This window comes from Pseudoduganella lurida (genome assembly GCF_007830455.1).
Lineage (GTDB): Bacteria > Pseudomonadota > Gammaproteobacteria > Burkholderiales > Burkholderiaceae_D > Rugamonas > Rugamonas lurida.
The window spans coordinates 229,722-342,404 of sequence record NZ_VLLB01000003.1; the positions used below are offsets into that span (position 1 = coordinate 229,722).

Below are 112,683 nucleotides of genomic sequence, written 5' to 3' on the forward strand. Positions count from 1 at the left end.
TTCGAACGCGCCCGGCTCGCGCCACCCGAAACGGTGGCAGGACGTGGACGAGCTGCTCGATGCGGGCATCGACGTGTTCACGACGGTGAACGTGCAGCACCTGGAAAGCCTGAACGATGTCGTCGGCGGCATCACGGGCATCCGCGTGGCCGAAACCCTGCCCGATACCGTGTTCGACCACGCCGACGAAGTGGTGCTGGTGGACCTGCCGGCCGACGAGCTGCTGGCGCGCCTGAAGGCCGGCAAGGTGTATGGCGCGGTACAGGCCGAGCGGGCGGCGCAGAACTTCTTCCGCAAGGGGAACCTGATCGCGCTGCGCGAGCTGGCGCTGCGCCGCACCGCCGACCGCATCGGCGACGACGTGCAGGCCTACCGCGTCGAGAAATCCATCGGACCGCTGTGGCAGTCCGGTGTCGCGCTGCTGGCCTGTGTGGGCCCGCAGCCCGGCGGCGAACACGTGGTGCGCAGCGCGGCGCGGCTGGCCGGCCAGCTGAACGCCGCATGGCATGCCGTGTACGTGGAAACACCGTCGCTGCAGCGCCTGCCGCCCGCGCGCCGCGAACAGATCCTGCAGACGCTGAAGCTGGCGCAGGACCTGGGCGCGACGACGGCCGTGCTGGCCGGCGACGACGTGGGCGCCGCCATCGCCCACTACGCGCTGGAGCAGAACATCGCCAAGGTGGTGCTGGGCCGCTCGGCCTCGCGCTGGCCGTGGCGCCGGTCGAACCTGCGCCGCATCGCCGACCGTGCGACGGCGCTGGACCTGGTCGAAGTCGCCGGGCCGGCGCGCGCCGCGACGAAGGCGCCGGCCACCCTGCAGGCCATCGGCGGCCTGCTGGACGACCAGGCCGACTGGCGCGCCTACGGCCTGGCCGCCTTCGTGTCGGTGGCGGTGGCCGCCGCCGGCATCCCGCTGGCCAGCGCGATCGACGTGACCAATATCGCCATGCTGTCGCTGCTGGCCGTGCTGCTGATCGCGTTCCGGCTGGGGCGCGGGCCGGCGGTGCTGTCCAGCTTCATCGGCGTGGCGGCGTTCGACTACCTGTTCGTGCAGCCGCGGTTCTCGTTCGCCGTGAGCGACCTGCAGTACCTGATCACGTTTGCCGTGATGCTTGCGGCGGGCCTGATCACCAGTCACCTGACCTCCGGGCTGCGCTTCCAGGCGCGGGTGGCGTCGCACCGCGAGGAACGCGCGCGGGCGCTGTACGAATATGCCCGCGAGCTGACGGGCGTGCTGCAGACGGAGCAGGTGTACGAGATCACGCAGCGCACCTTGGCCCAGGCGTTCCGCGCGCGGGTGCTGTTGCTGCTGCCCGATGCGGACGGCCGCCTGGAATGGCCAGGCGCTGCGGGCGAGGAGGCGCCGGACATGGGCATCGCACAATGGTCGTTCGACCGCGCCGAGCCGGCCGGCTTCGGTACCGATACGCTGCCGTCGTCGCCGCTGTTCTACCTGCCGCTGGTGGCGCCGATGCGCACGCGGGGCGTGCTGGCGCTGGCGCCCAGTGACCGCCGCTGGCTGCTGATCCCCGAGCAGCGCCGCCAGCTGGACACGTTTGCCGCGCTGGCCGCCATCGCGCTGGAACGCGTGCACTACATCGACGTGGCGCAGGGGGCCCTGGTGCAGATGGAATCGGAGCGGCTGCGCAATTCGCTGCTGGCGGCGCTGTCGCACGACCTGCGCACGCCGCTGACGGCCCTCGTCGGCCTGGCCGAATCGCTGGCGCTGTCGAAGCCGGCGCTGACGCCCTCGCAGCTGGAGACGGCGCGCGCGCTGCAGGAAGAGACCGTGCGCATGAGCACCCTGGTGACGAACCTGCTGGACATGGCCCGCATCGAAAGCGGCACGGTGCACCTGAACCTGCAGTGGCAGGCGATCGAGGAGACGGTGGGCAGCGCGCTGCGCGCCAGCCGCACGCTGCTGGGCGGGCACAAGGTGCTGACCCGGCTGCCGGCCGATCTGCCCCTGGTGCGCTACGACGCGGTGCTGATGGAGCGCGTGCTGTGCAACCTGCTGGAGAACGCGGCCAAGTACACGCCGCCGGGCAGCACGATCACGCTGTCGGCCCGCACGCGGGCGGACAAGCTGGAAGTGACGGTGGCCGACAATGGCCCCGGCCTGCCCGCCGGCCGCGAGGAAGCGATCTTTGAAAAATTCACGCGCGGCGAACGCGAGTCGGCCAAGCCGGGTGTCGGCCTGGGGCTCGCCATCTGCCGCGCCATCGTGGGAGCGCATGGCGGCGAGATCGGCGCGCAGCGTGCCGAGGATGGCGGTGCCGCCATCGTCATCATGCTGCCGTTGGGCACACCGCCTGCGCTGCCTGAGGAATCTTATGAGTGACAAGTTACTGCCGACCGCGCTGCTGGTCGAAGACGAGCCGCAGATCCGCCGCTTCGTGCGCCTGGCGCTCGAGGAAGAAGGCTGGAACGTGCAGGAATCCGTGACGCTGCAGCGGGGGCTGATCGATGCCGGCACGCGCCGGCCCGACATCGTCATCCTCGACCTGGGCCTGCCCGATGGCGATGGCGTGGACCTGATCGCCGACCTGCGCAAGTGGTCGCAGGTGCCGGTGATCGTGCTGTCGGCGCGCGTCAGCGAGGAGGAAAAAATCCGCGCCCTCGATGCCGGCGCGGACGATTACCTGACCAAGCCGTTCGGCGTGGGCGAGCTGCTGGCGCGGGTGCGCGCGATGGCCCGGCGCCGCCGCGTGCCGGAGCAGGACAGCAACGGTGTCGTGCAGTTCGGCGACGTCAAGGTGGACCTGCAGGCACGCATGGTCACGCGGGAAGGCCAGATGGTGCACCTGACGCCCACCGAGTACCGGCTGCTGTCGGTGCTGGTCAATAACGCCGGGCGCGTCGTCACGAATCCGCAGCTGCTGCGCGAGGTGTGGGGGCCTTCCCACGCCGAGAACGGCCACTACCTGCGCATCTACATGGGCCACCTGCGCCAGAAGCTCGAGCGCGATCCGGCCCAGCCCGTGCATCTGCTCACCGAGACGGCGGTCGGCTACCGGCTGCTGCTGATGCCCGGCTAACCCTTTTATTTTGCAGCACCCGGCCAGCTGCGCCGCCGCACTCGATGCGCCGGCGAAGGCCCCGTTCGTCCTTAATTTTGAAAGACATCATGAAACGACTGATTTCAGGCTCCCTGTTCGCCATCGCCTTTGCTGCCACCGCCCATGCACAGGAGGCGGCCAAGCCCGCCAGCGAGGTGAGCTTCAACGTGGCCGGCGTCTCCGACTACCGCTACCGCGGCATCTCGCAGACGCGGCTGAAGCCCGCGCTGCAGGGCGGCGCCGACTGGGTCGACAACGTCAACGGCTTCTACGTCGGCGCGTGGGCATCGACCATCAAGTGGACGAAGGATGCCGGTGGCGATGGCAGCGTGGAGATCGACGTCTACGCCGGCAAGCGCGGCACGCTGGGCGGCGAGGTGTCGTACGACGTGGGCGTGCTGGGTTATGCGTATCCGTCGAACGACCTGCATCCGGACGCGAACACGCTGGAAGTCTACGGCCAGCTGGGCTATGGCCCGGCCACGCTGAAGTACTCGCACGCGGCGACCAACCTGTTCGGCTTCAGCGACAGCAAGAACAGCGGCTACCTCGACGCGGCCGTCAACCAGGACATGGGCCAGGGCTGGATCCTGAACCTGCACGCCGGCCGCCAGAAGGTGCGTCACCACGATGCCGCCAGCTACACCGACTACAAGGTGGGCGTGACGAAGGACTTCGGCGTCGTCACCGTCGCCCTGGCCTGGATCGGCACCAACGCCGACAAGGCCGCCTACGCCTCGCCCGTCAACGGCAAGTTCACCGGGCGCGATGCCGCGGTGCTGACCGTCTCGAAGGTGTTCTAAGTCACCAGAGCCGAGCCCGTGTCCACCCTGGGGTCAGACCCCGACATGGACACGGACTCAACCATAATTCACGCACCGTGTTCCTGCTGAATCCAGCACCCTGATTCGGCTTGGTCGAGATCCGTCCTGGAAATGCAGATGAGCTCGTGTCCATGTCGGGGTCTGACCCCTAGGTGGACACGAACTGGGCGGTAGTCAGTTGCGGAAGACGCTGGCGAACAGCGCTTCGCCGCTGGCGGAGAGTTCGGCGCCGGGGAGGGTGCGCTGGAGGATGGTGGTGGCGCAGGCGGCGTCGGTGCCGCAGGGCTGGTCGCAGGGGACGATGACGATGCGCAGGCCCGGGTTGAACAGGCGGGCGTTGGCGATGCGGTCCGCCAGGCGGATGGCGCGGGCCGGATCGTTGTGGACTGCGTCGGCCGGCACCACGACCACGCGCGCGGCGATCAGCGCGGCGCGGCTGCCCAGCGAGTCGCGGCCGTCGGCATCGACGACGATGTCCTGGAAGCGCATGCCCAGGTTCTCCAGCTCCGCACCGACGCTCTTGCCGTTGACGCATTTCGCGGCCACCGGCAGGGGCGGATGCGGATGCGGCTCGGAATCGGCATCGACCAGCAGCACCTTGCGGCCCGACAGGCTGCGGTGCGCGGCCAGCCGTTCGGCCAGTGCCAGCTTCGCGTTGCAACTGCCTTCGCTGACGATGGTGACGATCATGGTTGCACCACCTGGGGTGCGGCAGCGCAGGCCTGCAGGGGCAGGGGGGCAGGGGGAACGGCGTCGGGCATGATGTGCTATCGGAGTTGGACTGGATTCACGATAGCAGCGGGCGCATATCGATTGCGTAAAGAGATGGGCAGCCGCTGTAAAAGGAATGAAAAGACGGCTACTTCGCCAGCGCGCGCATCGCCCGTTCCAGCCCGTCGAGGGTGACCGGGTACATGCGGTCGTTCATCAGCTGGCGGACGATGGCGATCGACTGGCGGTACTGCCAGTACGGTTCCGGCTCGGGATTGAGCCAGGCGAATTTCGGGAACGCGTGCGTGAAGCGGCCCAGCCAGGTGGCGCCGGCTTCCGGGTTGTTGTACTCGACGGAGCCGCCCGGCTGCAGGATCTCGTAGGGGCTCATGGTGGCATCGCCGACGAAGATCAGCTTCGTGTCGGGCGGGTACTTGCGCAGCACGTCCTGCGTGGGGAAGCGTTCCGCGTTGCGACGGCGGTTGTTGCGCCACAGGTGATCGTAGACGCAGTTGTGGAAGTAGAAGAAGTCCATGTTCTTGAACTCCGCCTTGGCGGCCGAGAACAGCTCTTCCATGCGTTCGACATGGTCGTCCATCGAGCCGCCCACGTCGAACAGCATCAGCACCTTGACGTTGTTGCGGCGCTCCGGCTGCATCCGCAGGTCCAGCCAGCCGGCGTTGTTGGCGGTGGCGCGGATGGTCTGGTCCAGCGCCAGTTCCTCGGCCGCGCCGGTGCGGGCGAAGCGGCGCAGGCGGCGCAGCGCCACCTTGATGTTGCGGGTGCCCAGTTCCTTGTCCGAGTCGTAGTCGCGGTAGGCGCGCTGTTCCCACACCTTGACGGCCGTCCGATCGCCGCCTTTGCCGCCGATGCGTATCCCTTCCGGGTTGGTGCCGCCATGCCCGAACGGGGACGTGCCGCCCGTGCCGATCCACTTGCTGCCGCCTTCGTGGCGTTCCTTCTGCTCCTTCAGCAGCGCGGCCAGCCGGTCCATCAGCCTGTCGTAGCCGAATTTCTCCAGCGCGGCGCGCTGCTCGTCCGTCAGCTCGCGCTTCATGCGCTGCATCAGCCAGTCCAGCGGGATGGCTTCCTTGCCGCCGATGGCCGTCTCGATGCCCTTGAAGTACAGGGCAAACGCGCGGTCGAAGCGGTCGTAGTGGGCTTCGTCCTTCACCAGGGCCAGGCGCGCGAGGTAATAGAAATCGTCGAGCGACTGCGTGACGACGCCCCGTTCCAGCGCCTCCAGCAGGGTCAGGAACTCCCGGATGGTGACGGGGATTTTCGCGTCTTTCAGCGTGAAGAAGAAGTCGATCAGCATCAGCGGCGCTTCTGCAGCAGGTGGTCGAGGTGGGCGCGGATTTCCGGCCATTCGCCGCGCGCGATGCTGTACATGACGGTGTCGCGCACCGTGCCGTCGCGGCGCAGCGCGTGGTGGCGCAGCACGCCATCCTTTTTTGCGCCCAGCCGTTCGATGGCGCGCTGCGAGGCATGGTTGAAATTGTCCGTGCGCAGGCCGACCAGGGTGCAGCCGGCCGTCTCGAACGCATGCGCCAGCAGCATGCGCTTGCAGCTGGTGTTCACGTGGCTGCGCTGGTAGCGCTGCGCATACCAGGTGTAGCCGATTTCGGCGCGGCCGATCGCCGGCACGATGTCGTGGAAGCTGGTGGACCCCATGACCTCTCCCGTGGCGGCATCGAGCACGGCAAACGCTACCCGCGCGGGACGCATCTCGATGGCGGTGGCGATGTAGGCCTCCACCTGCTCCGGTTCGGGCACCGAGGTCACGCGCAGGTTCCACAGTTCGCCATCGCTGGCGGCGCGGCGCAGCCCTTCCGCATGCTCCGGTCCCAGCGGCACCAGGCGCACGCCGTTGAACTCCAGCGTGACGGGGGCGATGGCGATCATCGGTTGGTCCTCGCCATGTAGACCAGGCGCTCGAACAGGTGCACGTCCTGCTCGTTCTTCAGCAGCGCGCCGTGCAGCGGCGGCACGATGGCTTTCGCGTCCTTGCTGCGCAATGCTTCGGGCGGGATGTCTTCGGCCAGCAGCAGCTTGAGCCAGTCGAGGAATTCCGAGGTGGACGGTTTTTTCTTCAGGCCGGCCACGTCCCGCACCTCGTAGAAGGTCTGCAGCGCCTGGGCCAGCAGCTCCTGTTTCAGGTTCGGGAAGTGCACGCGCACGATGGCTTCCAGCGTGTCGCGATCCGGGAAGGCGATGTAGTGGAAGAAGCAGCGGCGCAGGAACGCATCCGGCAGCTCCTTCTCGTTGTTCGACGTGATGATGACGAGCGGCCGGTGCTTCGCCACCACCATCTCGCGCGTTTCGTAGACGTAGAACTCCATGCGGTCGAGTTCGCGCAGCAGGTCGTTGGGAAACTCGATGTCGGCCTTGTCGATCTCGTCGATCAGCAGCACCACGGGTTCCGGTGCCGTGAAGGCCTGCCACAGCACGCCCTTGACGATGTAGTTATGGATGTCGCGCACCCGCTCGTCGCCCAGCTGCGAATCGCGCAGCCGCGAGACGGCGTCGTACTCGTACAGGCCCTGCTGCGCCTTGGTGGTGGACTTGATGTGCCACTGCAGCAGCGGGCGGTCCAGCGCGGCGGCCACTTCCTCGGCCAGCATCGTCTTGCCGGTACCCGGTTCGCCCTTGACGAGCAGGGGACGCTGCAGGGTGAGGGCGGCGTTGACGGCCAGTTTCAGGTCATCGGTGGCGACGTAGTGCTGCGATCCCTCGAAGCGCGGGGCGGACGGCGAAGCGGACATGGGCGAAATCCCGGAGCAAAAAAATCCAGTATAGGGCATCCGGAGGGGCACCGAGGGCCGCGCCTGTGAACGCCAGGGCAACTTTGTAGACTCTCGTAAATAGCTAGGTTAGAATCGGCGATCGGTAGTATGACAGTCAAGTATTGGTGCAAGCAGCAAGGGGACCGTGGAGACGGCGCACAGAATGAGTCCCCTCCGATTATCTTTTTTGATTCGACTAGCCACCCATGACCAAACTCCCTGCAGTGCTCGTCATTGCCTGTACATCCCTTGCTGCACAGGCGGCGGACATCGTCGGCAATGCCGCCGCCGCGCCGGCCAAGATCGAGATGTGCATCGGCTGCCACGCCATCCCCGGCTACAAGGCCACCTTCCCCGAAGTGTTCCAGGTGCCGAAGATCGGCGGGCAGAACGCGAAGTACATCGAGACGGCGCTGAAGGCCTACCAGAAGGGGGACCGCAAGCATCCGTCGATGAAGGGCATCGCCACCAGCCTGTCCGACCAGGACATCGCCGATATCGCGGCCTACTATTCGAAGCAGAAATGAGAGCGCCCACGATGAAAAACATTCTGCTCGCTCTGGCCTGCTGCCTCGCCACCGCCACCACCGCTCTCGCCGGCGGCAACGTCAGCAACGGCAAGGCGCTGGCCGAGAAATACGCCTGCGCCACCTGCCACGGCAAGGACTTCAACTCGCCGATCGACCCCAGCTATCCGAAGCTGGCGGGCCAGCACCGCGACTACCTGGCGCACGCGCTCACCGCCTACAAGCGAGGCGACGCCGCCAACGGCCGCAACAACGCCATCATGACGGGGCAGGTGAAGCCCCTGTCGAACCAGGACATCCAGGACCTGGCCGCGTATTTCCACAGCCTGCCGGGCACTATGGTCAATCACCGCTGACAAGGGCCCGGTGCGTGTCCCGGTGCCTGGCACCGGGACATAGGTGCCAGGAACTGCGCTGCTCGGCTCGTGTCACAGTGCCTGACCCCATGTGACACGAGCTCGGCTGTTCAGCCGGCTCAGGCGCCGACGCGGCGCTTCACGGCTTCGAGGTACGCCTCGCCATCCGGCGGCAGCCCGCTGCGCTGCGATTTCCAGATCATCTCGCCCAGGCACTCCATGATTTCATGCTGCGCATCGTGCGGCGACGTCTTGCGGGCCAGCGCCTCGTAGGCGGCGCGGATGCCGCGCGGCGAGTCGATCGACACCTGCTCGGAGATCGACAGGTGCATCGACAGGTGCAGGAAGGGGTTGGCCTGGCCGCCCTCGACGGAGTAGTCGCGTGCCACGGCCGCTTCGGCATCGGCCAGCGCCTCGTCGTATTCCGGGTGCATGCGCAGCCAGTCGAGCGCCATCGCTTCGAGCGGCGTCAGGATTTCGTTGGCGCGGTCCTTGCGAAAGACTTCGCAGAAGAAGCGGCGGACATCGTGGGAGGAGGGCGTGAACATGGGAGGAAGAATGCCGGCGCGAGCCGGGCATGTACAAGGACGCGTCGTGCAAAGACGCATTGTACAAAGAAACCACGGCCGGCGCAGGAGACCCGCGCCGGCCGTCAGGCGGGATGCGCCGTCAGGACTTCTCCGACCCCGTCAATGCCGAGCCATCGCAGCCGACGATTTCCTGCGGTGCGCCCGCCACCGCGCCCGGCTGGCGTCCGCCCTGGCCCTGCTGGCCGCGGCCATGCGGCTGGCGCAGGTAGCGCGCGGCATGACGCCGTTCGCCGTGCGGCGGCCAGGTCAGGAAGCGGGACAGCTCCTGCAGCGCGCGCTGGTAGACATCGCGCTTGAACTCGATGACGACATCGAGCGGCACCCAGTACTCGTGCCAGCGCCACGCATCGAACTCCGGATGATCCGTCAGGCGCAGGTTCACCTCGTTGTCGCGCGCGCACATGCGCAGCAGGAACCAGATCTGCTTCTGGCCACGGTAATGGCCGCGGATTTCCCGCTTGATGAAGTGATCCGGCACCTCGTAGCGCAGCCAGTCGCGCGTGCGGCCCACGATCTTCACGTGCTCCGGACGCAGGCCGATCTCTTCCTGCAGCTCACGGTACATCGCCTGTTCGGGCGTTTCACCGTACTTGATGCCTCCTTGCGGAAATTGCCATGAGTGCTCGCGCACCCGCTTGCCCCACCACACCTCATTCTGGGCGTTCAGCAGGATGATGCCGACGTTGGGGCGGAACCCTTCCCGATCGAGCATAGTGCACCTCAAAACTTTCTGCGGCCGACGCAGTCCCTACATCATCCTCTTACATTCCTGCCCACGAGTCTGCCCGCCAGCACCACCCCCGCGCGGCGGAGGCGGACGACGGGCCCGCAATTGAACGCAATTGTATAAATGATGGATGCATCAGCCAGCTAATCCTTTAAAATTAGGCTGATTATAACCCTCTCTTTTTGAAAAGAATTCACTGATATGCGTGCGTCACGGTTTTTTATTTCCACACTTAAAGAAGCGCCTTCGGACGCTGAAATCGTCAGCCACAAACTGATGATGCGGGCCGGCATGATCAAGCGCCTGGGTTCCGGCATCTACACGTACATGCCGATGGGCCTGAAAGTGATCCGCAAGGTGGAGGCGATCGTGCGCGAGGAGATGAACGCCGCCGGCGCCATCGAGCTGCTGATGCCGCTCGTGCAGCCTGCCGAGCTGTGGCAGGAAACGGGCCGCTGGGACAAGATGGGCCCGGAGCTGATGCGCGTGAAGGACCGCCACGGCCGCGAATTCGCCATCCAGCCCACCTCCGAGGAAGTGATCACGGACGTGGTGCGCGGCGAAATCAAGTCCTACCGCCAGCTGCCGCTGAACTTCTATCACATCCAGACCAAGTTCCGCGACGAGCGCCGCCCCCGCTTCGGCCTGATGCGCGGCCGCGAGTTCACGATGAAGGATGCGTACTCCTTCGACCGCGACCTGGCCGGCATGCAGAAGTCCTACCAGATCATGTTCGATGCGTACACCAAGATCTTCACGCGCTTCGGCCTGAAATTCCGCGCCGTGGCGGCCGACAACGGCGCCATCGGCGGCACGGGTTCGCATGAATTCCACGTGATCGCCAGCACCGGCGAGGACGCCCTGGTCTACTGCCCGACGTCCGACTACGCGGCCAACATGGAGGCGGCCGAGGCGCTGGCCACGGGCACCCGTCCCGCCGCCACGGCCGAGCTGGTGAAGACGTCCACGCCGAAAGCGAGCAAGTGCGAGGACGTGGCGAAGCTGCTCGGCATCGACCTGGCGCAGACGGTGAAGACCATCGCGCTGACGGCCGAAACCGAGAAGGACGGCAAACTGGATAAACAGTATTTCATGCTGCTGCTGCGCGGCGACCATGAGCTCAACGAGATCAAGGCGTCCAAGGTGCCGGGCCTGACGGGCACCTACCGCTTCTCCAGCACGGAGGAAATCGCCGAAGTGTATGGCTGCGTGCCGGGCTTCCTGGGCCCGATCGGCACGCAGGCGCCGGTGACCGTCGTGGCCGACCGCGCCGTGGCCAACCTGGCGGACTTCGTCACGGGCGCCAACGAGGCGGACTTCCACTACACGGGCGCCAACTGGGGCCGCGACGTGGCCGAACCGCACATCACGGCGGACCTGCGCAATGTCGTCGAAGGCGATGCGTCGCCGGACGGCAAGGGCGTGCTGGCTATCGAACGCGGTATCGAAGTGGGCCACGTGTTCCAGCTGGGCACCGCGTATTCGGCGGCGATGAACGCCACCTTCCTCGATGAAAACGGCAAGCCGGCACCGCTGCAGATGGGCTGCTACGGCATCGGCGTGACGCGCATCCTGGGCGCCGCGATCGAGCAGAACTTCGACGACAAGGGCATCGTCTGGCCGACCGCCCTCGCGCCGTTCGAGCTGGTGCTGTGCCCGATGGGCATGGACCGCAGCGAAGCGGTGAAGGAGGAGACGGAGAAGCTGTACGCTGCCGCGCTGGCGGCCGGCATCGACGTGATCGTGGACGACCGCGGCCTGCGTCCCGGCCAGATGTTCGCCGACTGGGAACTGATCGGCGTGCCGCACCGCGTCGTCATCGGCGACCGCGGCCTGAAGGAAGGCAACCTGGAATACCAGGGCCGCCGCGATACGGAAGCGACCAGCGTGCCGCTGGCCGACATCGTGGACTTCATCAAGGGCAAAGTGCAGCAGTGACGCGGGGGCGCTCTCACCGGAGGGATGGCGGTGGCAACGCCGGCGGCCGCGAACGCCGCCGGTGGTGGGCGCTGCCGCTGCGCTGGTGGCACACGTTCGCGTTTGCCACCGGCGTGCTGTGCGCGCCGTTCGGCTTCGCCGGCAACCAGAAGGAAGAGGCGCTGGCCGATTCCGTCCGCGTGGCGCTGTCCAACGCGATCCTCGACGCGCGGCCGCCGAAACCCACCTTCGCCAATCCGATGGACCAGCAGCGTTACGAGACGTGGCTGGGCGAGATGTCGGAACGCCTGCAGCGCAAGCTGCCGGACCAGCAGCACCGGCGCGAGTTCCTGGAAACCGTGTGGTACGAGGCGCGCCGTGCCGGCCTGGAGCCCTCGCTCGTGCTGGGACTGATCCAGGTGGAATCGGCGTACCGCAAGTACGCCGTGTCGATGGTGGGGGCGCGCGGCTACATGCAGGTGATGCCGTTCTGGACCAACGTGATCGGCGACAGCGACCGCCGCAAGCTGTTCAACATGCAGACCAACCTGCGCTACGGCTGCGCGATCCTGCGCATGTATGTCGATATGGAGCGGGGCGATCTGTTCCTGGCGCTGGGCCGGTATAACGGCAGTCGCGGACGGCCGGAGTATCCGAATGCGGTGCTGAAGGCGTGGAATAACTGGCGGTAGTCGTTGCGAGGATCGGGGACAGGCACCTATTTTGGAGCAACACGCGTGTTGCTCCAAAATAGGTGCCTGTCCCCTTGGTGGTGATTGCCGGTGCGGGCAAAAAAAAGCCCCGGTCAGTGCCGGGGCGCGCATGACCGGGCTGGCCGGTGCATGTTATTTCAGGTGATCCGAAATCAGCTTGGTCATCTCGAACATCGAGACCTGCGCCTTGCCGCCGAAGACGGCTTTCAGCTTGTCGTCGGCATTGATCATGCGACGGTTGGCTGCGTCCTGCAGGTTGTGCTTCTTGATGTATTCCCAGACTTTCTTCGTCACTTCCGTGCGTGGCAGTGGCGTGGCGCCTACTACCGACGACAGGTCGGCGGACGGGGTCATCTCTTTCATGAATGCTGCGTTGGGCTTGCGTGCTGCGGGTGCTGCGGCCTTCTTTGCTGCGGGCTTCGTTGCAGGTGCTGCGGCAGCTTTCGCTGGAGCGGCGGCCTTCTTGGCCGGAGCCGCCTTGGTAGCGGCGGCTTTCTTGGCTGGTGCTGCCGTGGATTTCTTGGCTGTTGCCATATTCAGGCTCCTTAACAAACACATGGAAAATTGCGCAATACAATCGCTCGCTAATATTGGTGGCCTTTTTACAAGGATGCAAGCGTTTTTCGCGTTTTTTGTGGGAAACGACACGTAAAGAACAGCCAACTAAGAAAAAAACCGCCCTGCACTCGCATGCAGGGCGGTTTTATCGTGATTTGACCGATTCGCATCGCATAACGCCTGTCAGTTCAGGCAGCGTTTGAAGCGGTGAAAGAACGGGCGGAGCTTTGTATTAATTTCCGAACCCAGTCGCTCGGGCGCGCCGCAACGCAGCCATGGCCTCGTTTCAGCGATGCCCGATCAGCGCAGGCCGGGCATCATGCCCTTCATCGAGCGCATCATCTTCATCATGCCGCCGCCGGACAGCTTCTTCATCATCGTCTGCATCTGCTCGAACTGGTTCAGCATGCGATTGACTTCCTGCACCTGCACGCCGGCACCGGCCGCGATGCGGCGCTTGCGGGTGGCCTTGATCAGTTCCGGCTTGGCACGTTCGGCCGGCGTCATCGAATCGATGATGCCGACCATGCGGCGCACCTGCTTGTCCGCCTGGTCCATGTTCGCACCGCCGGCAGCCTGCTGGAACTGCGCCGGCAGCTTGTCGACGAGGCTGGACATGCCGCCCATCTTCTTCATCTGGCCCAGCTGCGCCTTGAAGTCGTTCATGTCGAACTTGCCGCCCGACTTGACCTTGGCAGCCAGATCGGCGGCGGCCTTCGCATCGACACCCTTGCGCGCCTCTTCGACGAGCGCCATGATGTCGCCCATGCCGAGGATGCGGCTGGCCATGCGGGTCGGATCGAACGCTTCCAGGCCGTCCAGCTTCTCGGACACGCCGGCGAACTTGATGGGCTTGCCCGTGATGTGACGCACGGACAGCGCCGCACCGCCGCGCGAATCGCCATCGAGCTTGGTCAGCACGATGCCCGTCAGCGGCAGCGCGTCGTTGAACGCCTTGGCCGTGTTGATGGCATCCTGGCCCAGCATCGCGTCGACGACGAACAGCGTTTCGACCGGCTTCACGGCGCCGTGCACGGCGGCGATTTCCTTCATCATCTCTTCGTCGACACCGAGGCGGCCGGCGGTGTCGATGATCAGCACGTCGTGGTAGTGCTTCTTCGCCCAGTCCAGCGCGGCCAGGGCGATATCGACCGGCTTGTCCTGCGCGGTGGACGGGAAGAAGTCCGCGCCGACCTGGCCTGTTACGGACTGCAGCTGCGCGATCGCGGCGGGACGGTAAACGTCGGCCGATACCGTCAGCACTTTCTTCTTCTTCTCTTCGCGCAGGTACTTGGCCAGCTTGCCGACGGTGGTGGTTTTACCCACACCCTGCAGGCCGGCCATCAGGATGATCGCGGGCGGCTGCTGGGCAAAGCTCAGCTGCGTCGCTTCGGGACCCAGGTCGGCGCCCATCAGCGCACCCAGCTCGCGCTGCACCACGCCCACCAGGGCCTGCCCCGGCGTCAGCGAGGAGAGCACCTCTTCGCCAAGGGCCTTTTCCTTTACTTTGCCGATGAATTCGCGCACGGCGGGCAGCGCCACGTCGGCCTCGAGCAGCGCAAGGCGTACTTCGCGCAGCATCTCGGCGGTGTTGGCCTCGGTCAGGCGGGCCTCGCCGCGCATGGTCTTGACGACCTTGGCGAGGCGTTGAGTCAGATTGTCTAGCATGTCGGCCGATAGAAAAAAAGTACGGGCAGGGCGCCCGGGATCGCGCCATTTTACCTCAGTGCGGCAGTGGCGGCAGCCTCCCCGGAGAGGGCGGATGCCGGCGTGGCGCCCTTGCGGCACCACGCCGGCAGGCATCACACCGTGCCGTCAATGCGGGACGACGAGGCGGACGACAGCCGAACCGGAGAGCAGGGCGAAGCTGTACGGTCCCGTGGCCACGAGCGCGCGCGGGTTCTCCAGTTTGCCGGGCAGCGCGCCCACGTAGGTGAAGGACGAACCGGCGGTACCGGCCACCACCGTCTTCACGCCGGCCGGCGTGGTACGGTACACCAGCCGGTCCTCGATCGTGTAGGCGTTGCCGTCCGCATCGCGGACCGTGCGCAGGCCGGCCGGCAGCGCCGAGGCTTCAAGCGTGGTGACCACGCCGGCCGGGGTGATTTTACGGTAAGGCACCGGCACGCCCGCACCCGTGCCGGTCACCGAGACCCGGTCGGACGCATACAGGTTGCCGTCGGCATCGATGCCCACCAGCGATGGCAGGATGAAGCGTGCCGCACTGCCGGTGCCGTCCACCTTCGCATCGGTCTGCTCGCCGGAGCCGGCGAGCAGCGCGATCGCACCCTGCGGCGTGATCTTGTAGATGGCGCCGCCGCCGGAGCCGGGCGAACCGAACGCCGCCGCCTGGCCTTCCGACAGATACAGGTTGCCGCTCGCATCGCTGACGAGGCCGGTGGGGCGGTGGACCAGGGCCGAGGTGAGGAAGGTGCTGACCACGCCGTCCGGCGTCACCTTGCGCAGCGTCAGGCCCGATGGGTACGTGCCCTGGCCGTTCGCCGCCGGCGTGTCGGCCAGGTACAGATTGCCCTGGCCGTCGCCCGCCATCAGGTAGGTTGCCGCATCGATGTGGGCCGCGGTGCCGGTACCGTTGACGGTCGTCCCGGTGCGCGGCTGGTTGCCCGCGAACGGCGTGGTGGTGCCATCGGCATTCAGGGTATCGAGCTGCGCGCTCCGCACGATGATCACGCGCGTGTTGCCATTGCCGAGGATGCCAGCCGGCGCTTCGCCCGCCAGCACGCTGCTGGTGACGGCGCCGGCCTGCGTGACCTTGCGCAGCGCGGTGCCGGTGCTGCCGCTCATGGTATCGAGCACCAGCAGGTTGCCCTGGATGTCGACGGCCACGCCGAATGGCGCCAGGAAGCGCGCCTGGCTGCCGTTGCCGTCCTGTGGGGGGCCGCCGACGGTGGTGCCGGCCAGCGTGGTGACCGTACCGGCAGGGCTCACCTCGCGCACCAGCGTGCCGTCGATGACATACAGATTGCCCTGCGGGTCGCTGGCCACTGCGTTGATCGAGCCGAACCGCGCCACGCGGGCCGTGCCGTCGACGGCAGCAGGCTGCGCGGTGCCGGTCACCGTGCCCACCAGCGTGGCGACCGCGCCCGTGCTCGAGATCGTGACGATGCGCTCGTGCTGGATGCCGTAGAGCGTGCCGTCTGTGGTGCCGAGCAGATGGAAGTCATCGCCCGGCGCGATGGTCAATGTGGCCAGGGTGGCCACCTGGCCGTCGCCACCAAGCCGACGTACCAGCACGGTGCCCGGACCGCGGTCCACTTCCGCGAAGACCAGCAGGGCCTGCAGGCCCGATGGCGGGGGCGCCACGCTGGTGCGCTGGAAACCGTCGGCCGGCGCATTCAGGGCCAGCGTCGAAACACTGGCATCGCTGGTCACGCGGCGCAGCGCGCCGTCCTCGGCCACCAGCACGCCGCCGCTGGCTTCCATCGCCACCCCGCGCAGGGTACTGAAGCGCGCCAGCGTGCCGCGCGCATCGACCGTGCCGATGCCGCCGGCATCGCCGGCGATGATGTCCAGCCGCGGCGCGCCAGGATCCGGATAGACCGTCACCGTCACCGATTTGGTGGCGCTGCCGGCGCTGGCCGTGATGGTGGCCGTGGCCGTCGTCGCACCGCTGGCGGGCGCCAGGTAGCGCACGCTCTCGCCGGTGGCGGCGGACAGCGAGCCGGGACTGCCGGCCGCGAGCTGCCAGTTGACCGTCGTGCTGCCGGCCCCGCTGGCGGTCAGCGTCACGGCCTTGCCGCTGACGGTAGTGGCGGGCGCGGAACTGGTCACGGCCAGCGTGATCGCAGGTGGCGTGACCGGTGGCGGGGCAGTATCCGAGCCGCCGCCACTGCCGCCACCGCCGCAGGCGGAGAGGGTGAGAGAAAGGGCCGTGGCGGCGGCCAGCCTGGCCATGCCGTGCAGCGTGAAAATCGTCGAGGTCATCATCAATCCCGGTAAATGTGAAGCGGCATTATCTCTAAGGAAAGATGGAAATATTCTCACCAAAAATCACTTTTTGCCGCGGGGCGTCGTGTGAATGGTCTCTAAATGTAACGAAGTTCGCTGCTTATCTAGCGAAAGCTTGTGATTTGTCAAAGAAAATATTTCTCCTGAGTAGCATCGTTGGGAGTGGCGCGCGGCATCGGGGGCCATGCCCGGCGCAGTGTCTGGCCACGCTTTCTGGCCCCGCCTGAGATCACTGGAGACGAAGGCATGAAACTGAAATCGATTGCAGTCGCAGCAACGCTGGTACTGGCCGCCACGGCGGCAGCGGCGCAGGACGTGGTCAGGCTGGGCAACCTGAAGTTCGCGCACTACGGCGCGGTGTCCTATATAAAGGAGATCGCGCCGAAGTGCGGCATCAAGGTCGAGGAGCACGTGTTCGCCAAGGGGCTCGATGTGATGCAGGCCATCATTGCCGGGGAACTCGACGTGGGCACCACGGCCTCCGAGGCGGCGATCTCCGGCCGGGCCGGCGGCGCGCCGATCTACGTGGTGGCCGGCTTCGCGAAGGGCGGCGCGCGGCTGGTGGGCCGCGCCGACCTGAACCTGAAATCGCTGCGCGACCTGAAGGGCAAACGCGTGGGCGTCACGCGCGGCGGCATCCAGGAAGTGCTGCTGCTGGCCGAACTGCAGCAGGCCGGCCTGACGGCGTCCGACCAGCCGGGCAAGGACGTGCGCCTGGTGTTCCTCGCCTATGCGGACCTGAACCAGGCGCTGCTGGGCAAGAACATCGACGCGATGATGCAGTCCGAACCGCAGTCGTCGCAGGCCATCAACAAGGGCTTCGGCAGCGAGATCATGAAGCCGTACAACACGCCGATCGGCGCGCCGGTGCGCACGATGGTCATGACGGAGAAGTTCTATAAAGAGCGCCGCCCGGTTGCCGAGAAATTCATGCGCTGCTTCGTGGAGGCGACGAAGACCTTCATCGACAGCAAGGCCACCGCCGAGAAGTACGTGCGCGAGGTGGTCTTCAAGGGCCAGATCACGAAGGACGACTTCGAGGATGCGATCGGCAATTCGCCCTACAGCTACGACGTCACGCCGGAACATATCCAGACCACCACGGACGTCATGTTCCGCACGGGTGTCGGCCGCATGAGCCGCCCGCCGGCCGCGAAGGACTGGGTCCGCACCGACCTGCTGGACCAGGCGAAGAAAAGCCTGGGCGTGAAGTAGGAGGCGGCGATGGCACATTCCGCATCGCATGTGGCATGGCGCGAGATCGGCATCGGCCTGGTGGTGCCGGCGGCCGTGATCGCGCTGTGGCAGCTGGTGTCGCACTTCGAATGGGTCAATCCGCAGGTGCTGCCATCGCCGCTGGCGGTGGTGGCGAAGTGGATCGAGTACCTGCTGCCGCTGCAGCCGCACGATCCGGCCACGCAGTCGTGGCTGGCCTGGGCGCTGTCCGGCGACCTGCTGCACGATTCGCTGGGCAGCCTGTACCGCGTGGCGACCGGCTTCCTGGTCGGCGCCGGGCTGGCGCTGCCGGCGGGGCTGGCGATGGGGGCCAGCCGGCGCGTGTATGCCTGGCTCAATCCCCTCGTGCAGCTGCTGCGGCCGATCCCGCCCATCGCTTACATTCCTCTTTCGATCCTGTGGTTCGGCATCGGCAACCCGCCCGCCGTGTTCCTGATCGCGCTCGGGGCGTTCTTCCCCGTGCTGATGAATACCGTGGCCGGGGTGCGCCAGGTGGACGGCATCTACCTGCGCGCGGCGCGCAACCTGGGCGCTTCCGGCACCACGCTGTTCCTGCGCGTGATCCTGCCGGCGGCGGTGCCTTATATCTTGTCGGGGGTGCGGATCGGCATCGGCACGGCCTTCATCGTCGTCATCGTGTCCGAGATGATCGCCGTGAACAACGGCCTGGGCTTCCGCATCCTGGAGGCGCGCGAATACTTCAAGTCGGACCAGGTCATCGCCGGCATGATCACCATCGGGCTGATCGGCCTGGCCATCGACGTGGGCATGAACCGCCTGAACAACCACCTGCTGCGCTGGCACCGCGGACTGGAGAACTGAATGAACGCACAACTGCATCCCCGCGCCGACACCGCCGAAGCGCATGTGGTGGTGGCCGGCGTGAGCAAGGTGTTCGCGACGGGCGGACGGGAGGTCGTCGCGCTGCAGGACATCGACCTGCGCATCCCGCGCGGCCAGTTCGTCTGCCTGCTGGGGCCTTCCGGTTGCGGCAAGTCGACGCTGCTGAACGCCATCGCCGGGTTTGCGCTGCCTTCCGCCGGCATGATCACGGCGGACGGCCAGCTGGTCACGGCGCCCGGCCCGGAGCGCGGTATGGTGTTCCAGGAATACGCGCTGTTCCCATGGATGACGGTGGAAGACAACGTGGCGTTCGGCCTGGAGATCAAGCGCCAGCCGAAGGCGCAGATCCTTGCCACCGTCGACGAGCTGCTGCACATGCTGTCGCTGGCCGATTTCCGCCACCGCTATCCGAAGGACCTGTCCGGCGGCATGCGCCAGCGGGTGGCCATCGCGCGCGTGCTGGCCCTGGATGCGCCGATCATGCTGATGGACGAGCCGTTCGGCGCCCTCGATGCGCTCACCCGCCGCAACCTGCAGGACGAGCTGCTGCGCCTGTGGGCGGAGCTGAAGAAGACCATCGTCTTCGTCACCCACTCGATCGAGGAGGCGATCTACCTGGCCGACCGCATCGTGGTGATGACCTATCGTCCCGGCACGGTCAAGCGCGACCTGGTCGTGCCGCTGCCGCGCCTGCGCGACCCGGCCGCGCCCGAGTTCAACGCCCTGAAACGCGAGCTGGGCCAGCTGGTGATGGAGGAGCAGCAGCGGCATCACAACGACGAGCTGCGGATGGCAGCGGTGGACTAACATCGGGGACAGGCACCTATTTTCGGGCAACACGCGTGTTGCCCGAAAATAGGTGCCTGTCCACAGGCCACGGCTGATGGCCAAAGCCGCGTTAGTGTAAACTGCGCGGATGCAGACCAATCTCCTGATCGCCGCCACGCTGCTGTATCTCGTGTGCGCCTTCCTCCCCGCCGACCGGGCAAGAACGATCGCCGCCGGCACCGCGCTGGCCTGGCTGGTGCATGGCGCCGGCCTGTGGATGGACGTGGTGGTGCCCGGCTCGCTGCGGCTGGGGTTTGCCGCGATGCTGTCGTCCGCACTGTGGATTTCGGTGGGCGCCTACTGGATCGAGAACCGCAATTTCGCGCTGGACGGCCTGCGCCGCATCGTGATGCCGGTGGCCGCCATCGCCTGCGCGCTGCAGGCGCTGTTCCCCGGCGCGCTGATCGCCCTGGCAGGCCGCACGCCGATGTTCGGCTGGCACATCGCGATTGCCACGCTGGCCTACAGCACGCTGACGATCGCCGCCTTCCACGCCGTGCTGATGGCGCTGCAGGAATCACGGCTGCACACGCGCACCGAGAAGGTGACGTTCCTGTCGTCCGCGCTGGACCAGCTGCCGGCGCTGCTGACGATGGAGAAGCTGCTGTTCCGCATGATCGGCTTCGGCTTCGTGCTGCTCAGTCTAACCGTCCTGTCCGGCATCGTGTTTTCCGAGCAGCTGTTCGGCCAGGCGCTGAAGTGGGACCACAAATCCGTCTTCACGCTGCTGTCGTGGCTGCTGTTCGCGGCGCTGCTGGCCGGCCGCCACTTCCGCGGCTGGCGCGGCAAGACGGCGCTGTCGTTTACCCTGGCAGGCTTTGCCACCTTGCTGCTGGCGTATGTCGGCAGCCGTTTCGTCCTTGAAGTGGTGCTACACCGGAGTTATGCATGAGTCGTTTTCTGTTCTGGGTGGCGCTCGCGCTGCTGATCTATTTCGCGGTCCGGGCCAAGATCCGCCAGTCCGCCCGCAAGCAGCAGGAGGAGTACCGCCGGCAGTACCAACAGCAGCAGGAGGCCCAGCAACCGGCGCGCCAGGTGGCGCCGCCCGAGACGATGCTGCTGTGCGCGCACTGCGGCGTGCACTTCCCGGCTTCCGAGAACGTGCCGGCCGGCGGGCGCGATTACTGCAGCCCGGCCCACGTGCCGCACTGATGCAGCCCCGGCCCGGCGCGGCGGCACGGTGAGCCGGCATCCCGCCCTGTCGCTGCCCGGCCAGGCGCTGTCGCCGGCCTCGCGCGATACCTTCTGGCGTTCGCTGCAGACGCTGACCGGCACCCGCGTCGTCATCGCGCTGGTGCTGCTGGCCTACCTCAGTTTCGACGGCCGCGGCCTGCAGGCCGGCGGCGATTTCCTGTCCGCGCAGGCCTGCGTGATCTACCTCGTGCTGGCGCTGCTGTTCCTGCTGGCCGCCGCCTGGTGGCGCCACCGCTTCATGGCCCAGCTGCTGGGGCAGGTGGCCTGCGACCTGTTCATCATCTCGCTGCTGTATGCGGAGGCGGGCGGTGCGCGCAGCGGCCTGGCCATCCTCTACCTGTTCCCGCTGGCCGGCTGTGCGATCCTCGCGCCACTGGTCCTTTCTCTTTTCTGTGCTGCGCTGGCCGCGCTGTTCGTGCTGGGCGAAGGGGCCTGGCAGGTGCTGGCCGGCGGCGACGTGGCGATGCTGCAGGCCGGCCTGTACGGCGCGGCCTTCTTTGCCACCGTGCTGGTGGCGAACCGCATGGCGGCGCGGCTGATCGGCCAGGAGGAACTGGCCGTGCAGCGCGGCCTCGAGATCGGCGTGCAGCAGGCCGTCAACAGCCTGGTGATGTCCCATGCGGGCGACGGCATCGTCGTCGTCGGGCCGGATGGCGAACTGCAGGCCGGCAATCCGGCCGCGCGCCAGATGCTGGGCCTGACGGGCGGGCCGGGCCTGCGGCTCGGCGCGCTGCCGTCGCTGCATCCGCTGGCGCAGGCCTATGAAGACTGGCGCGGCGCACCGCAGCGCCATACCGCCTACATCACCATCAAGCCCCATGCCGATCCGGCGCTGCAGGACATGACGGCCGCGTGGAGCGCGCGGCCCGACCTGGCGGCGCACCTGAAGGTGCGCTTCGTGGCGGCCGATACGGCGCAGCTGGGCATCGAGCGCAACGTGATCTTCCTGGAAGACGTGACGGCCATCGAAAACCAGGCGCAGCAGCTCAAGCTGGCCTCGATGGGCCGCCTCACGGCCAGCATCGCGCACGAGGTGCGCAACCCGCTGTCGGCCATCGGCCATGCCACGTCGCTGCTGGCCGAGGAGATGGCGGGGCCGGTGCAGGTGCGCCTGCTGAAGATCATCAGCGACAACGTGGCGCGCGTGAACCGCATGGTGGAGGACATCCTGCAGCTGTCGCGCAAGGCGCAGGGCCACGGCGAACCGCTGGCGCTGGCCGCGTTTGCGGCGGAGCTGAAGGAGGAGTTCGACGAGGTGCACCGGCTCGATCCGGCGGTACTCGATATCGGCGGCGTCACGGACGTGACGGTGCGCTTCGATCCGCTGCACCTGCGCGAGGTGCTGGTCAACCTGCTCGGCAACGCCACCCGCTATGCCAGCCGCCGGCCGGCGTCGATCCGCATGTTCGTGGTACACGCCGCCGGCGGCGCCCGGGCACCCGAGCTGCACGTGCAGGACGACGGTCCCGGCATCTCCCCAGAGGTGCGCGCCCACCTGTTCGAGCCGTTCTACACTACCAGCTCGAAGGGGACCGGGCTCGGCCTGTACCTGGCGCGCGAACTGTGCCTGAACAACGAGGCGATGCTCGACTACGAATACCGCTTCGAGCCCGGCGCCGAAGGCGAGGCGCGGCCCTCGTCCGGCCGCTTCGTCATCACCTTCGCGCGCCCCGCAGCGTAGCAAACCATGAGGAAACCATGAGTGCATCCCCCCGCGTCCTCGTGGTGGACGACGAAGACGACCTGCGCGACCTGCTCGAGATCACGCTGCTGAAGATGGGCCTGGAGGTCGATGGCGCCGGCGACCTGAAAGGCGCGCGCCGGCTGTTCGCCGTCCACGAGTACGACCTGGTGCTGACCGACATGCGCCTGCCGGACGGCGTGGGCCTCGACTTCGTGCGCGAGATCGTGGCCAGCGGGCGGGCCACGCCGGTGGCGGTCGTCACCGCCTTCGGCAGCGCGGAAAATGCCGTCGTGGCGCTCAAGGCCGGCGCCTTCGACTACGTGACGAAGCCGCTGCAGCTGGACCAGCTGCGCCTGATGGTGCAGTCGGCGCTGAAGCTGAACCGCCCCGATTCGCCCGCCGCGCCGCCGGAGCAGCCGGTGGACAGCCGCCTGAAGGGGCAGTCCGCCGCGATGCAGGCGCTGCGCGCGCAGATCGCCCGGCTGGCCCGCTCGATGGCGCCCATCGCGATCACCGGCGAATCGGGCTCCGGCAAGGAACTGGCGGCGCGCGAGATCCATGCACGGGGCGCGCGTGCGGACAAGCCCTTCATCGCCGTGAACTGCGGCGCGATCCCCGAGGCGCTGATGGAGGCCGAGTTCTTCGGCTACCGCAAGGGCGCCTTCACGGGCGCGGCGGACGAGCGCGACGGCTTCTTCCAGGCCGCCAACGGCGGCACGCTGATGCTCGACGAGGTGGCCGACCTGCCGCTGGCGATGCAGGTGAAGCTGCTGCGCGCGATCCAGGAACGGCGCGTGCGCAAGATCGGCGCGACGGCCGAGGAGCCGGTGGACGTGCGCATCGTCAGCGCTACGCACCGCGACCTGGGACGCTGGGTGGAGGAGGGCCGCTTCCGCCAGGATCTGTTCTATCGCCTGAACGTGATCGAGCTGGCGCTGCCGCCCCTGCGCGAGCGGCTGGACGACCTGCCGGTGCTGACCGATGCGATCCTGGTGCGGCTGTCGGCGGGCGGCACGCCGGCCGTGCTGGGACCCGGCGTGCTCGATGCGCTGCGCGGCTACAGCTTCCCGGGCAATGTGCGCGAGCTGGAGAATGTGCTGGAGCGGGCGCTGGCGTTTTCCAACGATGGCGTGATCAACGTGGAGGACCTGGCGCTGAAGGGGGCGAAGCTGGTGGAGGCGCCTGGCGCGGCGCCGGGATCGTCCACCGTACCGTCGCCCGCCGTACCGTCACCCGCGGCACTCGCGCCGTCGGTCCCGGTGCCGGCGCCGACGACTCTGGCGCCGACCGGGTCGCCGCAGCCGCCCGTGGCCGATGACGAGATGCCGCCGCTGCCCGACCTGTCGGTGCTGCCCTCGAACCTGCCCGCCTACCTGGAACGGGTGGAGCGCGAGATCCTCGTCCGCGCGCTGTCGCGCACGCAGTACAACCGCACCCAGGCCGCGCAGCTGCTGGGCATCAGCTTCAGGCAGCTGCGCTACCAGATGCAGAAGCTGGGGATCCAGGAGCCCGGGGAGTAATAGCAGTCAGCGTTACGCCCGCTTTACTGCTGGGGTCAGACCCGCGATAGCGCTGACGACAGGGATCGCGGGCCCGGGCGCTTTGGGTCAGACCCCTGGGCGGCGGCGCGGAGTCCCGGTACGCCCGCGGGCCGCAGCGGTCAGCGGGCGGTTAGGTCCGACCTGCGCTTGCTGGCTTTGGCAGATGTCATTCGTATCGGGGAGCGAGCAGGTTCGATCGAATGAAATTGACGACATCAGCGCTGTCCGTCAGGATGGTGCGCGTAACCACCCCATTCACGACCTGCCACTCCGCTGCATACGAGCCGCCAGCGTCGCCAAGCACTGCCCGCACGGTGCAGTTACGTCCATCGTAGCAGTATCCGTCCCATCGACCTCTGAGGTCTGGCCCGAGCAGAGGGTCATACATTCCAGCTACATCTAGCTGGTAATTGTTGCCAAGGTAGCTGATCCGGACACTCGCTAGCATGGTTTTGGGCAGGCCGATGGCACCGAACATGCGGTGGCCGTCGATGAAGCAAGGGCGATAGGGCTGGCAGCCGGCAATGGTGTGGCCGGTGGCGATGAATGGCATTTCGTTGACCACCAAGTGAACGCCCGAGCGCAGTTCAGTGCCCGGTTCCGCACCCTCGGCCCCCTGGCAGATGATCAGGCAATGCACCGCGCAGACAGTCGCCACCCTGTACATGATGTGCTCCCGTTTGGTGTATGACAGGCAGAGCCATCATGCCCATATGTATGACAGGCAGGGCCATCATGCCCATATATATGTTACCGACGCCGTTATGCCGGCTTGGATCGGTCCCCGTCGACGGTGAGTTCAGCGTAGGCGAGTTGCGGCGATTGTCAACGCTCGTGCGGAAATACTTGCCTTCGACGCCTGATGCCTTGTGGACCCGGACCGCCACCCAACGGCCTATCCAGCCATCGTCTATAATGCCGCTCCGCCGCACGGGCGGGGGGCTTCCGGGAAGATGTCCTGCGCCTAAAATTGCCAGGAAGCTAACGCCCTGCAAGGCACGCCTGCCCATGGATGAGGCAGGCTGAAAAGGGGTGTTAGTACTCGCTCCGGCGAGAACGCCCGCCCTTATCGGGGCCTTTAAAAGTCAACCGAATTATTAGCCTTTTCGCTAAAAAAATTCGTCCTGTAGCGCTTGTGCAAGCCCCACACCCTCACTACAATTAGTGTGAAGCTTTTAGCGCATCACTAAATATAGTACTTATCGTCGCAAACGCGGGCAGTCAGTGTCGTTGCAGACAGCGCCGCAAATTACTTGTTGTAAAATCAAAGCTGCTGTAGGGCAACTATAATGGGAAGCCCGACGCACAGCGCCAGCCAGGCAGCATTCCAGGCATCTGGAGAGCGCCGGCATGGGCCGTTCGTACGGGGTTTCCGTGGCAGCCAACCGTTATCCGCACCGCTTAATCGGGGAGCATCTATGCAATCAAACCAAGACATCACCACCCAATCGGCACCGCTGGCGCCGTCGTCCGCAACGCTGACGACCGGCGGCACGGCCACCTCGGCCGCCGCCCTCGGCGACTACCGCATCATTCGCCGTAACGGCGCCGTCGTGGCGTTCGAACCGTCGAAGATCAATGTCGCGATGACCAAGGCCTTCCTGGCCGTGCAGGGTGGTCCGGGCGCCGCCTCGGCACGCATCCGCGACCTGGCCGAGCAGCTGACGAACGGTGTGGTGAATGCCCTGGTGCGCCGCCAGCCCTCCGGCGGCACGTTCCATATCGAGGACGTGCAGGACCAGGTGGAACTGGCGCTGATGCGCTCCGGCGAGCACGACGTGGCCAAGGCCTACGTGCTGTACCGCGCCAAGCAGATGGAAGAGCGCCGCGCCAGGAAGGCCGCTTCCGGCGCCGCCGACGTGGCCGAGCCGCAGTTCCACGTGACGGAAAACGGCCAGCGCCGGCCGCTGGTGGTGCAGGAAGTGCGCGACCTGATCGACGCCGCCTGCTCCGGCCTGGAAAAGCACGTCGATGCCGATGCGATCCTGTCCGAGACGTTCCGCAACCTGTATGACGGCGTGCCCGTCGAAGAGCTGTACAAGTCCGCCATCCTGGCTGCGCGCGCGCTGATGGAAAAGGACCCGGCCTACACCCAGGTGACGGCCCGCATCCTGCTGCACGTGATCCGCCGCGAAGTCTTCGGCCAGGAAACCCCGCAGGCGCAGGCCGCCGCGGCATATGTCGACTACTTCCCGAAATACATCGCCAAGGGCATCGAAGCCGAGCTGCTGGACACCAAGCTGGCCGAGTTCGACCTGCAGAAACTGGCAAAAGCGCTGGTGGCCGACCGCGACCTGCAGTTCGGCTACATCGGCCTGCAGACGCTGTACGACCGCTACTTCCTGCACATCCGCGACACCCGCATCGAAATGCCGCAGGCGTTCTACATGCGCGTGGCGATGGGCCTGGCGCTGAACGAAGAGAACCGCGAAGCCCGCGCCATCGAGTTCTACAACCTGCTGTCCTCGTTCGACTTCATGTCGTCGACGCCGACGCTGTTCAACTCCGGCACGCTGCGCTCGCAGCTGTCGTCGTGCTACCTGACCACTGTCTCGGACGACCTGGAAGGCATCTACGACGCCATCAAGGAAAACGCGCTGCTGGCCAAGTTCGCGGGCGGCCTGGGCAACGACTGGACGCCGGTGCGCGCGCTGGGCGCCCACATCAAGGGCACCAACGGCAAATCGCAGGGCGTGGTGCCGTTCCTGAAAGTGGTCAACGACACGGCCGTGGCCGTGAACCAGGGCGGCAAGCGCAAGGGCGCCGTCTGCGCCTACCTGGAAACCTGGCACATGGACATCGAGGAATTCCTCGACCTGCGCAAGAACACGGGCGACGACCGCCGCCGCACGCACGACATGAACACGGCCAACTGGATTCCCGACCTGTTCATGAAGCGCGTGATGGAAAAGGGTAACTGGACGCTGTTCTCGCCGTCCGAGACGCCGGACCTGCACGACAAGGTCGGCCGCGCCTTCGAAACCGCCTACACGGGCTACGAAGCGGCTGCCGCACGGGGCGAAATCCGCGTGTACAAGACCATCGAGGCGCTGGACCTGTGGCGCAAGATGCTGTCGATGCTGTTCGAAACGGGCCACCCGTGGATCACGTTCAAGGATCCGTGCAACATCCGCTCGCCGCAGCAGCACGTGGGCGTGGTGCACAGCTCGAACCTGTGCACGGAGATCACGCTGAACACGGGGCCGGACGAAATCGCCGTCTGCAACCTGGGTTCCGTGAACATGCCGGCGCACATGAAGGAAGGCAAGCTGGATCATGTGAAGCTGCAGAAGACGGTCCGCACCGCCATGCGCATGCTGGACAACGTCATCGACATCAACTACTACGCCGTTGACAAGGCCCGCAACGCCAACATGCGCCACCGTCCGGTGGGCATGGGCATCATGGGCTTCCAGGACTGCCTGCACATGATGCGCGTGCCGTTCGCTTCCCAGGAAGCGGTGCAGTTCGCCGACACGTCGATGGAAGCGGTGTGCTACTACGCCTACCTGGCCTCGACCGAGCTGGCCGAAGAGCGCGGCCACTACGAATCCTACCCGGGTTCGCTGTGGGAGCGCGGCATCCTGCCGCAGGATTCGATCAAGCTGCTGGCCGAAGAGCGCGGCGGCTACCTGGAGCAGGACACGTCGTCGAGCATGGACTGGACGCCGGTGCGCGAGCGCATCAAGCAGTTCGGCATGCGCAACTCGAACTGCGTGGCGATCGCCCCGACCGCGACCATTTCGAACATCATCGGCGTCTCGGCCTGCATCGAACCCACGTTCCAGAACCTGTACGTGAAGTCGAACCTCTCCGGCGAATTCACCGAGATCAATTCCTACCTGGTGCGCGACCTGAAGGCGCGCAACCTGTGGGACGAGGTGATGATCTCCGACCTGAAGTACTTCGACGGTTCGCTGTCCAAGATCGACCGCGTGCCGCAGGACCTGCGCGACATCTACGCCACGGCGTTCGAAGTCTCGCCGACCTGGCTGGTGGAAGCCGCCTCGCGCCGCCAGAAATGGATCGACCAGGCCCAGTCGCTGAACATCTACATGGCCGGCGCCTCCGGCAAGAAGCTGGACGAGACGTATAAACTGGCCTGGCTGCGCGGCCTGAAGACGACGTACTATCTGCGCACCATTGCCGCCTCGCACATGGAGAAATCCACGTCGAAGACGGGCGCCCTGAACGCCGTCGCGCCGGGCTCCACGCTGTCGGGCGCAGCCGCCTCGGCCGCCGGTGCCGCCGCCGCGCCGACCCACACTGCGCCGACCACGGTGCAGCAGGTGGAAGAGGGCGCCGCGTGCTACCTGCGTCCGGGCGACGCCGGTTTCGAGGAATGCGAAGCCTGCCAGTAAGGCAGGAGCGCAAGCCCGGCGGCGGTTGTGTATCGTCCGCCGCCGGGGCACTCTATATATAGACACACCGGTCCGCCCTGCGCGGACCGTTCGCCAACAACCGGACCGTCAGGCCGCCAGCCGCCGCGCCACCGGGCGCGAAGCAAGCCGCCTGCCGGTTCCAACATTAAAGAGGTAACAATATGCTGTCCTGGGATGAAGACGTAGCGGCCCCCGCACCGGTCACACCGCAGACCATTGCCGGCGTCGAGCCGGAAACCACCGCCGAGCAGATCTCGCACCGCGTCAACGCGGACGACAAGCGCATCATCAACGGCAAGACGGACGTCAACCAGCTGGTGCCGTTCAAGTACAAATGGGCCTGGGACAAGTACCTGGCCGGCTGCGCCAACCACTGGATGCCGCAGGAAGTGAACATGCAGCGCGATATCGAGCTGTGGAAGAACCCGAACGGCCTGTCGGAAGACGAGCGCCGCCTGGTCAAGCGCAACCTCGGCTTCTTCGTGACGGCCGACTCGCTGGCCGCCAACAACATCGTGCTGGGCACCTACCGCCACATCACGGCGCCGGAATGCCGCCAGTACCTGCTGCGCCAGGCGTTCGAGGAAGCCATCCACACGCACGCCTACCAGTACATCGTGGAGTCGCTGGGCCTGGACGAGCAGGAGATCTTCAACGCCTACAACGAAGTCAAATCGATCCGCGACAAGGACCAGTTCCTGATCCCGTTCATCGACACGCTGACCGACCCGGCCTTCACCACCGGCACGATCGAAAACGACCAGAAGCTGCTGAAATCGCTGATCGTGTTCGCCTGCCTGATGGAAGGCCTGTTCTTCTACGTGGGCTTCACGCAGATCCTGGCGCTGGGCCGCCAGAACAAGATGACGGGCGCCGCCGAGCAGTACCAGTACATCCTGCGCGACGAATCGATGCACTGCAATTTCGGCATCGACCTGATCAACACGATCAAGCTGGAAAACCCGCAGCTGTGGACCCCGGCGTTCCGCGACGAGATCACGGCGCTGTTCCAGCAGGCCGTGGAACTCGAGTACGCGTACGCGGAAGACACGATGCCGCGCGGCGTGCTGGGCCTGAACGCGACGATGTTCAAGGGCTACCTGCGCTTCATCGCCAACCGCCGCGCCGTGCAGATCGGCCTCGAGCCCCTGTTCGACCAGGACGAGAACCCGTTCCCATGGATGAGCGAGATGATCGACCTGAAGAAGGAGCGCAACTTCTTCGAGACGCGCGTGACCGAGTACCAGACCGGCGGTGCGCTGAGCTGGGATTGAGTTTCGACTCGGCCTGCTGGCACAGCCGCCACAGCCGCCACAGCCGCTGAAGAAGCCCGTCCTGCGTGACGGGCTTTTTTTGCGCTCGCGCTTTCGGCTGGCCTTGATCACGGCCATTGCCGTGTCCGTGCCCGTTTTGGGTTCCGTTTTCGGCGCGGGGCGGGGACGAAGACGAGGACTAGGACGAGGACTAGGACTAGGACTAGGACTAGGACACCCCCGGCCTGGACCTGACCTGCTTGCTGCCCGCTGCCCCTTCTCCACCAATCCTAGCCGCGTCGCCGCGTCGCCGCCTCGGAGCGTCACAGCGTCGCCGCTGTGCCGCCGCGCCGGGCGCCACCAACCCAACGCGCTCCACTAACCGATCGCCCTCCATCAACCCACGGCGCTCCACTAATCCGCCACTCTCCACCAACCCAACATGCTCTACTAACCACAGCCCTCCACCAACCCAACGTGCTCCACTAACCACAGCTCTCCACCAACCAACGTGCTTCCCTAACCCCAGCCCTCCGCCAACTCCCTGCGCGCTTCAGAACGGCCGCCTGCCCGCGCCAGGACATCGAGGGGCCGTGTTCCGATTTTCGGGGTTTTCTAAATCACGATAAATCCTCCTACTTCACGATGCCCGCCACTATTTCATCTGGGTTATCTCTACCGGCCACTACACCGTGACTTAACCTTACCAGGCTGCTCCCGACAGTCTCATATCGCGTTTTAGTAACGTTTATCGTGCCGGCCAGCATGTTTAGAGGGAGGTAGTACTTTCCCGAGGACCTGCCCGGCATGTTTAGCGGGAGGTAGTAAGCTCCAGAGTCGTTTATCGGGAAATATCGGATTTTAGAAAAAGCCCGTTTTCGGCAAACCTACCCGGTCTCTTCGGCGCGGTGTGGCCGAGGCCGTTGGAAGCCGTGGCGACGTGCTGCCTGCCTGCAGCCGCATCACGATCACCGCCACCACCACCGCCACCACCGCCACCGCCACCACCGCCACCACCGCCACCGCCACCACCACCACCACCACCGCCACCGCCACCGCCACCGCCACCGCCACCACCGCCGCCGCCGCCGCCAGTCTCCGTGGACCAGTGCCGGCTGACGCCAGCGCTGCCGGGCTGCGGCGTCATCGCGCCGCCCACGGTGGCCGAGCCGGTCAAGCCCGTGCAGCAGGCCCGCAACGAGGTGATCGCGGCACTGGCGCGCGACGGGCAGCTGCTGGCGGCGAACGAACGCAGCGACGCTGATCCGGCGGAGCAGCCGCAGGAAGGCGCGGATGCCGGCGGTGGTGCGGGCGGGGAGGAACAGACGAGCGGCGGTCCGGCAGCGGCCGCGCCAACGGGAACGCGAAATGCCAGGCCAGCCGTCAAGAACTACTGCAACTAGGCGCGCGGCGCGCGTGATGCGGCCATGGTGCGCCCTCGTGCTCTGCATGGCATTGCTGTGCATGGCTGCCAGTACCGGGGCCGCGCCGGTGGCCGGCGTGGTGGTGCAACTGAGCGGCCCGCTGCTGGCGAAAAGGGCCGGCGGCGCGATCAGGATCCTGGCACTCAAGTCCGAGGTGGAAAACGGCGACACGCTGGTCACCGAGAAGAACACCTACGCGATGGTGAAGTTCATCGACAACAGCGAAATCACGCTGCGGCCCGCCTCCACCTTCACGATCGAGAACTTCAGTTTCGACACGGGCCGCCAGGAAGGCGACCAGGCCAGGTTCAACCTCGTCAAGGGCGGGCTGCGTTCGATCACGGGCCTGCTGGGCCGGCGCAGCAAGGAAAAATTCGAACTGAAGACGCCGGCCGCCACGATCGGCATCCGCGGCACCACCTTCATCGCCGAGTATGTCGCCGTGCCGTCCGGCGCCGCACCGCCGGCACCACCGCCATCCGGGGGCGCGGACACGCGTCCCACGGGCCTGTACGTGCAGGTGCTGGACGGGATGATCGTCGTCGCCAATGGAAGCGGCAGGGCCGATGTCACGGCCGGCCAGTTCGGTCATGTACCGGCGCCGACCCGGCCGCCGGTGCTCGTGCCGGGCGATCCCGGCATGCGGTTCAGCCCGCCGCCCGCGTTCGATGCCGGCACGGGCGCCGCTTCGGCCGGCGCGGCGGCGCCATCGACCATCGTCGACTGCGAGGTGCGCTAGCCGAGGGGAACTGGCCAAGGAACGCTCACCGAACGGCACGCGCCAAGCGAGCCCGCCGCCATCGTGGGATACTGCTGCCTGCCTTTCACCACGGCGCAGGAGCAATCGTTGAACACCACCCCCCAATTCCACGCCATCCGCGTCGGCGGCATGAGCTGCGCCTCGTGCGTGGGCCGCGTCCAGAAGGCGCTGGCCGCGGTGCCGGGCGTGCGCGATGCCACCGTCAACCTGGCCACCGAGACGGCGCGCGTCGAGGCCGAGGCGCCGCTGGCGCTGGAGACGCTGCTGGCCGCCGTCGGCAAGGCGGGCTATGACGCCAGGCCGGCGGGCGCCGCCATGCCGGACGATGCGCCGCCGGCCACCGCCGCGGCGATCGTGCGCGGCTGGCTCCATGGCAGCAATGACGGCCGCGCCGTGCTGCTGGCGGCGCTGCTGTCCGTGCCGCTGGCCGTGCCGATGCTGCTGCAGCCGCTCGGCCTGCACTGGATGCCGTCACCCTGGCTGCAGCTGCTGCTGGCAACGCCGGTGCAGCTCCTGTTCGGCGCGCGCTTCTACCGCGCCGGCTGGCATGCGCTGCGCGCCGGCGCCGGCAATATGGACCTGCTGGTGGCGCTCGGCACCAGCGCTGCCTACGGCCTGTCCGTGTACCAGCTGCTGGCCGGCGGCGCGCACCTGTACTTCGAAGCGTCGGCCGTGGTCATCACGCTCGTCCTGCTGGGCAAATGGCTGGAGGCGCGCGCCAAGCGGCAGGCCACGTCCGCCATCCGCGCGCTGCAGTCGCTGCGGCCGGCGTCGGCCCGGATCCGCCGGGCCGATGGCGACGTGGACGTGCCGGTGGCCGCCGTGCTGCCGGGCGACCTCGTGGTGGTGCGGCCCGGCGAACGCTTTGCCGTCGATGGCGAAATCGCCGAGGGCAGCAGCCACGTCGACGAGGCGCTCATCACGGGCGAAAGCCTGCCCGTGCCGCGCGGCCCCGGCGAGCGCGTGACGGGCGGCGCCATCAACGGCGAAGGCGTGCTGCTGGTGCGCACCACGGCCACCGGCGCCGAAACGACGCTGGAGCGCATCATCCGCCTCGTCGAGGATGCCCAGGCGGCGCGGGCACCCGTGCAGCACCTGGTGGACCGCATCAGCGCCGTGTTCGTGCCGGTCGTGCTGGTGCTGGCCGCGCTCACGCTGGCCGGCTGGTGGTTTGCCAGCGGCGACCTGGAACGCGCCACCATCAATGCCGTCGCCGTGCTGGTGATCTCCTGCCCGTGCGCGCTGGGCCTGGCCACGCCGGCCGCCATCATGGCGGGAACGGGAGTGGCGGCCCGCCACGGCATCCTGATCAAGGACGCGGCCGCGCTGGAGACGGCGCACGGCCTCACGGCGGTGGTGTTCGACAAGACGGGCACGCTGACGCAGGGCCGTCCGGTCCTGGCCGCGCTGCGCGCCCACGGGATCGACGAGGACACGCTGCTGGCGCTGGCCGCCGCCCTGCAGCGCGGCAGCGAACACGCACTGGCCCGCGCCGTGCTCGCGGCAGCGCACGAACGGGGCATTGCAGTGCCCGCGGCACAGGCCATCACGGCACTGCCGGGGCGTGGCCTGTCGGCCCGTGCCGATGGCCGCGACCTGGTGCTGGGCACCGCGCGGCTGATGGCAGAACGGAGTATCGCGCTGGGAGGGCTAGCCGCGCAGGCGGACTTGCTGGAACAGGCCGGCCACACGGTGTCGCTGCTGGCCGATGCCGGCACGCGCACGCCGCTGGGGCTCCTGGCCTTCGCCGATCCGCCGAAAGCCACGGCCCGCGCGGCCGTCGCGCGGCTGCATGACCAGGGCATCCGCACCGCGATGCTCACCGGCGACAATGCCGGCAGCGCACAAATTGTGGCCAAGGCGACTGGCATCGACACGGTGGCGGCCAGCCTGCTGCCGGCCGACAAGTCGGCGTATATCGCCCAGCTGAAAAGCGGCGGCCTGCGCGTGGCGATGGTGGGCGACGGCATCAACGACGCGCCGGCGCTGGCCGCGGCCGACGTGGGCATCGCGATGGCCACCGGCACGGACGTGGCGATGCAGGCGGCCGGCATCACGCTGATGCGGGGCGATCCGGCGCTGGTGGCCGATGCCATCGACATTTCGCGCCGCACGTTCGCGAAGATCCGCCAGAACCTGTTCTGGGCCTTCGTCTACAACCTGGCCGGCATTCCGCTGGCGGCCATGGGGCTGCTGAGTCCCGTGGTGGCGGGCGGCGCGATGGCGCTGTCCTCGGTGAGCGTGCTGGCCAATGCGCTGCTGCTGCGGCGCTGGCGGCCGAGCGTGGCGCCGGCACCGCGCGGGGCGGACTAGAATCCCCCTTCCGAAACGAAGGAGCACGACGATGGCGCAAGGTACCGACCCCTACATCCTGTACTACTGGCCCACCATCCAGGGCCGCGGCGAATTCGTGCGGCTGGCGCTGGAGGAGGCCGGCGTGCCGTACCAGGACGTGGCGCGGCTGAAGAGCGGCATGCCGCAGCTGGAGGCGGCGCTGGACTTCGACGAGGAAGCGCTGGCCGCGTTCGCCCCGCCGGTGCTGCGGGCCGGCGACCTGTTGATCGGCCAGACCACCAACATCCTGCAGTTCCTCGGCGCCCGCCACGGCCTGGCGCCGCGCAGCGAAAAGGGCCGCCTGTGGTGCAACCAGCTGCAGCTGACCATTGCCGACATCGTGGCGGAGGCGCACGACACGCACCATCCGATCTCGGTGGGCAGCTACTACGAAGACCAGAAGAAGGAAGCGAAGGCGCGCGCCAGGGACTTCCGCGCCACGCGCATCCCGAAATTCCTGGGCTACTTCGAGAATGTGCTGAAGCACAATGGGGCGCGCGGCAGCTTTGCCGTCGGCTCGCGGCTGACCTACGTCGACCTGTCGCTGTTCCAGCTGGTGGAAGGGCTGCGCTACGCGTTCCCGAACACGATGACGGCGCTCGAGCCGCAATGGCCGCACCTGGTGGCACTGGCCGATGCGGTGCGCGAGCGGCCGAACATCGCCGCCTACCTGCAGTCGAAGCGGCGCATCGCCTTCAACGAGGACGGCATCTTCCGCCGTTATCCGGAGCTGGACAAGTAGGAGCTCGACAAGCAGGCGCTCGACAAGTAGGAGCTCGACAAGCAGGCGCTCGACAAGTAGGAGCTCGACAAGCAGGCGCTCGACAAGTACGAGCTCGAAAAGTGGGGCTCGAAAAACAAGCGCTTGCTAAACAAGCGCTGGACACAGGGATCAGCGCGCCGTGCCGCTCGCCGCGATGACGGGATAGCCGGCATCGGCGATGGCGGTGCGGACGGCGTCCAGCGCGGCGACGGAGTCCACCCTGACGTGCTGCGTGGCGAGGTCCACCTCGACTTTTGCTGCGCCGTCGACCGCCTGCACGGCCTGCGTGACCGCCGCGACGCAATGGCCGCAGCTCATGTTCTCTACCTGTAGTTCGTACATCCCGGATTCTCCTCTGGCCAAAGCCGATACTGTACGCCTTTCGCCGCGAGCGCGTTCAGCCGGCGTGCAGGGCGGCCTTCAGCGGTGCCAGGTAGCGCTCGCTGACGGGCACCACGGCACCACCCCGCAGCGTCAGGCGCCAGCTGCCATCGCCGCTGCTGGCCAGCGTGGCGATCTCGCCGCGCCGCACGATCGCGCCGCGGTGCACGCGCAGGAAGGCGGCCGGATCGAGCAGCGCTTCCAGCCGGTTCAGCGTGATCCGGTGCAGCACGGTGCGTCCGGCCAGGTGCAGCTCCACGTAGTTGCCGGCCGATTCGATCCACAGGATGTCGGCGACGGCAACGCGGTCGATGCGGCCCACCGAGCGCACATGCAGGTGCTGCGGCAGCCGGTCGGCATCCGGGTCGGTGTAGTCGCGCAGTGCGGCGCCGTACGCTTCCCGCTGCCGCCGCGCCAGCAGCGCCGCGGCGCGCTCCACGGCCTGTGCCAGGCGCGCATCGTCGACGGGTTTCAGCAGGTAGTCCAGCGCATGCACTTCGAAGGCGTCGACCGCATGCACGCTGAACGCCGTCACGAAGACGATCAATGGCGGCGCCTGCAGGCGGGCCAGCTCGCGCGCCAGCACCAGGCCTGATTCGCCGGGCATCCGGATATCGAGGAAGACCACGTCGATGTCGCTGTCCGCCAGCGCCGTGCGGGCACCGGCGGCGCTGTCGCATTCGGCCACCAGCTGCCAGTCGGGATGGTCGGCCAGCGCCAGGCGCAGGTTGGTGCGGCCCGGCTCCTCGTCGTCGACGATCAGGTAGCGCACCGGCATCAGGCCTCCGCCAGCGGCAGCCGCACTTCGGCCACGAAGTCGCGGCCATGGATGCCGGTGCGCAGCGAGGCGGCCGGATGCATGCGCCGCAGCCGGTCACGCGTGTTGGCCAGCCCGAGGCCGGCGCCGGGATTCGGCGAGGCCAGCGCGGGGACCGGATTGGCGACCGTGACGAGCATGTGCCCATCTTCGCGGCTGAAATGCAGGCGGATGTCGCCGGGACCGTCGTGGCAGTCCAGGTCGTGGCGCAGCGCGTTCTCGATCAGCGGCTGCAGAGACAGGGGCGGGCAGTCGATGCCGTGCAGGCTGTCGTCCGCGCCCGTGATGCGCACCTGCAGGCGCGCGCCGTAGCGCAGGCGCTGCAGGTCCAGGTAGTCGCGCACGAACTGCAGCTCGTCGGCCAGCGTGGCCGTCTGGCTGGAGCTGGCCGCCAGCGCATAGCGCAGCAGGGCGCTCAGGCGGCCGATGCCGCCGAGGGCCACGCGGGTGTCGCCGGCCCGCACCAGTGCACTGATGGCGTTCAGCGCGTTGAACAGGAAGTGCGGTTCGAGCTGGGCGCGCAGGGCCAGCATGCGCTGTTCCTCCAGCGCGAGGCGCAGGTTCGCCATGTCCGTCTGCGAGCGCTGCACGGCCAGCTCGCGCTCCCTGGCCTGGCGCCAGTAGTGGACCGCCAGCAGCGCGGCAAACGTGCCGGTGGTGGTGAACCAGCCGACCAGCAGCATCTTCATCAGCAGGCGGCGCAGGTCGGCCAGGCTGGCGATGTCCAGGTAGCCGCGCAGCCAGGCGATCCACAGCCACTGGGCCGGCTGGAACAGCAGCACCAGGCCCACGAACAGCAGCACCACGTTGCGCGGCCGGGCCACCAGCACGGGCCAGCGGGGCAGGGCCAGCGTGAGGATCACGCTCAGCACGATCAGGGGCAGCGCGTATTCGAGGAACCAGTTGGCCAGCAGGGGCAGGTAGTGGCTGTCGACGCCCACGCGCAGGTTGTCGCTGTAGGTCTGCAGCGCGCCGAGGGCGCTGATGGCGGACCAGGCGAGGAGGATGGTGGCGAGGGATCGGAGGTGCCGGCTTGTCATTGGCGGGGAGTATAGCAGCGGGGGATTTGGGCGGAGGTGGGTGCTCGTCACGGGGATGGGGTGGCTGGTCACTGCATGGGCCTCGATTCGGGGCGCGGATGTAAAAAGCCCCGCCGGCTTGCGCGGGCGGGGCTGGCAGAAGCGGGTGGCTGCGCTTACAGCACGTCGCTTGCGTGGTCTGCCAGGCGCGAGCGTTCGCCGCGCGCCAGCGTCACGTGGCCGCTGTGCGACCAGCCCTTGAAGCGGTCGACCACGTAGGTCAGGCCGCTCGAGCCTTCCGTCAGGTACGGCGTATCGATCTGCGCGATATTGCCCAGGCAGAGGATCTTCGTGCCGGGACCGGCGCGCGTGACCAGCGTCTTCATCTGCTTCGGCGTCAGGTTCTGCGCCTCGTCGATGATCAGGAACTTGTTGACGAACGTGCGGCCGCGCATGAAGTTGAGCGACTTGATCTTGATGCGCGAACGGATCAGGTCCTGCGTGGCCGCGCGGCCCCATTCGCCGGCGTCGTTGTCGGACTTGTTCAGCACTTCCAGGTTGTCGTCGAAGGCGCCCATCCACGGCCCCATCTTCTCTTCCTCGGTCCCCGGCAGGAAGCCGATGTCCTCGCCCACCGGCACCGTCACGCGCGTGACGATGATCTCGTTGTACAGCTTCGTCTCCAGCACCTGGGCCAGGCCCGAGGCCAGCGCCAGCAGCGTCTTGCCGGTACCGGCCTGGCCCAGCAGCGTGACGAAATCGCATTCCGGATCCATCAGCAGGTTCAGCGCGAAGTTCTGCTCGCGGTTGCGCGCCGTGACGCCCCACACATTGTTCTTGTTGTGCGAGAAGTCGCGCAGCACGCGCAGCACCGCCGTCTTGCCATTGAGCTGCTTCACCTGGCCGTAGAACGACGCTTCGCCGTTGTTCGGCTCCAGGTACACGAACTGGTTCACCAGCAGCGACGGCACGAACGGGCCCGTCACGCGGTAGTACGTGGTGCTCTGGCCGTTCTTGTTCTCGGACCAGCTCTCCATGTCCTTGCCGTGCTTGTTCCAGAAGTCGTCCGGCAGCTGCACGATGCCCGAGTACAGCAGGTCCGTGTCTTCCAGCACGTGGTCGTTGAAGTAGTCCTCGGCCGGCAGGCCCAGGGCGCGCGCCTTGATGCGCATGTTGATGTCCTTCGACACCAGCACGACGGCGCGGCCTTCCTGTTCGCCTTCCAGCGAGCGGACGACGGCCAGGATCTGGTTGTCCGCCTTGCCCTGCGGGAGGCCTTCCGGCAGGTCGGCGATCTGCAGCTTCGTCTGGAAGAACAGGCGACCCTTGGCGTCCTTGTTGCCCAGCTTGGACAGCAGGATGCCTTCCTCGATCGCGTCGTCGTCCGTGTTGGCCACCAGCGCGTCGAGCGTGCGCGAGACCTGGCGGGCATTGCGCGCCACTTCCGACATGCCCTTCTTGTGGTTGTCCAGCTCTTCCAGCGTCATCATCGGCAGGTAGACATCGTGTTCCTCGAAGCGGAACAGCGAGGTCGGGTCGTGCATCAGCACGTTCGTGTCGAGCACGAACAGCTTGGTGACGCCCGCTTCGTCGGCATGGCGGCTGGTGGACGACTTGTTCACTTCGCCCATCTTGTGCTTTGGCTGCTGCGGTGCCTCGGCCTTGATCGGCGTGACCTTGCCGCGCGGGGCTTTTGCCTCGACCGGTGCGGCTGCAGGAGCGGCCGGTGCCGGATAAGTGACTGGCTTGGACGCAGGCTTGGCGGCGGCCACTTCCGCAACCGGCGGCACGCTTGCCACGGCGCCCTTGCGTGCCGTCTTCTTCGCGGCAGGCGCGGTGGCTTCGGCCATGATGGGGGCAGCGGCGGGAGAAGCGGCGGGAGCCAGCGCGGGCTCGGACACCGCAGCGGCTTTCGCGCCGCGCGCGGTCTTTTTCGGCGCCGCGGCGGTTTCAGGGAAAGGCACCGGGTTGGCACCGCTCGCTTGCGGATAATCCTTGGCCAGCAGCAGCGTGGCCGGCTTGGTAGGCAGTTTTGGCAATGGCATCGGAATCTCGTCTAAATAAAGGTCCCCCACGGCGCGCAGCGGCCATGGTGACAGGGTCTGTGGGAATGGTTGGATGCCGGATGAACAAGGCTACGGGCAGGGTTCTGCCGCGGTAGCGGAACTACTGTGAGGAGAGGGAAATGCTGTTGACTCAAAGTGGTTGACTCAAGCTGCGGACGTTACATCCGCTCGATCTGCTGACTCGGACCGCATGCCCCGAACGGCGGGGAACACGCGGCAGATCCGGTCCGAACGAGCGCTGGCCGCTTGTGGCCCGCTTGTGGCGCGCTTGCGGCCCCCGGCATTCCGGCGGGCTCGAAAGCTCATTCATTGCCGCGGCGCGCTACAAATTCCAGCACTTCATCGACGTGACCGGGCACTTTCACGCCACGCCATTCTTTCACCAATCGGCCTTGGGCGTCAATGACAAACGTGCTGCGCTCCACGCCACGCACTTCCTTGCCATACATTTTCTTCATCTTCATGACATTGAAGGCCTGGCACACCGCTTCGTCCGGATCGGAGATCAGTTCGAACGGCAGGTCCAGCTTGGCCTTGAAGCCTTCGTGCGAGCGCAGCGAATCGCGGCTGATGCCATATACCTCGGCGCCGGCGGCGGTGAAGCGGTCATGCAGGTCGCGGAAGGCCAGGCTTTCGGTGGTGCAGCCGGGCGTATTGTCCTTCGGGTAGAAGTACAGCACCGTGGTGGTGGCCGGGCGCCCCGACAGCGTGAAGGTTTGGCCGCTCGTCATGGCGGCGGAAAAATCGGGCAGGGGGGTGTTGGGACTGTCGGCCACGGATGCTCCTGATGGGTACGGATGACGCTCGCGCGGCGATCGGCAAGCGGTCGGTCATATGAAGTTGGCAAGAGAAGTTGGCAAGATACTGTCGCGATATGGAGGCGGCTTGCACCATATCAAGACCAGGGCTGCCTGTTTGCGCCGCTATTTTTTTGACTACTTCTCGATGATCAGCGCCAGCAGCACCTTGCGCCCTTCTCCCATCAGGATGTTGTAGGTGCGGCAGGCCGCATTCGTGTCCATGCATTCCACGCCGATGCGGCGCGACGTCAGCGGCGCGCTCAGGCGCGGGTGGATGAAGCGCTGGCGCTCGCCCGTGCCGAGGATGACGACATCCGGCGTCTCGGCCAGCAGCGTCTCGAAATGTTCGACGGTCAGGTCCTCGAAACGGTCCACGGGCCATGGCCGCGGCGGCGTTTCGGGCAGCACTAGCAGGCTGTGGTCGAACGGCTGGGCATTGATCTCGACGCCGCCCTGGGAATAACCCGTGACGGTCTGGTACTGGTTGGTATTGGTGGAATGCAGCTTCATGGAAGGCGCTTTAACTGGTCGCTAACAAGAGCCTATTGTAACGTTCTTGCATGCAAAGCGCCCCGGCAGGTTGCCTAAACGTTCTTTATTCGGCAGAATGGGTTTTTTTCGCAATGCAGCATGGCATTGCCCGGCGCAGTGCGATCCCTGCGCAGCAACGCATGCCGGCTGCTGCGTGCATCACGTTCCGGGGATGATTTTGCGACCGATTCAGAAATCGAACAAGCTGGCAGAAGTCTGCTACGAAATCCGTGGTCCGGTGCCCGAAAAGGCGCGCCAGATGGAAGAAGAAGGCCACAAGATCACGAAGCTCAATATCGGCAACCTGGCCGTCTTCGGCTTCGATCCGCCGGACGAGATCGTGCAGGACATGAAGATCCAGCTGCCGAACGCGGCCGGCTACACGGATTCCAAAGGCATGTTCGCGCCGCGCAAGGCGGTGGTGCACTACACGCAGAGCAAGAACGTCGCCGGCGTGACGATCGACGACGTCTACCTGGGCAACGGCGCCTCCGAACTCATCGTGATGTCGATGAACGCGCTGCTGAACAATGGCGACGAAGTGCTGGTGCCGGCGCCCGACTATCCGCTGTGGACCGCCGCCGTGAGCCTGTCGGGCGGGCGCCCCGTGCACTATATCTGCGACGAAGCGCAGGACTGGTATCCGGATATCGAGGACATGCGCCGCAAGATCACGCCGAACACGCGCGCGATCGTCGTCATCAACCCGAACAACCCCACCGGCGCGCTGTACCCGGACGAGGTGCTGCTGCAGATCATCGAGCTGGCGCGCCAGCACCAGCTGATCATCTACGCCGACGAAATCTACGACAAGGTGCTGTATGACGGCGCCACCCACACCTCGCTCGCCTCCCTGTGCGAGGACGTGCTGTGCGTGACCTTCAACGGCCTGTCGAAGAACTACCGCGCCTGCGGCTACCGGGCCGGCTGGATGGTCGTCTCGGGCGAGAAGCGGCATGCGAAGGACTACATCGAAGGCCTGAACATGCTGGCCTCGATGCGCCTGTGCGCCAATGCGCCCGGCCAGTTTGCGATCCAGACTGCGCTCGGCGGCTACCAGAGCATCGGCGACCTGGTGGGCCCCGGCGGACGCCTGCTCAAGCAGCGCGATCTCGCCTACCAACTGCTGACCGATATCCCCGGCATCAGCGTCGTCAAACCGCGGGCGGCACTCTACATGTTCCCCCGCCTCGATCCGAAGATCTACCCGATCGCGGATGACCAGCAGTTCGCCTACGACCTGCTGGCTGAAACCAAGGTCCTGATCGTCCAGGGCACGGGCTTCAACTGGATCGCGCCGGATCACTTCCGCGTCGTGTTCCTGCCCAATACGGACGACATGACGGATGCCTTCGGACGGATCGCACGCTTCCTCGAAGGCTACCGTCGCAAGCACGGCCACGGCTGACCCGATCAACCGGCGCGGCGGCGCAGCGTCCGCCCGCGCCAGCACTGAACAAAGAAGCACGACAATGAATTCGATCAAAGTAGGATTGCTCGGCGTGGGCAACGTCGGCGGCGGCACCTTCGACGTCCTGAAACGCAACCAGGAAGAGATCCGGCGCCGCGCCGGCCGCGGCATCGAGATCGTCGCCGTCTCGGCGCGCAACCTGGAACGCGCGAAGACGCGCATCAACGGCGAGGTGGCCGTCGTGGCCGACCCGTTCGACATCGTCAACGACCCGTCCATCGACATCGTGGTGGAGCTGATCGGCGGCTACGACACGGCGCGCGAGCTGGTGCTGCAGGCCATCGCCAACGGCAAGCACGTGGTCACCGCCAACAAGGCGCTGCTGGCCGTGCACGGCAACGAGATCTTCAAGGCGGCCCAGGAAAAGGGCGTGATGGTGGCGTTCGAGGCGGCCGTCGCCGGCGGCATCCCCATCATCAAGGCGCTGCGCGAAGGTCTGACGGCCAACCGCGTGGAATGGCTGGCGGGGATCATCAACGGCACCACCAACTTCATCCTGTCCGAGATGCGTGACAAGGGCCTGGACTTCGACACGGTGCTGAAGGAAGCGCAGCGCCTCGGCTACGCGGAAGCCGATCCCACCTTCGACATCGAAGGCGTGGATGCCGCGCACAAGGCCACGATTTTGTCCGCCATCGCATTCGGCATTCCGGTGCAGTTCGCGAAAGCGCACGTGGAAGGCATCACGAAGCTCGAAGCGGTGGACATCCGCTACGCCGAGCAGCTGGGCTACCGCATCAAGCTGCTGGGCATCGCCAAGCGCGCGAAGGTGGAAGGCGTGGAAGGCATCGAGCTGCGCGTGCACCCCACGCTGATCCCGGCCAAGCGCCTGATCGCCAACGTGGAAGGCGCGATGAACGCCGTGCTGGTACAGGGCGACGCGATCGGCGCCACGCTCTACTACGGCAAGGGGGCCGGCGCCGAGCCGACCGCCTCCGCCGTCATTGCCGACCTGGTCGACATCACGCGCCTGGCCACGGCCGATCCGGAACACCGCGTGCCGCACCTGGCGTTCCAGCCGGACGAACTGGCCGACATCGCCATCCTGCCGATGGCCGACGTGGTGACGAGCTACTACCTGCGCATGCGCGTGGCCGACCAGCCGGGCGTGCTGGCCGACCTGACGCGCATCCTGGCCGATGGCGGGATCTCCATCGACGCGATGCTGCAGAAGGAGCCGGCCGAAGGCGAAGTGCAGGCCGATATCATCATCCTCACGCACAAGGCCCAGGAGCGCAAGGTGCTGGCGGCGATCGCCCGCATGGAGGGCCTGCCCACGGTGCTGGGCGCGGTCACCAAGATCCGGCTGGAGAACCTGGCCTGAGCGATTCGGGTGCATGCTTCAAGGAAGACGGCTGCGGCCGTCTTTTTTTTTGCCCGCCGCGGACGGGAACGATGCTGTCCGGCATGGATTGGACCCGTCGGCGGTTTTTGCCAGCGATGGCGGCAGCCGTTTCAAGCAGCGCCCACCAGCCGTTCTCGATAAATGCCGGGCGTCACGCCGAACGCCTCCCTGAACACGCCGATGAACGCGCTGGCCGTCGCATACCCCAGGTCCAGCGCGATGGTGCCGACCGGCTGGCCCGCTGCCAGCATCTCCAGCGACCGCATCAGCCGCGCACGCTGGCGCCAGGCGGTAAAGGTAAATCCCGTCTCCGACACGAAGCGCCGGCTCACCGTGCGCGCACTGACCGCGCCCCAGGCCGCCCACGCCTCCAGGTCGCGCGCCTGGGCCGGGTCTTCCACCAGCGCCCGCGCGATGCGCAGCAGGCGGGCGTCGCGCGGCATCGGCAGGCCCAGGGGTTCCGGTGGCAAAGTGCGGATTTCATCGAGGATCACCTGGGCAATGCGCTCGTGTGGGGGGATGAGCGGCACGTGCCGCTGCGGCGTCCAGTGCGCGGCGCGCAGCACGGCCTCGCGCAGCAGGCCGGAGGTGCGGATGGTGCAGGCCGCGGCGGGCAGGTCCGCGCACAGGTCCTCCGCCACGTACGCGCTCCAGCCTTCGAACGGCCCGTGCGACGCGGCCCAGTGCCGGTGATGCGGCGGCAGCCACACCGCGTGGATCGACGGAACCACCCACACGGCTTCCTCCACGCCGACCGTCAGCAGGCCGCGCGCGGAGCCGAACAGCTGGCCGCGCCCATGCGCATGCGGGCTCGAGACACGGCGCGTGTCGCCGCGGCCGATGCCCACGATGAGTGCCGGCGCACCGGGCCAGTCGACGAGGCCCGGGTCTGCATCCAGGGGATTGGTTGGCGTCATTGTGCTATCGGATGGCGCGGCTGCTCTACAGCCGCCAGAAATCCCGATGCTACAGTGGGTTCATCACCACCACAAGGAGCACAGCATGAGAGCCGAAGAAGTCCTTCCCGACGCGGCGGACAGCGTCGTCCGCGACGGTGTCACCGTGCGCAAGGGTACCGTGGGTGCGTTCCTGGCCAATGCCCTGGCATGGGGGGCACCGCAGCTGGATGCGGCGGGGCGCGCCGCCATCGAACGCGATCTGGCCGACAGCCTTCCGGCATTGCGGGCATTGCGGTTCTTCGAGGTGCTGGAGATCCGCGACCCCGCGTTGCGTGCCTTCGTGGCGGCCTGCCAATGACGCCCCCCGACGCGAATGCCCCGGATCTCGACCAGCTGTATGCCCAGCCGGCACCGATGATCCGGCAGGCGCTGCGCGACCACCTCGTCGATGTCCACGAGGCGTGCCTGCGGCAGGCCACCTTCTTCTGCCTGGCCACGGCCAGCGCGGACGGCCTCGACGTGTCGCCCCGCGGTGGCGCGCCCGGCTTCGTGCACGTGCTCGATGCGCACACGCTGGCCTTCGCGGACTGGCCCGGCAACAACCGCATCGAATCGATGCGCAACCTGCAGGCCGACACGCGGGTCGGCATGCTGTTCCTGTTCCCCGGCTATGACGCCTTCCTGCGCATCAACGGCAACGCCAGCGTCAGCGTCGATGCGGCGCTGCTGGACCGGCTCACGGAAGGGGGACGCAGGCCGAAGGCGGCCACCACCGTCGCCGTGAACGAGGTGCTGTTCCATTGCGGGAAAGCGGCGCATCGCGCCAAGCTGTGGGAGGCGGCCGGCCAGGTGCCGGCGGGTGCCTTGCCGTCGGTGGGCAAGGTGATTGCGCGGCTGGCCGATACGGGCGGCGTCAGCCCCGAGCAGCTCGACGCGCACTATGCGCATGCGGTGAAACACGATCTGTATTGAAGGACCGCCTGAGGAAGTGGCAGAGAAAGGAATTGGCAGAGAAAGGAATTGGCAGCGCAGGAAGCGGCCGCGCAAAAAAAAAGCGGGTGGCACTTGCGTGCCACCCGTAGAAGGGGAGGTACTACTCTCAGATGCTACTTTGCTGCCGTTACTACACTACTCTGCTCCGAAGAGCGGAATCCGGGTGGCCCAGGTCCGTGGCCGAGGAGGGGGAGAGGCCTCGGGCCGGGGCCGAAAATTGGCAGCCCGGGGCAAGGGGTAGAGCCCCGGGACTGGAATGGCCCCGTGCAAGGGGCCGGAAATTACTTCGAAGCGACCGTCAGTTCGCTCTTGACTTCCTTCACGCCTTCGACAGCGGAAGCGGCCTGGATGGCCTTGGTGCCGTCATCGGTGCTGGCCACGGTGCCAGTCAGCGTCACCACACCTTGTGCAGCGGAGACGCCGATGGCCTTCTGGTCGGCCAGTGCTGCCTTCACTTTCGAGGTCAGCGCGGAGTCACCCGATGCTGCTGCCGCACCGGCCATCGCGGCGTCCTGCTGGGGTTCGGCAGCGTAAGCGGCGGAGCCCAGGGACAGGGAAGCGGCGGCCAGCAGGGAAGCGATCAGTTTGGTGTTCGTCATGGTGGTAATCTCCATCGTAGTTAAAAAAACGCCGTGTGACGTTGTCCTCTCTATTGCAAGCACCGTGCCAGGTATTAAAAGCTTAACAATATCAAGGACTTGGAGATACGGGCAAGATTAAAGTTCTGCCAAGAAACTAAAAGCGGGGGGATTTCGGCCGCTTTTGTCGCCTGAGAGCGACAGTCTGCGGCCGGGTTAAGCCAAGTGACTGATTCGATGGAGATTATTCCTGTCGCTCGTCGGCGACAGGGTTGCCATCCCGAAAATCCGCCGCCGTCAGGTCGTACTTCGACAGCAGGCGGTAGAACTCGGTCCGGTTGCGTTCGGCCAGCCGTGCGGCATCCGAGACATTGCCGTCCGTGAGCTTGAGCAGCTGTACCAGGTAGTTGCGCTCGAAGCGTGTCTTGGCCTCCGTGTAGCTCAGCACTTCAAGGGTCGGCACGCGCAGGGCGCGCTGCACCAGCGTCAGCGGCACCAGCGGCGCCGTGGCCAGCGCGCACACGTGTTCGATCGCGTTGTACAGCTGGCGCACATTGCCGGGCCAGGAAGAGCGCGTCAGGGCCTCCAGCGCATCGGGAGCGAAACCGTGCACGGTCTTCTGGTACTTCGCCGCCAGCATCTGCAGGAAGCGGGTGGCCAGCAGGCTGATGTCCTCGCGGCGCTGCGCCAGCGGCGGCAGTGTCAATGTAATGACATTGAGGCGGTAGTACAGGTCTTCGCGGAACTGGCCTTCCGCCATCGCCGCATCCAGGTCGCGGTGCGTGGCCGACAGCACGCGCACATCCACCGGCCGGCCCGTGTCGGACCCGAGCTGGCGCACCACGCGTTCCTGCAGCACGCGCAGCAGCTTCACCTGCAGCAGCAGCGGCATGTCGCCGATCTCGTCGAGGAACAGCGTGCCGCCGTCGGCCGCCTGCACCAGGCCTTCGCGGCTGGTCACGGCGCCCGTGTAGGCGCCCTTCACATGGCCGAACAGTTCCGATTCCAGCAGGTGTTCGGGAATCGCACCGCAGTTCACCGCGATGAACGGGGCACTGGCGCGCCGGCTGGCACGGTGGATGGCGCGCGCCAGCAGTTCCTTGCCGGTGCCGCTCTCGCCGCGGATCAGCACACTCGCATCGGAGGCGGCCACCAGGCGCGCCTCGGCCAGCAGCTCGGCCATCGCCTGGCTGCGGCTGATGATCTCGGCGCGCCAGCCGTCGTCGCCGTCGGCCGGCGTGGCGGCCGGCGCCGTCAGGGCCAGCGCCTGGGCGATGCGGTCCAGGAGGATCTTCGCGTCGAACGGCTTGGTCAGGTAGGCGTACGCGCCCAGCGTGGTCGCCTCCACCGCATCGGGGATGGTGCCGTGCGCCGTCAGCAGGATCACCGGCAGGGCCGGGTACTGGCTGCGGATCTCCTGGAACAGCGCCATGCCGTCCTTGTCGGGCAGGCGGATATCGCTGATGACGAGGGCCGGCAGTTCGATCGACAGCCGGGCCAGCGCCGCCTCGGCGCTGCCGACGGCCGTGATCCGGTAGCCATTGGCGGACAGCCGCATCGACAGGAGGCGCAGCAGGTCGTCGTCGTCGTCGACCAGCAGCAGGTGGGCACCGTTCGCCATCAGCGTGCTCCCGTCGCGGTAGTGGATCCGGCCGGTGCCGATGCGGCGCCGGAACTCGCGGCCGGTGCGCTGGCCGGCCGTACCGGCAGGCCCCGTTCGATGGCCTTCAACGCTTCCACCGTGTCGGTCAGCTGCTCGGTCCTGCGCTGGCCGTCCTTCACCTGCATGGCCAGCCGGTCGGCCGTGTCGGTCAGGCGCCGCGCCTCGGCGCAGTGGCTGGACAGCAGCTGCGCGAACGCGCGCAGGCCCTGCACCTGCGGGTCATTGGCGTTGGCCACGCCGTCGAACAGCGTCTGGGCGCGTGCCAGGTCGCCGCCGCCCCGCACCAGGGTCAGCGTCATCCCCATCTGCAGCGCCACCTTCGGCGTGCGCTGCTGCTGCAGCAGGCCGGACAGCTCCTTGAGCAGCTCGCCCTGCGTCATGCGGCGCAGCGACTGGTGATAGGTCAGGAGTGGCGCCACCTCGTCCGGCATCGCTACCGGCGCCACGGGAATCGGCGTGGGCTTGACGGCCGGCGGGGCCGGGTAGTGGGCCAGCACGCTGGTCTGCGTGGTGCAGGCCGTGGCCAGCAGCAGCGGTGCCAGAAGAAGGCGCCGCGGCAAGGCGCGGCCGCAGGTGGCGCCGCGCCAGTCCGTTTTCCGTTGTTCAGTTTTCATAAGGCAGTTCGATACGGAAGTGGGCCCCCGGGGAGGAGGGCAGGAGTTGCAGGGTGCCGCCGTGCGCGCTGACGTATTCGCGCACGATGGACAGGCCGATGCCGTTGCCGCGCCGGGCGCCGGCGGGCTGGCGTTCGCCCTGGTAGAACGGTTCGAAGACGCGCTGCACATCGCCCGGCGCCACGCCCGGGCCCTGGTCGATGCAGTCCAGCCGCAGCACGCCGCCGGCCGCGCCGACGATGAAGCGCACCGTGCCGCCCTCGGGCGAGAAGCGCACGGCATTCGACAGCAGGTTGCTGGCCACGACGGCCAGCTTGGCGGCATCCACGTCGACCGGTGCGGCGCCGCCCTCGATCATCACGTGCAGGCTGCGTGCCTGCCATTGCAGGCGCTGCGTCTCGACCACGCGCTCCAGCAGCGCCACCATGTCGGCCGGATGACGCTGCAGGTGCTGGGCATCGAAGCTGGCCGCATTGTAGCGCAGCAGGTCCTCGATCTGGTTCTGCAGCGAGGCCGTGTTCTGGCGCAGGATGCCGGTGATCTCGCGCTGCTTCGGTGCCAGCGCGCCGGCCACCTCGTCCTCCAGCAGCGCCACGCCTTCCACCAGCGCGGCCAGCGGCGTCTTCAGCTCGTGCGAGATATGGCGCAGGAAGCGCGCCTTGTCCGCCTCCAGGTCCGCCAGGCGCTGGCGCAGCCAGTCCAGCTGGCGGCCCATGCGGCGCAGGTCGTCGGGGCCGGCCACGGCGATCGGCACGTCGTAGCGGTTGCCGCCCAGCGCGCCGATCGCGCTTTCGATCTGCCGCAGCGGGCGCGCCAGCCACAGGCCGAACGCGATGGCCAGCAGGGCCGCCAGTGCGATCGACAGGGCCAGCTGGCTGCGCAGGCTGGTGCGGCGCTGTTCCAGTTCGTCCGTGATGGCCGTGTTGCGGCGCTCCACTTCCTCCTTCACCCGGTGCGCCAGCTCGTCGTTAATCGCCGGCAGCTGTGCCAGCGCGGTATCGAGGCGCAGGCGGCGCGCCCCCTGCCGGTCGGCCGGCATGTCGAGCGCCTCGCGCGCCGCCTCGCCATTGCGGCGCCAGTCGGCCAGCGCGGCCGGTTCCGCGCCGGGCAGCGCCGCGCCGATCGCGGACAGCGCGTTGAGCGCATCGCGCCAGGCCTCGCCGAAGCGGTCCAGGAACGCCGGATCGTCCAGCACGAGGAACTGGCGCGCGCTGCGTTCCATCGCCACGCTCCGTTCGGCCAGGCGCTGGGCATTGGCGGTCAGTGCCAGCGCGGCGTTGCCCGATTCGCGGCTGTTCTGGGCCAGCCGGTCGAGCGTCAGCAGCGCATGCACGGAGGTGGCGCTGAGGAGCGCGGCGATCACCAGGAAGGCGAGCAGGGAGAGCAGGCGAAACGATAGCTTGGGCATGGCGGGCCGCGATGTTTAAGCGTTAATGTTAACCGGGGAATAATAGAGGATTTCGCGCCGTGAATGTTGGCTGGTTTTGCAGTGGGGCAGAAAAGCCGGCACGTGCCGGCAATTCAATTCCCCGCCAAACTCTTTTGATTCCGTGTAGCAGGCGGAATAACATTGTGACATTTGGTGAGATTTCCCATGTCACCGTCCGCACTGGGCAACTGATATGAAAAAATTCACACTTTGTGACATTTGGCGGATTTTCACGCCCGGGGCTGCCATTAAACTCGCGCCTCTTCCGGAAACGAGCTGAAAAATACAACGTTAAGGGCTTGGCCTGGGGAAATTTTTTGAACTTTAAGGATGCGCTCGCTATAATCGGCGCTTGCACTTATCACTAAAACGAGCGTCGCGGCGCCACATTAGCTGGCGAACGATCCGGCGTCGGGGAATCCAATCATGTACAGGGCAGGGATCCGCTTTTCCATCGTCGGCCATGCTGCCTGGGCGCCTGGACTGAGTACCCCGGCCGCGTGGCAGGACTGGGCGGCCGCGCCGTCGGCCATCCCTTCCGAAGGCGAGCCTGGCGTGCGCGCCATGCCGCCGATGCTGCGCCGCCGCCTGGGCCAGCTGGGCAAGATGGCGCTGGAAGTGGCGTACCAGGCCCTCGGCGACCGTGCGCAGGTTCCCACCGTGTTCTGTTCCCGCCATGGCGAAACGGCGCGCGCCATCGCGCTGCTGGACGACCTGGCGGGGGGCCAGCCGCTATCGCCCACGGCGTTCGGCATGTCGGTCCACAACGCCAATGCGGGGCTGTTCTCGATCGCGCGCCACGACCGCGCCAACCATATCGCCCTGGCGGCCGGCACGGCCACGCTGGAGCATGCGGTGATCGAGGCCTGCGGCCTGCTGGCGGACGGCGAACCGCTGGTGCTGCTGGTGGCCAGCGACTGCCCGCTGCCTGACGTGTTCGTGCCGTTCGCCGACCGCGCCGAGCAGCCGCATGCGTTTGCCTGGCTGCTGGGCCCGGCCGGTGGTGCGGGCGAAGCGCTGGCACTGGACTGGGCCAGCGTGGCGGAAGAAGAACCGTCCGGCGGCCTGCCCGGCACGCTGGAGGTGCTGCGCTTCCATGCGGCCGGTGCGCCGGTGCTGGAGCGGATCGCGGCGCGGCGCCGCTGGCGCTGGAGCCGGGCGTGACGGCAGCCGTTGCGCTGGCGGGCCGTTACTGGCGCGTCGGCGCGACCGGCTTCTCGTTCGCGCTGTTCGGCATCGGCGGCCTGCTGCTGCGGGTGCTCGTGTTCCCGCTGCTGCACCTGCTGGTGTGGCGCCGGGAGCGGCGCGTGGCGCTGGCGCGGGAGATCATCCGCCTGGTGTTCCGCACGTATGTGGAAGTGATGCGCGCGCTGGGGGTGCTGCGCTATGAAACGGCGGGACTGGACAAGCTGGAACGGGGCGGCCTGCTGATCCTGGCGAACCACCCGACCCTGATCGACACGGTGTTCCTGATGGCGTTCGTGCGCAATGCGGACTGCATCGTCAAGGGCGCGCTGTGGAACAACCCGTTTACGCGGGGACCGGTGCGGGCCGCGGGCTACATCAGCAACAGCGAAGGGGGCGAGGGCCTGGTCGGCGACTGCATCGCCTCGCTCGAGCGGGGCAACAACCTGATCGTGTTCCCGGAAGGGACGCGCACGCCGGCCAGCGGTGTCATCACGCTGAAACGGGGCGCCGCCAATATCGCCGTGCGCGGCGCGCGCGACATCACGCCGGTGGTGATCCGCTGCGAGCCGGTCACGCTGGGCAAGGGCGAGAAATGGTGGCACGTGCCGCCGCGCCGGGTGCGCTTCACGCTGGCCGTGGGCGACGACCTGCCGGTGGCGCCGTTCATTGCCGATGCGAGCGACGTGATCGCGGCGCGCCGGCTGACGCAATTTTTGGAACAATACTTTACAGGGCAGGCATCATGCTGGAACAGGAAGTGAAGGAACTGATCATCGACGTGCTCCAGCTGGAGGACATCGCCCCGGACGACATCGACACGGACGCACCGCTGTTCGTCGATGGCCTGGGGCTCGATTCGATCGACGCGCTCGAGCTGGGCGTGGCCCTGCAGAAGAAGTACGGCATCTCGCTGTCGGCCGATTCGGAAGACACGCGCCGCCATTTCGCCTCGGTGCGGGCCCTGGCCGCGATGATCGAGACCAACCGCAAGCAATGAGGAGTACACGATGATCGACCTGACCACGATGAGCGAGACCGAGCTGCAGGCCTGGGTGATCGGCCTCCTGGCCGACATGTTCGAGCTGGATGCGGCCACGCTCACGCCGCAATCGAACCTGTACCAGGACCTGGACATCGACAGCATCGATGCCGTCGACCTGGCCGTGAAGCTGAAGCAGCTGACCGGCAAGCGCCTCGCCCCGGAAGTGTTCAAGACCATCCGCACCATCGGCGACGTGGTCGATGCGCTGTCCGGCATGACGGAGCCGGCGGCCTGATTCGATGCTGTTGAATGTCGCGACCGTGATCATCACGGTCCTGTATCCGCTTGCCATCTGGTTCGGCCACGGGCAGATCGAGCCCCGCTGGCTGGCCGGCCTGCTGCTGCTGGCCGCCGCCGTGCGCCTGCCCGCGCTGCGGCTGTCCGCGGCCGCGCGCTGGTCGGTGGCCGGCGCGCTGGTGCTGGTCGCCTGCGCCATCTGGAGCAACCTGCTGCTGCCGCTGAAGCTGTATCCGGTGCTGGTCAGCGCCGCGCTGCTGGGCGCATTCGGTGCCAGCCTGTTGACGCCCGTGTCGGCGATCGAACGGATGGCGCGCCTGTCCGGCCAGGACTTTCCGCCGGTGGCCAGCGCCTACATGCGGGGCGTCACGCAGGTGTGGTGCGCCTTCTTCGTCGTCAACGGCGCCATCGCGCTGGGCACGGCGCTGTGGGCCAGCGAGGCCGTGTGGTCCCTGTACACGGGCGTGATCTCGTATGCGCTGATGGGCATCCTGTTCGGCACCGAATACCTGGTGCGCCTGCGCTTCCGGCGGCTCCACCATGTCTGACCTGTTGCACGCTCTCGCGGCGCGTGCGCCTGCCCACCCGGTCGGCCTGCGCGGCGGTGCGGCCGTCGACACGGCCGCCTTCCTGGCCCGTGTCGCCGCGTGGCGCGCGCTGCTCGATGCGCAGCGGGGCCGGCACTACGCGCTGTACCTGGACGACAGCATCGAATTCGGCGCCGCGCTGCTGGGCGCCTGGCAGGCCGGCAAGACGGTCTGGCTCAGTGCCGACACGCTGGACGCCACCTGCGCGACGCTGCGTGGCCAGGTCGACGGTTTCCTCGGCGCGTTCCCGGCGCAGTGCGAGCCGCTGCCGGTGCCCGCGGAAGGCGTTGCCGGCGGCACGTGGCGGGCACTGGATCCGCAAGCCGACGCGCTGGTCGTGTTCACGTCCGGCAGCACGGGGGCCGCGCAGGCCATCCCGAAGAAGCTGCGCCAGCTCACGAGCGAAGTCGGCACGCTGGAGGCGCTGTTCGGCGCCCGCGTGGGCGATGCGCACGTCATTGCCACCGTCTCGCACCAGCACATCTATGGCCTGCTGTTCAAGGTGCTGTGGCCGCTGGCCACGGGCCGCATCATCCACGCGGCCAGCATCGCGTTCCACGAAGCGCTGGCACCGGCCCTGGCGGCGCAGCCGTGCGTGCTGGTCGCCAGCCCCGCCCACCTGAAACGGCTGCCGGACCACCTGGACTGGTCCGGCGCCCGCGCACAGCTGGCGGCCGTGTTCTCGTCCGGCGGTCCGCTGCCGGCCGACACGGCGCAGGCCTGCGGCGCGTTGCTGGGCCGCGTGCCCGTCGAGGTGTTCGGCAGCTCGGAAACGGGCGGCATCGCCTGGCGCCAGCGAGAGCAGCTGCCGGCCGTGGGCGACGAGGCGTGGACGCCGTTCCCCACCGTTGCCTGGCGCCTGGACGACGGCGTGCTGGCCGTGCGTTCGCCGCACCTGCCGGACGACGCGTGGATGCCGCTGGCCGACCGCGCGCTCGATGCCGGCGCCGGGCGCTTCCTGCTGCTGGGCCGCGGCGACCGCCTCGTCAAGATCGAGGAAAAGCGCATCTCGCTCGACGCGATGGAAGCGGCCCTGCTGGCCACCGGCCTGGTGGCGGAAGCGCGCGTGGTGCTGTGCGATCCCGAGCCCGGCCAGCGGCAGGTGCTGGCCGCGTTTGCCGTGCCGACGGCAACGGGCCGCGCCTTGCTGGACGGTGCCGGCAAGCTGGCCCTGAACGGCCGCCTGCGCGGCGCGCTGGCCGGCGTCGTCGATGCGGTGGCGCTGCCGCGCCGCTGGCGCTACGTGGACGGCCTGCCCGTCAACGCGCAGGGCAAGACCACGGTGGCGGCGCTGCTGGCCTTGCTCGAGACTGCGCCGCCGCGCTTCCCGCAGGTGACGCCGCTGGAACGGGAGGAACGCCGCGTGCTGCTGGAGATCGTGGCGCCCGCCAGCCTGGCGTATTTCGACGGCCACTTCACCGTGGCGCCGATCCTGCCGGGCGTGGCGCAGGTCGAGTGGGCGATCCACTATGGCCGCACGCACTTCGCGCTGCCGCCGCAGTTCCGCGCCATGCATGCGCTGAAATTCCAGCACGTGATCCAGCCGGATCTGCCGGTTGAACTCGAGCTGCTGCACGATCCGGCCAAGGGCCAGCTGACATTCGCCTACCGTTCGCCGGCCGGCCAGCATGCCAGCGGCCGCATCCTGTTCCACGCGGAGGCGCCATGATGAATGTGTGCGCGGTGGTCCCCGTCTACAACCATGAAGGCGCGATCGGCGGCGTCACCGCCCGCCTGCTGGCACACGGCCTGCATTGCGTGCTGGTGGACGATGGCAGCACGGCCGCCTGCGCACGCGTGCTCGATGAACTCGCCGCCGCATCGCCCGGGCAGGTCACGCTGGTGCGCCTGGCCGTCAATGGCGGCAAGGGTGCGGCCGTGATGGCCGGCATCGCGCGCGCCACCGAACTCGCGTACAGCCACGTGCTGCAGATCGACGCTGACGGCCAGCACGACACGGACGACGTGCCGCGCTTTATCGCCACCGCGCAGGCACATCCGCATGCCGTCATCTGCGGCCACCCGATCTACGACGACTCGGTGCCGAAGGCGCGCCTGTACGGCCGCTACGCCACGCACATCTGGGTGTGGATCAACACGCTGTCCTTCGACATCCGGGATTCCATGTGCGGCTTCCGCATCTATCCGGTGGCCGCCGTCAACGCGCTGGCGGCGCGCACGCGGCTGGGCCGGCGCATGAATTTCGATACCGATGTGCTGGTGCGGCTGTACTGGCGCGGCGTACGGATCGTCAATGTCGCGACGAAGGTGCGCTATCCGGAAGACGGCGTGTCGCACTTCCAGCTCTGGCGCGACAACGTGCAGATCTCCGGCATGCACACGGCGCTGTTCTTCGGCATGCTGCCGCGCATTCCGCTGCTGCTGGCCCGCAAATGGAAAAGGGCATGAGGACGGCCAGCGACAGCCGCCGCCACTGGGCCGCCATCGACGAGGTCAGCTTCGTCGCCGGCATGCGCTTCATGTTCTGGGTGTGCCGCGTGTTCGGCCGCTGGCCCTTCCGCATCGTGCTGTATCCCGTGCTGGGCTGGTACCTGCTGACCCAGGGGCGCGCGCGGCGCGCCTCGGGCGAGTACCTGCGCCGCGTGCGTGCGCGTACGGGCAAGGCCGTGCCGGGCGTGCTGGCGCATTTCGCCAGCTTCGGCGAGAACCTGCTGGACAAGCTGCTGCTGTGGGGCGGGCTGTACGGCATCGAGGGCGTGCGGTTCCACGGCGCCGGAGTGATCGAGGAGGCCGTCGCGGCGGGGCGGGGCGGGGTGCTGGTCTGTTCCCACCTGGGTAATATCGAACTGACGCGCGTGCTGTCGCGGCAGCGCAATGACATCCGCACGACGGTGCTGGTCCACACCAAGCACGCGCAGGCGTTCAACCGCCTGATGGGCAAGCTCAATCCCGCCAGCCAGACGAACCTGCTGCAGGTGACGGACATGACGCCGGCCACGGCGATGATGCTGTCCGAGCGCGTGCAGCGGGGCGAGTTCGTCGTCATCGCCGGCGACCGCGTGCCCGTCTCCGGCAACGAGCACGTGGCGATGGCCGACTTCATGGGCGAGCCTGCACCGTTCCCGGTGGGGCCGTATCTGCTGGCCGGCATCCTGCAATGCCCCGTCTACCTGCTGTTCACCGTGTGCGTGGACGGCGTGACGGAGGTGCACATCGAGCACTTCCGCGACGGCGTGCGGCTGCCGCGCCAGGGCCGCACCGAGGCGCTGGCCGGGCTGGCGCGCGCGTATGCGGCGCGGCTCGAACATTACGCGCTGCGCGCGCCGCTGCAGTGGTTCAATTTCTATGATTTCTGGCACCTGCCGGAACAAGACAACAAGACGAACGATGCCCATGCACCTCGCTGACCTGCCCTCCACGCGCCGCGCCGTGCGCTTCGACCGCGATCGTCTGACGATCGAGGACATCGTCGACATCGCGCAGGGCCGCGCCAGCGCCGAACTGTCGGACGATCCGGCGTTCCGCGCCGCCATCGCGCGCGGTGCCGACTTCCTCGACCGCCTGCTGCGCGAGGACGGCAATATCTATGGCGTGACGACCGGCTACGGCGACTCCTGCACCGTGAATATCCCGCCCGAGCTGGTCGAGGAACTGCCGCACCACCTGTACACCTATCACGGCTGCGGCCTGGGCCAGCACTTCGATCCGGCGCAGACGCGCGCGATCCTGGCCACGCGCCTGGCCTCGCTGGCCAAGGGCTACTCGGGCGTGTCCGTGGAACTGCTGCTGCAGATCACGCGGCTGCTCGATGCCGGCCTGCTGCCGCTGATTCCGTCCGAAGGTTCGGTGGGCGCCAGCGGCGACCTCACGCCGCTGTCCTACCTGGCCGCCGTGCTGTGCGGCGAACGGGAAGTGTGGCGCAATGGCGAAACGGTCGATGCCGCCGTCGCGCTGCGCGAGGCGGGCATCACGCCGCTGCGCCTGCGCCCGAAGGAAGGGCTGGCCATCATGAACGGCACGGCCGTGATGACGGCGCTCGCCTGCCTGGCCTACGACCGCGCCGAGTACCTGGTGCGCCTGTCCACCCGCATCACGGCGCTGGCGTCGTATGCGCTGGACGGCAATGCCCACCACTTCGACGAAGTGCTGTTCTCCGTGAAGCCGCATGCCGGCATGCAGGGCGTGGCCGCGATGCTGCGCACCGACCTGCCGACAACCGAATGGGAGCGTAACGGCAAGCGCCTGCAGGACCGCTATTCCATCCGCTGCGCGCCGCATGTGATCGGCGTGCTGGCCGATGCGCTGCCGTTCTTCCGCACGTCGATCGAGAATGAGCTGAACAGTGCCAACGACAATCCGCTCATCGATGGCGACAACGAACGCGTGCTGCACGGCGGCCATTTCTACGGCGGCCATATCGCCTTCGCGATGGACGGCATGAAGAACGCCGTGGCGAACATCGCCGACCTGCTGGACCGCCAGATGGCGCTGCTGGTCGATGCGCGCTACAACCACGGCCTGCCGGCCAACCTGTCCGGCAGCACGGGGCCGCGCGCCGCCATCAACCATGGCCTGAAGGCGCTGCAGATCAGCGCCTCGGCCTGGACGGCCGAAGCCTTGAAGCTCACCATGCCCGCCTCGGTATTTTCGCGGTCGACCGAATGCCACAACCAGGACAAGGTCAGCATGGGCACCATCGCCGCGCGCGACTGCCTGCGCGTGCTGGAACTGGCCGAGCAGGTGGTTGCGGCGCTGCTCGTCACCGTGCGGCAGGGAGCCTGGCTGCGTGCCCAGGCCAATCCGGAGCTGGCGCTGCAGCCGCACCTGGCAGCCATGCTGGAAGCGCTCGGTATCGAGCCGGTTGTCGAAGACCGCCGCCTCGATGGCGAGCTGCGCGCGCTGATCGCGAAGATCCGTAGCCAGGCCTGGACTCTGTATGCGTAAGCCAAAAGAGAGCCGCTGGTTCGCCGAAGTCGAGATGACCGTGCAGTTCTACGACCTGGACCCGATGGAGATCGTCTGGCACGGCAACTACGTGAAGTACCTGGAAGTGGTGCGCTGCGCGCTGCTCGACAAGATCGGCTACAACTACCCGCAGATGAAGGCTTCCGGTTATGCCTGGCCCGTGATCGACATGCACCTGCGCTACGTGGCGCCGGCCACGTTCGGCCAGACGATCCGCCTGCGCGCCGACATCGTCGAATGGGAAAACTGCCTGAAGATCGACTACCTGATCACGGATGCGGCGTCGGGCCGGCGGCTGAACCGCGCCACCACGACAATGGTGGCGGTGGACATCGCGACCAAAGAGATGTGCTACGTATCGCCACCCGTGCTGCTGGAAAAACTGGGAATCCTATGAAGAAGTTCGTATTCATGCTCGCGCTGGTCGTGTCCTGCGCCGCCGCCAACGCCGCCGTGCCGGTAGCAAAAATCCAGGCCATGCTGGCGAAACCGAAGACCATGTGCGGCCGCTTCGACCAGAGCAAGACGCTGGCCGGCATGAAGAAGCCGCTGGCCGCCAATGGCCGCTTCTGCGTGGTGCAGGACAAGGGCGTGCTGTGGCGCACGCTGCAGCCGTTCCCGAACACGTTGCGCCTGACGAAGAACGAGATCGTGCACTTCCAGGGCGACCGCGTGGCCATGCGCCTCGACGCGAAGACGGAACCGACGGTGCGCATGATCAACCAGGTGCTGTTCGCGATGCTGGCCGGTGACCTGGCGCAGCTGGAAACGCTGTTCGAGGTGGACGGCACGGTGGGCACGGACAGCTGGAGCGTGACGCTCAAGGCGCGCGAACCGGCACTGGCCAAGGCGATCGGCACGATCAGCCTGGAAGGCGGCGCCTACGTGAAGAACATCGTGATGAGCGAAGCCTCCGGCGACCGCACGACCATCACGTTCTCGAAGATCGAGGCGGGCGACAAGGCCATCGCGGCCGACGAGGCGGCGCTGTTCCAATGATGGCCCGCGCACGTTCGCTGGCGCTGCTGTGGCTCGTGGCCGTGGCCCTGCTGCTGGGTCACAACGGCTGGCTGTGGTTCGTGCAGCGCATCGTGCCGGACACGGACATCATGGCGCTGCTGCCCGTGCAGGAACGCGATCCCGTCCTGCAGCGCTCCTTCGCCCACATGGTCGATGCGGCCCAGCAGCGCGTGATCGTGCTGGTCGGCGCGCCCGACTGGGACGATGCGCGCAAGGCCGCCGACGCTTACGCGGCCGTGCTGGCGAAGCATCCGGACCTGTTCGACACCGCATCGGCCAGCGAGCAGGTGCAGTCGGAATGGCTGTCGCTGTTCCAGCAGCACCGGCTGGTGCTGATGACGGCCGCCCAGCAGGCGCAGCTCGAACGGGAACCGGCCGGGTACTGGCTCCAGCAGGGGCTCGCGAAACTGTACGCGCCGTTCGGCGGGCCGAAGCTGGGCGCCTGGCAGGACGATCCCTTCGGCCTGTTCGCCGGCTGGATGCAGGAACGGGCCCAGGAAACGCCGGTGCGCCCGCGCGACGGCCACCTGTTCGTCGCCGACAATGACAGGCAATATGTGCTGCTGCCGCTGACCCTGAAAGTGCCTGCGCTGTCGATGACGGCGCAGGACAAGGTGCTGCCGCTGCTGAAGGAGGCAAAGGCGGCGGCGCGGCAGTCGCCGCAGGTACAGGTGATCGAGGCGGGCGTGATCCTGCACGCGGCCAACGCCAGTTCGCAGGCCAGCGGCGAGATGCACACGATCGGCCTCGGTTCGATCGCCGGCATCATCCTGCTGATGTGGTGCACCTTCCGCACGCTCAAGCCGATCGCACTGATCCTGCTGTCGATCGGCATCGGCTGCCTGGGCGCGCTGTCCGTCTGCTGGCTGCTGTTCGGCCAGCTCCACCTGATGACGCTCGTATTCGGCGCCAGCCTGATCGGCGTGGCCCAGGACTACGGCATCTACTTCCTCTGCAACCGCCTGTCCGCCAGCGAGACGCTGGACTCGCGCGCGCTGCTGAAAAAACTGCTGCCCGGCCTGTCGCTGACGCTGCTGGCCGCCGTCATCGGCTACATGGGCCTGGCCCTGACGCCGTTCCCCGGCCTGCGCCAGATGGCCGTGTTCTCCGCGCTGGGCCTCGTCTTCGCGTGGCTGACGGTGATCTGCTGGTTCCCCAGCCTGATCGGCCCGCGCAGCCTGCGTGGCGGCCCGCTTGCCCGCGGCTACGGCAACCTGCTGGCACGCTGGCCCCTGCTGCGGGCCACGCGCGGCACCTGGATCGCCGTCGCCGTGTTCGGCGCGGTGGCCATCGTCGGCATCACGCGCCTGGGCGCCAACGACGATATCCGCCTGCTGCAGAATCCGCCGAAGCACCTGATCGACGACCAGATCAGGCTCAGTAAGCTGCTCGATGCGCCCACGCCGGTGCAGTTCTTCCTGGTGCGCGGCGATTCGGCCGAGACGGTGCTGCAGCGCGAGGAAGCGTTGAAGCGCCGCCTCGATCCCCTGATCGCCGCCGGCAGGCTGTCCGGCTACCAGGCCATGTCGAACTGGGTGCCGTCGCTGCGCTTGCAGGCGCAGCGCCGCGCGCTCGTCGATGCGAAGCTGCTGCAGGATGCCGGTCCACTTGCCGCCATCGCGCAGCAGACGGAAGAAGATGCGGCCTGGGTGCAGGCCACGGCCACTGCCTTGCGCGCGGCCGGCACGCCGCTCGACATCGACACCTTCCTGAAGGCGCCGGCCAGCGAGCCGTGGCGCCACCTGTGGCTGGGCCGCGAGCATGGTGAAGTCGCCAGCATCGTGGCGCTGCGCGGCCTGTCGATGGCCACCGTGCCGGCGCTGCGCGCGCTGCCGGAAGGGATGCAGGGCGTGCAGTGGGTCGACAAGGTCGACGAGATTTCATCCGTGCTGGGCCGCTACCGCCAGAACATGGGCTGGGTGGTGCTGGGCGCCTATGGCGTGGTGTTCGCGCTGCTGCTGCCCCGCTACCGTGGCCGCGCCTGGCGCGTGATCGCGCCGACCGCCATCGCCAGCCTGGCGACGCTGGCCATCCTCGGCTACACGGGCCAGCACCTGCAGCTGTTCCACGTGCTGGCCCTGATGCTGCTGCTGGGGGTAGGTGTCGATTACGGCATCTTCATGCAGGAGCATCCTGAAAGAAGCGATACCACGCCGTGGCTGGCCGTGGGCCTGTCCGCCGCCAACACGATCCTGTCGTTCGGCCTGCTCGGCCTGTCGCACACGCCGGCACTGCAGGCCTTCGGCACCACGATGCTGCTCGGGACGCTGCTGGTCTGGCTGGCCGTACCCTGTTTCGGAACCTCTTCTCCACTCTTGAAAGCGAATGCAGATGCAAACGGAAAGCGCTGAAATCCTGATCGTCGGTGCCGGTCCCGCCGGTGCCGTGGCCGCGGCGCTGCTGCGTCGCCAGGGCCGCCAGGTGCTCGTCATCGAACGCGAACAGTTCCCCCGCTTTTCGATCGGCGAGAGCCTTCTGCCGCAGAGCATGCAGTACCTGGAGGAGGCGGGCATGCTGCGCGCCGTCGTCGAAGCAGGCTTCCAGTACAAGAACGGCGCGGCCTTCATGCGCGACGGCGTGTACACGGCCTTCGATTTCCGCGACAAATATTCGGCGGGCTGGGGCACCACGTACCAGGTGCAGCGCGCCGATTTCGATCATCTGCTGGCGCAGGAAGCGCAGCGGCAGGGCGCCGAGATCCGCTTCCGCCACGAAGTGCTGGACATCGAACTGGGCCAGCCGGGCGGCCGTTCGCGCGTGACCGTCAGGGATCCGGACGGGCAGCAGTACCAGGTCGATGCCGGCTTCATCCTCGATGCCAGCGGCTTCGGGCGCATCCTGCCTCGCCTGCTGGACCTGGAGACGCCATCGAACTTCCCCGTGCGCGGCGCCATCTTCACGCACGTCGCCGATGGCATCGGGAGCGATGCGGGATTCGACCGCAACAAGATCCGCGTGACCGTGCACCCGCAGCACTGCAATGTGTGGTTCTGGACGATTCCGTTTGCCGGCGGCCGCTGCTCGCAGGGCGTGGTGGCCGAGACGGCCTTCCTGGACCGGTACCAGGGCACGCCGACCGAGCGGCTGCAGGCCATCATCGCGGAAGAGCCATCGCTGTCGGCGCTGCTGAAGAACGCCACGTGGGACACGCCGGCGCGCCAGATCACCGGCTATTCCGCCAACGTGGACAGGCTGTGGGGCGAGGGTTACGCGCTGCTGGGCAATGCGGGCGAGTTCCTCGATCCCGTGTTCTCGTCCGGCGTGACGATCGCCGTGCGCTCGGCCAGCCTGGCCGCCGCGGCCCTGAAGCGCCAGTTCGCCGGCGAGACAGTGGACTGGCAGGCCGACTACGGCGTGCCGCTGCGCCGCGGCGTGGACACGTTCCGCGCCTTCGTCGAGTCCTGGTACAAGGGCGGCTTCCAGACCATCATCTTCCACGCGAAGCAGCAGCCGGAAATCCGCCGCATGATCTCGGCGATCCTGGCCGGTTACGCGTGGGACCAGGGCAACCCGTACGTGAAGGAGACGGCACGCCGGCTGGCGGCGCTGGAGGCGGCATGCGAGCTTGCCTGACGAATGCGCTGGCCGCTGTGCTGGCGTCGGCGGTGCTGGCCGGTTGCGCCACGCCGCCGCCGCCGGCGCGCCTGGGCCTGAAGCTGCCGCCCGCCGCGCTGGGCCAGTCGATCAGCGTGCAGCAGCACCTGAAGGTGGAGCGCGACGGCCGCACGGACGACCTGGATGTCGCGCTGCAGGTGGAGCCGGAGGCGATCGATGTCGTCGGCCTGGCGTTCGGCCAGCGCGTGCTGTCGCTGCACTATGACGGCAAGGAGATGACGGAATGGCGGCACATGATGCTGCCGCGTCAGGTGCGTGCCGATGACGTGCTGGAGGACATGCAGCTCACGCTGTGGCCGGTCGACGCGGTGGCGCGCGCGCTGCCGCTGGGCTGGCGCATCGAAGAGCAGGGCCTGCAGCGCACGTTGTACCTGCACGACGAAGTGGTCATGCGGATCGCCTACAGCGGCAGTCCGCGCTGGAGCGGCACCGTGGTGCTGGACAACCTGCGGTATAAATACCGGTTGACCGTGCAATTCGCAGCGGAGTAAAGAGTTTCAAGATGAGTATCCCGATGATTGTGTACCTGAACGCCTGCGGCATCGTCTGCGCGCTGGGCAACGGCGTGCCGGAAGTGCGGGCGAACCTGTTCGCGGGCCGCTCCGGCGTGCTGCCGACCACGGCCTGCTCGTCGGGCCCGAATGCCGGTCGCCTGCTCCCGCTGGGACAGGTGCAGAGTGCGCTGCCGTCCGTCGACCACCTGCCGCCGGCGCAGCGCAGCCGCAACAACGCGCTGGCGCTGGCGGCGCTGGCGCAGATCCGCCCGGCCGTCGCGGCGGCGGTGGCGAAGTATGGCGCGCACCGCATCGCCGTCATCATCGGCACCAGCACGTCCGGCATCGCCGAAACGGAGCATGCGCTGCGCCATCGCGCCGTGCACGGCGACCTGGCGCCCGAGTTCCATTACGGCCAGCAGGAAATGGGCTCGCCGGCGCAGATGCTGGCCGACCAGCTGGGCATCGAGGGCCCGGCCTACAGCCACTCCAGCGCCTGCGCATCGAGCGCGAAGGCGCTGGCCAGCGCGGCGCGGCTGATCCGCATGGGCCTGTGCGACGCGGTGCTGACGGGCGGCGTCGACTCCCTGTGCGCATTCACGGTAGCCGGCTTCGCCGCGCTGGAATCGGTCAGCGCCGAGCGCTGCAATCCGATGAGCGCGCACCGGCACGGCATCAATATCGGCGAGGGCGCGGCGCTGTTCCTGCTGACGCGCGAGCCGGCACCGGTGGCGCTGCTGGGCTGGGGCGAGTCGTCGGACGGGCACCATATGTCGGCGCCCGATCCGGCCGGAGAAGGCGCGCGCATTGCCATGCTCGATGCGCTGCGCCGTGCCAATCTCCAGCCGGCCGACATCGACTACGTGAACCTGCACGGCACGGCCACGCCGCAGAACGATGCGATGGAATCGAAAGTCATCGCCGACCTGTTCGGCTGCGAAGTACCGGCCAGTTCCACCAAGCCGTTCACCGGCCACACGCTGGGGGCGGCCGCCGCGGTGGAAGCGGCGCTGTGCTGGATCGCGCTGCAGCCGGACAACGTGCGCGGCGAGCTGCCGCCGCACCTGTGGGATGGCGCGCGCGATGCGGCGCTGCCGGCGCTGAACCTGGTGCCGCCGGGCGCCACGCTGGGCCGGCCGCTGCGCCATGTGCTGAGCAATTCCTTCGCGTTCGGCGGCTCCAACGCGGTGCTGGTACTGGGGAGGGCGGCATGACGCTCCCCGCCATCAGCGAGCTGCTGCCCCATTCCGGGCCGATGGTGCTGCTCGACCGGCTGGTCAGTGCCGGCGAGGACGACCTGTGCGCCGAGGTGGCCATCCGCGCGGACAGCATGTTCTGCGACGGCCAGAGTGTCGGCAGCTGGGTCGGCATCGAATACATGGCGCAGGCCATCGCGGCCCATGCCGGCTGGCTGGCGCGCCAGCGGGGCGACGGCGTGAAGGTGGGCTTCCTGCTCGGCTCGCGCAAGTACGAGGCGGCCGTGCCGGCCTTCACGGTGGGAGGCGTGCTGCGGGTGTTCACGCACCGTGCGCTGCAGGGCGACAACGGTCTCGGCGCGTTTGAATGCAGGATCGAAGAACAGGGCCGGACAGTGGCCACGGCAACGGTGACCGTGTACCAGCCCGATAACGTCAATGAGTTTCTTCAGGGTGGAACAGCAGGATGAATCAGAACAAGTCCATGAGCGTGCTGGTGACGGGATCGTCGCGCGGCATCGGCAAGGCGGTGGCGCTGCGGCTGGCGCGTGACGGATACGACGTGGTCCTGCATTGCCGCAGCCAGCGGGCCGAGGCCGATGCGGTGGCCGCGCAGATCGTCGCCATGGGGCGTGCCGCGCGCGTGCTGCAGTTCGACGTGAGCGACCGTGCCGGCACGGCCGCCGCGCTGGAAGCGGATATCGCGGCACACGGCTGCTACTACGGCGTCGTCTGCAGCGCCGGCATCGCGCGCGACAACGCCTTCCCCGCCATGTCCGGCGAGGACTGGGACCTGGTGCTGCGCACGAACCTGGACGGCTTCTACAACGTGCTCAATCCGCTGGTGATGCCGCTCGTGCAGCGCCGCAAGCCGGGCCGCATCGTCACGCTGGCTTCCGTGTCCGGGTTGATCGGCAACCGCGGCCAGGTGAACTACAGCGCCGCCAAGGCCGGCATCATCGGCGCCACCAAGGCGCTGGCGCTGGAACTGGCCAAGCGCGCGATCACCGTCAACTGCGTCGCGCCCGGCCTGATCGAAACGGACATGACGAGCGACGTGCCGCTGGAGGAAGCGCTGAAGATGATCCCGGCGCGCCGCATCGGCAAGCCGGAAGAGGTGGCGGCCGCCGTCAGCTTCCTGATCGGCGAGGACGCCGGCTACATCACGCGGCAGGTCATTTCCGTCAACGGAGGCCTGGCATGAACCGCCGCGTCGTCGTCACCGGCATGGCCGGCATCAGCCCGCTCGGCAACGACTGGGCCACCATCCGCGGCCGGCTCGGTGCGTACCGCAATGCCGTCGTGCGCATGGAGGACTGGGCGGGCTACGAAGGCCTGAACACCAACCTGGCGGCACCGGCCGCGCCGTTCGAGCTGTCGCCGCGCTTCAACCGCAAGTCGATGCGCAGCATGGGCCGCGTGGCGCTGATGGCCACGCGCGCCAGCGAACTGGCGCTGCAGGAGGCGGGCCTGCTGGACCACCCGCTGCTGACCAGCGGCGCGATGGGCGTGTCGTTCGGCTCGTCCGCCGGCACCCCGAGCGCGATCGGCGACTTCGGCCGCATGATGGAAGAGCGTTCCACGCGCGGCATCAATGCCACCACGTACATCAAGATGATGGCGCATACGGCGCCGGTGAACATCGGCGTGTTCTTCGGCATCACGGGGCGCGTCTACACCACCTCGTCCGCCTGCACGTCCGGCAGCCAGGGCATCGGCTACGCGTATGAAGCTATCCGCAGCGGCAAGCAGATTGCCATGCTGGCGGGCGGCGCCGAGGAACTGGATGCGACGGAGGCCGCCGTGTTCGACACGCTGTTCGCGACCAGCACGCGCAACGATGCGCCGCACACGTCGCCACGGCCGTTCGATGCGGACCGCGATGGCCTGGTGATCGGCGAAGGCGCCGGCGCGCTGGTTCTGGAAGAACGCGAACACGCGCTGGCACGCGGCGCCACCATCCACGCCGAGATCGTCGGCTTCGGCACCAACAGCGACGGCGTGCACGTAACGCAGCCGAATGCGGACACGATGAAGACGGCGATGCTGCTGGCGCTGCAGGATGCGGCGCTCGATCCTGCGGCGATCGGCTACGTGAATGCGCATGGCACCGGCACCGCGCAGGGCGACATCGCCGAGTCGCACGCCACCGCCGGCGTGTTCGGCAACGGCGTGCCGATCAGCTCCCTGAAAAGCTATATGGGTCACACGCTGGGTGCCTGCGGCGCGCTGGAGGCCTGGCTCAGCATCGAGATGATGCGCGAAGGCTGGTTCGCGCCCACCATCAACCTGGCGCAGGTGGATGCCGCGTGCGCGCCGCTCGACTTCATCACGGGGCAGGGCCGCGCGCTGCAGTGCGACCACGTGATGTCGAATAACTTCGCCTTCGGCGGCATCAACACCTCCCTGATTTTCAAACGCGTCTGATTGCGACGAACCGCTTCTCAACCCACCAGAAGGAAGAACGATGAAACAAGCGCTGTTGACGATGACCCTGGCCGCCGCGGCCGTTTCCGCCACGTTCGTGACGCTGCCGGCCATGGCCGCGGACACCGTGGTGATGCTGCCGATCGCCGGCGCCCTCGCGGCCAACGACGCGCAGTCGAAGCTTGGCGACAACGTGAAGTTCTACTTCGGCGACCAGCCGACGCCGAAGGTGCTCAGCAAGATCACCAGCGACAAGACGAGCCAGAAGACCAACGGCTTCGGCAAGGCCGCCGAGAAGTCGTGCAACTGGGTGTTCCTGTCGGCGATGCTGTCGCTGAAGAAGAAGGCCGAGGAAGTGGGCGCGAATGCCGTCATCAACATCGTCAGCAACTACAACAACAAGGAAATGTCGAGCGCAACGGAGTTCGAATGCCATGACGGCGCGATCATGAGCGGCGTGGCGCTGAAGGGCGACTTCGTCAAGGTCGCCAACTAGGCTGCCGCGAGGCTTCCATGACGAGCCCGCGCATCTGGCTGGCCGACACGGCCGGCCTGGACGAGGAACGGCTGGCCACCTATTCGGGCTGGCTCAATCCCGGTGAACGCAGCCGCCAGTTCGTGCGGCCGGAGCGGCGCGTGCAGTTCATCGCGGCGCGCGCGCTGCTGCGCATGGGCATCGGCGCGCTGCTGAACGTGCGGCCGCAGTCGGTGGTGCTGGGCGGGCAGGCGGGCCGGGCGCCGTGGCTGATCCTGCCCGATGCGCCGCTGCCCGGCCTGTCCGTGTCGCACAGCGGGCGCTGGGTGGCCTGCGCGGTGAGCACGCAGACCGCGCTGGGGCTCGATATCGAACTGCGCGATGCGGAACGCGATATCGATGCGCTGGCGGCCCAGGCGTTCGACGAGGCGACCTGCGCGCGGCTGGCAACCTTGCCGGTGGACGAACGGCGCCGGGCCTTCTACGCGGCGTGGAGCCTGCAGGAAGCGCGCTTCAAGCTGGGCGCGCCGGCGGCGAGCTGCATCGAGCTGCCGCATGAAGAGCTGATGGTCGTGCTGTGCAGCGCGCAGGCGCTGGCGGTACCGCCGGTGCTGGAAGTGGTGGCGCTGTAGCTGTAGCTGTAGCTGTAGCTGTAGCTTTTGCTTCAGCTGCCCGCTACTGCCAGAGCCAGTTCCAGAAGCCGGGCAGCCGCGGATGTTCGTCGGCGCTGCGGATTGTGCTGGCCAGGGCGGCCCGTTCCAGCGCATCGTGTTCGTCGTAGAAGGGCTTCGCCGCGACGGGCATGTCGAGTTCGCGCGCCACGTCGAGCAGGATTTCGAGGTATTCCTCGAGGTGCCGGGCGGTGTAGCTGTTTACGTCGTGGAAGGTGACGACGACCGGCGTGCTGCCGTCGACCGTGTGCATGGCGCCGGCGGCCCAGCGCTCGCGGGTGGCAGTCAGCATCTTGAGCATGTTGGAGCGCTTGTGCCAGCTGAAGTTGACGCCCCAGATCTTGCCGTCGTTGGCGTTCAGGTCCGTCAGCAGCATCTGCAGGCCATGGCGGTGGTAGCTGTCCAGCGTGGCGGCGTCGTAGGCCCAGAACGGCGGGCGCACCAGCACGGGCGCGGCGCCGGTCAGTCCGCGCAGGTCGTCCACGCCGTTCTGCAGCGTGGCGTCCAGCGTGGCCGTGTCCATGAAGCGGTGGTTGGCGTGCGTGGCGGTGGCCGAGTGCAGGGCGACCACATGGCCGTCGGCCGCTTCGCGGCGGATCAGCGCCTGGCCGACGTCGGTGCTGCCGCCGTGCCAGTGGCGCGTTTGCGTGAAGAAGACGGCCTTGATATCGTCCTGCACGGCGTTGCGGGCCAGCGTGTCGAGCACGCGGACGGTCGAGTTGCCGCTGCTGGAGCCGGCCGGGCCGTCGTCGAAGGTCAGCAGGAAGCGGATGGGTGCCGGTGCAGCGCTGGCAGGCAGCGCGAGGGTGAGGAACAGGGCAAGCAGCAGTGAACGCACGGTACGGCACAAAAAATAATCAGGGCCGCATTATAGAGGTGACCCACCTGCAGCGGCTTGCAGAAGACTAGAGGATAAAAAAAATGAACGCTCAACCCGGATGGACATCGCCCGCGCAGGAACCGCACGTGCCGGAAACCGAATTCGGCAAATGGTTCCTGCGCACGCATACCTGGACGGTGCACGTGCTGGAACGCGCGCTGCGCGACCTGGCGCCGATGATGCCGGCCGGCCGCAGGAGTTATGACGTGGTGGCGGACGTGGGCTGCGGCTACGGCCGCTCGCTGCCGAAGCTGCACGCGCGGTTCGCGCCGCGCCGCCTGATCGGCATGGACATCGAACCGGAGATGCTGGAAGCGTCCAGCCGGGAAGCGGCGGCGCACCAGATTCCGGCGGAATTCATCTGCTGCTCCAGCGCGAACATCGACCTGCCCGATGCGTCGGTGGACCTGCTGTTCTGCCACCAGACCTTCCATCACATCGTCGACCAGGAGCGGGCAGTGGCGGAATTCTTCCGCGTGCTGAAACCGGGCGGCGTGCTGCTGTTCGCCGAGTCGACGCGCCGCTACATCCACTCGTGGCTGATCCGCTTCCTGTTCGCCCATCCGATGGACGTGCAGAAGACGGCGCCGGAATACCTGGCCATGGTGCGGGGCGCCGGCTTCGACGTGCCGGACAGCGCCGTGTCGTATCCCTTCCTGTGGTGGAGCCGCGAGGACCTGGGTTTGCTGGAACGGGTGTTCCGCATCCGCCCGCCGGCCGTACGCGAGGAAACGCTGATCAACCTCGTGGCACGCAAGCCTTGAGGTTCTCCGCTATCGGATTGCGAGCCGCCACCGCGATATTGTCCCGCGTGACGATGTGCGGTATGTTTTCGCCACCAGAGCCTGCCGCATCCCCAACGTCGCAACCGGAGTGACACCATGACCCAAGCGAACCACGTCAGTCAATTCGCGCTGCTGAAACAGCGCCGTTTCGCGCCGTTCTTCTGGACGCAGTTCCTGGGCGCGTTCAACGACAACCTGTTCAAGACGGCGCTGATCGTCGTGCTCACCTTCGACGCGGCCAGCTGGACATCGCTGTCGCCGTCGATGGTGACGAACCTGATTCCCGGCCTGTTCATCCTGCCCTATGTGCTGTTCTCCGCCACGTCCGGCCAGATCGCCGAGAAATATGAGAAGGCGGCGCTGGTGCGCTTCATCAAGTGGGCGGAAATCGCCATCATGGGCATTGCCGCCGTGGGCTGGCTGACACACACGCTGTGGCTCCTGATCGTGGCCATCGTGGCGATGGGCACGCACTCCACGCTGTTCGGGCCCGTGAAGTACTCGTATATGCCGCAGCAGCTGAAACCCGACGAACTCACGGGTGGCAACGGCATGGTGGAGATGGGCACCTTCGTCGGCATCCTGCTGGGACAGGTGTTCGGCGACGTGATCGTGATGCATGGCTCGCTCGGCATCGAAGTCGTCGCGGGCATCACCATCGCCTTTGCCGTGCTGGGACTGGTGGCCAGCCACCGCATTCCCGTCACGCCGGCACCGATGCCGGACCTGCGGATCGCCTGGAATCCCGTCACGGAAACCATCCGCAACCTGAAGCACTCGGCCGGCAACCGCACCGTGTTCCTGTCCATGCTGGGCAATTCCTGGTTCTGGTTCTATGGCGCGATGGTGCTGGCGCAGTTCCCCGTGTATGCGATGACCTACCTGCATGGCGACCACAGCGTGTTCGTGCTGCTGCTGACGGTGTTCTCGCTGGGGATCGGCGCCGGTTCGCTGCTGTGCGAAAAACTCTCCGGCCGCAAGGTGGAGATCGGCCTGGTGCCGTTCGGCTCCATCGGCCTGTCGCTGTTCGGTATCGACCTGTATTTCGCCAGCGCCGGCTATGGCGGCCACGCCGTCAGCGCCACGGTGGCACTGGACGCGCTGGGCATGCTGGCGCAGCAGGGTAGCTGGCGCATTGTGTTCGACGTGATCATGATCGGCGTGTTCGGCGGCTTCTTCATCGTGCCGCTGTTCGCGCTGATCCAGCTGCGTTGCGATCCGCGCCACCTGTCGCGCACCATCGCCGGCATGAACATCCTGAACGCGCTGTTCATGGTGGCGGCGGCCGGCGTGGCCATCCTGCTGCTGGGACAGGGGCTGACGATACCCGAGCTGTTCCTCGCCACGGCGGTCATGAACGCCATCGTGGCCGTGTATATCTTCTCGCTGGTGCCGGAATTCCTGATGCGCTTCCTGGCCTGGCTGCTGATCCACACGGTGCACAAGGTGAAGGTGATCGAGGCGGAGCGCATTCCGAAGGAGGGTGCAGCGGTCCTCGTCTGCAACCACGTGAGCTATGTCGATGCGGTGGTGATCATGGCCGCCAGCCCGCGGCCGATCCGCTTCGTGATGGACCACCGCATCTTCGCCACGCCGATCCTGGGCTGGCTGTTCCGCACCGGGAAGGCGATTCCCATCGCACCGTCGAAGGAAGACCCGTGGCTGCTGGAGAAGGCCTATGTCGACATCGCCCACGCGCTGCATGACGGGGAGCTGGTATGCATCTTCCCGGAAGGCCGGCTGACGACGACCGGCGAGATCAATGAATTCAAGGGCGGCATCACGAAGATCATCGAGCGCTCGCAGGTGCCGGTGATTCCGATGGCGCTGCGCGGGCTGTGGGGCCACCTGCTGTCGCGCAGCACGGACAATCTGTTCGAGCGCGCCTTCCGCAAGGGCCTGCGTTCGCGGCTGGCGCTGGCCGTTGGCGCACCCGTGGCGCCGGAATCCGTCACGCCGGAGCTGCTGCAGCGCGAAGTGCTGGCGCTGCGCGGCGACTGGAAGTGACAGGTACACAACTCGTTACAATAACGTCCCATATAAGTCACACGAGCGGCGCCATTCTTTTTAAAATGGCGCCGCACGCGCGCGCGTTTTTAAAACGGCGCCGCGCGCGCACGCATTGCGATGTTGTTGCGGCGTTGCGCATCCGCCCCGCATAGCCACCCTATTTGCATCCCATGTCCGCATAGAGAGAGAAGAAGAGATGACCTGTAACTGGAAGACCGCACTGTCGGCAGCGATCCTGGCCATGCTGGCCGCCTGTGGCGGCAGCGACGACGACGATCCGGCCGACACCTCCACCGGCGCCACGCCCGTCGCGGCGAGCGTGCTGCTGACGCAGGACTTCAACCAGGGACTGGGCGGCTGGACCGGCGAATCGAGCGACTACACGACCGATACGGCGCCGACCGGCGTGGTGTTCGAGCAGCGCGGCATCGCGGCACTGGGCAACTACGCCACCGATGCAAAGGCCTATTTCGTCTCCGGCACCAACCGCAGCGACGACCTGCTGCTGTACGTGAAGAAGCAGATCACCGGCCTGGTGGCAAACACCGAATACACCTTCAGCGTGCAGTCGCTGAACCTGCTGAGCAGCGCGCCGACCGGCTGCATGGGCGTGGGCGGCGCGCCCGGCGAATCCGTCTACGTGATCGCCGCCGCCTCGCCGACCGAACCGAAGGCCGTCACCACCAATGGCGACGTGCGCCTGAACATCGACCGGGGCAACCAGGCCACGGCCGGTGCCGCGTCGATGGTACTGGGCAATATCGCCAACGGCCTGCCGTGCGACGGCTCGAACAAGTACGCCTCCAAGCTGCTGCGTAACTTCACCGGCATCAAGGTCAAGACGGATGGCGAGGGCAAGGTATGGGTCCTGTTCGGCATCGACTCCGGCTACGAAGCCGCCAGCAGCGTCTACCTGCAGAACCTGTCGTTCGCGTTCGTGCCGGTCACTACCACGACCTGATCGCACGTATCGCCCCACGAAGCCTCCCCGCCTCTGGCCGGGAGGCTTTTTTGTTGTCGCGCCACGACCGGCATTTCCCAAGCATAACTCGCGCCTGTCACGGCCAAGTTCGTGTCCAATCCGTCACGGCCAAACGACCTCGGCGCGACACGATGTTGCTATCGTCTCCATGGCCGAGCTCGTGTCACTTGGGGCCAGGCACTGTGACACGGGCTCGGCCATGGAGATGTCCTGGTGCCTGGCCCCGAGACACGAGCTCAGCAACTCCCGGTTCGAGCTGGCATCGTTTGCAACGGTCGAGTCCGTATCCACCCTGGTGCCTGACCCCGACAGTGACACGAGCTCGACCGTTGGCAGGCGGTTGACATCGTTTGCAACGGTCGAGCCCGTGTCTACTTTGGCGCCTGACCCCAGGGTGGGACACGAACTCGGCCGTTGCCGTTGGTGACTTTCGGGTCAGTAGTGCAGATGTTTCGGAAATGTATTAGAATGATCGTTCATTCTACCCGCGCGGTTCCTCCAATCAAGAAGGTTCAGTCTTTATGAACAACACTCCATTCCGCCTGCCGTTGCGTACGGCCGGCATCCTTTCCCTCGCAGTTGCGGCGGCCCTGACCGCCGGCTGCGATTCCGACAAGAAGAAGGCCGCTGCGGGCGCCCAGGGTGGCCAGATGCCGCCGCCGCAGGTGGCCGTCTACACCGTTACCCAGCAGCCGCTGGCCGTGACGGCCGAGCTGCCGGGCCGTACGTCCGCCTACGAGATCGCCGAAGTGCGGCCGCAGGTCGCCGGCATCGTCCAGAAGCGCCTGTTCACGGAAGGTGCCGATGTCAAGGCCGGCACGCCGCTGTACACGATCGATTCGGCGACCTACCAGGCTTCGGCCAGCGCTGCCAAGGCGGCCCTGACCCGCGCACAGGCGAACCTGTTGACGGCGACGCCGCGCGTCAAGCGTTACAAGGAGCTGGTCGAAATCGAAGGCGTGAGCCGCCAGGACTACGACGATGCCGTGGCCGCCGAAGCGCAGGCCCGTGCGGACGTGGAATCGGCCAGGGCCCAGCTGCAGACCGCCAACATCAGCCTCGGCTACACGCGCGTGACGTCGCCCATCTCCGGCCGCATCAGCCGTTCCAATGTCACCGCCGGCGCCCTCGTCACGGCCAGCCAGGAAACGCCGATGACGGTCGTGCAGCAGCTCGATCCGATCTATGTCGACGTGACGCAGTCCGGCGAAGAGCTGCTGCGCCTGAAGAAATCGCTGGAGAACGGTGGCCTGAAGCAGAGCGGCCAGGCCAAGGTCACGCTGAAGCTGGCCGACGGGTCGACCTACGCGCAGGCAGGCAAGCTGCAGTTCGCCGATGCCAGCGTGGACCCGACCACCGGCAACGTCACGCTGCGCGCGCTGTTCCCGAACCCGAAGCATGATCTGCTGCCGGGCATGTTCGTGCGCGCCGTCGTGGAAAACGGCATCGACGAAGATGCGATCGTGGTGCCGCAGCAGGGCGTGACGCGCAACCAGAAGGGCGAAGCCACCGCGCTGGTGCTGAACAAGCAGGGCCTGGTCGAACAGCGCGTGCTGCAGACCGCCGGCACGCAGGGCGACAAGTGGCTGGTCAAATCCGGCCTGGCCGCCGGCGACCGCGTGATCGTCGAAGGCCTGCAGAAGGTCAAGCCGGGCGCACCCGCCACCGTGGCGCAGGACCCGGCACCGGCCCAGGGCCAGCCGCGCGCCGTGGCATCAACCGCCGCGCAGCCCGGCACGACCGCAACGGCCCAGGCCAAGTCGGCCGCCAATGCCGGCGCGACGAACTAATCAGGAGCACCTTTCATGGCAAGATTTTTCATCGACCGGCCCATCTTCGCATGGGTGGTCGCCATCGTCATCATGCTCGCGGGCGTGCTGGCCATCCGGGGCCTGCCGATCGCGCAGTACCCGAGCATCGCACCGCCTTCGATCTCGATCACCGGCTCCTATCCGGGCGCTTCGGCCAAGACCGTGGAAGACGCGGTCACCCAGGTGATCGAACAGCGGATGAAGGGCATCGACGGCCTGCGCTACATGTCGTCGAGCTCCGACTCCGCCGGCGGCATCGGCATCACGCTGACGTTCGCCAACGGCACCAACCCGGACATCGCCCAGGTGCAGGTGCAGAACAAGCTGCAACTGGCCACGCCGCTGCTGCCAACCGCCGTCACGCAGCAGGGCCTGGTGGTCTCGAAGGCCACCAAGAACTTCCTGCTGGTGGTGGGCTTCGTGTCCGAGGACGGCACCATGAACAACGCCGACCTGGGCGACTACGTGGCGGCCAACGTGCTCGACCCGATCTCCCGCGTGGCGGGCGTGGGCGACGTGACGCTGTTCGGCTCCCAGTACGCGATGCGCATCTGGCTCGACCCGACCAAGCTGCAGAGCTACCAGCTGACGCCGGCCGACGTGATCACGGCCATCCAGGCCCAGAACGCGGAGGTCTCCGCCGGTGAACTGGGCGGTGCACCGGCCGTGCCGGGCCAGCAGCTGAACGCCACCGTGACGGCGCAGAGCCGCCTGCAGACCGCCGAACAGTTCGGCGCCGTGCTGCTCAAGACCGATACCAGCGGCGCCACCGTGCACCTGCGCGACGTGGCGAAGATGGAGCTGGGCCGCGAGAACTACAACACGGTCGCGCGCTTCAACGGCAAGCCGGCCACCGGCATCGCCCTGAAGCTGGCCACCGGCGCCAACGCGCTGGACACGGCCGAAGCCGTGAAGGCCAAGATCGAGGACATGGGCAAGCTGTTCCCGAAAGGGATGAAGGCGGTGGTCGCCTTCGACACCACGCCGTTCGTCAAGCTGTCCATCGAGGAAGTGGTCAAGACGCTGGCCGAAGCCATCGTGCTGGTGTTCCTCGTGATGTACCTGTTCCTGCAGAACTTCCGCGCCACCTTGATCCCGACGATGGCCGTGCCGGTCGTGCTGCTGGGGACCTTCGGCATCCTGTCCGCGCTCGGTTACTCGATCAACACGCTGACGATGTTCGCGATGGTGCTGGCCATTGGCCTGCTGGTCGACGATGCGATCGTGGTGGTGGAGAACGTCGAACGCGTGATGACGGAAGAAGGCCTGTCGCCGAACGAGGCGACCAAGAAATCGATGGGCCAGATCTCCGGCGCGCTGGTGGGGATCGCGCTGGTGCTGTCCGCCGTGTTCGTGCCGATGGCCTTCTTCGGCGGCTCCACCGGCGTTATCTACCGCCAGTTCTCCGTGACGATCGTCTCGGCGATGGTGCTGTCCGTGATCGTCGCCATGGTATTCACCCCGGCACTGTGCGCCACCTTCCTCAAGCCGGTCGAGAAGGGCCATCACCTGACCAACCGCGGCTTCTTCGGCTGGTTCAACCGCACCTTTGAAAAGGGCACGGACAAGTACCAGGGCGCCGTCGCCACGATGATCCGCCGCCGCGCGCCATCGATGATCGTCTACCTCGTGCTGCTGGGCGTGCTGGCGGTCGTGTTCCTGCGCCTGCCGACCTCCTTCCTGCCGGAAGAAGACCAGGGCGTGCTGTTCTCGCAGATCCAGCTGCCGCAGGGCGCCACGCAGGAACGCACGCTGCGCACGATCGAGAAGGTGGAGAACTACTTCCTCACGCAGGAGAAGGCCAACGTCGCTTCCGTGTTCGCGGTGGCCGGCTTCTCGTTCGGCGGCAATGGCCAGAACACCGGTATCGCCTTCGTGCGGATGAAGGACTGGTCCGAGCGCGGCGGCAAGGAAAACCGCGTCAGCGCCATCGCCGGCCGCGCCATGGGTGCCCTGATGCAGTTCCGCGATTCGATGGTGTTCGCGTTCGCACCACCGGCCGTGCTGGAACTGGGTAACGCCTCCGGCTTCGACATGCAGCTGCAGGACCAGTCGGGCGTCGGTCACGCGGCGCTGATGGCGGCCCGTAACCAGCTGCTGGGCATGGCGGGACAGAGCAAGCTGCTGGCCGGCGTGCGTCCGAACGGCCAGGAAGACACGCCGCAGTACAAGATCACGATCGACCAGCAGAAAGCCACGGCCCTGGGCCTGGCGGTGGCGGACGTGAACCGCGTGCTGTCGGTGGGCTGGGGTTCGTCCTACGTGAACGACTTCGTCGACCGTGGCCGCGTGAAGAAGGTGTTCATGCAGGGCCAGGCCGATTCGCGCATGCTGCCGGAAGACCTGAACAAGTGGTTCGTGCGGAACAATGCCGGCGAGATGGTGCCGTTCTCAGCGTTCGCCTCGGGCGAGTGGATCTACGCATCGCCGCGCCTGGAGCGCTACAACGGCCTGTCGTCGGTCAACGTGCAGGGCAGCCCGGCACCGGGCGTGTCGTCCGGCGCGGCGATGGACGAGATGGAAAAGCTGGCTGCGCAACTGCCGGCCGGTATCGGTTTCGAATGGACCGGCGTGTCGCTGGAAGAACGCCAGTCCGGCTCGCAGACGCCCGCGCTGTACTCGATCTCGATCCTGATCGTGTTCCTGTGCCTGGCCGCGCTGTATGAAAGCTGGTCGGTGCCGTTCTCGGTGCTGCTGGTGATCCCGCTGGGGATCATCGGTACCGTGCTGGGCACCTGGCTGTTCGGCCTGGCGAACGACGTGTACTTCCAGGTGGGCCTGCTGACCGTGGTCGGCCTGGCGGCGAAGAACGCGATCCTGATCGTGGAATTCGCCAAGGAGCTGCAGGAAGCCGGCCAGGATCTGAAGGAAGCGACGCTGCACGCGGTGAAGATGCGCCTGCGTCCGATCCTGATGACGTCCATCGCCTTCGGCCTCGGCGTGCTGCCACTGGCCATTGCCAGCGGTGCCGGTTCGGGCAGCCAGAACGCCATCGGCGTGGGCGTGCTGGGCGGCATGCTGACAGCAACCTTCCTGGGCATCTTCTTCGTGCCGGTGTTCTTCGTGCTGGTGCGCAGCTGGGCCATGGGCAAAGCCAAAGGTAAAGGAACCGCGGACGACAAGAATGCGCCGCCGGCCGCCGGCACCATCGTTAAGGAAACGCACTGATATGAACAAGTCCCTGATTTCCCTCGCTGCGCTGGCGCTGATCACCGGCTGCAGCCTGGCACCGATCTATGAACGTCCGGCCGCGCCGGTCACGCAGGCCTGGCCGCAGGGCGATGCCTACAAGCCGGGCAGCCAGTCGGCCGACGGCAAGGAAGCGGCCGACATCGCGTGGCGCGACTTCATCGCCGACGCGAAGCTGCGCCAGGTGATCGAACTGTCGCTGGCCAACAACCGCGACCTGCGCGTGTCGATCCTGAACATCGAGCGGGCGCGCGGGCTGTATGGCGTGACCCGCGCCGACCGCCTGCCGCAGGTGAACGCCTCGGTGGGCCAGACGGCGCAGCGCATCCCGGACAACCTGTCCGCGACGGGCGAAGGCTACATCACCCGCTCGTACAGCGCGGGCCTGGGCATCTCCGCGTTCGAGCTGGACTTCTTCGGCCGCGTGAAGAACCTGTCCGAAGCGGCGCTGCAGCAGTACCTCGCCACCGAGGAAGCGCGCCGCTCGCAGCAGATCAGCCTCGTCTCGGAAGTGGCGAATGCGTGGCTCACGCTGGCCGCCGACCAGGAGCGCCTGCGCCTGGCGCAGGACACGCTCAAAAGCCAGCAGATCTCGTATGAGCTCAGCAAGCGCCGCTTCGACGCGGGCGCCACGTCCGGCCTGGACGTGTACGAAGCGCAGACGGCGGTGGAAGCGGCGCGCAGCGAGATGGCCATCTACACCGCCCAGGTGGCGGCGGACCAGAACGCGCTGACCTTGCTGGCCGGTGCGCCGGTGGCGCCGGAACTGCTGCCGCAGGATGCGGTGCAGCCGGTCACGCAGCTGGCGGACCTGCCGGAAGGCGTGCCGTCGACGGTGCTGCAGCGCCGTCCGGACGTGCTGTCCGCGGAACGTTCGCTGCAGGCGGCGAACGCCAATATCGGCGTGGCGCGTGCCGCCTTCTTCCCGAGCATCTCGCTGACGGCATCGGCCGGCAGCGCGAGCAACCAGCTGTCCGGCCTGTTCAAGGGTGGTTCGGGCACGTGGTCGTTCATCCCGCAGGTGAACCTGCCGATCTTCACGGCCGGCGCCAACCAGGCCAACCTGGCCGTGGCGCGTGCCGACCGCGATATCGCCGTGGCGCAGTACGAGAAGTCGATCCAGTCGGCATTCCGCGAAGTGGCCGATGCACTGGCCCAGCGCGGCACGCTGGACGAGCGGGTGGCTTCGCAGGCAGCACTGGTGGAAGCTTCGGACAAGAGCTACCGCATCCGCGAAGCGCGCTACCAGAAGGGTGCGGACACGTACTTGAACGCGCTGGTGTCGCAGCGTAACCTGTATGCGGCCCAGCAGAACCTGATCAGTGCGCGGCTGGCCAAGGCAAGCAACCAGGTGACGCTCTACAAGGTCCTGGGCGGCGGCTGGCAATAGGCGACCGCCGAAACGGGCGTATGGCGTTGTTGCAGCCTCTTGCCGTGCTAAAGCACTGTCTGCGAGGCCGCGCCTAACCCCCGGGAGCGACGGTCGCAGTCAGCGGTTCGCAGACAGGAACCAAATGCGAAAGCGGTAGTGACTACGTCAGCAACGGCGGCTGCCACTCCATGCACAGGTACAGGCCGTTGGCACCGTTGAGCGTGAAGCCGCAGCGCTGGAACAGGCGCTGGGCGCGGCTGCCGGGCAGCACTTCCAGCCGCACCGGCACGCGCATCCGCACGCCCTGGGCCTGCAGGCTGCGCAGCAGGCCCAGCCCGATGCCGCGGTTGCGGCTGGCAGGCAGCAGGCTGAAATCGAGGATGCGGATCTCGTCCGAACCGTAATGGACGTGCAGCGCGCCGATCGGGCGCTCGCACTCGGCAATGATGGCCACCTCGGCATAGGGATGCAGCATGTGCAGCTGGGCCTGGCGGGAGCGGAATTGCAGCGCCATCAGCAGGGCTTCGGTGCGCGCATCGCAGGCGTCCATGCGCTGGTCCGCGCTGCGGGTGCTGGCGAACAGCTGTTCCATGAAGGCCTGGTCGGCGCGGTCCGCCGGTCGCATTTCGATCGTGCGGGAAGTCCTGGTTGACATGGTCGTCCTTGCGCGGAGGGCAGTGGAGAAAATGATAGCACCCGTGCCGCATCCGGCGCGATCCGTTTGAAGAACCGGCGGGCATCATGCCCAATGGCAGGGGCAGGAACCCCGGAAAAGACTTATGAACAGTATTGATAAACCCGGCGAAAAACGCCATCACGACCCGGAAAAGGCGCGCCTGCGCTGCCGCCAGGTGCTCGATGCCGCCGCCGAGTGTTTCGGCCGCAGCGGCTTCCATGGCGCCAGCATGGCCGAGATCTCGAAGGCGGCCGGCATGAGCGCCGGCCACATCTACAACTACTTCGACGGCAAGGATGCGATCATCATCGCCTTCGTGGAGGAAAACGTGCAGCGCGTTTCGGCCATGCTGCGCGACCTGGAATCGCAGGCGGACCCGCTGCAGACGATGCTCGACGATGTGCCGCGCAGCGTGCGCGACGACCTGGCGCGCGCCAAGTGGATCCTGCCGCTGGAGATCACCGCCGAGGCTTCGCGCAATCCGAAGATCGCCGATGTCGTGCACGATGCGGACCGCCGCACGCGTGCGCAGTTCTGCGCGATCCTGAAGGCTGGCCGCGAACAGCATGGGCTGCCGGTGGATGACGCCGTGCTGGAAGGCCGGATGAACGCTATCATCACGATGTTCCAGGGCCTGCCCGTGCGCGCCACGCACAACCCCGACCTGGACCCGGAGCCCTTGATCGCATCGTTCCAGCTCGCGCTGCGCACGCTGCTGTTCAGTTGAACCCACTTATTTTCGGAGCACCATGAGTATCCAGTTCGAATTCGCGCCGCACCAGGCGGCCTCCCTTGCCATCGCCGGCGGCGACACCCGGTTCCCCGTCCGCCGCGTCTATTGCGTGGGCCGCAACTACGCCGGCCACGCCCGCGAAATGGGTTCGGACCCGGACCGCGAACCGCCGTTCTTCTTCAGCAAACCGGGCGATGCGGACGCCGTCGTGCCGGTCGCACCGGGCACCACGGCCGAGCTGCCGTTTCCGCCGCAGACCAGCAACTTCCACTACGAGTGCGAGCTGGTGGTCGCCATCGGCAAGGGCGGCGCGAACATCGCCGTGGCCGACGCGCATTCCCACGTCTTCGGCTACGCGGTGGGCCTGGACATGACGCGCCGCGACCTGCAGGGCAAGATGAAGGATGCCGGCCGGCCGTGGGAAATCGGCAAGGCGTTCGACTTTTCCGCGCCGGTCGGCCCGGTGCACCGCGCTGCCGACGTGCCGGGCGTCGAGGATGCCGCGATCTCGCTGACGGTCGATGGCGTGACGAAGCAGTCCAGCCACGTCACGCACCTCACCTGGTCGATCGCCGAGACGATCGCCAACCTGTCCACGCTGTTCACGCTGCAGCCGGGCGACCTGATCTTCAGCGGCACGCCGGAAGGCGTGGGCGCCGTGCAGCGCGGCCAGACGATCGTCGGCCATGTCGATGGGCTGACGGACATCGCCGTACGCTACGTTTAAGCCGCGTCGAGGGTGGCCATCCGGCCACTCCGGCGGGTGGCGGCGCTCGTTCCAGGCGCAAAAGCTCATGGCAAAAACCCAACGCTCTGCTATAATGTGCCATTCGTCGGGGCGTAGCGCAGCCTGGTAGCGTACGTGCATGGGGTGCACGGGGTCGGAGGTTCGAATCCTCTCGCCCCGACCAATAGATTCAAAGACTTACCTCACATCGGAGCCACTCACTTGAGTGGCTTTTTTGTTGCCCGGAATTTGGCAGGACATCCGGCGCGTCGGTGTTACTCCCACGGCGAGGCATCGGCGAGGGCAAGGCCGCCGCCACGCAACCACCGCAATCGAGAGGGAGAGCCCAATGGGACACGCCACGCTGAACGAACGACCGACGCAGCGCGTCGATGCGCCGGCCGCCGCCACCAGCCGGCGCCGCCTGCAGAGCCTCGATGCGCTGCGCGGCTTCGTGATGGTGATCATGCTGATCGACCATCTCCGCGAAAACTGGTACCTGTACATGAACGTGAGCGATCCGGTGAACCCGGTGACGGTCGAGCCGGCGCTGTTCTTCATGCGGATCTTCACCAACCTGTGTGCACCGATTTTCGTGGGCCTGACGGGCCTGGGGGCCTACCTGTACGGCCAGCATCACACGAAGGCGGAAACCGCGGCCTACCTCGTCAAGCGCGGCCTGCTGCTGATGGCGATCGATGTCGTGCTGATCACGCCAGCGTGGACCGTCAAGCTGCCGGTGACCTTCTGGCTGCAGGTGATCTGGGCCATCGGCGTGTGCATGATCGCGCTTGCCGGGCTGATTCATCTGCCGAAGAAGCTGCTGCTCGTGCTTGGCCTGCTGATCGTCGCTGGACACAACCTGCTCGACCCGATCCACCTGCAGCCTTCCGAGCCGGGTTTTACGGCCTGGGCCCTGCTGCACCAGCGCGACATGATCGCGCTGCCATTCGGCGCGGCGGCCCGGACCTCGTATCCCGTGCTGCCGTGGATCGGCGTGATCGTGCTCGGCTACCTGCTCGGCACCTGGTTCGAGCGTGACAGGGATGGCGCGGGGCGCGTGCGCCGCCTGCTGATGCTGGGCGTGGGCATGCTCGTGGCGTTCGTCGTGCTGCGCGCATTGAACGTCTACGGCGACAGGCCCTGGGTGGCCGGCGACTCCACGCTGCACACGTTCATGGGCTTCATCGCACTGACCAAGTATCCGCCGTCGTTCCTGTTCCTGCTGCAGACCTTGGGCGTGGGCGTGACGCTGCTGGCCCTGTTCGAACGGTGGCAGGGACATCCCTGGCTGAACGCCCTGGCCGTCTTCGGCGGCGCGCCGATGTTCTTCTACATCCTGCACATGTATGTGCTGCGCGCGCTGTACCACATCGCCTTCCTGATATGGGGACCGACGCACGGCGTGAGCTTCGGGCTCGATGACTTCAACTGGATCTGGCCGTGGTACGCGGTGCTGCTGCCGGTGCTGTACGTGCCGACCGCCTGGTATTCGCGGCTGAAGGCGCGCCGGCGCGATATCGCCTGGCTGAAGTATTTTTGATGGCCCTTATCGCTGCCGGGTCAGGCTGCAGGAATCCGGTTGACGAGCGCCTCGCCGCGCTCGAAGGCACTGATGCTGTCGATGGTGGTCTGCATGATCTGGCCGATCGCTTCCTCGGTGAAGAAAGCCTGGTGGCCGGTGACGATCACGTTGGGGAAGGACACCAGCCTTTGAATGACGTCGTCGCAGATGATGGTCGAGGACAGGTCCTGGAAGAACAGGCTGGCTTCCTGCTCGTACACGTCGATGGCCAGGCCGCCAAGCTGGCCCGTCTTCAGTGCCTCGGTCGCGGCATGGGTGTCGATCAGGCCACCGCGGCTGGTGTTGACGAGGATGCAGCCGCGCTTTGCGCGGGCCAGCGATGCGGCGTTGACGATGTGGCGGCTTTCGTCGGTCAGCGGGCAGTGCAGGGACACGACGTCGCTGGTGGCCAGCAGTTCCTCGACCGACACGTAACGCCCGCCCAGGGCTTCGAATGCGGCCGAACGATACTTGTCATGGCCGATCACCGCGCAGCCGAAGCCGCTCATGATCCGCGCGAAGAGGGTGCCGATCTTGCCGGTGCCGATCACGCCGACCGTCTTGCCATGCAGGTCCACCCCCATCAGGCCGTCGAGTTCGAAATTGCCTTCGCGGGTGCGCACGCTGGCGCGGGCGATCTTGCGGTTGACCGCCAGCAGCAGCCCCACGGCGAATTCGGCGACCGAATGGGGCGAGTAGTCCGTCACCCGCACGACGGCAATGCCGAGCCGCTCTGCGGCCGCCGCGTCGATCTGGTTGTAGCCCGTCGACCGGGTGGCCACCAGCTGCGTACCCTGCCGGGCCAGGATCGCCAGCACTTCCGCATCGACCGTATCGTTGACGAACACGCATACCGCAGCGCAGCCCGCGGCCAGTGATGCCGTGGCCGCGGTCAGGCGGTCTTCGAGGAAGCGCAGTTCATGGCCGGCCGTGGCATTGGCACGGGCGAGCATGGTCTTGTCATAGCGGCGCGCGCTGAATACGGCTGTCTTCATGTGACGGGCCTCGGGTTGGCGAACATCCAGTATATTGCAGTGCCCTGGCGCAGCGCCACTTTCGAACATGGCGGCATGTACCGCCGGAGCGGAACACGGAGCGGCACGATGTAAGATGCGTCTGGAAAGCGGCCTTCGGAGGCCGTCACCGGACACTGTTCACATGATGGATGACCCAAGGTTCCAATGAAATCGATTCTCTTCGCTGGCGTTCTCGCCTTTTCCACCGCGGCCTGGGCCGCGCCCGCAGCATCGGCAACAGCATCGGCAACAGCGCCGGCGGCAGCCAAGCAGCCGGCCGCCCCCATCAAGACCCGCGACATCCCCGTCAACCAGTTCATGCAGAACCGCCTGCCGGTGCAGATCGCACTGAACATCCCGGTGCCGGTCGACTATGCGCCGGCACAGATCAAGCGGATGGGCTACACGTACTGGATGCGGCCGGCCGATGCCATCACGGCCACCGCGGCGAGCCTGCCGACCAGTGGCGGCTACATGACCGGTTCGACGGCGACCAACGTCACGTACGACGCGCGCCACCAGGTCTTCTACGGCATCGACGATCCGGGTTCGGTGGCGAAGATGCGCACCGTGGCGGCCAATGTCCAGATCAGGCAGTTCAAGACGGGCAAGCATCCGGCCGTGATGGTCTCCATGATCAGCGGTACCACGCTGCAGCCGGCCTATTTCATGTACATGGCGACGGGCGTGAAGAACGAGGTATTCTTCCTGTCGCTGCGGGCGCCGGATGGCCGGCCGGAGGTCGGTGCCGATATCTGGGCCCGGCTGGCAGCGAACGTGGAGCTGGCGAGCAAATAAGCGGACCGAATGAGCTAGCGAGCGGACCAAATGGGCAGGCGCGCGGATCAGCCTGACCAGCGCCGGTCCGCGAGGCGCTTACGCCGGCGGCTTGCGATTGATGGCCACGCGCTGCAGCGTGCCGTTCAGCGCTTCGAGATCGATCGGCTTGGCGAGCAGTTCATCGAAGCCCGCAGCCAGCGCTTCCTGCCGGTCCTTCTCCTGCGCGTAGCCGGTGACGGCGATCAGCACCGCATGCGTCACGCCATCGCGGCGCAGCGCGCGCGCCAGGTCGAAGCCGTTCATTTCCGGCAGGCCGATGTCGAGCAGGCAGACGTCCGGCGCGAATGCCGGCCATGTCTCCAGCGCCACCCTCGGCGTATGTGCGATCGCGACCTGGTGCCCGAACGTTTCCAGCAGCAGCGCCAGCGTGATGGCGGCATCCTCGTTGTCGTCGACGATGCCGATGCGCAGGGCAGATGACGTGGGCGCCGCACGCTCGGGCAGGCCAGGAGGCCGGGGTGCCGCCATCGTGCCGGCTGTCGGCAGCAGCACCGTGAAGGTGGTACCGGTGCCGCGTCCCGCGCTGCTGGCGCTGACCGAGCCGCCGTGCAACTGCAGCAGGCTTTTCACGAGCGCCAGTCCGATGCCCAGGCCGCCCTGGCTGCGGTCGAGTCCCTGCGCGCCCTGCGAGAACAGGTCGAACGCATTGGCGATCAGGTCCGCGGACATGCCGATGCCGTTGTCGCGAATGGCGATCGTCAGCGTCTCCGCGCCGGTCTCCAGCGCGATGTCGATGCTGCCGCCATCGGGCGTGTACTTGGCGGCATTGCTGAGCAGGTTCGTCATCACCTGCACCAGCCGCTTGCGGTCGCCCTTGACGGTGGCGTGGCCGGGCGCGAGCTGCACCGCCAGGCGGTGGCCGTGCCGCGCGATCAGCGGGCGCACCTGTTCGATGGCATCCGCGATCACATCCTTCACGTCCAGCTCCGCCAGTTCCAGCTCCACCTTGCCGCGCGTGACCCGCGAGACGTCCAGCAGGTCGTCGATCAGTGCCGTCATGTGGCCGGCCTGGCGGGCGATGATGGCGCTGGTGGCGCGCACCCGCGCGCCGTCCAGATCGAAGGTCGACAGGATGGCGGCGGCCGACGTGATCGGCGCCAGCGGGTTGCGCAGCTCGTGGGCCAGCATGGCCAGGAACTCGTCCTTGCGCTGGTCCGCCAGGAGCAGCGCCTGCTGGGCGGCTGCCTGCTCGACGATCAGCGCGTGCTGGTCGTTCAGCGCCTTGCGCAGCTCGATCTGGTTCATGATCTGGCGGGCCAGCGTCGACAGCGCGAATTGCTGCTGCTCCGTCAGACCGTGCGGCCGCGGCTCCATCGACAGGATGCACAGCGTTCCGAGCGGCACGCCGTCGCGGGTTTTCAGCAGCTCGCCGGCATAGAAGCGCAGGCCCGGCTCGCCCGCCACCAGCGGGTTGCAGCTGAAGCGCTCGTCCTCGCGCGTATCCGGCACGACCAGCTGGTGTTCTTCGAGCAGGGCGAACTTGCAGATGGAGTTATCCAGCGGCATCTCGCGCGTGCCCAGGCCCACCTCCGACTTGAACCACTGCCGGTGCTCCGCGATCAGGTTGACGGCGGCGATCGGCGCGTCGAGGAGCTGGCTGGCCAGCTTGACGACATCGTCGAACGATTTCTCCGTCGGCGTATCGAGGATGCCGTACGAATCCAGCACGGCAAGGCGTTCGGCTTCGTCATGGCGGGGCAGGGCGAGGGTCATGGGCAGCGTTGGCGCGACTGATACTTCAGTATTAATACTTCAAAAATGAAATTCTAGCCGAGGCCGCGAAATACGCCTGCGCCGTTGGCTGCTGTCGAGCCCGTGTCACGGTGCCTGGCACCATGACACGGGCTCATCAACACGCACGGACTTTATTTGGGTCTGTAAGTATCAGTGCAAAATCCACCATGCCTCCTGCTACAATTGTTTCACGGTAAGTCCACGGTTGCGGCTTGCTATCGACAATCCCACAGCAGGAGAGCCCTTGAAAAAGATCATCGCGCGCGTCGTTGCGGCCGCACTGGTCATGTCCCACGTCCCCGCCGCGCTGGCGCAGGACTATTCCAAGTACACCCCCGAAGCGATGGAGAAGGAGCTCTCGCAGCTTGCCGTGTCGCGGCTGGGCGTGATGGTGCCGATGCGCGATGGCGTGGCGCTGTCCACCGACATCTACACGCCGAAGAACGCCAAGGGCAAGCTGCCGACGATCCTGTGGAAGACGCCGTACAACGAACACAAGCTGCGCGGCGGTACCTACCGCTACGTGCTGGAATCGGTGAAGCGCGGCTACACTTTCATCGTGCAGAACGAACGGGGCCGCTACTTCTCGCAAGGGAAGTGGGAGATCCTGGGCAAGCCGCAGACGGACGGCTACGACACGCTCACCTGGATCGCCGACCAGTCCTGGTCGAACGGCAAGGTGGGCACGCTGGGCTGCTCGTCGTCGGCCGAATGGCAGCTGGCGCTGGCGGGCCTGAACCACCCGGCGCATGCGGCGATGGTGCCGATGTCGGCCGGCGCCGGCATCGGCAAGGTGGGACGCTTCCAGGAGCAGGGCAACTGGTACACGGGCGGCGTGCCGCGCAACCTGTTCTTCGTCTGGCTGTACGGTGTCGACAACCCGCTGCGCGCCGAGCTGCCGTTCGACGCGCTGAAGGACGAGAAGCTGCGCGCCCGCATCGAGGCCTACAACGACCTGGATGCCACCAAGCCGAAGGTCGACTGGAACAAGCAGATCAGGCACCTGCCGGTGGACCGGATGCTCACCGCGCTGGGCGAGCCGCCGGCCACGTTCGAGCAGTTCATCGGCCGCACGCCGGCCGATCCGGCCTGGCGCCAGGGCGGCCTGTATCACGACGACATGGGCTGGGGCGTGCCCGCGCTGTGGTTCAACTCCTGGTACGACGTGTCGATCGGCCCGAACCTGGAGCTGTTCAACATCGCGCGTGCTTCGAAGACGGACAAGGAAGCGGCCGCCAACCAGTACGCGGTCGTGGCACCGGTACCGCACTGCCAGTACGCCAAGCTCGGTCCGGACACGGTGGTGGGCGAACGCGCGATGGGCGACACGAGTTTCGATGTCGACGGCGCCGTCTATGGCTGGTTCGACCGCTGGCTGAAAGGCGATGGCAAGGCCTTCCCATCGACCACGCCGCATGTGCGCTATTTCATGATGGGCGCGAACCGCTGGGAGAAATCGGCGCAGTGGCCGCCGCAGAACGCCAAGCCGATGCGCCTGTACCTGCGCTCGCAGGGCAACGCGAACTCGCTGAACGGTGATGGCCGCCTGGTGGCCGAAGCGCCGCCGGCGAACGAGGCGCCGGACCGCTACCGCTACGATCCGATGAACCCGGTGCAGACGATCGGCGGCGGCGACTGCTGCAATGGTGGCGTCGTGATTCCAGGCGCGTTCGACCAGCGTCCGGTCGAGGCGCGGGGCGACGTGCTCGTCTACACCAGCGAGCCGCTGACCAAGGCGATCGACGTGGCGGGCTATGTGGATGCGGTGCTGAAGGTCTCGTCCAGCGCGAAGGACACCGACTTCGCCGTCAAGCTGGTCGATGTCGCGCCGGACGGCACGGCCTGGATCCTGGGCGACACGATCTTCCGCGCCCGCTACCGCAACGGCTACGACAAGCCGGAGATGATGACGGCGGGCGGGGTCTACACGATCAAGCCGACGCCGATCACCACGGCCACGCAGTTCGGCGTGGGCCACCGCATCCGCGTGGAAGTCACGTCCTCGAACTTCCCGAAATTCGTGCGCAACCTGAACACCGGCGGCCCGAACGAGAGCGAGAAGACGGGCGTGGTCGCCGATAACGTCCTCCACCATGCCGGGGATGCGCAGAGCTATATCGAGCTGCCCGTGCTGAAGTAAGCTGCTCATCTGCGCGGTTGGTGGTAAGGACAAAGGCCAATCCGCGGATTGGCCTTTGTCGCTTCAATGTGCCTGGCGGCCAACAAGCTGATTCGGGGCCGGCAGCCGCCGGCCCCGCGGCAATCGAATACCGTTGCGGTTTCCGGCCGATCGTTTACAGTTCAAGCACCGCCACGATCACCGGAGAACCGCATGAAACGCCGTCGCCTCCTGCCCCTGCTGCTGGGTTCGTCCCTGCTGGCCACCCTGTCCGTCACCGCCTTTGCCCACCACGGCTGGAGCGAATACGATGCCGGCAAACCGCTCGACCTCGCCGGCACGATCGCCGCCAGCGGCTACACGCAGCCGCACGGCTTCATCGAACTGAAGACGGCCGGGAAGACCTGGCATGTGGTGCTGGCCCCGCCATCGCGCATGGAGGGCCGCGGCCTGCCGAAGGCGGCGCTGGTGGCGGGCGCGCAGGCCACCGTGCATGGCTACCCGCACCGGACGAAGCCCGATGAGCTGCGCGCCGAACGCATCACGATCGGCGACAAGACCACCGAGCTGCGTTGATCGCTGCGGTGGTGAACACGCTGCTGCCGCCATCCTGGACCGCATGGGTGGCCGGCACGCCGCTGGCCGCTGCGATGCGGGAGGGCGTGTGGCTGTACCCGCTCGTGGAGACGGTGCACATCGTGGGCTTCGCGCTGCTGGTCGGCGCCGTCGCGATGTTCGACCTGCGCGTGCTCGGTTGCGCGCGGGGGCTGCCGGTGCGCGCACTGGGCCGGCATCTGCTGCCCTGGGCCATCGGCAGCCTGCTGCTGATCGTGCCGGCCGGGCTGCTGATGTTCACCAGCCAGCCGGCGCAATTCGCGGCCAATGGCACCTTCCAGCTGAAGCTGGCGCTGATCGCCGCCGCCGGCATCAACGCGGCCGCGTTTCATCTGGGCGTCTATCGGGGCGTGGCGCGCTGGGACGTGGGGGCCGCCGCGCCAGTCGGTGCGAAGGTGCACGCGCTGCTGTCGCTGCTGCTGTGGGTGGGCGTGATCGGTTGCGGGCGGCTGCTGGCCTATGCCTGAACACCGCGCTGAGCACCGCAGTCCCGCTACACTGACGGTTCCACGGCGGAGGCGCACATGAAAATCGCGGCAATCTCGGATATCCACGGCAACCTGGGCGCGCTGGACGCGGTGCTGGCCGACATCGTGCGGCGCGGCGTGACCGTCACCGTCAATCTGGGCGACATTCTCTCGGGCCCGCTGCAGCCGCGCGAAACGGCGGGGCGCCTGATGGGGCTGGACATGCCGACCATCGCCGGCAACCACGAGCGGCAGGTGCTGATGCACGTGCCGGAGAAGATGGGGGCTTCGGACCGCTACGCGCATGAACAGATCACCCCGGTGCAGCGGGCCTGGCTGCATTCGCTGCCGGCCACGCTGCGGCTGGCGGAAGATGTGCTGCTGGTGCACGGCACGCCGTCCTCCGACCTGGTGTACTGGATGGAGACCGTGACGGAAGCAGGGCAGCGGCCTGCCACCTACGCCGAGGTGCTGGAGCGGGCCGGCACGGTGCAGGCCTCGCTGGTCCTGTGCGGCCACACGCACGTGGCGCGCAGCATGCAGCTCGATGACGGGCGCCTCGTCGTCAACCCCGGCAGCGTCGGCCTGCAGGCCTATGATGACGACCAGCCGTGGCCGCACAAGGCCGAGAGTTATACGCCGCATGCCCGCTATGCGATCGTCGAACGCACGCGGCAGGGCTGGCTGGTCGAGCACATCGCGGTGCCGTATGACTGGGGCGCTGCCGCGGCGCTGGCGGAGCGCAATGGCCGGCCGGAGTGGGCCTACGCCCTGCGCACGGGCCGCATGCCGTGAACGGGACGGCAGGGTTGCCTCTGCGGCGCTAGACTGTCGCCTTTCCTGTCTTATTCAACGTTCCGGAGTTTTCGATGTCCCTGCGCCCGTTCCCTTCTTGCCTTCTCCTGTGCGCCACGCTGGCGCCACTGAGCGCGCTCGCCCAGCAGGATGAGCCGATCAGCACGGACCGGCCGGACTTCGTCAATTCCGCCGATGTGGTGGGCAAGGGCACCGTGCAGGTCGAGACGGGCTTTGCGCTGGAACGCAACCGCGACGCCGGCGAGAAGGAGCGCACCACCAGCACGCCCGTGCTGCTGCGGGTAGGCGTGTCGGACACGCTGGAACTGCGCGCCGAAACGGACGGCCGCGTGCGCCACCGCGTCGACGGCGCAACGCGCGCCCGCGAGCGGGGCTGGGCGGACGACGTCATCGGCATCAAGTGGCATGCCCGCGACGCCGATGAGGGCGGTCCATCGGTGGGCTTCACCCTGGAAGCGGACCTCGACACGGGCTCGCCGGCCTTCCGCGGCAATGGCGTGCAGCCGGCGCTGGGCATGTCCGCGGAATGGGACCTGCCGCAGGACATGTCGCTGGGCGTGATGCCGGGCCTCACGCGGGTGAAGAACGACGATGGCTCGCATGGCGTCAACGGCTTCTTCGGCATCGTGCTGGACAAGGCCTGGAACGATCACTTCAAGACCTTCGCCGAATTCGCGGCGCCGCAGATCGCCCATGCGAAGAACGGCGGCACGCAGGCCCAGGCCGATGTGGGCGTCGCCTGGCTGCTCACGCGCGACTGCCAGCTCGATGCCATGTACTCCCGCGGCCTGAACAGCCACACTGCCGACCACGCGGTCACGGTCGGGTTGTCGTTCCGGCTGTAGCAGCGGCCACCAGACTGTTGCCTGAAAAATGGGGTCTGTCCCCATTTTTATGGAAACATTACTCTGCCATTGGAAATAGCTATTGTGTTGATTTAATCAATTGACTTTGCCAATCCTTAATGCGAACGTAAAATTTCCCTACGTTCACATCAAGGAGCAAAGCATGAGCCAGCCGCCTATCACTACCGCCTCCGGCATTCCCGTCGCCGACAACCAGAATTCCGCCAGCGCCGGCCCGCGCGGTCCGCTGCTGCTGCAGGATTTCCACCTGGTCGAAAAGCTCCAGCACTTCAACCGCGAGCGCATTCCGGAGCGCGTGGTGCACGCCAAGGGTTCCGGCGCCTATGGCACCTTCACCGTCACCCACGACATCCGCGGCTTCACGAAAGCCAAGCTGTTCGCGTCGGTCGGCAAGCAGACCGACACGTTCCTGCGCTTCTCCACCGTCGGTGGCGAGAAGGGCAGTGCCGATACCGAACGCGATCCGCGCGGCTTCGCGCTGCGCTTCTACACGGAAGAAGGCAACTGGGACCTGGTCGGCAACAACACGCCGGTATTCTTCCTGAAGGACGGCATCAAGTTCCCGGACTTCATCCACACCCAGAAGCGCGATCCGCAAACGAACCTGAAATCGGCCACGATGATGTTCGACTTCTGGAGCAAGGCGCCGGAAAGCCTGCACCAGGTCACCACGCTGTTCTCCAGCCGCGGCACGCCGGACGGCTACCGCCACATGCACGGCTTCGGCAGCCATACCTACAGCATGATCAACGATGCCGGTGAACGCGTCTACGTGAAGTACCACTTCCTCACGCAGCAGGGCATCAGGAACCTCACCGCAGCGGAAGCCACGCGCATCGCCGGCAGCGATCCGGACTACGCGCAGCGCGACCTGTTCAACGCGATCGCCCGCGGCGACTTCCCGCGCTGGACGCTGTCGATCCAGGTGGCCACCGAGGCCCAGCTGGCAGCGTGGGAACAGCGCACCGGCTGGAACCCGTTCGACCTGACGAAGGTGTGGCCGCACGGCGACTTCCCGATGCAGCAGGTGGGCGTGCTGGAACTGAACCGCAATCCGCTGAACTACCACGCGGAAGTGGAGCAGGCCGCGCTGTCGCCATCGAACGTGGTGCCGGGCCTGGGCTACTCGCCGGACAAGATGCTGCAGGCGCGCCTGTTCGCCTACCACGATGCGCAGCTGTACCGCGTGGGCACCAACCACCAGTACCTGCCGGTGAACGCGCCGCGCTGCCCGGTGCACAACCAGCAGCGTGACGGTGCGATGGCCTTCGCCAACGGCGGCGCGCAGCAGAACTACGCCACGGTCGAAGCGGGCGGCACCAATCCGCAAGGCCTCGGCAATGGCGAGCCGGCACTGGCACTCGATGGCGCGGCGGGCCGCTACGACCCGCGCGGCACGGACGACGACTACACCCAGGCGGGCAACCTGTTCCGCCTGCTGGACGCCGCCGAACGCCAGGCCCTGTGCGACAACCTGGCCGGTCCCCTGTCGCAGGTCTCGGACGAGATCGTGCAGCGCCAGCTGGGCCACTTCGACAAGGCCGATGTCGCCTACGGTGCCGGCGTGCGCGCCGCATTGAAAGCCCGCGGCCGCAACGTCGACTAAGACGGTCCAGCTCGTGTCCACCGTGGGGTCAACCCCATTTTCGGACACGAGCTCGACCTTGTAGCGCTGGCAGACCTGAGCGCTTTTTCGGTTCGGGGCTTGCCCGGGAGCGACAAGGAATGGCCGGGTCCGTGTCCGATTTCGGGGTTGACCCCGTGGCGGACACGGGCTCGGCCGTTTTTGCATTCACGCGCCAAAGCGAGGACAATGACGCCACCTCAACCCAAGGCCCCGACAATGACCATCAAAATCAGCCACAACTTCGACTCCGGCGCGATCGACGTCGTGAGCGCGGAGAATCCTGCCAGTATCGAACTGAAGCTGCGCAAGGATTCGCACGCCGACATCAACCAGTGGTTCCACTACCGCGTGCAGGGTGCGCGCGGCAAGGCGCTGACGATGCACTTCCTGAACGCCGGCCAGGCCACGTATCCGAAAGGCTTCGAGGACTACAACGCCTGCGCCAGCTACGACGGCGAGAACTGGTTCCGCGTGCCCACCTCGTTCGACGGCCAGGTGATGACCGTGCGGCACACGCCGGAGCTGGACAGCGTCTACTACGCCTACTTCGAGCCGTATTCGTGGGAACGCCACCTGCGCCTGCTGGGCGAAGTGGCGCAGCATCCGCTGGCGCGCGTGCAGGACCTGGGCTCCACCGTCGATGGCCGCGACATGAACCTGGTCACCATCGGCAACCCGGAAGCGGAGAAGAAGATCTGGTTCATCGCCCGCCAGCATCCCGGCGAATCGATGGCCGAATGGTATGTGGAAGGCCTGATCGATGCGCTGCTGGACGACGCCAATCCGATCGCCCGCAAGCTGCTGCAGCGCTGCGTGTTCCACATCGTGCCGAACATGAATCCGGACGGCTCGGTGCGCGGCAACCTGCGCACGAACGGCGCGGGCGCGAACCTGAACCGCGAATGGATGACGCCCACCCTGGAGCGCTCGCCGGAAGTGCTGTGCGTGAAGCAGAAGATGCACGAGACGGGTGTCGACATGTTCTTCGACATCCATGGCGACGAGGCGCTGCCGTACAACTTCGTGGCCGGTAACGAGATGCTGGAGAACTTCAGCGCGGAGCGCGCCGCCACGCAGCAGACCTTCATCGAACGCTACAAGAATGCCAGCCCGGACTTCCAGGACCGCATCGGCTACCCGGTCAGCAAGTACAAGGAAGACATGCTCACGCTGGCCTCCAAGTACGTGGGTCACCACTTCGGCTGCCTGGCGCTGACGCTGGAGATGCCGTTCAAGGACAACGCCGACCTGCCGGTGCCGAGCGTCGGCTGGAACGGCGCGCGCAGCGCCGCCCTGGGCGCCGCCATCCTGCAGCCGATCCTGCTGGCGCTGGGAGACTGAGATGGGCGTCGAGATCGAGCACAAGTTCCTGGTGCGCGGTGATGGCTGGCGCGCGCAGGGCAAGCCCGTGCTGCTGCGCCAGGGCTACCTGTCGTCGCATCCGGAGCGTGTAGTGCGGGTGCGTATCGAGGGCGATCATGCCGTGATGACGATCAAGAGCAAGTCGGTCGGCATCACGCGCGGCGAATGGGAATATCCGCTGCCGATGGCCGATGCGGCCGAATTCCTCGAACGCCTGTGCGAGCAGCCGATCATCGAAAAGTACCGGCGTCGCATCGAACATGCGGGATTCACATGGGAAGTCGATGAATTCCTGGGCGCGAATGCGGGCTTGATCGTCGCGGAAATCGAATTGCCGTCGGAAGACACGCCATTCGAGAAGCCGGAATGGGTGGGCGAGGACGTGACCGACGACCAGAGGTATCTCAATTCGAATCTGATTGCCCATCCTTTTTCGGCTTGGTAATGACGCCAGATAATCGGATTCGACCCTCTGAAATAAGGTTTATTAAATTCCAGATGGTAACAAAAATAAAAACCAAGAGTTGACAGTGTTTTCCAAGGCCCTGATTTTCAGGGCCTTTTTCGTTTGAGAATGTTTCCTTGATAGTAGGACTGTTCCCACCTCGACAGGGACTGAACGCCGATGTTTAACGATTGAAGAGCCCGGTAATCTTCGTCTCACGGTAACGCAAACGAGTTACCAGACCTTCGAAACCTACTTAGAAACATAACAGCGCCAAGGCGCGAAAACAGGAGAACTACCATGCGTAAATCGATCATCGCTGCAGCCATTCTTGCCACCTCGATGGCTGGCGCTTCCTTCGCTCAGACCGCCCAGAACAACAGCGGCTCGCAGAACAACTCGTCCAGCTCGTCGGCATCGAAAAACAGCTCGAACAACAGCAACGGTAGCGGCCAGGCCAACGGCGGCGTGGGCCTGAACCTGGGCCTGGGCGCTGGCGCCAGCGGCTCCGGCCAGAACAGCAACTCGGCATCGAAGCAGTCGGGCACCCGTTCGACCAACGCCGTGGACCGCATGGTGAACGGCACGAACGGTAACAACGGTAACAGCGGTTCGAACAGCTCGGGCAGCTCGAGCAACTCGTCGACCGGCTCGTCGAACGGTTCGTCGTCCTCGTCGAACTCGGGCTCCGGCCAGGGTAATGCCGGTGCCGGCCTGAACCTGGGCCTGGGCGTGGGCGGCGGTGCGTCGGGCCAGGGTTCGAACTCGAACTCGTCGTCGGGCTCGTCGCACAACATGAACAACGGTTCGTCGCAATCGACCGGCAACACCAGCAACAACGGCCGTTAATTGCCACTTAGCCGAGTTCGCTGATTGCCAGCGTCCTGCCTGCACCGGCCCGCCGGTTGCCGGCACCCCACGCGGGTGAGGCATAGAGAACCCGCCGGCACTGTCCGGCGGGTTTTTGTTATCGATACTAGACATCGGGATCAGCCATGCAGACCAGATACCTCGGCCTGATGCTGCCGCTCGCCCTCGGGCTGGGCGGCTGCGCGGTCAACCTCACCGCCGGTGGCGGCCCCAATACCGGCGGTGGTGGCGGAGGCGGCGACGACGCCGGCAACAGCGCGCAGGTGCAGCAGGACGGGTCCGGCATTTCGGACAATACCCTCGAATTCCAGGCGCAGAATGTGGCTGGTACCGGCACCGGGCTGTCGCTCGGCCAGGGCCTCTCGAACCGTGGCATGCCCATCGTGCCGATCAATGCGCTGGTTGCGCGGGGCTTTGCCGCCGGCAGCAACCCGAATGCCGTCCTGCGCGGCCTGGGCAACGGCACCGGCGCCGCGCTGCGCAACATCACCGCGCCGGTGGCCCGTGCCGCCCAGGCGGCAGCACCGGTCGCGGATGCGCTGGCCGTGGTCGCGCAGCCCACTGCGAAGACCGTGACGGCGGTGGCGATTCCCGCCGGTGCGGCAATCCAGTCGACGCAGCAGGTCACCACCGCTGCCGGTGGCGTCGTGGCGCCGGCGACCAGTGCTGCCGGCAAGGCCGTCAGCGCGACTGCCACGCCGGCCGCCGAAGCCGTCGCGCAAGCCGCCACACCTGCCACGCAGGCCGCCGGCAAGGCCGCAGCAGCCGTCACGCAACCGGCTGGCCAGGTGGTGGCCCCCGTCGCCGGTGGCGCAAAACCCGCGCTGAATGCACTGGCGGCGACAACGAAAGCCACCACCGGTGCACTGTCTCCCGTGACGCAAGCCGCGTCGCCAGTGAGCAAGGCGGTTGCCGTCACCGTGAAACCGCTGGCCGATACCGCGCGGCCCGTGGCGAAAGGTGCCGCGCCGGCCGTGGCCGCCGTGGCGAAGACCGCCGCGCCGATCGCGCAGGCCGCCTCGCCGGTCGCGAAACCCGTGGCCGATGCGGCCGGCGGCGCCGCGAACGCCGCGGCCGATGCCAAGCAGACGGTGGCCGATGCCGCGGCACCCGTGGCCGATGCGGCCGCGCCCGCTTCGGCCGCCGCCCAGCCGCTGCTGAGCCCACTGGGCATCAAGCTGGCCAATTCCGGCGGCAGCGCCGGCAAGGCACCCGTCAACCTGCGCACCGCGCCGTCGCAACCCGCGGCGGGCAGCGGCAGCGCGCCATCCACGCCGGCCGCCGCGCTGGCCAGCCTGCGCGGTGCGCTGGGAGGAAGATAACTGATGACACGTCCAAAGAAGGTCGTTCGCAAGGAAGTACAGCTGGGCGTTCGCATGGCACTTGCCGCATCGCTGGGCCTGGCGTTCGCAGCGCCGCCCGCCTGGGCACAAAGCGAAAGCAATCTGCAGCGCACGCTGCCGCGCGCCCAGCCGCGCCAGCCGGAATCGAACGCCGCGCTGCGCGAGCCGATGCAGAACCTGGACCAGCTGGAAAACGTGGCGGTGCATCCGACCGATATCCGCATCGCCGGCGTGAAGTCGGTGCCGTTCGCCGAGATCTCCGCCGTCTTCAGCCAGTTCAACAACCAGGACACGACGGTCGGCCAGCTGGCCGAGGCGGCAAAGAAGGTGGCGGATGTGTACGCGCAGCACGGCTATGCGCTGTCGTTTGCCTATCTGCCGGTGCAGGACATGGCCAACGGCCGGGTGCAGATCGTGGTGGTGGAGGGCTACATCGGCAATGTCGTCATCAACGATGCGCCGCCGAACCTGCTGCCGCAGATCCGCAGGCTGGCCGAGCGCCTGAAGGAAGAGCGGCCCCTCAGGCGCAGCAGCTTCGAGCGCTACGTGAGCCTGATCTCGCGCCTGCCCGGCATCGGCGTGGACGCCAACGTGCAGCCGCCGCAGAACACCGATGGCGCGGCCGAGCTCACGCTCGACGTGCACTTCAAGCGCTTCAACACCACGGCAGCGCTGGACGCGAACCACCCCGGCTTCGAAGGCATGCTGTCGGCCACCGTGAACGGCCTGACGCCGCTGGCGGACCAGCTGACGGCGTCGATCATGTGGCCGCGCGGCGATTACGACAAGCGCTACTACTCGGTCGAATACGCGCTGCCGCTGGGGTCGGACGGCCTGATGCTGCGCGCCTCCGCCTACCGCTACGAGGGCAAGGCCAACCAGGTGTATTACTACGATGTGCCACTCAACCAGTCCTATCGCGATGCGCGGGGCTCGGTAATGCTGTCGTATCCGCTGATCCTGGAAGCGGGGCGCAGCGTGATGCTGGAAGGCGGCGTGTATGGCTCCGGCAGCGGCGAGATCTATTCCGTGCCGGGCGTGGACGAGCGGCTCGACCTGCGCGCCAATGTGCGCGCGGCGCAGCTGGGCATCAACGCCAGCTGGCAGCGCGAGCGCTACTCGGCCGAGGCCAGCGCGCAGGTCATCCGCGCCTTCAAGGGCGTGGGCTCCAGCCAGCTGGAGGACCTGGTCGATCTCGAATTCGTGAAGACGCGCGTGTCGGCCAACCGCCGCGACTCGTGGGGCGAGGACAATTCGATCGGCACCTTCATCAATGCCACCTACCAGCATTCGGGCCGGCGCCTGCCGACCAGCGAGAAGATCGTCTTCGGCGGCAGCTACTTCGCGTCCGCGTATCCTTCGGGCGATGCCAGCGGCGATACCGGCTGGGCGATCTCGGGCGAGATCAGCAAGGGCTTCCTGCTGAAGAAGGCCTACCTGAACAGCCTGCAGCCCTTTGTCGGCTTCGATGCGGCCAAGGTGAAGAATGCCACCGACTTCTCCTCGCGCGACACCTTGAAGTCGGGCTTCGTGGGCCTGCGCTTCGATGTCAACGAGAAGCTCAATGTGGCGATTTCGGCGGCCAAGCCGATCGGCGTGGCACCGCTGGGCGAGACGGGCAAGCCGTGGCGCTACAACCTGCAGGGCGGCGTGAGCTTCTGATGCTGGACGGCTGGGCGCGGTAGGAGAGGTCCGACCCGCGCAGCCGTCGCCGGACTATGCCCTCTCGCCGGGGGAGGGGATAAGCTTGGTCACTCGGTCATCCGACCGTCCCACCATCATCTCATCTGGAGAATGCACCATGCGTAAAACACTGATCGCAGCAGTTCTCGCCACGCTTGCCAGCGTCGCTCATGCGCAGTCCAGCAGCAGCACCGGCTCGACCGATCCCCAGCGCACCTCCGGCGCGGCGGGCAGCGAGGCAGGTGGTGGCGCCGATACGGGTGGCCACGCGAATGCCAAGGCGAAGAAGAGCGCCAAGTCCGGCAAGCATGCGGGCAAGGAAGCCGGGGCAAGCTCGGGTACCAGTGCGGGCACGGCCGCTGGCGGCATGACCTCCGGCGGGTGGTCCGGCACGGGTACGACAGGCACTGGCACTTCGGGAACCGAAGGTGGCACGAGCAACGGTTCGAACAGCGGCGAAGCCTCCGGCACCGAGAGCAACTCGGCCGGCAACCTGAAGCGCTGATTCATCACTACCGGCGGGTCGCAGCCTGCGTCCCGCCGGTGCATAACAGGAGTTTATCCATGCGCAAGTCACTCATCACAGCATTGTTCGCCATGACGGCCGGCGCCGCGTTCGCGCAGGTGCCGCCCGGCACGGCGCCGGCCGCCGAAACCCTGCGCAATGTCGAGCCCACCCAGTCCACAGTCGGCCCGCACGACCAGACCGGCAAGCATGCGGACAAGGATGCGAAGGGCAAGAAGCCTGCCAAGCACAAGAAACAGGCCACCACGAAACCGCACAAGACCGAGGATGCGGCCTCCGCCGCGCGGGAGGCTGGCAGCGGCAGCACGCCGACCGGCGCCCATGGCACCGGCACGATGGGTAGCAGCCCGATCAGCGGCAATAACGGCACCGCCGGCGCCGTCGGGACGGGGCCGAGCGGGAATACCAATGTGCCCACGGGGGCAGACAAGCGCTGATTTCGTCCAGTCGAGTTCGTGTCACATGGTGTCAGGCACTGTGACACGGACTCGGCCGTAAAAAAACCTCGCGGTGGCGAGGTTTTTTTGTTGGGCGAGCGCGGTGGTCAGTGGAAGTGCTCGGTGCCGGCGGGGGCGTCTTCCGGCATTTCGGCGTGGACCAGTTCGCCCGCGGGGTCGGCGAACAGGGGGGCGCCGCAGTCGTCGCAGTATTCGGCCACGTAGCGTTCCGCCAGTTTCTTGATGACGGTGATGCCGGCCGCGTTCAGGTGCTCGACGATTTCCTCGACGGGCGTGCGCGGCTGCAGCAGGTTGGCGATGCCGCCGGCCAGCGGGCCTTCCGGTGGCGTGCCTTCCTCGTCCTCCTGGCCATACAGGGGCCAGACGACGCCATACATCACATCCGTATCGGCGCGGCGCGTGAAGGCGACGCGGTATTCGTCCACCTGGCCCTCGGCCGCTTCCTCGCCGAAGCCGGCGATGACGGCGCGCAGGTCGGCCGGTTCGCAGGCCAGCGAGTGCGTCAGGTAGTGGACGGCGGCGCGGATCGAGACGGGGCGGATCAGCTTGTCGGCTTCGCGGCAGGCCATGTAGTAGGCTTCCGGCAGCAGCAGCTCGATGCCGCAGCCCGGCAGCAGGCGCGCGACGGTCGGCGTGGCCTGCAGGCGCCAGGCTTCCAGCGCGTTGCGGCGCTCGTCCGCCTGGTGCAGGTGGGCGCCCGGCATCTGCCAGCGGAACATCGGACCGCCGGCCGGTGCCACGACGGCAGCGATCAGGTAGCGGGTATCGGCCAGGAAGGGCGCCGTTTCCGGTGCCTTCACGTCCGTCTTCACGGCCACGCCCTTCACGGCGGCCTGCGCCAGCTTGTGCATCTTCGCGTAGGTTTCCGCATGGGTGCGCGGCAGCTGGTCGATCGAGAACAGGTTCGATGCCATGGCCAGCTTGGTGCCATCGGCCAGCAGGTGCGCGGAGAAGTGCGCGGACAGCGTGTTGAGCAGCTCGGCCGGCAGCGGGCCGGAGGCGATCGAAAAGCGCGTCCAGGCCAGGATCGGCGCGCCGACCAGCAGCACGTCGTACTGCACCGGGGCGCCATCGGTTTCAACGGTGATGGTGGCCGATTCGCTGACGGCTTCCACGCCATCCATCAGCACGTCATAGGCGTTCAGGTCGGCCGCGAACAGGTTGTTCAGCGCGGCATCGACGGTATCCTGGTGGTTCGTTTTGAGCAGCTTGCACAGCTGCGTATCCAGCGCACGCTCCCAGCTGCGCTCTTCGAGACGGCTTGCCGCCTGGCCGACGGCCTGGGCAAGGGTGGAAAGGCGCTGGCTGTCGGCAGACAATTTTTGGGATGAATCTTTGGTTGGGCGACGCATGGCGCTGACGATCTCTGTAGTAGTAAAAAACTTATCGGGTCTATTGTAGTTGATTCGATGGGGTCTGTCCCCGCAGGGGGACAGACCCCGGTTTTTTGCTGGCGCAACGTTAGCGTATGCGTAAAAGCGGAGGGGGTTTCGTGCGGATCGGCGGAAAACCGGGGTCAGTCCCCGGAGGCTGCAACTGCAAGCACATCGGCCTCGGGTTGATGGGGACAGACCCCTGCGGATCTGCTGGCGAAAGGCTGGGGTCAGACCCGCGGACCTGATAACGGCTGACGGCAAGGCGACCGGCGCTGTGGGTCAGACCCCGTAGCTCGGCGGTTACGGGTGAAAAAAAACGCCGGGCGAGCCCGGCGTTTTCGGTGCAGAGCAGCGTAAGGCTTACGCGGCCAGCAGCTGGCGCAGCACGAATGGCAGGATGCCGCCGTGCTTGTAGTAGTCCACCTCGATCGGCGTGTCGATGCGCAGCAGCACGCGCACGTCCTGCTTGGTGCCGTCCTCGCGGGTGATCGTCAGCGTGACGATCTGCTGCGGCTTGATGTCGCCTTCCAGGCCCGTCAGGTCGAAGACTTCCTTGCCCGTGATGCCCAGCGATTCGACGCTGTCGTTGCCGATGAACTGCAGCGGCAGCACGCCCATGCCGACCAGGTTGGAGCGGTGGATGCGCTCGAACGAGCGGCACAGCACGGCCTTCACGCCCAGCAGCTGGGTGCCCTTGGCGGCCCAGTCGCGCGACGAGCCGGTGCCGTACTCTTCGCCGCCGAAGATCATGGTCGGCGTGCCGGCTGCCACGTACTGCATGGCCGCGTCGTAGATCGACAGCTGTTCGCCGGACGGCTGGTGGATCGTGATGCCGCCTTCGACTGCCGAACCGTCGGCCTTCGGCGGGATCATCTTGTTCTTGATGCGCACGTTGGCGAACGTACCGCGCATCATGATCTCGTGGTTGCCGCGGCGCGAGCCGTACGAGTTGAAGTCGGCCTTCAGCACGCCGTGGTCCTTCAGCCATTTGCCGGCCGGACCGTCTTCCTTGATCGAACCGGCCGGGGAGATGTGGTCGGTGGTGATCGAGTCGCCGAACACGCCCAGCGCGCGGGCACCGGTGATGTTCGCTTCGGTCGCCTTCGGCGTCATCTCGAAGTCGGCGAAGAACGGCGGCTCGGCGATGTACGTCGAGTCAGGCCAGTTGTAGACCTGGCCTTCGACCGTCGACACGTTTTCCCACAGCTTGCCCGGGTTGTTCTTCACGTCCGCATAGTTCGACTTGAACACTTCCGAGTTCATCGCGAACTTCATCAGTTCGGCGATCTCGTCGGAGGTCGGCCAGATGTCGCCCAGGTAGACGTCGCGGCCGTTGGTGCCCTTGCCGACCGGTTCCGTCATCAGGTCGCGCGTCACGTTGCCGGCGATCGCGTAGGCGACGACCAGCGGTGGCGAAGCCAGGAAGTTGGCGCGGATGTTCGGGTGGATCCGGGCTTCGAAGTTGCGGTTACCGGAAAGCACGGCGGCCGCCACGATGTCGTTGGTCTGGATCGCCGCGTTCAGTTCCGGCGTCAGGTCGCCCGCATTGCCGATGCAGGTGGTGCAGCCGTAGGCCGTCACGCCGAAGCCCAGCTTGTCCAGGTAGGGCAGCAGGCCGGCGGCCGTCAGGTATTCCGTCACGACGCGCGAGCCGGGGGCCAGCGACGACTTGATGTGCGGCGCCACCGTCAGGCCGGCTTCCACGGCCTTCTTGGCCAGCAGGCCGGCGGCCAGCAGCACGCTCGGGTTCGACGTGTTGGTGCAGGAGGTGATGGCGGCGATCAGGATGTCGCCGTTCTTCACCTGCACGTTGTTGGTCGTCTCGTACGTGGTGGTGAGATCCGCCGGATCCTTGTTGAAGCCGTTCTGCGAGGTCGGCTTGGCGAACAGGTCGGTGAAGGTGGACTTGACGTTGCCGATCTCGATACGGTCCTGCGGGCGCTTCGGGCCGGCCAGCGACGGCGTGACGGTCGACAGGTCCAGGTTCACTTCGCGCGTGAAGTCCAGTTCACCGGCTTTGGCCACGCCGTACATGTTCTGCGCCTTGAAGTAGGCCTGGAAGGCGGCGATTTCCTCTTCGGTGCGGCCGGTGCCTTCGAAGTAGGCGATGGTCTTGTCGTCGACCGGGAAGAAGCCCATCGTGGCGCCGTATTCCGGGGCCATGTTGCCGATGGTGGCGCGGTCCGTGACGGACAGCGACTCGGTGCCTTCGCCGAAGAACTCGACGAACTTGCCGACGACTTTCTCTTTACGCAGCAGTTCCGTGATGGTCAGCACCAGGTCGGTCGCCGTGCAGCCTTCGCGCAGCTGGCCCGTCAGGTTCACGCCGATCACGTCCGGCGTCAGGAAGTACACGGGCTGGCCCAGCATGCCGGCTTCCGCCTCGATGCCGCCCACGCCCCAGCCCACCACGCCGATGCCGTTGATCATCGTGGTGTGCGAGTCGGTGCCCACCAGCGAATCCGGGTAGTACACGCCGCCCGCGTTGTGCACGCCGCGCGCCAGGTATTCCAGGTTGACCTGGTGGACGATGCCGAAGCCCGGTGGCACCACGCCGAACGTGTCGAACGCCTGCATGCCCCACTTCATGAACTGGTAGCGCTCGTTATTGCGCGAGAATTCCAGCTTCATGTTCAGGTCCAGCGCCTTCGGCTCGCGGAAGTGATCGATGGTGACGGAGTGGTCGACCACCAGGTCGACCGGCACCAGCGGCTCGATCTTCTTCGGGTTCGCGCCCTGCTTGTAGGCGACGTTGCGCATCGCGGCCAGGTCGGCCAGCAGCGGCACGCCGGTGAAGTCCTGCAGCACCACGCGGGCCACGACGAACGGGATCTCGTCGGTGCGCGCGCCGGTCGGGTCCCAGCTGGCCAGCTGGCGGATGTGCTCTTCGGTGACCTTCTTGCCGTCGCAGTTGCGCAGCACGGATTCCAGCACCACCCGGATCGAGACCGGCAGGCGCGAGATGTTCACGCCCAGTGCTTCCTGCAGTGCCGGCAGCGAGTACAGCTTGCCCTTGGTCTTGCCGGCGATCGGGAATTCCTTGAGCGTGTTGAACGTGTTCGTCGTGTAGGTGTTACTGGACATGACCTCTCCTTCAGGTGGGTGTCTGTTATTGATCGAGATAGTGCTGTGCTTGTATTTCTGTATTGCTTACTTCGTTACCGGCCGCGCGTCCGCCTGCGCCGGGGCGCCGGTGACGGGAGCCGCCGGCGCCGTTGTCTGGCCGGGCGCCTGCGCCTGCATCGGGGTCTCTGCCGGCTTGTTCTGTTCCGCGTTGCGGCATTCGTTGGCCAGCTGGCGGTTCAGCTTCGAATCGAGCAGCAGGCCCTTGGACGGGATGCCGATCCAGATCAGGCCATACAGCCTGTTCTCGAAGCGCTGCGCGCCGGTGGTGGTGGCCACCTGCGTGAGGCGGTGCAGGCGCGTCTTCCAGCGCAGCGCGATATGGCCTTCGTCGCCGGCGTTGCGGTAGATGGTGACCTTGTTGCCCATCTCGCAGCTGAATTCGTCGACGGTGGCTTCGGCCACGTCCGGTTCATCCGCTTCCGGATCGGGTTCTTTCGCGGCGGCCGCCGCCGCAGCGGCAGCCTTTTTCGACTTGGCGGAGACGGCCTTGGGCTTGGCGGCCGTCTTCTTGGCCGCGGCCGTTTTTGCCTTGGCCGGTTCGGCGGCCTGCGCCGCCGGCGCGAAGGCCAGCACGGCGCCCAGGCCCAGCGCGGCGGCGAGGAATTTAATGAGGGACATCAGGTGTTTTCCGTTGCGTTGGTGGGCGGTAGCCAAGCAGCCGCCGATTCGGGCAGCGGCAGCCCGGCCAGCTTCGCGCGGCGCAGCACCGTCCAGTAGTAGCGGTAACTGGCGCGGTCGTGCAGGCGGCCGTGCAGGCTGATCGGACCCCAGCTGGCCTTCTCGGCCTCGTGCAGGATCGCGGCCGCCTCGTTCGCTTCCGACAGGCGCGGCGTAAACGCCTTCAGCACCGGCTTGATCTGGCTGGGGTGGATGCTCCACATGCGTGTAAAACCGAATTCGGCGGCGGCGCGCTGGGCATCGTTGGCCACGCCGGCCGAATCCTTGATATCGGTGGTCACATTGTGCGACGGGATCTTGCCGTGCGCATGGCAGGCCGCGGCGATTTCCAGCTTGGCGCGCACCACCAGCGGGTTGACGAACTGGCCCGGCGTGCGCATGGCGCTGGCCGGAATGGCGCCGTAGTGGCTGGACACGAAATCCATGATGCCGAACGACAGGCATTCGACCTGGGGCAGGGCGGCGATGGCGAACACGCCGCGCAGCGCGCCATGCGTTTCGATCAGCACGTGCACGGGCAGGTTGCTGCGGCCGGTCTTCTTGGCGTGCGAATTGATCACGTCGATGGCGCGCATCACGTCCTGCACGCTGTCCGGCTTCGGCAGCACGATGTAGGCGAGGCGCGCACCGGCACGGCCGACGATGATCTCGACGTCGCGTGCGAAGTGGGGGCTGGCCACATCGTGCACGCGGGCGCCGATGCGGTCGAACCGGTTGTCGTCGCTCAGGACGAGATCGGCCACGAGCTGCGCATGCGCTTCCTCGTTGCCGGCAGCGGCGCCGTCTTCGCAATCGAAGGTGATGTCGAACACGGGCCCAAGCTCTTGTTGCAGGGCCATCGACTTGCGCATCAGCTTTTCCGAGCCGGCGTAGTGATCGCAGGCTGGCAGGAACAGCGGCTGGCGTTCGCCCTGGAATAAGACCTCGGATGGGTGCATTGGTGAGGCTGTTTTGGCGGTTGGCGGGCGGTTGGGGGCGGCGGGCGCGCGGTAGCGGCGTGGCGCGCACCGCATCGGCTGATGCAGTGCGCGCCACGCCCTGTCACATTACGGCAGCAGGTGCTTCACGCCTTCGCGTTCTTCGGTCAGTTCCTTCAGCGTCAGGTCGATGCGCTGCTGGGAGAACTCGTCGATCTCCAGGCCCTGCACGATCTTGTATTCGCCGTTTTCGGTGGTCACCGGGAAGCCGAACATCGTGCCTTCCGGGATGCCGTACGAACCGTCCGATGGCACGCCCATCGTGGTCCACTTGCCGTTGGTGCCCAGCACCCAGTCGCGCACGTGGTCGATGGCGGCGTTGGCGGCCGATGCGGCCGACGACAGGCCACGCGCTTCGATGATCGCGGCGCCGCGCTTGCCGACGGTCGGCAGGAACGTGTTGGCGTTCCATTCCTGGTCATTGATCAGGTCCTTGACGGACTTGCCGTCAACGGTGGCGAAGCGGTAGTCGGCGTACATGGTGGGCGAGTGGTTGCCCCACACGGTCAGCTTCTCGATGTCCTTCACGGCGGTGCCGGTCTTGGCGGCGACCTGCGACAGCGCGCGGTTGTGGTCCAGGCGCAGCATGGCGGTGAAGTTCTTGGCCGGCAGGGAAGGGGCCGATTTCATCGCGATGTAGGCGTTGGTGTTGGCCGGGTTGCCGACCACCAGCACTTTCACGTTGCGCGAGGCGACGGCGTCCAGCGCCTTGCCCTGCACCGTGAAGATCTGCGCATTGGCTTCCAGCAGGTCCTTGCGTTCCATGCCCGGGCCACGCGGACGGGCGCCGACCAGCAGGGCCACGTCGGCATCCTTGAAGGCGGTCATCGGGTCGGAGTGGGCGCTCATGCCGGCCAGCAGCGGGAAGGCGCAGTCGTCGATTTCCATCATGACGCCCTTGAGCGCCTTCTGGGCCTTCTCGTCGGCGATCTCGAGCAGTTGCAGGATGACTGGCTGGTCCTTGCCCAGCATGTCGCCATTGGCGATGCGGAACAGCAGGGAATAGCCGATCTGGCCGGCGGCGCCGGTAACGGCAACACGCAGTGGGGTTTTAGCCATGATGAATCTCCAAAGTGGAAAAAAGATCTGTGTTCGTGCCAGTGCGGGCCGCTGCCCCCCTGGCCTGTTTCCGCAAGCTGCCGCACGGCAGTCGCGCCGGTCAAACCGCAATGATACCAAATTCGCACCCCCCGAAGGTCCGCCGTTTCGGCCGGGGCGGCCGTGGCCGGCCGGCCCGAATCGCTCGGCCAGTGCGGGACGCGCGGGGCGGCAAACTTATAGCCGTTGCGGCACGTCGGTACCTGTTTCGGGTGCCTTCCGGTGTGCCGCGCGAGCGCCGCCCGGAATAACATCGACGGCGAGTGTAGGCCCCCTCATGCCTTCTGTCAATGCTATCTTATGTCTTATATAAGACATATAACTTAGGTGGTTATTACTGGACGGACAGTGCCTTTTGTGGTGAAATCGCGGTCTATGAATCCCGTCACGCCCAACCAGACCAGCCCAGGCGGCACAGCAGGCACGCCCGCGGCAGCGGCACCGGCCACGGGCGCTGCAGCAGGGGCGGCGGCGGGCACAGGAGCAGCGGCCGGGCAGGGTGCAGTGCCCGTCCACGCCAGCGCCACCGGAACCGCCCCCACGTTTTCGCCCCTCTACCAGCAGATCAAGGCCCTCATCACGCAGAGCCTGCAGTCCGGCGAGTGGAAGCCGGGCGAGATGATCCCCAGCGAAGTGGAACTGGCCAACCGCTACAAGGTCAGCCAGGGCACCGTGCGCAAGGCGATCGACGAGCTGGCCGCCGACAACCTGGTGATGCGCCGGCAGGGCAAGGGCACCTTCGTGTCCACCCACCACGAGGCGCGCGCCCACATCCGTTTCCTGCGCCTGCGGCCGGACGAAGGCCAGCCCCACTATCCCGAGAGCCGCTTCCTGGAAGTGAAGCGCCTGCGCGCGCCGGCGGACGTCGCGCGCCTGCTGGACCTGAAGTCGGGCGACGCCACCGTCTACATCAAGCGCGTGCAGTCGTTCGACGGCGTGCCGACGATCGTCGAGGAGCTGTGGCTGCCCGGCCTGCTGTTCAAGGGGCTGACGGCCGAGCGCCTGTCCGAATACAAGGGCCCGATGTACGGCCTGTTCGAATCCGAATTCGGCACGCGCATGATCCGTGCGGACGAAAAGGTGCGCGCCGTGCTGGCCGGTGCCGAGGATGCTGCACTGCTCCATGTGGAGGCCGGCGTGCCGCTGCTGTCGGCCGAACGCGTGTCCTTCACGTATGGCGACAAGCCCGTCGAACTGCGGCGCGGCCTGTATCTGACGGCGCGGCACCACTACCAGAACGACCTGAATTAGGGAAGAGGAAACTAGCGGTGCAGAATGGAGCGCTGCAACATAAATTTGGTTGTATGTAAGAATAGATATTGGTCGCGGCGGGGAAATGGGCGAAAATCGCAGTCCCACCACTGCAAGAATGTCAAATGATTGTGAAGCAGCACCCGACGACAAGGGGGCATTCCGGTCATGAGGAGTGCAGCGCTCATTGCAACGACCATGCAGTTTATTAAATAGCAATATAAAAGGGAGGTTATTCATGTCAGAAGCCGTTCGGGAAACCCAGCGCAAGCCGCGCCGGGAATTCCGCAATATCCACGTTACCGAGCTGATGAATTACCGTCAGCCGTTCTCGGCCATCGTGTCGATCATGCACCGCATCAGCGGCTTCCTGCTGTTCATCGCGCTGCCGTTCGTCCTGTACCTGCTGCAGGAAAGCATCCGCTCCGAACTCTCCTTTGCCCACTTCCAGGGCATTGCTTCCCACCCGTTCGCCAAGCTCGTCATCCTGGCGCTGGTCTGGGGCTATATGCACCACTTCTGCGCCGGCGTGCGCCACCTGGTGATGGATACCCACATCGGCCTGGACAAGGATTCCGCCCGCAAGAGTTCCGTTGCGGTGCTGGTGGTGACCTGGGTGGTCGTCATCCTCGTTGCCCTGAAACTGTTCGGAGTGTTCTAAGAATGAAAAACAATATCGGACCGAAGCGCCTCGTCGTTGGCGCCGGCTACGGCCTGGGTGAATTCCTGGCGCAGCGCGCCACTGCCGTGGTGATGGTGGTGTACACCGCCGTGCTGCTGATCTCCTTCCTGAGCGGTAACAACTTCTCGTACGAAGGCTGGGCCGGCCTGTTCGCGCAGACCTGGTTCAAGCTGTTCACGCTGGCCACCCTGATCGGCCTGTTCTATCACGCCTGGATCGGCGTCGTCAGCATCTACCAGGATTACGTCAAGAACATCGCCGTTCGTTTCATCCTGCATACCGCCTCCGCCATCTGGCTGGTCGCTTGCGCCGTGTGGTCGGTGCAGATTCTCTGGAGTGTGTAAATCGTGGCAGCTATCAAACCTGCAATCCCTGTCCGCCGCTTCGACGCGGTGATCGTTGGCGCCGGCGGTTCCGGCATGCGCGCCTCCCTGCAACTGGCGGAAGCCGGCCTGAACGTGGCCGTGCTGTCGAAAGTCTTCCCGACGCGCTCGCACACCGTGGCGGCGCAGGGCGGCATCGGCGCATCGCTGGGCAATATGGCCGAAGACAACTGGTTCTGGCACATGTTCGACACCGTCAAGGGTGGCGACTATCTCGGTGACCAGGACGCCATCGAATTCATGTGCCGCGAAGCCCCGAAGGTCGTGTACGAGCTGGAACACTTCGGCATGCCGTTCGACCGCAATCCCGACGGCACCATCTACCAGCGCCCGTTCGGCGGCCACACGGCCAACTTCGGCGAGAAGGCCGTGCAGCGTGCCTGCGCCGCGGCCGACCGTACCGGCCACGCGCTGCTGCACACGCTGTACCAGCGCAATGTCCGCGCCCGTACCCACTTCTTCGTGGAATGGATGGCGCTGGACGTGATCCGCGACAGCGAGGGCGATGTCCTGGGTGTCGTGGCGCTGGAAATGGAAACCGGCGAAGTGATGATCCTGCAAGCGAAGACCACCATCTTCGCCACCGGCGGCGCGGGCCGTATCTTTGCCGCGTCGACCAATGCGTTCATCAACACCGGCGACGGCATGGGCATGGCGGCACGCGCCGGCCTGCCGCTGCAGGACATGGAATTCTGGCAGTTCCACCCGACCGGCGTGGCCGGCGCGGGCGTCCTGATTACCGAAGGCGTGCGCGGCGAAGGCGGCATCCTGATCAACTCGGAAGGCGAGCGCTTCATGGAACGCTACGCGCCGACGCTGAAGGATCTGGCACCGCGCGACTTCGTCTCCCGTTCGATGGACCAGGAGATCAAGGAAGGCCGCGGCGTGGGTCCGAACAAGGACCACGTGCTGCTGGACCTGCGCCACATCGGCAAGGAAACCATCGAGAAGCGCCTGCCATCGATCCTGGAAATCGGCCACAAGTTCGCCAACGTCGATGCGACCAAGGAACCGATCCCCGTCGTGCCGACGATTCACTACCAGATGGGCGGCATTCCGACCAACATCCACGGCCAGGTGGTCACGCCGGCGGCGGACGGCACGCAGAAGGTCGTCAATGGCCTGTACGCGATCGGCGAATGCGCCTGCGTGTCGGTGCACGGCGCCAACCGCCTGGGCACCAACTCGCTGCTGGACCTGGTGGTGTTCGGCCGCGCGGCCGGCAACCACGTCGTCAACTCGGCGCTGCGCACCAAAGAGCACAAGCAGCTGCCGGGCGATGCGGCCGACTTCGCACTGAACCGCCTGAACAAGCTGGAAACCTCGACGGGTTCGGAAAAGGTGCAGGGCGTGGCCAACGACATCCGCGCCGCGATGCAGAAGTACTGCGGCGTGTTCCGTACCGACGACCTGCTCAAGCAGGGCTTCGACGAGATCATGAAGCTGGACGAGCGCCGCAAGCACGTGTCCTTCAAGGACAAGTCGAAGGTGTTCAACACGGCCCGCGTGGAAGCGCTGGAACTGGACAACCTGATCGAAACGGCCAAGGCCACCATCACGTCGGCCGTCGCCCGCAAGGAATCCCGTGGCGCCCACGCGCACAGCGATTTCCCGAACCGCGACGACGAAAACTGGATGAAGCACACGCTGTGGTTCTCCGCGGGCAACCGCCTGGAGTACAAGCCTGTCGTCACCAAACCGCTGACGGTGGAAACCTTCAAGCCCAAAGCACGTACATTCTAAGGCCTCGAAAAACATGGCACGCACTCTCAAATTCAAGATTTACCGCTACGATCCGGACAAGGACGACAAGCCGTACATGCAGGACCTGACGGTCGAACTGAAGGACACCGACAAGATGCTGCTGGACGCGCTGCAGCGCATCAAGTCCGACGTGGACGATTCGCTGGCCCTGCGCCGCTCGTGCCGCGAAGGCGTGTGCGGTTCGGACGCGATGAACGTCAACGGCAAGAACCGCCTGGCGTGCACGACGAACCTGAACGAGCTGGTGGAGCCGATCATCCTGCGTCCGCTGCCTGGCCTGCCGGTGATCCGCGACCTGATCGTCGACATGACGCAGTTCTTCAAGCAGTACGACTCGATCAAGCCGTTCCTGATCAACGACTCGATCCCGCCTGAAAAGGAACGCCTGCAGACGCCGGCCGAGCGCGAGGAACTGGACGGCCTGTACGAGTGCATCCTGTGCGCGTGCTGCTCCACGTCGTGCCCGTCGTTCTGGTGGAATCCGGACAAGTTCGTGGGCCCCGCCGGCCTGCTGCAGGCCTACCGCTTCATCGCCGACTCGCGCGACGAAGCCACCGGTGCCCGCCTGGACAACCTGGAAGACCCGTACCGCCTGTTCCGCTGCCACTCGATCATGAACTGCGTGGACGTGTGCCCGAAAGGCCTGAACCCGAACCGCGCGATCGGCAAGATCAAGGAACTGATGGTGCGTCGCGCCATCTGATCGGCGACCAGCTCCGACGATGAACCAAGAAATGAACAGTACGCATCAGGCAGATCCCGCCAACCGTGCCCGCCTTCGCTGGCGGTCGCGCCGCGGCCTGCTGGAAAACGACATCATCCTGACGCGTTTTCTCGATGCGCACGAGACGGAATTGACCGACGAGGAAGTGGACGCATTCACGCGGCTCCTCGACTTGTCGGACAATGCGCTGATGGATCTGGTGCTGGCGCGCAGCGAGCCGCAAGGCGAGCTCGATCTGCCGCATGTGCATGCACTGCTTGGCCGTCTGCGCCGCGCCTGATTTTTTTTAATAGCCGCACCTCATCCCAGAAAAGGAAGAGTCCATGAATACCTCAGACAACAAAGCCACACTGTCGTTCTCCGATGGCAGCGCCGCGATCGAGTTCCCGATCTACAAGGGCACCGTCGGCCCGGACGTCATCGACATCCGCAAGCTGTACGGCGCCACCGGCAAGTTCACGTACGACCCGGGCTTCATGTCCACCGCCTCGTGCAACTCATCGATCACCTACATCGACGGCGACAAGGGCGAACTGCAGTACCGCGGCTACCCGATCGAGCAGCTGGCCGTGAACGCCGACTTCATGGAATCGTGCTACCTGCTGCTGAACGGCGAACTGCCGAACGAAGCGCAGAAGGCCGAATTCGTGACCACCGTGTCGAAGCACACGATGGTCCACGAGCAGATGCAGTTCTTCTTCCGTGGCTTCCGCCGCGACGCGCACCCGATGTCGGTGCTGGTCGGTACCGTCGGCGCGCTGGCGTCGTTCTACCACGACTCGCTGGACATCAACGATGCCAAGCAGCGCGAGATCTCCGCGATCCGCCTGATCGCCAAGATGCCGACGCTGGTCGCCATGGCGTACAAGTACTCGATCGGCCAGCCGTTCATGTACCCGCGCAACGACCTGTCGTACAGCGCCAACTTCATGCGCATGATGTTCGGTAACCCGTGCGAAGAGTACAAGGTCAACGACGTGCTGGTGCGCGCGCTGGACCGCATCCTGATCCTGCACGCGGACCACGAGCAGAACGCTTCCACCTCGACTGTCCGCCTGGCCGGTTCGTCGGGCGCCAATCCGTTCGCCTGTATCGCAGCGGGCATCGCCTGCCTGTGGGGCCCGGCACACGGCGGCGCCAACGAAGCGGCACTGACGATGCTGAAGGAAATCGGCTCGGTCGAGAACATCCCGGCCTTCATCGCGCAGGTGAAGGACAAGAACTCCGGCGTCAAGCTGATGGGCTTCGGTCACCGCGTGTACAAGAACTTCGACCCGCGCGCCAAGCTGATGCGCGAAACGTGCTACGAAGTGCTGGAAGAGCTGGGCCTGCAGGACGACCCGCTGTTCAAGCTGGCGATGGAACTGGAAAAGATCGCCCTGAACGACGAATACTTCGTGTCGCGCAAGCTGTATCCGAACGTCGACTTCTACTCGGGCATCGTGCAGTCGGCCCTGGGCATTCCGGTCTCGCTGTTCACCGGTATCTTCGCGATGGCCCGCACCATCGGCTGGATCGCCCAGTGGAACGAAATGATCGCCGATCCGGAACAGAAGATCGGCCGTCCACGCCAGCTGTTCGTGGGCGCGACGGTGCGCGACGTGCCGCCGCTGAAGGATCGCAAGTAATCCTGGTTGCATCATGC

At 66.6% G+C, this 112,683-nt stretch carries 105 protein-coding genes and 1 tRNA gene (1 of these 106 cut by a window edge); 75 read left to right on the forward strand and 31 right to left on the reverse strand.

What is annotated here, in order from left to right; all coding sequences use genetic code 11:
- From IP91_RS10475 to IP91_RS10485, 3 genes are all read left to right on the forward strand, one after another.
- On the forward strand, positions 1-2,341 hold the 3' portion of the coding sequence (locus tag IP91_RS10475; RefSeq protein WP_145648920.1) for a DUF4118 domain-containing protein. It extends 365 nt beyond the left edge of the window; only the last 2,341 of its 2,706 coding nucleotides appear in the window; its start codon lies off the left edge, out of view; its stop codon occupies positions 2,339-2,341.
- Positions 2,334-3,038 (forward strand): two-component system response regulator KdpE, encoded by a 705-nt coding sequence (gene kdpE / locus IP91_RS10480; protein WP_145648921.1) that lies wholly within the window; start codon positions 2,334-2,336, stop codon positions 3,036-3,038. Before IP91_RS10475 ends, kdpE begins: the two co-directional genes overlap by 8 nt.
- Positions 3,039-3,127: 89 nt before the next feature.
- Positions 3,128-3,862 (forward strand): TorF family putative porin, encoded by a 735-nt coding sequence (locus IP91_RS10485; RefSeq protein ID WP_145648922.1) that lies wholly within the window; start codon positions 3,128-3,130, stop codon positions 3,860-3,862.
- Between the two features lie 195 nt (positions 3,863-4,057).
- Here IP91_RS10485 and IP91_RS10490 read toward each other — a convergent pair whose 3' ends face one another.
- From IP91_RS10490 to IP91_RS10505, 4 genes are all read right to left on the reverse strand, one after another.
- Positions 4,058-4,573, reverse strand: coding sequence for a cobyrinic acid ac-diamide synthase (locus tag IP91_RS10490; RefSeq protein WP_145648923.1), 516 nt, complete (start codon positions 4,571-4,573; stop codon positions 4,058-4,060).
- A 169-nt stretch (positions 4,574-4,742) separates the two neighbouring features.
- On the reverse strand, positions 4,743-5,912 hold the full coding sequence (locus IP91_RS10495) for a vWA domain-containing protein (RefSeq protein ID WP_145648924.1): 1,170 nt from the start codon (positions 5,910-5,912) through the stop codon (positions 4,743-4,745).
- Complete coding sequence (locus IP91_RS10500; protein ID WP_145648925.1) at positions 5,912-6,499, reverse strand: GNAT family N-acetyltransferase; 588 nt, start codon at positions 6,497-6,499, stop codon at positions 5,912-5,914. The genes IP91_RS10495 and IP91_RS10500 overlap by 1 nt, the downstream gene beginning before the upstream one ends.
- Positions 6,496-7,359, reverse strand: a complete 864-nt coding sequence (locus IP91_RS10505) for an AAA family ATPase (RefSeq protein WP_145648926.1) — start codon at positions 7,357-7,359, stop codon at positions 6,496-6,498. Before IP91_RS10505 ends, IP91_RS10500 begins: the two co-directional genes overlap by 4 nt.
- A gap of 227 nt (positions 7,360-7,586) precedes the next feature.
- On the opposite strand from IP91_RS10505, the gene IP91_RS10510 reads away from it, so the two are divergent.
- Positions 7,587-7,907 (forward strand): c-type cytochrome, encoded by a 321-nt coding sequence (locus IP91_RS10510; protein ID WP_145648927.1) that lies wholly within the window; start codon positions 7,587-7,589, stop codon positions 7,905-7,907.
- Positions 7,908-7,918: 11 nt separating this feature from the next.
- The gene (locus IP91_RS10515) at positions 7,919-8,263 is read left to right on the forward strand and encodes a c-type cytochrome (protein ID WP_145648928.1); all 345 of its coding nucleotides are present in this window, start codon (positions 7,919-7,921) and stop codon (positions 8,261-8,263) included.
- Between the two features lie 119 nt (positions 8,264-8,382).
- Here the strand turns inward: IP91_RS10515 and IP91_RS10520 are convergent, their stop codons facing one another.
- Together IP91_RS10520 and IP91_RS10525 are read right to left on the reverse strand one after the other, a co-directional pair.
- The gene (locus tag IP91_RS10520; RefSeq protein ID WP_145648929.1) at positions 8,383-8,811 is read right to left on the reverse strand and encodes a DUF1841 family protein; all 429 of its coding nucleotides are present in this window, start codon (positions 8,809-8,811) and stop codon (positions 8,383-8,385) included.
- Positions 8,812-8,932: 121 nt separating this feature from the next.
- Positions 8,933-9,565, reverse strand: coding sequence for an RNA pyrophosphohydrolase (locus IP91_RS10525; protein ID WP_145648930.1), 633 nt, complete (start codon positions 9,563-9,565; stop codon positions 8,933-8,935).
- A 216-nt stretch (positions 9,566-9,781) separates the two neighbouring features.
- On the opposite strand from IP91_RS10525, the gene IP91_RS10530 reads away from it, so the two are divergent.
- Positions 9,782-11,518 (forward strand): proline--tRNA ligase, encoded by a 1,737-nt coding sequence (locus IP91_RS10530; protein ID WP_145648931.1) that lies wholly within the window; start codon positions 9,782-9,784, stop codon positions 11,516-11,518.
- 77 nt (positions 11,519-11,595) lie between these two features.
- Entirely contained in the window at positions 11,596-12,189 is a 594-nt protein-coding gene (locus IP91_RS10535; RefSeq protein WP_145649267.1) for a lytic transglycosylase domain-containing protein, read from the forward strand.
- Positions 12,190-12,342: 153 nt separating this feature from the next.
- On the opposite strand, the gene IP91_RS10540 is transcribed toward IP91_RS10535, so the two are convergent.
- The 3 genes from IP91_RS10540 to IP91_RS10550 form a co-directional block, all read right to left on the reverse strand.
- Entirely contained in the window at positions 12,343-12,744 is a 402-nt protein-coding gene (locus IP91_RS10540) for an SWIB/MDM2 domain-containing protein (protein WP_145648932.1), read from the reverse strand.
- A gap of 324 nt (positions 12,745-13,068) precedes the next feature.
- A complete protein-coding gene (gene ffh / locus IP91_RS10545; protein WP_145648933.1) occupies positions 13,069-14,436 on the reverse strand; it encodes a signal recognition particle protein in 1,368 nt (455 codons plus the stop codon).
- A gap of 147 nt (positions 14,437-14,583) precedes the next feature.
- On the reverse strand, positions 14,584-16,713 hold the full coding sequence (locus IP91_RS10550) for an NHL repeat-containing protein (protein ID WP_145648934.1): 2,130 nt from the start codon (positions 16,711-16,713) through the stop codon (positions 14,584-14,586).
- A gap of 270 nt (positions 16,714-16,983) precedes the next feature.
- Between IP91_RS10550 and IP91_RS10555 the strand changes: the two genes are divergently transcribed.
- The 7 genes from IP91_RS10555 (at position 16,984) to IP91_RS10585 (ending at position 24,042) form a co-directional block, all read left to right on the forward strand.
- Positions 16,984-17,952 (forward strand): ABC transporter substrate-binding protein, encoded by a 969-nt coding sequence (locus IP91_RS10555; RefSeq protein ID WP_145648935.1) that lies wholly within the window; start codon positions 16,984-16,986, stop codon positions 17,950-17,952.
- Positions 17,953-17,961: 9 nt separating this feature from the next.
- Complete coding sequence (locus tag IP91_RS10560) at positions 17,962-18,795, forward strand: ABC transporter permease (protein WP_145648936.1); 834 nt, start codon at positions 17,962-17,964, stop codon at positions 18,793-18,795.
- Entirely contained in the window at positions 18,796-19,623 is an 828-nt protein-coding gene (locus IP91_RS10565) for an ABC transporter ATP-binding protein (protein WP_145648937.1), read from the forward strand.
- A 109-nt stretch (positions 19,624-19,732) separates the two neighbouring features.
- On the forward strand, positions 19,733-20,536 hold the full coding sequence (locus IP91_RS10570) for a cytochrome C assembly family protein (RefSeq protein ID WP_145648938.1): 804 nt from the start codon (positions 19,733-19,735) through the stop codon (positions 20,534-20,536).
- Complete coding sequence (locus IP91_RS10575; RefSeq protein WP_145648939.1) at positions 20,533-20,796, forward strand: PP0621 family protein; 264 nt, start codon at positions 20,533-20,535, stop codon at positions 20,794-20,796. Before IP91_RS10570 ends, IP91_RS10575 begins: the two co-directional genes overlap by 4 nt.
- A 28-nt stretch (positions 20,797-20,824) precedes the next feature.
- The gene (locus IP91_RS10580) at positions 20,825-22,519 is read left to right on the forward strand and encodes a sensor histidine kinase (protein ID WP_229474243.1); all 1,695 of its coding nucleotides are present in this window, start codon (positions 20,825-20,827) and stop codon (positions 22,517-22,519) included.
- Between the two features lie 17 nt (positions 22,520-22,536).
- A complete protein-coding gene (locus IP91_RS10585) occupies positions 22,537-24,042 on the forward strand; it encodes a sigma-54-dependent transcriptional regulator (RefSeq protein WP_145648940.1) in 1,506 nt (501 codons plus the stop codon).
- A gap of 187 nt (positions 24,043-24,229) precedes the next feature.
- Here IP91_RS10585 and IP91_RS10590 read toward each other — a convergent pair whose 3' ends face one another.
- Positions 24,230-24,730, reverse strand: coding sequence for a hypothetical protein (locus IP91_RS10590; protein WP_145648941.1), 501 nt, complete (start codon positions 24,728-24,730; stop codon positions 24,230-24,232).
- Positions 24,731-25,481: 751 nt separating this feature from the next.
- On the opposite strand from IP91_RS10590, the gene IP91_RS10595 reads away from it, so the two are divergent.
- Together IP91_RS10595 and IP91_RS10600 are read left to right on the forward strand one after the other, a co-directional pair.
- Positions 25,482-28,424, forward strand: coding sequence for a ribonucleoside-diphosphate reductase subunit alpha (locus IP91_RS10595; RefSeq protein ID WP_145648942.1), 2,943 nt, complete (start codon positions 25,482-25,484; stop codon positions 28,422-28,424).
- 182 nt (positions 28,425-28,606) lie between these two features.
- The gene (locus IP91_RS10600) at positions 28,607-29,719 is read left to right on the forward strand and encodes a ribonucleotide-diphosphate reductase subunit beta (protein WP_145648943.1); all 1,113 of its coding nucleotides are present in this window, start codon (positions 28,607-28,609) and stop codon (positions 29,717-29,719) included.
- Positions 29,720-30,559: 840 nt separating this feature from the next.
- On the opposite strand, the gene IP91_RS10605 is transcribed toward IP91_RS10600, so the two are convergent.
- Entirely contained in the window at positions 30,560-30,775 is a 216-nt protein-coding gene (locus tag IP91_RS10605; RefSeq protein WP_199754569.1) for a hypothetical protein, read from the reverse strand.
- Between the two features lie 23 nt (positions 30,776-30,798).
- Here IP91_RS10605 and IP91_RS10610 point away from each other — a divergent pair, with 23 nt between their 5' ends.
- The 4 genes from IP91_RS10610 (at position 30,799) to IP91_RS10625 (ending at position 34,958) form a co-directional block, all read left to right on the forward strand.
- Positions 30,799-31,101 (forward strand): hypothetical protein, encoded by a 303-nt coding sequence (locus IP91_RS10610; RefSeq protein ID WP_199754570.1) that lies wholly within the window; start codon positions 30,799-30,801, stop codon positions 31,099-31,101.
- Positions 31,102-31,162: 61 nt separating this feature from the next.
- Positions 31,163-31,861 (forward strand): FecR family protein, encoded by a 699-nt coding sequence (locus IP91_RS10615; RefSeq protein ID WP_229474245.1) that lies wholly within the window; start codon positions 31,163-31,165, stop codon positions 31,859-31,861.
- A 108-nt stretch (positions 31,862-31,969) separates the two neighbouring features.
- Positions 31,970-34,195, forward strand: a complete 2,226-nt coding sequence (locus IP91_RS10620) for a heavy metal translocating P-type ATPase (RefSeq protein ID WP_307724414.1) — start codon at positions 31,970-31,972, stop codon at positions 34,193-34,195.
- A 31-nt stretch (positions 34,196-34,226) separates the two neighbouring features.
- Positions 34,227-34,958: a glutathione S-transferase gene (locus tag IP91_RS10625; RefSeq protein ID WP_145648947.1), complete on the forward strand. Its 732-nt coding sequence runs from the start codon at positions 34,227-34,229 to the stop codon at positions 34,956-34,958.
- A 150-nt stretch (positions 34,959-35,108) separates the two neighbouring features.
- On the opposite strand, the gene IP91_RS10630 is transcribed toward IP91_RS10625, so the two are convergent.
- The 6 genes from IP91_RS10630 to IP91_RS10655 form a co-directional block, all read right to left on the reverse strand.
- Entirely contained in the window at positions 35,109-35,321 is a 213-nt protein-coding gene (locus IP91_RS10630) for a heavy-metal-associated domain-containing protein (RefSeq protein WP_145648948.1), read from the reverse strand.
- 55 nt (positions 35,322-35,376) lie between these two features.
- Positions 35,377-36,138: a LytR/AlgR family response regulator transcription factor gene (locus IP91_RS10635; RefSeq protein WP_145648949.1), complete on the reverse strand. Its 762-nt coding sequence runs from the start codon at positions 36,136-36,138 to the stop codon at positions 35,377-35,379.
- Positions 36,138-37,217, reverse strand: a complete 1,080-nt coding sequence (locus IP91_RS10640; protein WP_145648950.1) for a sensor histidine kinase — start codon at positions 37,215-37,217, stop codon at positions 36,138-36,140. The genes IP91_RS10635 and IP91_RS10640 overlap by 1 nt, the downstream gene beginning before the upstream one ends.
- A gap of 155 nt (positions 37,218-37,372) precedes the next feature.
- Positions 37,373-39,241 carry a PhoH family protein gene (locus tag IP91_RS10645; RefSeq protein ID WP_145648951.1) on the reverse strand — a complete coding sequence of 623 codons (1,869 nt, stop codon included), beginning with the start codon at positions 39,239-39,241 and terminating at the stop codon, positions 37,373-37,375.
- Positions 39,242-39,564: 323 nt separating this feature from the next.
- A complete protein-coding gene (locus tag IP91_RS10650; protein ID WP_259772457.1) occupies positions 39,565-40,038 on the reverse strand; it encodes a peroxiredoxin in 474 nt (157 codons plus the stop codon).
- 159 nt (positions 40,039-40,197) lie between these two features.
- Entirely contained in the window at positions 40,198-40,572 is a 375-nt protein-coding gene (locus IP91_RS10655; RefSeq protein ID WP_145648952.1) for an Mth938-like domain-containing protein, read from the reverse strand.
- A 199-nt stretch (positions 40,573-40,771) separates the two neighbouring features.
- On the opposite strand from IP91_RS10655, the gene IP91_RS10660 reads away from it, so the two are divergent.
- Together IP91_RS10660 and IP91_RS10665 are read left to right on the forward strand one after the other, a co-directional pair.
- Positions 40,772-42,001, forward strand: a complete 1,230-nt coding sequence (locus IP91_RS10660) for a pyridoxal phosphate-dependent aminotransferase (protein WP_145648953.1) — start codon at positions 40,772-40,774, stop codon at positions 41,999-42,001.
- Positions 42,002-42,065: 64 nt separating this feature from the next.
- Positions 42,066-43,388: a homoserine dehydrogenase gene (locus IP91_RS10665; protein WP_145648954.1), complete on the forward strand. Its 1,323-nt coding sequence runs from the start codon at positions 42,066-42,068 to the stop codon at positions 43,386-43,388.
- Between the two features lie 131 nt (positions 43,389-43,519).
- On the opposite strand, the gene IP91_RS10670 is transcribed toward IP91_RS10665, so the two are convergent.
- Entirely contained in the window at positions 43,520-44,326 is an 807-nt protein-coding gene (locus IP91_RS10670; protein WP_145648955.1) for an AraC family transcriptional regulator, read from the reverse strand.
- Between the two features lie 85 nt (positions 44,327-44,411).
- Between IP91_RS10670 and IP91_RS10675 the strand changes: the two genes are divergently transcribed.
- Positions 44,412-44,666 carry a hypothetical protein gene (locus IP91_RS10675; RefSeq protein WP_145648956.1) on the forward strand — a complete coding sequence of 85 codons (255 nt, stop codon included), beginning with the start codon at positions 44,412-44,414 and terminating at the stop codon, positions 44,664-44,666.
- The gene (locus tag IP91_RS10680) at positions 44,663-45,280 is read left to right on the forward strand and encodes an MSMEG_1061 family FMN-dependent PPOX-type flavoprotein (protein ID WP_145648957.1); all 618 of its coding nucleotides are present in this window, start codon (positions 44,663-44,665) and stop codon (positions 45,278-45,280) included. Before IP91_RS10675 ends, IP91_RS10680 begins: the two co-directional genes overlap by 4 nt.
- A gap of 302 nt (positions 45,281-45,582) precedes the next feature.
- On the opposite strand, the gene IP91_RS10685 is transcribed toward IP91_RS10680, so the two are convergent.
- From IP91_RS10685 to IP91_RS10700, 4 genes are all read right to left on the reverse strand, one after another.
- Positions 45,583-45,900, reverse strand: a complete 318-nt coding sequence (locus IP91_RS10685; protein ID WP_145648958.1) for a BON domain-containing protein — start codon at positions 45,898-45,900, stop codon at positions 45,583-45,585.
- Between the two features lie 223 nt (positions 45,901-46,123).
- On the reverse strand, positions 46,124-47,500 hold the full coding sequence (locus IP91_RS10690; RefSeq protein ID WP_145648959.1) for a sigma 54-interacting transcriptional regulator: 1,377 nt from the start codon (positions 47,498-47,500) through the stop codon (positions 46,124-46,126).
- On the reverse strand, positions 47,500-48,156 hold the full coding sequence (locus IP91_RS10695; protein ID WP_199754571.1) for a hypothetical protein: 657 nt from the start codon (positions 48,154-48,156) through the stop codon (positions 47,500-47,502). Before IP91_RS10695 ends, IP91_RS10690 begins: the two co-directional genes overlap by 1 nt.
- Positions 48,146-49,564 carry a HAMP domain-containing sensor histidine kinase gene (locus tag IP91_RS10700; RefSeq protein ID WP_145648960.1) on the reverse strand — a complete coding sequence of 473 codons (1,419 nt, stop codon included), beginning with the start codon at positions 49,562-49,564 and terminating at the stop codon, positions 48,146-48,148. Before IP91_RS10700 ends, IP91_RS10695 begins: the two co-directional genes overlap by 11 nt.
- 447 nt (positions 49,565-50,011) lie before the next feature.
- On the opposite strand from IP91_RS10700, the gene IP91_RS10705 reads away from it, so the two are divergent.
- Genes IP91_RS10705 through IP91_RS10800 form a run of 20 tightly spaced genes read left to right on the forward strand, consistent with a single transcriptional unit; the run spans position 50,012 to position 67,424 of the window.
- The gene (locus tag IP91_RS10705; protein ID WP_145648961.1) at positions 50,012-50,749 is read left to right on the forward strand and encodes a beta-ketoacyl synthase chain length factor; all 738 of its coding nucleotides are present in this window, start codon (positions 50,012-50,014) and stop codon (positions 50,747-50,749) included.
- Positions 50,746-51,534 carry a lysophospholipid acyltransferase family protein gene (locus tag IP91_RS10710; RefSeq protein ID WP_229474247.1) on the forward strand — a complete coding sequence of 263 codons (789 nt, stop codon included), beginning with the start codon at positions 50,746-50,748 and terminating at the stop codon, positions 51,532-51,534. Before IP91_RS10705 ends, IP91_RS10710 begins: the two co-directional genes overlap by 4 nt.
- Positions 51,516-51,770, forward strand: coding sequence for a phosphopantetheine-binding protein (locus IP91_RS10715; RefSeq protein WP_145648963.1), 255 nt, complete (start codon positions 51,516-51,518; stop codon positions 51,768-51,770). Before IP91_RS10710 ends, IP91_RS10715 begins: the two co-directional genes overlap by 19 nt.
- A gap of 10 nt (positions 51,771-51,780) precedes the next feature.
- On the forward strand, positions 51,781-52,050 hold the full coding sequence (locus tag IP91_RS10720) for an acyl carrier protein (protein ID WP_229474249.1): 270 nt from the start codon (positions 51,781-51,783) through the stop codon (positions 52,048-52,050).
- A gap of 4 nt (positions 52,051-52,054) precedes the next feature.
- On the forward strand, positions 52,055-52,600 hold the full coding sequence (locus IP91_RS10725; protein ID WP_145648964.1) for a COG4648 family protein: 546 nt from the start codon (positions 52,055-52,057) through the stop codon (positions 52,598-52,600).
- On the forward strand, positions 52,593-54,308 hold the full coding sequence (locus IP91_RS10730; RefSeq protein ID WP_145648965.1) for an ApeI family dehydratase: 1,716 nt from the start codon (positions 52,593-52,595) through the stop codon (positions 54,306-54,308). The genes IP91_RS10725 and IP91_RS10730 overlap by 8 nt, the downstream gene beginning before the upstream one ends.
- Positions 54,305-55,048 carry a glycosyltransferase family 2 protein gene (locus tag IP91_RS10735; RefSeq protein ID WP_199754572.1) on the forward strand — a complete coding sequence of 248 codons (744 nt, stop codon included), beginning with the start codon at positions 54,305-54,307 and terminating at the stop codon, positions 55,046-55,048. Before IP91_RS10730 ends, IP91_RS10735 begins: the two co-directional genes overlap by 4 nt.
- Positions 55,045-56,007: a lysophospholipid acyltransferase family protein gene (locus IP91_RS10740; RefSeq protein WP_145648966.1), complete on the forward strand. Its 963-nt coding sequence runs from the start codon at positions 55,045-55,047 to the stop codon at positions 56,005-56,007. Before IP91_RS10735 ends, IP91_RS10740 begins: the two co-directional genes overlap by 4 nt.
- Positions 55,994-57,544, forward strand: coding sequence for an HAL/PAL/TAL family ammonia-lyase (locus IP91_RS10745; RefSeq protein WP_145648967.1), 1,551 nt, complete (start codon positions 55,994-55,996; stop codon positions 57,542-57,544). The genes IP91_RS10740 and IP91_RS10745 overlap by 14 nt, the downstream gene beginning before the upstream one ends.
- Complete coding sequence (locus tag IP91_RS10750; RefSeq protein WP_145648968.1) at positions 57,537-57,962, forward strand: acyl-CoA thioesterase; 426 nt, start codon at positions 57,537-57,539, stop codon at positions 57,960-57,962. Before IP91_RS10745 ends, IP91_RS10750 begins: the two co-directional genes overlap by 8 nt.
- Positions 57,959-58,564: an outer membrane lipoprotein carrier protein LolA gene (locus tag IP91_RS10755; RefSeq protein WP_229474251.1), complete on the forward strand. Its 606-nt coding sequence runs from the start codon at positions 57,959-57,961 to the stop codon at positions 58,562-58,564. The genes IP91_RS10750 and IP91_RS10755 overlap by 4 nt, the downstream gene beginning before the upstream one ends.
- On the forward strand, positions 58,564-60,936 hold the full coding sequence (locus tag IP91_RS10760; protein ID WP_145649276.1) for an MMPL family transporter: 2,373 nt from the start codon (positions 58,564-58,566) through the stop codon (positions 60,934-60,936). Before IP91_RS10755 ends, IP91_RS10760 begins: the two co-directional genes overlap by 1 nt.
- Positions 60,917-62,158 carry an NAD(P)/FAD-dependent oxidoreductase gene (locus tag IP91_RS10765; RefSeq protein WP_145649273.1) on the forward strand — a complete coding sequence of 414 codons (1,242 nt, stop codon included), beginning with the start codon at positions 60,917-60,919 and terminating at the stop codon, positions 62,156-62,158. The genes IP91_RS10760 and IP91_RS10765 overlap by 20 nt, the downstream gene beginning before the upstream one ends.
- Positions 62,143-62,691: a DUF3261 domain-containing protein gene (locus IP91_RS10770; protein WP_145648969.1), complete on the forward strand. Its 549-nt coding sequence runs from the start codon at positions 62,143-62,145 to the stop codon at positions 62,689-62,691. Before IP91_RS10765 ends, IP91_RS10770 begins: the two co-directional genes overlap by 16 nt.
- 23 nt (positions 62,692-62,714) lie before the next feature.
- Positions 62,715-63,908 (forward strand): beta-ketoacyl-ACP synthase, encoded by a 1,194-nt coding sequence (locus IP91_RS10775; protein WP_145649275.1) that lies wholly within the window; start codon positions 62,715-62,717, stop codon positions 63,906-63,908.
- The gene (locus IP91_RS10780; protein WP_145648970.1) at positions 63,905-64,360 is read left to right on the forward strand and encodes a hotdog family protein; all 456 of its coding nucleotides are present in this window, start codon (positions 63,905-63,907) and stop codon (positions 64,358-64,360) included. The genes IP91_RS10775 and IP91_RS10780 overlap by 4 nt, the downstream gene beginning before the upstream one ends.
- Positions 64,357-65,094, forward strand: coding sequence for a 3-oxoacyl-ACP reductase FabG (fabG, locus tag IP91_RS10785; protein WP_145648971.1), 738 nt, complete (start codon positions 64,357-64,359; stop codon positions 65,092-65,094). Before IP91_RS10780 ends, fabG begins: the two co-directional genes overlap by 4 nt.
- Positions 65,091-66,317: a beta-ketoacyl-ACP synthase gene (locus IP91_RS10790; protein ID WP_145648972.1), complete on the forward strand. Its 1,227-nt coding sequence runs from the start codon at positions 65,091-65,093 to the stop codon at positions 66,315-66,317. Before fabG ends, IP91_RS10790 begins: the two co-directional genes overlap by 4 nt.
- Positions 66,318-66,357: 40 nt before the next feature.
- Positions 66,358-66,813 (forward strand): excinuclease ATPase subunit, encoded by a 456-nt coding sequence (locus tag IP91_RS10795; protein WP_145648973.1) that lies wholly within the window; start codon positions 66,358-66,360, stop codon positions 66,811-66,813.
- A 17-nt stretch (positions 66,814-66,830) separates the two neighbouring features.
- Entirely contained in the window at positions 66,831-67,424 is a 594-nt protein-coding gene (locus IP91_RS10800) for a 4'-phosphopantetheinyl transferase family protein (RefSeq protein WP_145648974.1), read from the forward strand.
- A gap of 43 nt (positions 67,425-67,467) precedes the next feature.
- Here the strand turns inward: IP91_RS10800 and IP91_RS10805 are convergent, their stop codons facing one another.
- The gene (locus IP91_RS10805) at positions 67,468-68,301 is read right to left on the reverse strand and encodes a polysaccharide deacetylase family protein (protein ID WP_229474253.1); all 834 of its coding nucleotides are present in this window, start codon (positions 68,299-68,301) and stop codon (positions 67,468-67,470) included.
- A gap of 83 nt (positions 68,302-68,384) precedes the next feature.
- Here IP91_RS10805 and IP91_RS10810 point away from each other — a divergent pair, with 83 nt between their 5' ends.
- From IP91_RS10810 to adeC, 6 genes are all read left to right on the forward strand, one after another.
- On the forward strand, positions 68,385-69,107 hold the full coding sequence (locus IP91_RS10810; protein WP_145648975.1) for a class I SAM-dependent methyltransferase: 723 nt from the start codon (positions 68,385-68,387) through the stop codon (positions 69,105-69,107).
- Positions 69,108-69,224: 117 nt separating this feature from the next.
- Positions 69,225-71,135 (forward strand): MFS transporter, encoded by a 1,911-nt coding sequence (locus IP91_RS10815; protein ID WP_145648976.1) that lies wholly within the window; start codon positions 69,225-69,227, stop codon positions 71,133-71,135.
- Positions 71,136-71,334: 199 nt separating this feature from the next.
- On the forward strand, positions 71,335-72,099 hold the full coding sequence (locus tag IP91_RS10820; RefSeq protein WP_145648977.1) for a hypothetical protein: 765 nt from the start codon (positions 71,335-71,337) through the stop codon (positions 72,097-72,099).
- A 542-nt stretch (positions 72,100-72,641) separates the two neighbouring features.
- Positions 72,642-73,910, forward strand: coding sequence for an efflux RND transporter periplasmic adaptor subunit (locus tag IP91_RS10825; RefSeq protein ID WP_145648978.1), 1,269 nt, complete (start codon positions 72,642-72,644; stop codon positions 73,908-73,910).
- 15 nt (positions 73,911-73,925) lie between these two features.
- On the forward strand, positions 73,926-77,099 hold the full coding sequence (locus IP91_RS10830; RefSeq protein ID WP_145648979.1) for an efflux RND transporter permease subunit: 3,174 nt from the start codon (positions 73,926-73,928) through the stop codon (positions 77,097-77,099).
- A 1-nt stretch (position 77,100) separates the two neighbouring features.
- The gene (gene adeC / locus IP91_RS10835; protein ID WP_145648980.1) at positions 77,101-78,510 is read left to right on the forward strand and encodes an AdeC/AdeK/OprM family multidrug efflux complex outer membrane factor; all 1,410 of its coding nucleotides are present in this window, start codon (positions 77,101-77,103) and stop codon (positions 78,508-78,510) included.
- Positions 78,511-78,652: 142 nt separating this feature from the next.
- On the opposite strand, the gene IP91_RS10840 is transcribed toward adeC, so the two are convergent.
- A complete protein-coding gene (locus tag IP91_RS10840) occupies positions 78,653-79,147 on the reverse strand; it encodes a GNAT family N-acetyltransferase (RefSeq protein ID WP_145648981.1) in 495 nt (164 codons plus the stop codon).
- Positions 79,148-79,271: 124 nt separating this feature from the next.
- Here IP91_RS10840 and IP91_RS10845 point away from each other — a divergent pair, with 124 nt between their 5' ends.
- From IP91_RS10845 to IP91_RS10860, 4 genes are all read left to right on the forward strand, one after another.
- Positions 79,272-79,895, forward strand: a complete 624-nt coding sequence (locus IP91_RS10845; RefSeq protein WP_145648982.1) for a TetR/AcrR family transcriptional regulator — start codon at positions 79,272-79,274, stop codon at positions 79,893-79,895.
- A 28-nt stretch (positions 79,896-79,923) separates the two neighbouring features.
- Positions 79,924-80,628 carry a fumarylacetoacetate hydrolase family protein gene (locus IP91_RS10850; RefSeq protein ID WP_371860616.1) on the forward strand — a complete coding sequence of 235 codons (705 nt, stop codon included), beginning with the start codon at positions 79,924-79,926 and terminating at the stop codon, positions 80,626-80,628.
- 107 nt (positions 80,629-80,735) lie between these two features.
- Positions 80,736-80,812: transfer RNA gene (locus IP91_RS10855), tRNA-Pro, on the forward strand.
- A gap of 165 nt (positions 80,813-80,977) precedes the next feature.
- Complete coding sequence (locus IP91_RS10860; protein ID WP_145648984.1) at positions 80,978-82,171, forward strand: acetyltransferase domain-containing protein; 1,194 nt, start codon at positions 80,978-80,980, stop codon at positions 82,169-82,171.
- 20 nt (positions 82,172-82,191) lie between these two features.
- On the opposite strand, the gene IP91_RS10865 is transcribed toward IP91_RS10860, so the two are convergent.
- The gene (locus IP91_RS10865) at positions 82,192-83,187 is read right to left on the reverse strand and encodes a 2-hydroxyacid dehydrogenase (protein WP_145648985.1); all 996 of its coding nucleotides are present in this window, start codon (positions 83,185-83,187) and stop codon (positions 82,192-82,194) included.
- Positions 83,188-83,373: 186 nt separating this feature from the next.
- Between IP91_RS10865 and IP91_RS10870 the strand changes: the two genes are divergently transcribed.
- Positions 83,374-84,006 carry a hypothetical protein gene (locus IP91_RS10870; protein WP_145648986.1) on the forward strand — a complete coding sequence of 211 codons (633 nt, stop codon included), beginning with the start codon at positions 83,374-83,376 and terminating at the stop codon, positions 84,004-84,006.
- A 78-nt stretch (positions 84,007-84,084) separates the two neighbouring features.
- On the opposite strand, the gene IP91_RS10875 is transcribed toward IP91_RS10870, so the two are convergent.
- The gene (locus tag IP91_RS10875) at positions 84,085-85,761 is read right to left on the reverse strand and encodes a hybrid sensor histidine kinase/response regulator (protein WP_145648987.1); all 1,677 of its coding nucleotides are present in this window, start codon (positions 85,759-85,761) and stop codon (positions 84,085-84,087) included.
- 265 nt (positions 85,762-86,026) lie between these two features.
- On the opposite strand from IP91_RS10875, the gene IP91_RS10880 reads away from it, so the two are divergent.
- From IP91_RS10880 to IP91_RS10940, 13 genes are all read left to right on the forward strand, one after another.
- The gene (locus tag IP91_RS10880) at positions 86,027-87,922 is read left to right on the forward strand and encodes a CocE/NonD family hydrolase (protein WP_199754573.1); all 1,896 of its coding nucleotides are present in this window, start codon (positions 86,027-86,029) and stop codon (positions 87,920-87,922) included.
- 192 nt (positions 87,923-88,114) lie between these two features.
- Positions 88,115-88,477, forward strand: a complete 363-nt coding sequence (locus IP91_RS10885) for a DUF6152 family protein (RefSeq protein WP_145648988.1) — start codon at positions 88,115-88,117, stop codon at positions 88,475-88,477.
- Positions 88,474-88,983: a hypothetical protein gene (locus IP91_RS10890; RefSeq protein ID WP_229474255.1), complete on the forward strand. Its 510-nt coding sequence runs from the start codon at positions 88,474-88,476 to the stop codon at positions 88,981-88,983. The genes IP91_RS10885 and IP91_RS10890 overlap by 4 nt, the downstream gene beginning before the upstream one ends.
- Before the next feature lie 57 nt (positions 88,984-89,040).
- Positions 89,041-89,778, forward strand: a complete 738-nt coding sequence (locus tag IP91_RS10895; protein ID WP_145648989.1) for a metallophosphoesterase family protein — start codon at positions 89,041-89,043, stop codon at positions 89,776-89,778.
- 74 nt (positions 89,779-89,852) lie between these two features.
- Entirely contained in the window at positions 89,853-90,644 is a 792-nt protein-coding gene (locus IP91_RS10900; protein WP_145648990.1) for a transporter, read from the forward strand.
- Between the two features lie 163 nt (positions 90,645-90,807).
- The gene (locus IP91_RS10905; RefSeq protein WP_145648991.1) at positions 90,808-92,271 is read left to right on the forward strand and encodes a catalase; all 1,464 of its coding nucleotides are present in this window, start codon (positions 90,808-90,810) and stop codon (positions 92,269-92,271) included.
- A 237-nt stretch (positions 92,272-92,508) separates the two neighbouring features.
- Entirely contained in the window at positions 92,509-93,633 is a 1,125-nt protein-coding gene (locus IP91_RS10910; protein WP_145648992.1) for a M14 family metallopeptidase, read from the forward strand.
- A gap of 1 nt (position 93,634) precedes the next feature.
- A complete protein-coding gene (locus IP91_RS10915; protein WP_145648993.1) occupies positions 93,635-94,099 on the forward strand; it encodes a CYTH domain-containing protein in 465 nt (154 codons plus the stop codon).
- Positions 94,100-94,399: 300 nt separating this feature from the next.
- Complete coding sequence (locus tag IP91_RS10920; protein ID WP_145648994.1) at positions 94,400-94,948, forward strand: hypothetical protein; 549 nt, start codon at positions 94,400-94,402, stop codon at positions 94,946-94,948.
- 146 nt (positions 94,949-95,094) lie between these two features.
- Positions 95,095-96,291: a hypothetical protein gene (locus tag IP91_RS10925; RefSeq protein ID WP_145648995.1), complete on the forward strand. Its 1,197-nt coding sequence runs from the start codon at positions 95,095-95,097 to the stop codon at positions 96,289-96,291.
- Positions 96,292-96,294: 3 nt separating this feature from the next.
- Complete coding sequence (locus IP91_RS10930) at positions 96,295-97,974, forward strand: ShlB/FhaC/HecB family hemolysin secretion/activation protein (RefSeq protein WP_145648996.1); 1,680 nt, start codon at positions 96,295-96,297, stop codon at positions 97,972-97,974.
- A 139-nt stretch (positions 97,975-98,113) separates the two neighbouring features.
- Positions 98,114-98,500, forward strand: coding sequence for a hypothetical protein (locus tag IP91_RS10935; RefSeq protein ID WP_145648997.1), 387 nt, complete (start codon positions 98,114-98,116; stop codon positions 98,498-98,500).
- Positions 98,501-98,559: 59 nt separating this feature from the next.
- Positions 98,560-98,958 carry a hypothetical protein gene (locus IP91_RS10940; RefSeq protein ID WP_145648998.1) on the forward strand — a complete coding sequence of 133 codons (399 nt, stop codon included), beginning with the start codon at positions 98,560-98,562 and terminating at the stop codon, positions 98,956-98,958.
- A 107-nt stretch (positions 98,959-99,065) separates the two neighbouring features.
- On the opposite strand, the gene IP91_RS10945 is transcribed toward IP91_RS10940, so the two are convergent.
- From IP91_RS10945 to IP91_RS10965, 5 genes are all read right to left on the reverse strand, one after another.
- Entirely contained in the window at positions 99,066-100,331 is a 1,266-nt protein-coding gene (locus IP91_RS10945; protein ID WP_145648999.1) for a DUF2863 family protein, read from the reverse strand.
- A gap of 384 nt (positions 100,332-100,715) precedes the next feature.
- Complete coding sequence (gene acnA, locus IP91_RS10950) at positions 100,716-103,439, reverse strand: aconitate hydratase AcnA (protein WP_145649000.1); 2,724 nt, start codon at positions 103,437-103,439, stop codon at positions 100,716-100,718.
- 66 nt (positions 103,440-103,505) lie between these two features.
- Entirely contained in the window at positions 103,506-104,099 is a 594-nt protein-coding gene (locus IP91_RS10955) for an MliC family protein (RefSeq protein ID WP_229474257.1), read from the reverse strand.
- Positions 104,099-105,097 (reverse strand): HpcH/HpaI aldolase/citrate lyase family protein, encoded by a 999-nt coding sequence (locus tag IP91_RS10960; RefSeq protein ID WP_145649001.1) that lies wholly within the window; start codon positions 105,095-105,097, stop codon positions 104,099-104,101. The genes IP91_RS10955 and IP91_RS10960 overlap by 1 nt, the downstream gene beginning before the upstream one ends.
- 108 nt (positions 105,098-105,205) lie before the next feature.
- Positions 105,206-106,195 carry a malate dehydrogenase gene (locus IP91_RS10965; RefSeq protein ID WP_145649002.1) on the reverse strand — a complete coding sequence of 330 codons (990 nt, stop codon included), beginning with the start codon at positions 106,193-106,195 and terminating at the stop codon, positions 105,206-105,208.
- 414 nt (positions 106,196-106,609) lie between these two features.
- Between IP91_RS10965 and IP91_RS10970 the strand changes: the two genes are divergently transcribed.
- The 7 genes from IP91_RS10970 to gltA all read left to right on the forward strand — a co-directional run bounded on the left by IP91_RS10970 (position 106,610) and on the right by gltA (position 112,666).
- Positions 106,610-107,485, forward strand: a complete 876-nt coding sequence (locus IP91_RS10970) for a GntR family transcriptional regulator (protein ID WP_145649003.1) — start codon at positions 106,610-106,612, stop codon at positions 107,483-107,485.
- A gap of 238 nt (positions 107,486-107,723) precedes the next feature.
- The gene (sdhC, locus tag IP91_RS10975) at positions 107,724-108,146 is read left to right on the forward strand and encodes a succinate dehydrogenase, cytochrome b556 subunit (RefSeq protein ID WP_145649004.1); all 423 of its coding nucleotides are present in this window, start codon (positions 107,724-107,726) and stop codon (positions 108,144-108,146) included.
- Positions 108,147-108,148: 2 nt separating this feature from the next.
- Complete coding sequence (gene sdhD / locus IP91_RS10980) at positions 108,149-108,511, forward strand: succinate dehydrogenase, hydrophobic membrane anchor protein (RefSeq protein WP_145649005.1); 363 nt, start codon at positions 108,149-108,151, stop codon at positions 108,509-108,511.
- Positions 108,512-108,514: 3 nt separating this feature from the next.
- On the forward strand, positions 108,515-110,293 hold the full coding sequence (gene sdhA, locus IP91_RS10985; protein WP_145649006.1) for a succinate dehydrogenase flavoprotein subunit: 1,779 nt from the start codon (positions 108,515-108,517) through the stop codon (positions 110,291-110,293).
- A gap of 13 nt (positions 110,294-110,306) precedes the next feature.
- Positions 110,307-111,017 carry a succinate dehydrogenase iron-sulfur subunit gene (locus tag IP91_RS10990; protein ID WP_145649007.1) on the forward strand — a complete coding sequence of 237 codons (711 nt, stop codon included), beginning with the start codon at positions 110,307-110,309 and terminating at the stop codon, positions 111,015-111,017.
- A 31-nt stretch (positions 111,018-111,048) separates the two neighbouring features.
- A complete protein-coding gene (locus tag IP91_RS10995; protein ID WP_371860617.1) occupies positions 111,049-111,318 on the forward strand; it encodes an FAD assembly factor SdhE in 270 nt (89 codons plus the stop codon).
- Between the two features lie 43 nt (positions 111,319-111,361).
- Entirely contained in the window at positions 111,362-112,666 is a 1,305-nt protein-coding gene (gene gltA / locus IP91_RS11000; protein ID WP_145649009.1) for a citrate synthase, read from the forward strand.
- Positions 112,667-112,683 lie beyond the last annotated feature (17 nt).

What these genes read in the sequence shown, in the direction of transcription:
- kdpE (WP_145648921.1), top strand. Translation starts at nt 2,334, where the DNA reads ATGAGTGACAAGTTACTGCCGACCGCGCTGCTGGTCGAAGACGAGCCG.
- IP91_RS10485 (WP_145648922.1), top strand. Translation starts at nt 3,128, where the DNA reads ATGAAACGACTGATTTCAGGCTCCCTGTTCGCCATCGCCTTTGCTGCC.
- IP91_RS10490 (WP_145648923.1), bottom strand. Translation starts at nt 4,573, where the DNA reads ATGATCGTCACCATCGTCAGCGAAGGCAGTTGCAACGCGAAGCTGGCA.
- IP91_RS10495 (WP_145648924.1), bottom strand. Translation starts at nt 5,912, where the DNA reads ATGCTGATCGACTTCTTCTTCACGCTGAAAGACGCGAAAATCCCCGTC.
- IP91_RS10500 (WP_145648925.1), bottom strand. Translation starts at nt 6,499, where the DNA reads ATGATCGCCATCGCCCCCGTCACGCTGGAGTTCAACGGCGTGCGCCTG.
- IP91_RS10505 (WP_145648926.1), bottom strand. Translation starts at nt 7,359, where the DNA reads ATGTCCGCTTCGCCGTCCGCCCCGCGCTTCGAGGGATCGCAGCACTAC.
- IP91_RS10510 (WP_145648927.1), top strand. Translation starts at nt 7,587, where the DNA reads ATGACCAAACTCCCTGCAGTGCTCGTCATTGCCTGTACATCCCTTGCT.
- IP91_RS10515 (WP_145648928.1), top strand. Translation starts at nt 7,919, where the DNA reads ATGAAAAACATTCTGCTCGCTCTGGCCTGCTGCCTCGCCACCGCCACC.
- IP91_RS10520 (WP_145648929.1), bottom strand. Translation starts at nt 8,811, where the DNA reads ATGTTCACGCCCTCCTCCCACGATGTCCGCCGCTTCTTCTGCGAAGTC.
- IP91_RS10525 (WP_145648930.1), bottom strand. Translation starts at nt 9,565, where the DNA reads ATGCTCGATCGGGAAGGGTTCCGCCCCAACGTCGGCATCATCCTGCTG.
- IP91_RS10530 (WP_145648931.1), top strand. Translation starts at nt 9,782, where the DNA reads ATGCGTGCGTCACGGTTTTTTATTTCCACACTTAAAGAAGCGCCTTCG.
- IP91_RS10540 (WP_145648932.1), bottom strand. Translation starts at nt 12,744, where the DNA reads ATGGCAACAGCCAAGAAATCCACGGCAGCACCAGCCAAGAAAGCCGCC.
- ffh (WP_145648933.1), bottom strand. Translation starts at nt 14,436, where the DNA reads ATGCTAGACAATCTGACTCAACGCCTCGCCAAGGTCGTCAAGACCATG.
- IP91_RS10550 (WP_145648934.1), bottom strand. Translation starts at nt 16,713, where the DNA reads ATGACCTCGACGATTTTCACGCTGCACGGCATGGCCAGGCTGGCCGCC.
- IP91_RS10555 (WP_145648935.1), top strand. Translation starts at nt 16,984, where the DNA reads ATGAAACTGAAATCGATTGCAGTCGCAGCAACGCTGGTACTGGCCGCC.
- IP91_RS10560 (WP_145648936.1), top strand. Translation starts at nt 17,962, where the DNA reads ATGGCACATTCCGCATCGCATGTGGCATGGCGCGAGATCGGCATCGGC.
- IP91_RS10565 (WP_145648937.1), top strand. Translation starts at nt 18,796, where the DNA reads ATGAACGCACAACTGCATCCCCGCGCCGACACCGCCGAAGCGCATGTG.
- IP91_RS10570 (WP_145648938.1), top strand. Translation starts at nt 19,733, where the DNA reads ATGCAGACCAATCTCCTGATCGCCGCCACGCTGCTGTATCTCGTGTGC.
- IP91_RS10575 (WP_145648939.1), top strand. Translation starts at nt 20,533, where the DNA reads ATGAGTCGTTTTCTGTTCTGGGTGGCGCTCGCGCTGCTGATCTATTTC.
- IP91_RS10585 (WP_145648940.1), top strand. Translation starts at nt 22,537, where the DNA reads ATGAGTGCATCCCCCCGCGTCCTCGTGGTGGACGACGAAGACGACCTG.
- IP91_RS10590 (WP_145648941.1), bottom strand. Translation starts at nt 24,730, where the DNA reads ATGTACAGGGTGGCGACTGTCTGCGCGGTGCATTGCCTGATCATCTGC.
- IP91_RS10595 (WP_145648942.1), top strand. Translation starts at nt 25,482, where the DNA reads ATGCAATCAAACCAAGACATCACCACCCAATCGGCACCGCTGGCGCCG.
- IP91_RS10600 (WP_145648943.1), top strand. Translation starts at nt 28,607, where the DNA reads ATGCTGTCCTGGGATGAAGACGTAGCGGCCCCCGCACCGGTCACACCG.
- IP91_RS10615 (WP_229474245.1), top strand. Translation starts at nt 31,163, where the DNA reads ATGGCTGCCAGTACCGGGGCCGCGCCGGTGGCCGGCGTGGTGGTGCAA.
- IP91_RS10625 (WP_145648947.1), top strand. Translation starts at nt 34,227, where the DNA reads ATGGCGCAAGGTACCGACCCCTACATCCTGTACTACTGGCCCACCATC.
- IP91_RS10630 (WP_145648948.1), bottom strand. Translation starts at nt 35,321, where the DNA reads ATGTACGAACTACAGGTAGAGAACATGAGCTGCGGCCATTGCGTCGCG.
- IP91_RS10635 (WP_145648949.1), bottom strand. Translation starts at nt 36,138, where the DNA reads ATGCCGGTGCGCTACCTGATCGTCGACGACGAGGAGCCGGGCCGCACC.
- IP91_RS10640 (WP_145648950.1), bottom strand. Translation starts at nt 37,217, where the DNA reads ATGACAAGCCGGCACCTCCGATCCCTCGCCACCATCCTCCTCGCCTGG.
- IP91_RS10645 (WP_145648951.1), bottom strand. Translation starts at nt 39,241, where the DNA reads ATGCCATTGCCAAAACTGCCTACCAAGCCGGCCACGCTGCTGCTGGCC.
- IP91_RS10655 (WP_145648952.1), bottom strand. Translation starts at nt 40,572, where the DNA reads ATGAAGCTGCATTCCACCAATACCAACCAGTACCAGACCGTCACGGGT.
- IP91_RS10665 (WP_145648954.1), top strand. Translation starts at nt 42,066, where the DNA reads ATGAATTCGATCAAAGTAGGATTGCTCGGCGTGGGCAACGTCGGCGGC.
- IP91_RS10670 (WP_145648955.1), bottom strand. Translation starts at nt 44,326, where the DNA reads ATGACGCCAACCAATCCCCTGGATGCAGACCCGGGCCTCGTCGACTGG.
- IP91_RS10675 (WP_145648956.1), top strand. Translation starts at nt 44,412, where the DNA reads ATGAGAGCCGAAGAAGTCCTTCCCGACGCGGCGGACAGCGTCGTCCGC.
- IP91_RS10680 (WP_145648957.1), top strand. Translation starts at nt 44,663, where the DNA reads ATGACGCCCCCCGACGCGAATGCCCCGGATCTCGACCAGCTGTATGCC.
- IP91_RS10685 (WP_145648958.1), bottom strand. Translation starts at nt 45,900, where the DNA reads ATGACGAACACCAAACTGATCGCTTCCCTGCTGGCCGCCGCTTCCCTG.
- IP91_RS10690 (WP_145648959.1), bottom strand. Translation starts at nt 47,500, where the DNA reads ATGGCGAACGGTGCCCACCTGCTGCTGGTCGACGACGACGACGACCTG.
- IP91_RS10695 (WP_199754571.1), bottom strand. Translation starts at nt 48,156, where the DNA reads ATGAAAACTGAACAACGGAAAACGGACTGGCGCGGCGCCACCTGCGGC.
- IP91_RS10700 (WP_145648960.1), bottom strand. Translation starts at nt 49,564, where the DNA reads ATGCCCAAGCTATCGTTTCGCCTGCTCTCCCTGCTCGCCTTCCTGGTG.
- IP91_RS10705 (WP_145648961.1), top strand. Translation starts at nt 50,012, where the DNA reads ATGTACAGGGCAGGGATCCGCTTTTCCATCGTCGGCCATGCTGCCTGG.
- IP91_RS10715 (WP_145648963.1), top strand. Translation starts at nt 51,516, where the DNA reads ATGCTGGAACAGGAAGTGAAGGAACTGATCATCGACGTGCTCCAGCTG.
- IP91_RS10720 (WP_229474249.1), top strand. Translation starts at nt 51,781, where the DNA reads ATGATCGACCTGACCACGATGAGCGAGACCGAGCTGCAGGCCTGGGTG.
- IP91_RS10725 (WP_145648964.1), top strand. Translation starts at nt 52,055, where the DNA reads ATGCTGTTGAATGTCGCGACCGTGATCATCACGGTCCTGTATCCGCTT.
- IP91_RS10730 (WP_145648965.1), top strand. Translation starts at nt 52,593, where the DNA reads ATGTCTGACCTGTTGCACGCTCTCGCGGCGCGTGCGCCTGCCCACCCG.
- IP91_RS10735 (WP_199754572.1), top strand. Translation starts at nt 54,305, where the DNA reads ATGATGAATGTGTGCGCGGTGGTCCCCGTCTACAACCATGAAGGCGCG.
- IP91_RS10740 (WP_145648966.1), top strand. Translation starts at nt 55,045, where the DNA reads ATGAGGACGGCCAGCGACAGCCGCCGCCACTGGGCCGCCATCGACGAG.
- IP91_RS10745 (WP_145648967.1), top strand. Translation starts at nt 55,994, where the DNA reads ATGCACCTCGCTGACCTGCCCTCCACGCGCCGCGCCGTGCGCTTCGAC.
- IP91_RS10750 (WP_145648968.1), top strand. Translation starts at nt 57,537, where the DNA reads ATGCGTAAGCCAAAAGAGAGCCGCTGGTTCGCCGAAGTCGAGATGACC.
- IP91_RS10755 (WP_229474251.1), top strand. Translation starts at nt 57,959, where the DNA reads ATGAAGAAGTTCGTATTCATGCTCGCGCTGGTCGTGTCCTGCGCCGCC.
- IP91_RS10760 (WP_145649276.1), top strand. Translation starts at nt 58,564, where the DNA reads ATGGCCCGCGCACGTTCGCTGGCGCTGCTGTGGCTCGTGGCCGTGGCC.
- IP91_RS10765 (WP_145649273.1), top strand. Translation starts at nt 60,917, where the DNA reads ATGCAAACGGAAAGCGCTGAAATCCTGATCGTCGGTGCCGGTCCCGCC.
- IP91_RS10770 (WP_145648969.1), top strand. Translation starts at nt 62,143, where the DNA reads ATGCGAGCTTGCCTGACGAATGCGCTGGCCGCTGTGCTGGCGTCGGCG.
- IP91_RS10775 (WP_145649275.1), top strand. Translation starts at nt 62,715, where the DNA reads ATGATTGTGTACCTGAACGCCTGCGGCATCGTCTGCGCGCTGGGCAAC.
- IP91_RS10780 (WP_145648970.1), top strand. Translation starts at nt 63,905, where the DNA reads ATGACGCTCCCCGCCATCAGCGAGCTGCTGCCCCATTCCGGGCCGATG.
- fabG (WP_145648971.1), top strand. Translation starts at nt 64,357, where the DNA reads ATGAATCAGAACAAGTCCATGAGCGTGCTGGTGACGGGATCGTCGCGC.
- IP91_RS10790 (WP_145648972.1), top strand. Translation starts at nt 65,091, where the DNA reads ATGAACCGCCGCGTCGTCGTCACCGGCATGGCCGGCATCAGCCCGCTC.
- IP91_RS10795 (WP_145648973.1), top strand. Translation starts at nt 66,358, where the DNA reads ATGAAACAAGCGCTGTTGACGATGACCCTGGCCGCCGCGGCCGTTTCC.
- IP91_RS10800 (WP_145648974.1), top strand. Translation starts at nt 66,831, where the DNA reads ATGACGAGCCCGCGCATCTGGCTGGCCGACACGGCCGGCCTGGACGAG.
- IP91_RS10810 (WP_145648975.1), top strand. Translation starts at nt 68,385, where the DNA reads ATGAACGCTCAACCCGGATGGACATCGCCCGCGCAGGAACCGCACGTG.
- IP91_RS10815 (WP_145648976.1), top strand. Translation starts at nt 69,225, where the DNA reads ATGACCCAAGCGAACCACGTCAGTCAATTCGCGCTGCTGAAACAGCGC.
- IP91_RS10820 (WP_145648977.1), top strand. Translation starts at nt 71,335, where the DNA reads ATGACCTGTAACTGGAAGACCGCACTGTCGGCAGCGATCCTGGCCATG.
- IP91_RS10825 (WP_145648978.1), top strand. Translation starts at nt 72,642, where the DNA reads ATGAACAACACTCCATTCCGCCTGCCGTTGCGTACGGCCGGCATCCTT.
- IP91_RS10830 (WP_145648979.1), top strand. Translation starts at nt 73,926, where the DNA reads ATGGCAAGATTTTTCATCGACCGGCCCATCTTCGCATGGGTGGTCGCC.
- adeC (WP_145648980.1), top strand. Translation starts at nt 77,101, where the DNA reads ATGAACAAGTCCCTGATTTCCCTCGCTGCGCTGGCGCTGATCACCGGC.
- IP91_RS10840 (WP_145648981.1), bottom strand. Translation starts at nt 79,147, where the DNA reads ATGTCAACCAGGACTTCCCGCACGATCGAAATGCGACCGGCGGACCGC.
- IP91_RS10845 (WP_145648982.1), top strand. Translation starts at nt 79,272, where the DNA reads ATGAACAGTATTGATAAACCCGGCGAAAAACGCCATCACGACCCGGAA.
- IP91_RS10860 (WP_145648984.1), top strand. Translation starts at nt 80,978, where the DNA reads ATGGGACACGCCACGCTGAACGAACGACCGACGCAGCGCGTCGATGCG.
- IP91_RS10865 (WP_145648985.1), bottom strand. Translation starts at nt 83,187, where the DNA reads ATGAAGACAGCCGTATTCAGCGCGCGCCGCTATGACAAGACCATGCTC.
- IP91_RS10870 (WP_145648986.1), top strand. Translation starts at nt 83,374, where the DNA reads ATGAAATCGATTCTCTTCGCTGGCGTTCTCGCCTTTTCCACCGCGGCC.
- IP91_RS10875 (WP_145648987.1), bottom strand. Translation starts at nt 85,761, where the DNA reads ATGACCCTCGCCCTGCCCCGCCATGACGAAGCCGAACGCCTTGCCGTG.
- IP91_RS10885 (WP_145648988.1), top strand. Translation starts at nt 88,115, where the DNA reads ATGAAACGCCGTCGCCTCCTGCCCCTGCTGCTGGGTTCGTCCCTGCTG.
- IP91_RS10895 (WP_145648989.1), top strand. Translation starts at nt 89,041, where the DNA reads ATGAAAATCGCGGCAATCTCGGATATCCACGGCAACCTGGGCGCGCTG.
- IP91_RS10900 (WP_145648990.1), top strand. Translation starts at nt 89,853, where the DNA reads ATGTCCCTGCGCCCGTTCCCTTCTTGCCTTCTCCTGTGCGCCACGCTG.
- IP91_RS10905 (WP_145648991.1), top strand. Translation starts at nt 90,808, where the DNA reads ATGAGCCAGCCGCCTATCACTACCGCCTCCGGCATTCCCGTCGCCGAC.
- IP91_RS10910 (WP_145648992.1), top strand. Translation starts at nt 92,509, where the DNA reads ATGACCATCAAAATCAGCCACAACTTCGACTCCGGCGCGATCGACGTC.
- IP91_RS10915 (WP_145648993.1), top strand. Translation starts at nt 93,635, where the DNA reads ATGGGCGTCGAGATCGAGCACAAGTTCCTGGTGCGCGGTGATGGCTGG.
- IP91_RS10920 (WP_145648994.1), top strand. Translation starts at nt 94,400, where the DNA reads ATGCGTAAATCGATCATCGCTGCAGCCATTCTTGCCACCTCGATGGCT.
- IP91_RS10925 (WP_145648995.1), top strand. Translation starts at nt 95,095, where the DNA reads ATGCAGACCAGATACCTCGGCCTGATGCTGCCGCTCGCCCTCGGGCTG.
- IP91_RS10930 (WP_145648996.1), top strand. Translation starts at nt 96,295, where the DNA reads ATGACACGTCCAAAGAAGGTCGTTCGCAAGGAAGTACAGCTGGGCGTT.
- IP91_RS10935 (WP_145648997.1), top strand. Translation starts at nt 98,114, where the DNA reads ATGCGTAAAACACTGATCGCAGCAGTTCTCGCCACGCTTGCCAGCGTC.
- IP91_RS10940 (WP_145648998.1), top strand. Translation starts at nt 98,560, where the DNA reads ATGCGCAAGTCACTCATCACAGCATTGTTCGCCATGACGGCCGGCGCC.
- IP91_RS10945 (WP_145648999.1), bottom strand. Translation starts at nt 100,331, where the DNA reads ATGCGTCGCCCAACCAAAGATTCATCCCAAAAATTGTCTGCCGACAGC.
- acnA (WP_145649000.1), bottom strand. Translation starts at nt 103,439, where the DNA reads ATGTCCAGTAACACCTACACGACGAACACGTTCAACACGCTCAAGGAA.
- IP91_RS10955 (WP_229474257.1), bottom strand. Translation starts at nt 104,099, where the DNA reads ATGTCCCTCATTAAATTCCTCGCCGCCGCGCTGGGCCTGGGCGCCGTG.
- IP91_RS10960 (WP_145649001.1), bottom strand. Translation starts at nt 105,097, where the DNA reads ATGCACCCATCCGAGGTCTTATTCCAGGGCGAACGCCAGCCGCTGTTC.
- IP91_RS10965 (WP_145649002.1), bottom strand. Translation starts at nt 106,195, where the DNA reads ATGGCTAAAACCCCACTGCGTGTTGCCGTTACCGGCGCCGCCGGCCAG.
- IP91_RS10970 (WP_145649003.1), top strand. Translation starts at nt 106,610, where the DNA reads ATGAATCCCGTCACGCCCAACCAGACCAGCCCAGGCGGCACAGCAGGC.
- sdhC (WP_145649004.1), top strand. Translation starts at nt 107,724, where the DNA reads ATGTCAGAAGCCGTTCGGGAAACCCAGCGCAAGCCGCGCCGGGAATTC.
- sdhD (WP_145649005.1), top strand. Translation starts at nt 108,149, where the DNA reads ATGAAAAACAATATCGGACCGAAGCGCCTCGTCGTTGGCGCCGGCTAC.
- IP91_RS10990 (WP_145649007.1), top strand. Translation starts at nt 110,307, where the DNA reads ATGGCACGCACTCTCAAATTCAAGATTTACCGCTACGATCCGGACAAG.
- IP91_RS10995 (WP_371860617.1), top strand. Translation starts at nt 111,049, where the DNA reads ATGAACAGTACGCATCAGGCAGATCCCGCCAACCGTGCCCGCCTTCGC.
- gltA (WP_145649009.1), top strand. Translation starts at nt 111,362, where the DNA reads ATGAATACCTCAGACAACAAAGCCACACTGTCGTTCTCCGATGGCAGC.